This window comes from Bacillus sp. bc15 (assembly GCF_900142585.1).
Taxonomy (GTDB): domain Bacteria; phylum Bacillota; class Bacilli; order Bacillales; family Bacillaceae_G; genus Bacillus_A; species Bacillus_A cereus.
Genome location: NZ_FRBJ01000010.1, coordinates 1 through 115343, shown reverse-complemented (window position 1 = coordinate 115343; position 115343 = coordinate 1). Strand labels below are relative to the sequence as shown.

Sequence of the window (115343 nt, the reverse complement as noted above, 5' to 3'; positions counted from 1 at the left end):
GCACGATAAAGAATTGAGTAATAGTCGCAATCGCTAATGAAATAATGATAAAGAGTAAGCCCTGTATCATAAACTTCTCTTTTGTAATAGGAACAATGGAAGCATCTAAGTCAGCCGCAATAATTGCAACAATATTGTTTTCTCCATCTGTAATTGGTTCTAATATTGTTACCCACGAACCTATTTCATCTTCATATACTTCTGTCATTTGGGCCTTTTTCGTATCAATGACTTTATCGTATGCCTTCATCCAATGAGCGGGTTGTTCATAATAATCTCCCGGCTTTATAGGGAACGCATTTGTTAACTCTGTAGTCAAACCAACGAGTTGTAATTCTCGCTTTTCATTCGGCTTTGCTCCTGTAACATACGTTTGTCCAACACTTTTCAATTCTTTTGACACTTCATCTAATTTCTCTGTTAACTTTTCTTTTTTCACTTTTTCAGCTGTAGGATCTTTCGCCATGTCTCTAACTAATTCTACATCCAATTTTTTCAATACTATTTCTCCTGTTTCAATAGACTGCCTTTCAAATAAAGACATCATACTATTTTGAAACATGTTGAAACTTAACGCACCCATACTTCCAACAAGTGTCAAAATAACTAATACGGTTAATAAGACGTTCTTTTGAAGGAACGATAACTTATGCCAATATTTTTTCATTAATATCCACCTTCCTTAATTAACATAACAAAAAAACAAAATATACGAATATTTTGTTTGAAAATGATTCTCAATATATTCGAGAATAAAAAAAAGCCAATGTAAAAGCATTGGCCAAGACCAACCCTATCCGTCCGGTAACTGGCTAGCATAGCCTTTCGACCTTAGCTCCTGTAGTTTTGCGTCCTCATGTTTCCATCAGTTTGCCTTTCTCGCTGAACGAGTTGAACGATATGGGAGTTCTATGAGAATTAATTTATTCTCTTTCAAAGATTACAACATATAAATCAAAATGTCTACTTATTTAGAGATATAAATACAAATTTTTAATGCATTGCTTTTTCGAAATAATTTCAAAAAGTACGTGAATGTTACTTTTTTTGTGTTATATAATAAAAAATGTATAAATAACAAGGATTTCTTCGGGTATTTATTTAATTTTCATTCAAATTAAACTATTCGAATATATCTTAACTAATGAATTTCGGAGGTAGTTTATCATGTTTTGGCTACAATTTCTTACCTTGTTACTCTGTATTTTTATTGGTGCACGCCTAGGCGGAGTTGGTTTAGGAGTAATGGGTGGAGTTGGTATGGCAATACTCGTTTTTGTCTTCCACTTACAACCAACCGCGCCTCCTATCGATGTAATGCTTATGATTTTGGCAGTAATTACAGCCGCTGGTGCTTTGCAAGCTGCTGGAGGAATGGACTATCTTGTTCATCTAGCTGAAAAAGCATTGCGAAAAAATCCAAAGCGTATTACTTTTTTTGCTCCAATTGTTACTTATTTATTCACACTATGTGCAGGTACTGGTCACGTTGCCTATTCTGTACTTCCTGTTATTGCAGAAGTCTCTCGTGAATCAGGGATTAGACCGGAACGCCCAATGTCGATTGCCGTAATCGCTTCTCAGCAAGCAATTACAGCTAGTCCAATTTCAGCTGCCACAGTTGCTCTTTTAGCAATGTTAGCTGACTATAAAATCACTTTATTAGATATTTTAAAAGTGAGTATTCCTTCTACTTTCATTGCTTGTATGTTAGCAGCATTCGTTGCTAGTAAGATGGGAAAAGAATTAAATGAAGACCCTGAATACTTGAAACGATTAAAAGAAGGAATGATTCCTAAGCTTGAAGAGAAAAAAGAATTTGTAGGTATAAAGGGCGCTAAATTATCAGTTATCCTTTTCCTAGTAGGAACCTTCCTTGTTGTACTTCTTGGTTCATTTGAAACACTTCGCCCAGGATGGATAGTTGATGGAAAGTTAGCTCGTCTTTCCATGCCGAACACAATTGAGATGGTTATGTTAACTATCGCGGCTCTTATTATTATTTTCTGTAAACCAAATGTAGAAAGCATTGTGTCTGGTAACGTCTTTAAAGCAGGAGCAACAGCAGTTGTTGCTATTTTCGGTATCGCTTGGATGGGAGATACTTTCTTTAATGGAAACTTAAATATGATTCAAGGATCTATTCAGCATTTAGTAACAAGTGCACCTTGGCTATTTGCCATCGCACTATTCATTCTATCTATTTTACTGTACAGCCAAGCAGCAACAGTACGTGCCTTAATGCCACTTGGACTATCCCTTGGTATTCCACCAGCGCTACTGATTGCGATGTTCCCTGCAGTAAATGGATATTTCTTCATTCCGAACTATGGAACAATCGTTGCTGCCATTAACTTTGACCGTACTGGTACAACAGGTATCGGTAAATACGTATTAAATCATAGCTTTATGATTCCAGGCTTAATTGCAACATTTACTTCTATCGGCATTGGAATGCTTTTAATTTCTATTATGTTTTAAAGAAAAAGCACAAACCCTTATTTAAAAAGGTTTGTGCTTTTTAATCAAATGTTTGTTTAAATTTTTTGGGCAGTCTACTTCTCGATGTAGCACTTAAAATACTACATGTCCTTTTCTACAAACTTCTCTTTACTTCTTCAGCTAATTTTCTCGTACTTTCATACGCAGATTCAGCAAAACTAATTGCTGAAATAACTGAAACACCGTCCGCACCCGCTTCTATAACTGCCGCTGTATTTTCAATTGTAATCCCACCAATACCAACGATTGGCACTGTAATTCCTTGTTCTCTAAAATAAGCTAATCCTTTCGTTCCTTGAACCGCTTTCGTATCTTTTTTCGTACTCGTTGGAAAAATAGGTCCAACGCCTAAATAATCTGCTCCATTTTCGATTGCAAAGCGTGCTTCTTCAATTGTATGAGCAGATACGCCGATAATTTTACCTCCCATTTTTTCACGAACAGATGTAATCCCTTCATCATCTTGTCCTACATGAACACCATCTGCATCTAATTCAATGGCTAATTCTACATCATCATTTACAATGAAAGGAACACTATATTCCTTACAAAGCGTCTGCAATTCTTTTGCAAAACGCACTCTATCTCCTCCGATTAAAGAACCTTCCCCCTTCTCGCGAAACTGAAAAAGTGTCACTCCACCATCTAACGCTTCTTTCAATACAGCTAAAGGATCCCTCGTGCAGTTATTACTTCCCATAATAAAATACACTTGCAATAGGTTAGACATTTTCTTTGTTTCAATGCGCATCATGTGTTTCATCCCCCTTACTCTAACTCCTCAATCTTCCCATATTTCTCTATATCAGCTGAAGTTGTATTCGCTAATTGATTTAAAAATTCAATTTGGAAACTACCTGGCCCTTTTTCTACTGTTTTAGCAGCTGCCAGTTCCGAAGCTACACCATAAAACGTTAATGCTGCTACAGTTGCCTTTACATAATCTTTTTCAACTGCTACAAATGCTCCTATTACTGAAGTTAGTAAACACCCTGTTCCCGTAACTTTCGTTAAAATAGGGTGACCGTTTCGAATAAGAACAGTTCGCTCTCCATCTGTAACAACATCTTCTTTTCCAGTAATGACCGCAACTGTATTCAATTCGTCTGCTGCCTGCCTTGCAATGCTTACAACATTGCCCTTTCCAGTACCAGCGTCTACCCCTTTAATTTCCCATTTTTCATTAATAACATTTGCTATTTCAGCTGCATTTCCGCGGATAATCGCTAAATCGATTTCAGCCGGAATATGTCTCGCAACTTCTGTTCGATACGAAGTTGCTCCTGCACCAACTGGATCAAACAGTACTGGCACATTGTTCGCATTTGCTGATTTACTCGCGAGTAACATCGCTTCTACTTCTTCAGAACGAAGTGTCCCCATATTTAATACTAACGCTCCAGCAATGCTCGCCATTTCTGCTACTTCTTCTTTTGCATACGCCATTACAGGCGATGCCCCAAGTGCCAACAAACCGTTAGCAGTAAAATTTGTTACAACAACATTTGTAATATTATGAACGAGTGGATTAGATTCTCTCACCAAATCCACTACTTTACTAATTTCTTTCATATTCATCCTTTTCATCTCCTAACTATAATGATGGGAGATACACAAAAAGACACTTTGCGCGTACGCAAAGTGCCTGAACATGTGCTTTTACACTCTCCCTACGCTGGCATTATCCAACAGGTTCAAATGGTCAATGACGGACTAGTAGCCATACTCTCAGTTTGTATCCACAAACTCCCATGTGTTTCTTATTCATCTACTTCAAAGTCTACTCTTATTCTAGTAAAATAACAAGTTCTTTACTTTTCTATTTAATATAGAAGCAACTGATAAAGTGAAACTTTAATCAGTTGGGATTTTGTTCACTCCATTAAAAACAGCTCAAATATGGAGCGAAACTGAATCTCAAGAAGATGTATGCTATATTTAACTTATGGAAATTTGAAAGGATGTTTTTAATATGTCAAAAAGCGTTGTAATCGCTGAAAAACCTTCCGTTGCACGAGATATCGCTCGTGTACTGAAGTGTGATAAAAAAGGAAACGGCTATCTTGAGGGTAATAAATATATTGTAACTTGGGCTTTAGGTCATCTCGTTACATTAGCAGATCCAGAAAGTTATGATGTGAAATATAAAAAGTGGAATTTAGAAGATTTACCGATGCTACCTGAGCGTTTGAAATTAACGGTTATTAAACAAACTGGTAAACAATTTAATGCTGTAAAAAGTCAGCTACTTAGAAAAGATGTAAATGAAATTATTGTAGCAACAGACGCTGGACGTGAAGGGGAATTAGTCGCACGCTGGATTATCGATAAAGTTAAGCTAAATAAACCAATCAAACGTTTATGGATTTCTTCTGTAACCGATAAAGCAATTAAAGATGGTTTTGCAAATTTAAAACCAGGTAAGGCATATGACAATTTATATGCTTCAGCAGTTGCGCGTTCAGAAGCTGACTGGTATATCGGTCTTAATGCAACTCGCGCTTTAACAACTCGCTTTAATGCTCAGTTAAATTGTGGCCGTGTACAAACGCCTACTGTCGCTATGATTGCTAGTCGTGAGGATGAAATAAAGAACTTCAAAGCTCAAACTTACTACGGCATCGAAGCTCAAACAATGGAGAAGCTCAAACTTACTTGGCAAGATGCAAATGGCAATAGCCGTAGTTTTAATAAAGAAAAAATCGATGGTATTGTAAAAAGTTTAGATAAACATAATGCTACTGTTGTGGAAATTGATAAGAAACAGAAGAAGTCATTCTCTCCTGGTCTTTACGATTTAACTGAATTGCAACGTGATGCAAATAAAAAGTTCGGTTACTCTGCTAAAGAAACATTAAATATTATGCAAAAATTGTATGAACAGCATAAAGTACTAACGTACCCTCGTACAGATTCACGCTACATTTCATCTGATATCGTTGGAACACTTCCAGAACGTCTAAAAGCATGTGGTGTTGGAGAATACCGTCCCTTCGCACATAAAGTATTACAAAAGCCTATCAAACCTAACAAATCATTTGTTGATGATAGTAAAGTAAGCGATCATCATGCGATTATTCCAACAGAAGGATACGTTAACTTCTCAGCATTCACAGATAAAGAACGCAAAATTTATGATTTAGTTGTAAAACGTTTCTTAGCTGTTTTATTCCCAGCATTCGAATACGAGCAACTAACATTACGTACCAAAGTTGGTAGTGAAACGTTCATTGCACGTGGAAAAACGATTTTACATGCTGGTTGGAAGGAAGTATACGAAAATCGATTTGAAGACGATGATGTAACTGATGACGTAAAAGAGCAGCTTCTGCCTCACATTGAAAAGGGCGATACATTAACTGTAAAGTTACTTATGCAAACATCAGGCCAAACGAAAGCACCTGCACGCTTTAATGAAGCAACTTTACTTTCAGCAATGGAGAATCCTACAAAATATATGGATACGCAAAATAAACAACTTGCTGATACGTTAAAATCGACTGGTGGATTAGGTACTGTAGCGACACGTGCTGATATTATCGACAAGCTATTCAATTCGTTCTTAATTGAAAAACGTGGCAAAGATATTCATATTACTTCAAAAGGCCGTCAGTTACTTGATTTAGTACCAGAAGAGTTAAAATCCCCTACACTAACTGGTGAATGGGAACAAAAACTTGAGGCTATCGCAAAAGGTAAGCTGAAAAAAGAAGTATTCATTTCTGAAATGAAGAACTATACGAAAGAAATTGTTTCTGAAATTAAATCGAGTGATAAAAAATATAAACATGACAACATTTCAACGAAGTCTTGTCCAGATTGCGGTAAACCAATGCTAGAAGTAAACGGCAAAAAGGGAAAAATGCTCGTATGCCAAGATCGTGAATGTGGTCATCGTAAAAATGTATCTCGTACAACAAACGCTCGCTGTCCACAATGTAAGAAGAAACTAGAATTACGTGGTGAAGGTGCAGGCCAAATTTTCGCATGTAAATGTGGCTATCGTGAGAAATTATCAACATTCCAAGAGCGACGTAAAAAAGAATCTGGAAACAAAGCCGATAAACGCGACGTTCAAAAATATATGAAACAACAGAAAAAAGAAGAAGAACCATTAAATAACCCGTTCGCAGACGCATTAAAAAAATTAAAATTTGATTAAACAAAAAGGTTCCTACCTCTATCGGTAGGAACCTTTTATTTTAGTGAATAATTTTACTTCCTTTTGCATTCTCAACAAATTTTTCACTTGATTTGTTAATTGGTGTTTTCAGTAATAACGCAGCAACAATCATAACTACTACGAAAGCACTTAACACAAGTAAATCTCGCGTTACGATATCCCATAGCATTCCGCCTACTGTTTCACGAATTGCACTAATTGCATATGTGAACGGTAAGAACGGATAAATTGCTTGGAAGAACGCTGGTGTCATTTGGATTGGGAATGTTCCGCCCGATCCTGCTACTTGTAGTACAAGTAAAATGATCGCCATCGATTTCCCAACGTTTCCGAAAATAGAAACGAGTGAGTATACGATACAAACGAAGACTCCACCAATAAATAAACTAAATAACACAAACCAGAACTTATCGACTACGTACGTACCGAGTAAGAATATATCTCCCATCGATACGATAAACGCTTGTGAAAGACCTATCGTTAAGAACGTTAATAAACGTCCGAAGTAAATTTCATGGCTCTTATAATTCGCGCCCTCTTCGTGTACTTCTACTGTTAATAATGAAACCATTAATAATGCGCCTACCCATAATGCAAGCACTGTATAGAATGGTGACATTGCTGAACCGTAGTTCGGCATCGCAAATAATTTATTCTCTTTTAAATTTACTGGATTCGCAAAGTAATCACTTTGCTTCTCAACATCGTTTTTCAATAAGCGTATAATGTCTTTTAAATCCTCTTCAGATTCAAAATCACGAATTTTATCTGCTAATTCTTTAATCTTTTTCTCAGTAGCTGGCATTTCAGCTTTAATATCTGCTAATTTCTTTTTCCCGTCTACTAAGCCTTTTGATGAATCTTCTAGTAATTTTTTAACATCTGGAAGCTTTTTGTCTGCTTCTTTTAAAATTTGAGATGTGTTTTTAGACATCTCTTTTGTGCGAGCAATTGCTGCATTGAAATTTGGAGTGATTTCTGAGTCATATTTAGCTAAAATGTCACCAATTTGGCCCGAAACACTTTTAGACACTTGATTAATACTTTCAATAACATCTGCTGCTGGTTTTTGACCTTTATTAATAGCGTCAATTCCTTTATCAGTTAAATCCATTCCTTTTTGCAAACCATCTTTTGCTTTATTTAACTTAGAAATTGTACCATTAAGGTTTTTATCACTATTCACATCAGCTAACACTTTATTTGTACTTTCCAGAACTGGAATCATGTCATTAACTAAATTCCAACTTGCTTTGAACTGCCCATTCAAATCATTTAAGGCTACTTTTGTAGAATCTAATCCATTAACACCTTTGTTACTTAAGTCTTCTCTGGCTTTTTCAAGCTCTGTTTTTAATCTGCTGTAATCATTTACAGCCTTATCATATTTTTCTCTACCATTGTCTAACGCTTCATTTGTTTGATTTACTAACTCATTTGCTTTTTTTATATCTTGATTTAAATTACCTCTTAGTTGCTGAGCATCTTCTTTTACATTCTCAGCTTTGTTTTTCAATCGTTCAGCTGTGCTTACTGCTTTTTCGAAATCTGCTACAAAATTTGTATTATAATCTTTTTCTGCTTGATTTACTAAATTATTTACTGCATCTAACTTTTGATTTACAGCATCTCGCACATCTTGTTTAACTTCTTGGCCAGAACTAATTAAATCTCCTACATGCTTAACTCTATTGTTAGCATCCACCATAGAATTTTTAAGCACTGTTAAACTTTCCACTCTGTTTCCAAAGAACTGTTTACCGAAGTCCGTTGAAGCTGCTTCCTTAAACGTTGTAAAGAAATCAATCAAATATGAAACGCTATCGATACGCTCTTGGAGCAATTTCGAAGCATCTTGCACATTTTTCTGTGCTACAGCTGGATCCACACCTTTATTTTGAAGACCATCCATAACACTTTTTACATATGCGGTTCCAACACGAGTAGAATTGAAAACATTATTTACAGTTTGATCAATATTTTTAGCAACATTTTTATACCCCTCACCATTCACCTGCGGTAACGCTGGAATCTCTGGTATTTGCGGTATTTGTGGAAGAGTTATATTAGGTAACACTGGGAATTTAGCCGGATCTGGAAGTGCCAGATTGAAATCCAATGATGGATTCTTTAAGAAATCCGTAATTGCCGCGGCACCATCTAAACCTTTTTGCATTACCATTAAATTATTCTTAATAGTTCCTGGAGCACGTTGCAATGTTTCATCATTTCTCGCAAAGAATTTATCTAAATTCCCTAACGCTTCTTGCCCATCATTCATAACACTCTCTACAACCGGCAACTCTTTTTGCGCTACTTTTACAACATCTTCTGCTCGAGTTGCATCATCTAATGCCTTATCCATGAGTGTATTCATTTCTGGGAACTGCGCTTCTAACTTAAATACAAGATCTTTTACTTTTTCGATACTTGGTAAATTTGTTTCTAAATCGATTCCAAGATCATTGAAAATTTTAAAAATCTCACCGTTTGCTGTTTTAACAAAGTTTTTACTAATTTCTTCTGTAATACCTGATGCACCTTTTGCTGTAATCTTCGGTGCAATTGCGTTTACTTTTTCATTCACATAGTAATCCAGTTCTGGTTTTTTAGGATTTTCATCCAGAACAGTTGCAATTTTTTCAGAGAAGTCTTTTGGAATCGTAATACTTGCATAATAATCCCCACGCTCAACTCCGTAAATTGCTTGTTTCTCATCTACAAATTTCCAGCCAAGATTTTTGTTTTTCTTAAGGGAGTCTACAATCTCTTTCCCGATATTAATATCTTTCCCTCTTAAATTAGAACCTGCATCTTGGTTAGAAACTGCAATGGGAACCTCTTTTGTATTTCCATACGGATCCCAAGAAGCTTTAATGTTAAACCATGCATATAACGATGGTAAAATCATTAATCCTAAAACAATAACAATTGCAGCCCAATGTTTGGCTACATTCCGTAAATCTGTCTTATAAATACGCCAAATCTGTTTCATAGAAGTTATCACCTAATTATATATTTTTCCTTCTTTAGAAAATGATACATACATTTTGCAATTATATCACTTTCTACATCGTGTATTAACCAAAAACGTACTATTTTTTCCCATTAACTTTCACTTACTTCATTATATAACGAAGTGAGTGAAAGTATGAATACAAAATGACCAAATCGGTTTTACATTCAATAATAACAAATATATATGAAATGTCATAAAAAATACAAGTATTTTCTCTTGGAAATACTTGTATTCCTAAAAAAAATCCTCACAGCTTTTATTCTCTGTGAGGATTTCTTCTATTATATATCCAATTGAACCTCTACACCGAAATGATCTGAAATTACATTTCTGTTTGTACCATTAAAAATAACTTTTGAAGAATGAACTTTTTTACTTTGGTTACACAATATTAGATCGATTCGCAAATTATGTTTATTTTCATCCCAACCAGCAATCTCGCCTTGGACAGTCGTTCCTTCATCCTTCTCTATTGCTAATTCATATGTGTCATACAACCCTTTTTGCATCATATACTCATAACCTTCGCCTTCCAAGCGAGCATTGTTATTAAAATCTCCCATTAAGAAGGCGAGCTTATTACTATCTACACGCCCCATCAAACGATCAACTTGACCTTTGAATGACTCTTCTTCATCATTCCACCAACCGAGATGGCAAGAGTAAAACGTTATATCTTTACCATTATAAGCAATTGTTGTACTTACAATTTTACGCGTTTTCCAATACGTTGTATCCTCGTTTTCTGAAATAAAGAACGTATCTTCTTTTATAATATTATGCTTCGTTATAATCGCTAACCCTTCTTCATACACGTCATAACCAATATGAGAGAAATCCCAAGTAATATTGTAATCTTTTACATGTAGCGCTTTTAACTCTTCTAATAGTAAAAGTCCAAAATTATCTTCTTTCTTGTTACCGCATACATTTTCAGCTTGTATGGACTGACTTACTTCTTGCAATGCGATGACATCGTACTCTTCTTCTTGAATTACTTTAGCAAGGTATTGTATCTTTTCTATTTGATTCTCTTCTTGCCAAGAATGACAGTTTAAAGTTAGCAATTTCATATTATTACGCACCTAACATATCTTGAATGTCTGACTTTAATACGTCAGCTTTCGGACCATATACCGCTTGTACACCTTTATCTTTTACAATAAGCCCTAAAGCACCATTTTGTTTCCACTGTGCTTCTGGTGCAACAACATCTAAGTCTTTTACTGTTACACGTAAGCGTGTCATACAAGCATCTACGTCAGCAATATTTTCTTTTCCACCTAATAAATCGATAACTTTTGTTGCTAATGAACCATCTTGTACATTTTCTGTTCCTTCTGATGCCTCATCTTCATTATCAATATAGTTACCTGCACGCCCTGGTGTTGGTAAGTTGAATTTTTTAATTAAGAAATTAAATAGTGTAAAGTTAAGACCGAAGAACACTAATGAAACAATAACAAAGTTGATTAAGTCTCTTGTTAAACCTGCGTTAACCATCATTGGTGTACGAGTAATTAACTCAATAAATCCAAATGCATGAACACGTAAGTTAATTAAATCAGCTAACGCGAATGCAAGTCCTGTTGTAATAGCATATACAACATATAATACTGGAGCAATAAACATGAACATGAATTCAATTGGTTCTGTTACACCTGTTAAGAATACTGCTAATGCTGCTGATAAAAACATTGGTTTATATTTTGCACGCTTTTCTTTATCAACGTTACGGAACATTGCAAATGCAATCCCCATTAACGCTGCTGTTGAGCCGATAACTTGTCCAGCTTTGAAACGAGCTGGTACAACGTTATTTAATAAATCGTTATATGCCTTCGTATCTCCATTTGCCAATAAATTATTTAAATCTGTAATCCATGCAAGCCATAATGGATCTTGTCCTGCTACAACTTGTCCAACTTTTGAACCAGTTAGCATCGTATATGTTCCGCCTAGCTCTGTATAGTTCATCGGAATCGTTAACATATGGTGTAAACCAAATGGTAATAATAAACGCTCTAACGTTCCATATACAAACGGTGCAACAACTGGTGCACTATCTTTTGAAGCTGCAATCCAGCGACCAAATTCATTTAACCCACTTTGGATGAATGGCCATAGAAGTGATAATACAATCGCAGTAACTGTAGACCAAAGAATTACAACGAATGGTACAAATCGTTTTCCATTAAAGAATGCTAATGCCTGTGGCAGTTTATTATAGTTATAATATTTGTTATATAGATTAGCTCCTAAGAAACCTGTGATAATCCCCACGAAAACTCCCATGTTTAATGCTGGTGCACCAAGTACAGAAGTAAAGTAATCTTTTACAAGTAAATCTCCTGCTATTACTGAAGAAACTGTCGCTTTTGAATCCGCTAACATTTGAGCGTTTACGCCAAATATAGCTCCTGTAATTCGGTTTGTTAAGACGAATGCTAATAGCGCTGCAAATGCACCACCTGCACGATCCTTCGCCCAAGATCCCCCAATTGCTACTGCGAATAAGATGTGTAGATTTGTAATGATTGCCCAACCGATGTCTTCCATTACGCGAGCGATTGTATGAACTGCGTTAACATCCCCAGCAGACATACCAATTAACTTACCGATGGAAATCATTAAACCAGCTGCTGGCATTACGGCTACAACAACTAATAACGCTTTCCCGAACTTTTGCCAAAAATCAAAAGACGTAATTTTCATCTGTTCTTCCTCCCCTTTATTTATAACAACATAATGATTTAAATTATAATTTCTGTTCCCTTTATGAAAACGATTCCTTTTGTTACTTTATTTTTATCTTTACGCAACCGTTTTCATAAATCTATTTTAATAAAAGCGTTTTCACTTTGCAATAGAAATTTATTTTTTTTCATAAAAAAAGATGCTCAAAGAGCATCCTTTTTTATTATGAAATGCGATAAACCCTTGTTTCATAAGGTTTTAAAGCAATTGTTGTTACTTCTTCATGTTCCGCAACTTCATAGTTATTTAAAAGCAAACGTTTGCGTTCTAGTGCAAATAAATCCTCATTATACACTGCTTCCTCTTTTGAGATATTACTAATTACAATGACTTTTTCATCCTGTAACGTACGTGTATATGCATAAATTTGTGGATCGTCTTCTAAAAGTAAATCGTACGTACCATAGTTCAGTACATCGTGCTCTTTTTTCAGGGCAATCATTTTCTTATAGAAATTGAAAATAGACTTTTCTTCATTTTTTTGCTTTTCAACATTAATTTCTTTGTAATTTGGATTCATGCTAAACCAAGGTGTACTTGTTGTGAAACCAGCATTCATCTCATCATTCCACTGCATAGGTGTACGTGAATTATCGCGGCAAGAAGCCCATATAATCTCCATCATATCTTGATGTGGTACGCCCTCTGCGATTTTCTCGCGATATAAATTTTTAATTGCAACATCATCGTAATCTTCAATATTTGGTAACTGAACATTTGTCATACCAATTTCTTGTCCTTGATAAATAAACGGTGTACCGTGCATAAAGAAATACATCGCTCCTAGAGCTGTTGCACTTTCACGCCAATATTGTTTATCATCTCCCCATGTTGAAACGATACGTGGTTTATCGTGATTTTCAATATATAAAGCGTTCCATCCTTTATTCTCTAATCCTTTTTGCCATTTCGTTAATACTTTTTTCAATCCTACAACATCAAGGTCTTTCTTCTTCTCTGCATCCCATAAACTTAAATGTTCAAACTGGAATACCATATTGAACTTACCTTGCTCTTCTCCAACCCAAAGCTCAGCATCTTCAATCTTAACGCCATTTGCTTCACCAACAGTCATAATATCGTACTTAGAGAATGTATTTTCTTTTAGCTCTTCTAATAAAGGTTGAATACCTTTCACATTCATATGTTTATCAAAAGATGGCACATATTTTAACTCTTTTGGATTTGGCATATCCTTAAGGCCTTCTTCTTTTTTAATATGACTGATCGCATCAACGCGGAAACCATCAATACCTTTATCAAGCCACCAATTAACCGTATCATATAGTACTTCGCGAACTTCTTTATTCTCCCAGTTCAAATCTGGTTGTTTACGTGAGAATAGATGTAAATAATATTGTTCTGTTTCTTCATCATATTCCCATGCCGAACCATTAAAAATACTTTCCCAGTTGTTTGGCTCCGCACCATCTTTACCATCATGCCAAATATACCAATCACGCTTCGGATTATCTTTAGATGAACGTGATTCAATAAACCATGGATGTTCATCACTCGTATGATTAATAACTAAATCAATAATAAGCTTCATATCACGCTTATGAACTTCATCTAGTAAAGCATCAAAGTCTGCCATTGTACCAAACTCATCCATAATATCTTGATAATCACTAATATCATAACCATTATCATCATTAGGCGACTTATACATTGGACAAATCCAAATTACATCTATACCTAAGTCTTTTAAATAATCCAGTTTTGCAATAATACCTTGTAAATCTCCAATACCATCACCATTTGAATCCATAAAGCTTCGTGGATAAATTTGATAAGCAACTGCTTCTTTCCACCATGTCTTATTCATAGTCCTTCTCTCCTTTTGCATCCCATCAGAATTTTTATGCAAACGTTTTCGTAACACTATCATAACAAAATATGAACAGTTTGCAACTGTTTTCATTGAACTCTATGTAGATTCTTTATTCTTATGCTTTATTTATTTCTCACAAAGGTAAATCTCATTCTCCACCTCTCCTTGTCCACGCGTATTACAGACATTTTTCATATATTAATAAAAAGCTCTGATTATTTTGGAAAGGAGTAAGAAATTGAAGCAAACAAAATTAACAGGTCGTATCGTTGTTCCCACAGATCCTGACTACAATGTAGCCCGAATGAATTTAAATTTAAGTATTCCAAAACTCCCTTGTATTATTGTTTTTTGTCAAAATAACAAGGATATCTGTAACGCCTTAAAATGGGCACGTGAACGTCATATACCATTTCGGTTAAGAAGTGGACGTCATAGCTATGAAAATTTTTCTCTTTTAAATAGAGGACTTATTATTGATGTGAGTGAAATGCATCGCATTACTGTTAATACAGAGAAATTAACAGCAACAATTGAGGCTGGTGCAAATCTTGGCACTGTTTATAAAGAACTTTGGAATTACGGTGTTACAATTCCTGCTGGTACAAGTGCAAGCGTTGGAATTGTTGGATTAGCACTTGGCGGTGGTATTGGTATGCTTTCACGCTTATTTGGATTAACATGTGATCAATTAATGGAAGTGGAAATGGTACAAGCGTGTGGAAAATTTGGTGCAAAACTCATTCGTGCAAATGAACAAGAAAACTCTAACCTTTTTTGGGCATGCCGTGGTGGCGGTGGTGGAAACTTCGGAATTATCACTTCCTTAACTTTTCGAGTCCACCCCGTAAAAAATGTATCAATTTTCTCAATTACATGGGAATGGGAAGACTTTATTGCTGCATTTCAAGCGTGGCAAAACTGGGCACCTTATATAGATGAACGTCTCACTTCATCGATCGAATTATTCGCCAAGCAACGAAATAAAATCGAAGCACAAGGCGAGTTTGTCGGTTCTCCCTCTGAACTCCATTCCCTATTATCCCCTCTTCTTGAAACTGGCAGCCCCTCTCTCTTTATAGAAGAAGTTCCTTATATAAAGGCTGTCGAATTTTTTAATGGCGGTAACATCCCTGAAAATTTCAAGCGCTCTGGTTCCTATGTCTATAAACCTATTCCCCTTAAAGGCATTCAACTCATGCAATACTTTCTTTCTCATGCCCCAAATAAAGATGCTAGTATTTGGCATCAATCGCTCATAGGTGCTGTTGAAAATATTTCGCCGAATGAAACGGCTTATTTTCATCGTAAAGCAATTATTGCCCAAGAATACATTACCTCTTGGAAATGCGATGATGAAGAAAATCGAAATATACGCTGGGTTAAAGATTTACGAGAAAGCTTAGATCCTTATACACTAGGTGACTATGTGAACTGGCCCGATATCGACATTAAAAATTGGCAAACTAGTTATTATGGCTCTAACTTTCACAGATTGCGTAAAGTAAAAACTATGTATGATTCTTGTGATGTTTTTCATTTCCAACAAAGTATTCCTCCTTTTCATACGTGAAAAAGAGGATAACATAAAAAAATCATCCAATATACCGTTACCTCACAGTATGTTGGATGATTCAAGTTGATTTTCTATATCGTTTCAAATTCTTGCTCCTACTCATAAACTTTTACTTACAGATTAATTGTATTTCGTATCATTTTCATGCAATGAATGTAATTTAATATTTGGTACTTTATCTTTTTCCATACCTCTATTATAAGAAACAGGAACTTGAAATTCGAATTGCTTTGTCTCATGTTTTTGTAAATAGACTGGTTTCGGTACTGGATAGCTTTTTGAATTCTCGTTTGCATTATCATATAAAACAACTTTTAATGCTTGTGAATGATTACGATAATTTTTTAAAGTAACAATGCACTTCGGTTGGATATTATCTCCATTTTTCTCCATTCTACACTGGCTATCTTCTTTTTTATATTCTATTGCTTCTACCCCTGTTTTTCCTGCATAGTACCATGTTTTATTCAATGTCTGGAGGATTGTATTTAAAATAAACGGCATCATTACAATCAAAATACTAATGCCTACTACTTTTATCTTATTCATTTTTCTAAATGTACTAGACTCCTTTTTTCCTAGCCATTTTAAAAATAATATAAATGCAATTACATGTAGTATGAAAGAAACAATCAATATATTTGAGACTTTATAATCCATATAAACATACGTATGTATCGGAACCTTATAGACATTGAATAGTTTTTCCCCAATTAATTCATTATCATTTGGAATTTTTAATAATAACAAAACCCCTATACTGTAACAAATAGCTACTAATCGATCATACTCAATACGAATCATTCTTTCTCCCCTTCACTTTGTTTTTTATTATCGATTTTAGCTATTATTACCATACTATACAATCTTTTTATAGAGGATAACGTAAAAAAGTTCCTTATAAATATATAAAGAACCTTATTAATATACAATTTTCACATTGAGATTTCTTCAAAATATGTTGGATTGTGTATTATAATTTTTTTATCTAAAATTGTAACAATGCTATCATTTTTTAATTGTTTTAATACGCTGCTAACTGTCTCTCGAGATGTTCCAGATATTTTGGATATTTCAATTGTTGTAAGTGGACATGAAATTACAATCTTTTCCCCACTCTGTTCTCCTAAATCCTGCATTAAATAATTTAACGTTTGGATAACACGATCTTGTGCATTAGGAATTGTAATATTTTGCACTCGATTTTCATTCAATTTTAATATAGATGATAATTGCTGAACAACGTACATCAATTGCGTTCTGCTGGATTTTACCATATCTTCAAAGATTACCGTTGGAATATAATATACCTCCACATCCGTCATTGCTTCTGCTGTATAGTTATATCCTCTGTCTGTAAACATACCACCATAAGGAAAAATAGAATACCGCTTTACATAGTCATCGTATAATAAGTTCCCATTTTGATTAACCCGCTCTAACTTTACAAAACCATCTAACATGAAGTAAATTCTTTCCCTTGAATCCCCTTCTAAAAATAAAAATTGACCTTTTTTATAAGTTCGCCAATAAACAAACTCTGTTAAGCCTTTCAATTTTTTTTCTGTTAAATGAGCAAATAATTCGAACTGCTTTAAGTCTTTCACTACGTTCCGTCTATTCATAAAATTCCCTCTCTCTTGCTGTATGTTGGAGCGAAAAATCAAGAAAGCGTATTCAATTTGAATTTTATCATAATTAACTTATATATTCAGATTTCATCATGAAAACTTTATGAACAATGAGTACAAAAAATATTAATAAATAAAAAGAATGAAGTTATTAACCTCATTCTTTTTTTTACTACTAAGTAGCGTACATAATAATTTAAACATACATGCATACATTCTGTTTTGAAATAATAGTACCAGCTTTTTCTTCTAGTGCTTCATATACTTTTTCTAAAGACGTAATAATTGTTTTTCTTTTTGGATTTGTATTAACAAAATTAATAGCAGCTTCAATTTTTGGAAGCATGCTTCCCGCAGCAAATTGTTGTTCTTCAATATATTCTTCTAATTGATTCACTGTGACATGCTCTAATTTTTTTTGATTCGGTTGATTATAATTTACATACACATGATCAACTGCAGTTAAAATAACGAGCGTATCGGCATCTACTAATTCTGCTAATTTCTGCGCAGCGAAATCTTTATCGATAACCGCTTCAGTTCCTTTTAACCCTTCTTCGGAATCAATTACTGGAATTCCACCCCCGCCAACAGCTATCACTATGTTTCCATCTTCCACCAAAGAATTAATCACTTTATGTTCATGAATACTTACAGGCTTCGGTGATGGAACAACACGTCTCCATCCTCTACCAGCATCTTCTTTAAACACTGCTTTTGTTTCATCCATTAATCTTCTGGCCTCTTCTTCTGTATAAAAAGGACCAATTGGTTTAGTTGGATTTTTAAATGCCTCATCTTTTTTGTCCACAACAACGCGCGTTATAACCGTTGCTACATCTTTTTGTATATTCCGTTTTTTTAATGCCTTTTCAATCGCATTTTCCATCCAATATCCAATCATCCCTTGGCTCATTGCCCCACAAGTATCTAATGGCATTGCAGGTGTCTTTTCCGTTTCTGCAGCTTTTTGCTGTAATAAAATATTCCCCACTTGTGGGCCATTTCCATGCGCAATTACTATATCCACATCATTTTCCATTATTTTCACAAGTTGTTCCGCCGTTTTTTCCAACGCTTCTTGCTGCGCTCCCGCAGTAGCTTCTCCAGACTGTATCGCATTTCCCCCTAGTGCAACTACAATTTTTCTTCGTGCCATATTTCAGCCCTCCAGTTCATTTCGCTTTCACAGCGCTTTATAAAGTAATACTGCCTGTAATTAATCCATAAATCGCAAAGAATGCTAAAGCACCAATTGCTACGGATGATGCTAATTCCACTCGAGTAAATATTTGCTTCGAACTCTTTTGCTTTTGAACATTGTAAAAAATAAAAATACCTGGCGCATATAAAGTCATTGTTAATAATAAATACTCTAAACCAGCTGCATAAACTAACCACACACCATAAATACTTGCTATCAAACCAATTATTATATTTTTATTTCGATCTACTTCTTCAGATTTTAAGCTATGCTTCAGTTGATAAAATGCTGAAAAAGCATATGGAATTAAAATGGCTGAAGATGCTAAAGAGAATGCAAAGTTATACGCCTGATCAGAAACGACGAATGTTAACAAGAATATTTGAATTAAACCATTTGTTATCCATAATGAATTTACTGGAGCCTTATTTTTATTTTCTTTTGCGAACCATTTTGGAAATACTCCATCTTTAGCCGCTAAATATGGAATTTCAGAAGCGAGCAAAGTCCAACCTAACCAAGCACCTAATACAGAGATGACCAAACCTAAATTTATAAAGATAGCACCCCATTTTCCAACAACACTTTCAAATAAATAAGCCATAGCTGGATTTTTCAAACCAGCAATATCTGCTTGCTGCATAAGTCCAAGAGACAATAATGTGATTAAAATGTAAATGATGAGTGTACCAATTAAGCCAATAACCGTTGCTTTCCCTACATCACTTCTATTTTTTGCTCGACTGGATAAAACAACCGCCCCTTCTACCCCAATAAATACCCATAGAGTTACAAGCATTGTACTTTTAACTTGGCTGCCAACTGCTCCCCATGAAAAAGAACCAGTTTGCCCCCAAAATCCATCTAAGAATGTATCAATATGAAACGCGAAGATTCCTATGACAATAAATACAAATACAGGTACTAATTTTGCGATTGTAGTTACTAAATTCACAAGTGCTGCTGATTGAACTCCACGTAAAATTAACATGTGAACACACCACAATAATACGCTTGCACCAATAATGGATTCTACATTTTGACCGCCTTCAAAGATCGGGAAGAAATATCCTAATGAAGAAAATAATAATGTACCGTAAGCTACATTCCCAAGCCAAGCAGATAGCCAGTATCCCCACGCACTATTAAATCCCATAAAATTACCAAATCCTGCTTTTGCATAGCTAAAAATACCACCATCTAAATCTGGCCGTTTTACAGTTAGATTTTGAAAAGATAATCCAAGTGCAATCATCCCAATTCCTGTTATAACCCAGCCAATAATAATGGCTCCAGCACCAGCACCTTTTGCCATATCACTCGCTAAATTAAAGGCTCCACCGCCAATCATAGACCCAACTACAAGAGCCGTTAGTGTAAACAACCCTAATTTCTTATCTTCACCCATTCCACTCACCTCTCTTTAATTGCAATAACAATACAAAAGCAATAGTGAATGATAGTGTCTAAAGGAGGAGAAAGAAGAAAGGAAGACTCCCTTTCTTCTTTACTCCATGTTTCCTAAAGTAGCTGCCATAACCGCTTTAATTGTATGCATTCTATTTTCAGCTTGATCAAATACTTTTGAATGTTTACTGCGGAATACTTCGTCAGTTACCTCCATTTCTTTCAACCCATATTTCTCGTAAACTTCTTCGCCATACATCGTTTCAACATCATGAAATGCAGGTAAACAATGTAAGAAAATCACGTTTTCATTCCCTGTTTCTTTAATCATTTTCATATTTACTTGATAAGGTCTCAATAACTCGACACGTTCAGCAAATTTTTCTTCTTCCCCCATAGACACCCATACATCTGTATAAATTACATCTGCATTCGCAACAGCTTCTTCCACATTACTTGTTATCATTACCTGTTCATTATTTTTTTTTGCTAAATCAATTACTTCTTGTGCAGGCCATAAAGATTCTGGTGTGCAAATACGTACATCCATTCCAACGATTGCTCCACCAACTAGTAAGCTATTAGCAACATTATTTCGTCCATCTCCAACGTAAACGAGCTTCACATTTTTCAACTTCCCTACATGTTCTCTAATTGTTAATAAATCTGCTAGTGTTTGTGTTGGATGCCACATGTCTGTTAATCCATTCCAAACTGGCACACCAGAATTTTGTGCTAAAGATTCTACAGTCTCATGATTAAATCCACGAAACTCAATTCCGTCAAACATACGCCCTAACACTTTTGCTGTATCCTCTACGGATTCTTTTTTCCCAAGCTGAATATCACCTTTCCCTAAATATTCAGGATTCGCCCCTAAATCTGTACATGCTACTGTAAATGCACAGCGCGTACGAGTGGAGGTTTTTTCAAATAAGAGCGCTACATTCTTATCTTCTAAATAATGATGCGGGATACCATTTTTCTTTTTCTCTTTTAATTCTGCTGCCAAATCTAGAAAATATAACAATTCTTCTTGTGTAAAATCTTTTTCTGCTAGAAAGCTTCTTCCTTTTAAATTTGGTCTAGTCATTAACATACTTCATCCCTACTTTCTCCGTTATTTATACTAAATATCTTTACGAACAATTGGCATACTCATGCAACGTGGACCCCCACGACCACGAGATAATTCCGAACTTAGCACTTCAATTACTTCTATACCGTGCTCCCGTAATAACGTATTGGATACATAGTTGCGATCATATGTAACAACTACACCTGGTGCGATTGCTAATGTGTTCGAGCCATCATTCCATTGTTCACGAGCAGAAGCAATTACATCTCCTCCTCCACATGGAATAAGAACTAATTCACTTAAGCCTAATACCTCTTTTAATGCTTCCATTAAAGAAGTACGATGTGTAATTTTAAGAGTTTCCTCATCTGATCCTTTTTCTAAAATATAAATATTCATATTCCCTTTTGGCCCTTGAATGGCTGGATGAATTGTAAACTTGTCATAATCAACCATTGTAAATACTGTATCTAAATGCATAAATGCTCGGCATTTTGGAATTTCTATTGCTAACACTTTCTTAATTTTATTTTGTCGGCTAAAGAGATTTTTAGCTAAACGTTCAATTGCTTTAGCTGAAGTACGAGCAGACACTCCAATCGCAATTGTTTCTTCATTTAAAATTAGCTCGTCGCCACCTTCAATTGGAAATTTATAATCACGATCTAACCAGATTGGTACATTATGTTTTGCAAATCTTGGGTGATATTTAATGATGTACTCCATGAATAATGATTCACGTCTACGCGCTGGTTCTCTCATCTTATTTATCGTTAAGCCATCGCCCACGCTAGCTGCTGGATCACGAGTAAAATATAAATTAGGCATTGGATCTAAGTAAAACGGATAATGATCTTCCATTAATTCATATAAATGTGTCTTCTTACTTGTTTCAATTTCGTTTTTCCGTACACCGCCCATAATTTTTTGAATTAATTCTTCATTTGAAAAGGAAAGTAAATATTCTTTTAAAGTTTGATGTGCAACATTTACGTCAGCCTGTCCTTCTTTTAAAATACGATCAACAAATTCTTCTCGAAGTTTTTTATCTACTAACGCCTCAGCGGCTAGTTTTTCTAAATAAAGAACTTCAACACCCCGATTGCGTAACGTTTGTGCAAAATAATCATGCTCTTTTTGAATAATTGGTAAGTATGGAATATCATCAAATAATAATTGCTGCAAATAATCTGGCGTCAAGTTTTCCACTTCTTTACCCGGTCGTTTTAATAAAACCGTTTGTAATTCCCCAATTTCTGAAGTAACATGTATCGGATGTTTCATTTGTTGTACCTCCTTTTAAATATGTTTGATGTCTTACAAGTACATAATAAATGCTCTGCACTTTCATCTTTGTGAAAGCATCCACATTATCATTGTGAAATATTAAACAAGTTATTTTTTTAAAATCATACGAATTTGTATTTTTATAACAAACTCTCTCGCTTTTTCAATAAAAAACACATATATTACGCATATATGTTGAATATTCAACTTCCGTATTTAAACAAAAATCCTGTTTTTAATTTTATTAAAAACAGGATTTTTACATCTAAATAATTAAATTTAATCTTTCTTCTATAATCTCCCTATCTGATTTCGACTGTGAAATTATAAGGCATGTATCATTTCCACATATACATCCTATTTTTTCTTTCCAATCTAACTCATCAAATAAAACACCAATAACATGTGCATTACCAGGTAATGTTTTAATAACCAGTAATTGATCTACACAATCAATTTTCACAACAACTTCTCGTAATTTTTTCTTTAACTTTATATCAGTTTGTAAATGCTCTTCTGAGAAAACTTTATATATCATTAATCCTTCTTGAGAAGGTACCTTCGTTAAGTTTAACTCACGAATATCGCGAGAAACCGTAGCTTGTGTTACTAATACATCTTTTTTTGCTAACAATTCTACTAATCTTTCTTGCTTATCTATTTCATACTCCTTTACAAATTGTTTAATTAACCGTTGTCTTTTTTCTTTTTTCATAAAAGACACCCCTTTTAATATTATAGCTCGCTATAATTTTCATCCGAAAGGGAGAGAAAAGAATGTTGCGGAAACGTTCATAGTTTAACTGTAAATATTAAATCAAACTAAATAAAAAAGAGAAGAACAGCATTCTGTTCTTCCTTTTACATTGAAAATCGTTCAATTGTTTGTTTCAAATCAGTTGCTTGCTTCTCTAAATCTTTTAATAATTGATCGATTACTATCATATTTTTAGACTGTTGTAGCGTCACACGCGCCACTTCTTGCGAACCAGCTGACGTTTCTTCAGCAATTGCTGCTACAGCTTTTGTTTGTGCTCCTGTTTGATGAATGTGGCTCACTTGTTCATTCATATAACTACTAATTTGCTGAGTTGCATCGGCTACTTCCATAACACTTGATGACATTTCTTTTAAAATTAATTCCGTAGCTTCCCCACGTTTCGCCTCTTCTTTAGCTATTTTCACTTGTTCTGTCATTTTCATTGCAACTTGTTGTACTTCATCTTGCATATTCCGTAATAACTGAGATATGTTTCTTGCAGAATGATCACTTTCATCAGCAAGTTTACGTACTTCTTCCGCAACAACCGCAAAACCTCTTCCATGCTCTCCTGCGCGAGCTGCCTCAATAGAAGCATTTAGTGCTAATAAATTCGTTTGGCTAGCAATCGCACTCACAACAGACACAATATGTTCTACTTGTTTCATTCGTTCTTCTAACTTCTGTACATTTTGCATTGAATCTTCATTTTCTTTTGCCAATGTTTGAATACCTTGAATTAAAGACGTAAAGACACGAGTACTATGCCCTAAAGCTTGAACCATTTCTGAAGACAACGTATCAGACTGCTTCGCTTTTTCTTCTACTTCACTTGCAATAGACGTCGTTGTATCAACAGCAGAAACAATTGCTTGAATTGATGCTGCTGATTGCTCAGCGCCTGAAGAAATCTCTGCAAGAGTCTCAGATACACCTTGCGCTTGTCTCGTTGCTTCTCCTGTTTGTTTTCTAATCTGCTGTACTTGATTGTTTGTATAAGAAAATGTTGTATCAATATTTTTTACCATGCCCCTTAAGTTTCCTAACATCATATTAAATGCAACACTTAAAGATTTAATTTCATCATCTGTCTTCGGTAATGGAACATCTTCACGAATATCACCATCAGCTGCTTTTCTTGCCGCCTCCTCTAACTTTCGAAGCGGTTTAATTAAAAATACGGCTGCTCCATATGCTAAAATCCCAGACCATACTACCCCTAATAACATAACAAGAATATTATATACAGTTTGACTTACATAACTTTGAAAATAATCGTATATCACGTAAATAAAAAATATACTTGTTGAATATGTAATGAAAGCTAAAACTGTAGTGAATAGCATAAGTTGTGTACGTAATCCAAAAGAAAATGTTTTCCTTTCTTTTTCCATCTTCCCTTTCCCCCTTTTTATAAGCAATATAAATACTACCTATATATTATTATCCATATTTTCATTATAGAAGGATATAGGGATTTTAAAAATTATTATTTCTTTGAATATCAAATTGCACGAAAAAATAAAGGATTCTGACAATTTATGACTAATAACAGAAATAAGGGGCAACATTTGTAAAATATATTTTTAACTGGGGGTTTTGTATGATTCAAGTTCGAAATCTAGTAAAATCATTCGGTTCACTTGATGTGTTAAAAGGAATTGATTTAGAAGTAAAAGAAAAAGAAGTTGTTGTTTTAATTGGTGCCAGTGGTTCTGGTAAAAGTACATTACTTCGCTGTCTTAACTTTTTAGAAATGTACGATGAAGGCGAAATTCACTTACAAGGTGAGCGAATTGATCCAAAGCATTCAAATTTAAATAAAGTCCGTGAAAATGTCGGTATGGTTTTTCAGCACTTTAACCTCTTTCCTCATATGACCTCACTAGAAAACATCATAGAAGCACCTATTCACGTAAAAAAATTAGAGAAAGCAAATGCAAAGGATATTGGAAATCAACTTCTCCAAAAAGTCGGCCTTCAAGATAAAGCGGATGTAACTCCTCATCTTCTTTCAGGTGGTCAAAAACAGCGCATTGCCATTGCACGAGCTCTTGCAATGAGCCCTAAGATTATGCTATTTGATGAGCCTACCTCAGCTTTAGACCCTGAACTTGTTGGAGAAGTATTGCAAGTTATGAAAGAACTTGCTGAAGAAGGGATGACAATGGTTATTGTTACTCATGAAATGAATTTCGCAAGAGATGTAGCTGATCGCGTCATCTTTATGGATGATGGAAAGATTGTAGAAGATGCTCCGCCAGCACAATTCTTTTCAGCTCCATCACATGAACGGGCAAAACAATTTTTACGCAACGTTTTATAATGTAACTTCTGTTTCAAACGAAAAGGAATACATTCATACGGTGCACAACTAATCATCCAAATAAAATATTTCAATAACATACTAAAAAACCATCCGTATGATCAATATATAGGAGGGGTTTTATGAAAAGGAAACTATTAACCATTGTTGCTAGCATTACACTATGTACATCTTTCATACTAGGAGCTTGTAGCAAAGAAAGCTCTACTACTTCATCAAATGGTGAAAAAGAATTTCGCTATGCGATGAGTGGATTATACAAACCTTTTAACTATAAAGAAAATGACGGCAAACTTGTCGGCTTTGATGTAGAAATCGGTGAAGCTCTTGCTAAAAAGATGAACATGAAGGCTACGCCAGTTACAAACCCATGGGAAACGCTAATTCAAGGTCTTCAAGCGAAGAAATATGATGTAATACTGGGTAGTATGGCAATTACAGAGGAGCGCTTAAAAGCTGTTAGTTTCTCAAATCCGTACTATCGGTCTGGCGCCCAAATTTTTGTGGCTAAAAAGAATACCGCTATCTCTTCTCCAGAAGATTTAAAAGGTAAGAAAATTGGTGTTGTAAAAGCTAGTACCTTTAAAAATCTTGTTGCAAAATATACAGATCAAATCACAGAATATGACAGTGATATTACTGCTCTTATGGATTTAGAGCCTGGGCGTGTTGATGCAGTAATTACGGATCAAATGGTTGGTCTACGTATGATAAAAGAAGGAAAATCGAATATAAAAGAAGCCGGAAAACCATTAAATCTTGATGAAATGGGAATTGCTATTCGCAAAGATGATAAAGAAATGGTTGAGAAAGTAAATAAAGCGTTAGATGAAATCATTAAAGATGGTACGTATGAAAAGATCAGTAAAAAATGGTTCGGGCGTAATATTCTTGGTGAAGAGGAAAAAACGAAGTAAGTTAGTAAGTTAGCCATTCAAAAGATTCATAAACAGTGCCCCACTGATTAAGTATTCATTTTATGTGGGGCATTTCATTCTCTACTAAAATCTATACAATATGAGGTGAAACGCATGTTTGAAATTTTTATCTCTACCTATCCCACACTCTTAAAAGCTACTATTGTCACATTACAATTAACATTAACTTCCCTAGTACTCGGTTCATTAATTGGATTATTATTCGCTTTCTTTCGAATCTCTAACAATAAAGTTTTAAATAGTATCGCTCATATCTATATTGCTATTATTCGTGGTACACCTTTAATCGTTCAAATCGCAATTCTCTATTTTGGCATTACATCTGTCATTGTTTTCTCCCCTTTTTGGGCAGGAGCAATCGCTTTAGCAATTCATAACGGTGCATATATTACGGAAATTTTCCGAGGATCCATTCAATCCGTCGACCGGGGACAATTGGAAGCCGCTCGCTCCTTAGGTATGCCTTACCCTTTAGCTATGCGCCGGATTATATTACCACAAGCATTTCGTCTGTCTCTTCCTCCTCTAGGAAATCAATTTATTATCGGATTAAAAGACTCTTCACTTGTCGCTTACGTAGGACTGTCCGAATTATGGGGATCAGGTTTATCAATTGCAGCAGGTAACTTCCAACAATTAGATACTTACATAATCGTTGGTGCATACTATCTCGTACTTGTTCTTCTATTTACTTATTTCGTTAATCTTTTAGAAAAACGACTACAACGAAAAGAAACTAACTCCGTCCAATTCCATAAAAAGAACAAAAAGGAAGTTTCTTTATAAGAAAAAGCAAGCCTGAGATGGCTTGCTTTTTCACTGCAAAAATATATTAATTTTACTGATTTACTTTTTTAATACTCTCGTCTTCCTCTATATGTTCCTCACGATATGAAATATTATGAGGATCTAGTCCATTTCCTAAAGAACCATAGAAATGCTCTCTATGCGGATCCACTAATTCACTTCCGTGATAATACACACGTGGTGTATTCCATAGGGCTGCTAATGCTTTTGTCATCGGCATTTCGTGATAACGTTCCGGCCACATTTCTTTAATCTTCTCTTTTACTAACGGATAGTATTTAGAGCTCATAGCAGGAAACAGATGGTGTTCTGTATGATATGAGAAATTGAAATGTAAAACGTCTACCCAGCGCGGCACTGTTACTGATAAACAGTTTGCTAACGGATCATTTACTGGAACAATTGGATTTAAGCGGTGATTTGTTGCGATATATGCCATTACAATAAAGTTAGCAATTAACAACGGAATGACATATGCAAATAACCATTTTCCAGGTCCCATAATAAACAATAAACTAATCCAAACTGTCCAAGGCAAAAGAAGTTGAAGCCATACAGATTTTTGATTGGATGACTTGAACTCTTTTATAAAATGAAAGAACATTCGAGTCGAATGCAATGTAAATTGAATTGTTAGTGACAGAAAACTAAAGAATGAACGTACATGTAGAGGCATACGATATACCCAACTCAAAAACTTACTCTTCTTAAGTTTCTCAAGTGTCGGCCATGCATCCGGATCATTCTCTTCATGCTGTGTATGAACATGATGCGTTGCATTATGCCACTTTCTCCAAAGCTTTGGCCCTGTTGATAATGGCATAAATGCAATCGCGCCTAAGAAGTCACGAAGCCATGCCTTTCTTACAACAGTTCCATGTAAAATTTCATGCCCTAAAAATCCTAGTGAAGCAAAACATAATCCAAGAACAATCGCAATTCCTAGATTCGCCCACACATTCAATTCAAATACACCAATCGATATTAATCCCGCCAATGCCACAAGCAAATAAGCCAGTCCACCAAATAAACGAGTAGGCACTGGTTTAAATGCTTTTTTCGGCAAATGTGGTGATACACGTGCTGCATACCACCCAAACGTATGAAGCTCCTTCATCCTTTTGCCCCTTTCTTATGCCGCGCCTTGCGCAACTTACATATATCAATTCTTGCTTCCAGATTGATTTTACTAGATGATCCAAAAAGCATCTATTATAAGGAAAATATACTCACTCTATCGTCACTTATTTTTCGCTTTTATTATCAATGAAAAACATTTCTCTTTTTACCCTCTATCAACCTTTCCACATGATGAATCATAACAATAGAATTTCTATATTGTCAACAACTTTTATGACCTAGTAATAAAAGTTGGTTATATTTTTATAATCATACTTTATTTCACTAAAGAAAATGTATAGATTTCATAAGGATTTACCCACTATATTTAGACATTTTCTTAAACGGCATAGACTCTATCTCATTCAATAACTCTCTATGTAATCAACAAACAGAATCATTTGAATTTAGTTTTATATAAATCCTACTTCTTCATAATGCCCCACCTCATTAATTATATTAAAATAATTTATACCCTCTTTTAATAAAAATAGACTTCCTCTAAAACAACACACATGAATTTCATATAATATGGAAATATTAAAAGGAAAATTGTTCTAAAATCAGGAGGTTTCCGCAATGACAAGTGATACATTTCCACAACTGCCACTATCTTATTGGATTGAATCTACTCAGTTTCCTACTTTCCCTCGTTTATCCGAAAATATAAAGACGAAAGTTGCTATTATCGGTGCTGGTATTACAGGTATTACTACTGCCTATTTACTTGCAAAAGAAGGCATCGATGTTGTTTTAATTGATTCTGGTCGTATTTTAAACGGAACGACTGGGCATACAACAGCGAAAGTAACAGCACAACATGATCTTATTTATGATGAATTAATAAATCATTTCGGTGTAGAAAAGGCCCGGCTTTACTATGAATCAAATAATAAGGCTCTACAATTCATAAATAAAACTGTTCAAACATATAAAATCGACTGTAATTTCTCAAATGAAGATTCATATTTATATACAACTACTGATAACGGATTAAGAAATTTATCGAAAGAATATGAAGCTTATCAAAAATTAAATATACCTTGTGACTATGTTCAATCTCTATCGATTCCTATTCCAGTACAATCTGCGCTTGTAATGAAAAATCAAGCACAATTCCATCCCCTTCTTTATTTAAAAACACTTTTAGAAAAGTTTGTGGAGATGGGCGGAAAGGTCTACGAACAAACAACAGCTATGGATTTGGAAAAGGGCGATTATCCACAAATAATTACAAAAGAGGGCCATCATATCACTTGTGAATATGTCGTCTCTTGTTCACATTTCCCTTTTTATGATGCGAATAGCTTTTTCTTTACGCGAATGTACGCAGAACGCTCCTACGCTCTTGCAATAAAAGCAAAAACGGAGTATCCAGGTGGCATGTATTTAAGTATTGATGATCCAAAGCGCTCCTTACGCTATATAACAAACAATGGAGAAAAATTAATTTTGATTGGCGGAGAGAGTCATAAAACAGGTCAGGGAATAAATACGATGCTTCATTATGAAGCACTCTATTCTTTTGCTGAAGCCACTTTTGGAATAGATGAAGTTCCTTATAGATGGTCAGCACAAGATTTAATTACTCTAGATAAGCTTCCTTATATCGGACATATTAACGAAAGAAATCCAAATATATTTGTTGCAACTGGATATCGCAAATGGGGAATGACAACTGGAACTGCTGCCGCTCACCTACTGAAGGACTCCATCCTAAAAGTTCACAGTCCCTATAAAGAACTGTATGCACCATCACGCTTCCATGCAAATCCAGATATAAAAACGTTCCTCTCCCAAAACATTGATGTTGCGAAACATTTAATTGCAGGAAAGATTGAAACCGCATTACGTAAGCCAGAAGATCTCGAAGTTGGTGAAGGATCTGTCGTACATGTTAACGGTAAACGAGCAGGTGCTTATAAGGACAAAGAAGGAAAATTACATATCGTCGATACAACTTGTACACATCTAGGCTGTGAAGTTGAATGGAATAATGGTGATTGTACTTGGGATTGCCCTTGCCATGGTTCTCGTTTTTCAATTGAGGGAGACGTTCTTGAAGGCCCAGCAGATCAACCGTTAAAACGAGTTGATAATGAGTAAACAAATAAAGAAGTTCAACAGAATTACTGTTGAACTTCTTTATTTGCTATAAACCCTTTTCAGATAAAATTCGACACAAGGAGGAAAATATTAACATTAAATAAAATAATATATTCATCTACAAATTAAAAGGGGTGAATATTATGCAACCTTCAGCTCCACCTCATCTAGAATCTACAGAAACTATCTTTCCAAGCTCTATTACAAAACTTGTTGTTTTTATTTGTTGGCTAGCCATTTTAGCTGATGGATATGATTTAGGTATTTACGGTGCCGTTCTACCAAAGCTCCTAGAAGACAAAAGCTGGGCGCTATCACCAGCGCACGCTGGTACAATTGCAAGCTATGCTTTATTTGGAATGTTTATTGGGGCTATTCTAGTTGGAACGATTACAGATCTAATTGGGCGTAAATGGACGCTTATATGCTGTTTAGCACTTTTTTCTATCACAATGGGTTTAGCGGCTATCGCTCCTTCTCCTGAGTTATTTGGATTATCTCGATTTATAGGAGGAATCGGATTAGGCGGTGTTATCCCTACGGCTTCAGCACTCACTGTTGAATATTCACCCCCAAAAAGGCAATCTTTTATTTATGCTCTTATGTTTACTGGCTATCCTTTAGGTATCGTGTTAGGTGCTATTTTGTCCATGCTTATGTTAGAAGATTTCGGATGGAGAATTATGTTTGGTATCGGAATGATTCCACTACTCTTCATTCCTTTCATTATTCGCTATTTACCTGAGTCCATTCAATTTTTATTATCACGTAATCGCCAAGAAGAAGTGAACCAAATTCTTAATCGTTTTCAAATTGAATTTCATGTAAAAGATAAAACTCATCAAGACCCATCTACTATACGAAAGAAAAATGGATTTTTTACTTTATTCTCAAAAGAATACATAAAAGCAACGCTACTTTTTTGGATCACTTATATAATGGGAATGTTTTTAATATACGGTTTAAACACTTGGTTACCACAGATGATGCGCCAGGCAGGATATCCTCTTGGGTCTAGTCTGTCATTTCTACTTATGCTAAATATTACCGCAGCTATCGGCGCATTATTCGCTGGAGCAATTGCTGATCGTATAGGAGCAAAAATTGTTATTAGCATCTCTTATCTTATGGCAGCCATATGTATCGGACTATTAACAATCAAACCATCTGTTACAATCATTTATCTTTTAATTGGCCTTGCTGGTATTGGATCAGTCGGTATTACTCAAATATTAAATGCATATGTAACACAATACTTCCCATCACATATCCGAGCTACCTCCTTAGGCTGGGGACTGGGGCTTGGCCGAGTTGGTGCAATTGCTGGCCCAATTCTCGTCGGTATTATTATGACAATGCAATATGACTTAGCATGGAATTTTTACTTATTCTCCTTTGCAGGTCTTATCGCAGCTATATCTGTTTTCTTCATTCCTACAAAATAAAAAGGGCACAAACTTACTTGTGCTCTTTTTCATATGCTTCAAACAACATATCTCGAAACAATGTATTTAAACTCTCAATATCGATTCCTGATCCCTTTTCAATTCCTTTTACATATTCCTGATAGTAATGAATTTGTTCTTCTAAAAATTGATTTAGCACCTTAATTTTCAATCCAACATCTAATTCAGTACCTGCTTTTTTCTTTATTAACAACTTTTCAATTTCATCTAATACGCTACGTTCTAATGATAATTCTGTAATCAATCGGTCAAATTCTACAGGAGGTAAAGTCGTTTTCTCTTCTAGCCACTTACAAGCTAAAATGGGACGTAATACATAAAAGTACTTTTTCAGCTTTACATTCTCACCTTGCAAAAATTCACGATAATTTTTCGACGCCATATGTAAATAATGATATATCGTTGCTTTTGGATCAAAATTCTTCTCACTCATCTGTTGAAGTAGTTCTGGAAAATTAGAGTTTTTCGAATAAAAAATTGGTGATCGAATCCACTCAAGTAAAGCAGGATTCGACTTCGCGAATAGTTGCAACGCCTTTTTAATATCCCAACCACTTATATCTAAATCATCACTAATTGGATATTCAATTACATCTCGTTTGTCATGAATTGATAAATACCATTCTACCGGATGTATATAAACAAACCTAACATCATAATCGCTATCTTTCGATGGAAAACCCCAAGCACGACTCCCTGATTCTACCGCAAATAAAATTTTCACATCATTCTCTTTTTCAATTCTTTCTAACTCCAACTCGATTTTCTCTCTCATTGCATAACACCTCCATTTTTTGATTATTTCCTTGGAAATTCGACAAATACAATACTAATTTTACTACATACCAAAAAAACTGTCAGAAATTACTGACAGCCTAATGAAACGTCTATTGTTGCTTTTCGATTACAGTAGTAGCAATTCGTTCAAACTCTTTTTGAATCTCCTCTTTATATGCATCTACTATTGAAAAATCCATAGCAGCAATATAAATTCGTTCTAATTTATCACGAACCGATTTTGCTTTCGCTAAGAAAGACATCGCCTCATTCATTTTTGCTTTATATTGAATGGAGACATCACGAATTTCCTTCGCATATTTCTCATCCGTCCCTGGCGTAACAATAAGGGCATACATATCAATAATTTCATCACCCTCGCGACTTGGAAAATATTCATGTGGTGCGGTGCTATCAAAAATTGCAAATCCTAATTCTCTTACGATAACCATATCAAGACTATTCGGGTCAAATCCGCAATGATATACTTCAACTTCAAACCCTTTTTCTTCAGCTGCCTTAGCTAACTTTTTGAGCATCGTTGATTTTCCAGAGCCTGGGCGCCCTTTTATAAAATAACGATGTGGTAACCCTTCTGTTAAATTAGGAACAAAATCAACTGCTCCTTTCGGTGTAGCAGCTCCTAAAAAACGATGTTTTACAAGCGATTGTCTCCCGCTTTTATCTGCAAATAATTTCTGGATTAGCTGATTGGTTAGTTCATTTGCTTTATTAAAATCTATATTATCAATATATATCTTCTCCCACTCATCATGTATAACCAATGCCTCTTTAAAACGTACGTAAGCAGACTGAAAAGCTTTGCTTGCTTCTGAAACAAATCTTTCAATTTCTAACTTCTGCTTTCTTAGTTTATCTGAGTCCCAAGCAATTCCTAAATTTATATACTCTTCAACAACTCCTGGCATTTTTGGCTCAATAACATGCGGCGATGTCCCATCAACAATTCCTACTTTTAATTTTGGGATAATTACACCATCAACCGATTTATTATCAGAAGAACAATGTAAAAATTCAATATCATATCCTTTTTCAATCCATTCACGACCTATTGCCTTTATTAAAGAAGATTTTCCCGTTCCTGGGCCACCCTTTAAGATAAATAATCTGTCTAATCCTTTTAAATTCTCTTCGTATAAATTGTGAAATCCCCTAGCTGTATTACCACCAGCATAATAATTTAATACATTTCCTGTCACTGCACTCACTCCTTCGCAGCATTCTATTTACATAAGCTACAATATGCGAGCAGCTTTATTTGGGTGAATACCTATTTTGTATTGCACGAAAAAAGGAAATGAATTACAATTTAACTATCGGAAAATTCCGATTTTAAAAACTGAATACTTCTTTATCAAGAGAGGCAGAGGGACCGGCCCTTTGAAGCCCAGCAACCTCAGTTTATACAAACTGAATAGGTGCTAATTCCTGCAAAATGCATTGCATTTTGGAAGATAAAACTCAACTAGCATGTAAAGCTCATCTTTCTTGATACTGAAGGATGAGCTTTTTATTATTTGAAAAACATATATTGGAGGTATGTAAAATGAAAGTAATTGATTTATCGCAAACATTTGAAAATAATATGTCTCAATTTCCTGGAACACCTAAAATACAACTAGAAGCTGTTACAAGTGTTGAAGAATCAGGCTATCAAGTTACAGATTTTCATTCTGTCGTTCATGTTGGCACGCATTGTGATGCTCCTGCGCATTTTATTTCAGGCGCAACGACCATCGATCAATTACCGCTGGATCAATTTGTAGGTGAAGCTGTTCTTATAGATGTAACACATATTCAAGAGCGAAAATTACCTAAGGCAGTATTGCATAATACTGACATAAAAGAAGGTGATATTGTTATTTTTCATTCTAATCTATCCACAAAATGGAATACAGAGGCTTATGAGAAGGAAGCATTTTATCTTTCTGAAGAATTAGCTAAAGAACTAGTGCGATTAAAAGTAAAATCTATCGGTTTAGATTTCATTTCTCCTGATGAAGTCACAACAGAAACATCACCGATTCATCACATATTACTAGGGAATAATATTTACTTAATTGAAAACTTAACAAATCTAGATGCTATCGAAACAAAACGTTTCTTTTTCTCAGCAGCACCTTTAAAAATTAAAAATAGTGACGGTGCTTTCGCAAGAGCATTTGCTGTTATTTTTTAAACACAGCCTATAAAAAAAGCAAAGGCCACTATTGGTCTTTGCTTCTATATTTTCTATTTAAATTAAGAAAGAATTGTTCCACACGAGGACGCACCCAAGCTAAACAATCTATCTCTTTCTTCTTTGTGCAAGCTATCTCTTCTCCATCTACCATTTCAACAAGTTCTAGTTCTAACAGTTGCCTCGTGAATGCTAACATATTCACTTCTTCGGATGGATACTCTTCTTTTAATTTCTCCTCAATTTCTCCCAATAAAAAACCGTCACGCATCATTGCCAATGCATCAATCCAAAGTGGCGGCATTTCATATTTTTCTCCTGTAATTGTATCTTTTACAATATAATTCTTTTGCTCTTTTCGAAATTGAATCGTGTGTAAACATACAGTCGAATTTAATGTTAATTCCATCATACCACCTCTTTCATAATATCTGCATAGAAAAAAGGATGCGCGTGCACCCCTTCTTATCTTTTCATAACACTACTGAACCGTTACATGAGCAATCAATCTCATGTCGATATTTTCCTCCATTATAAACGAAGTATTTTATAAAAAAAACCCTTCTTGAAACATTTTATAAAATGTTTATATTTACACAACAAGAACACTTTTCTGAAAAATCTTTTCTCCCAATACATTAAACGGTCGGCAGAAAAATTTCTACTTTCGTTCCTACTCCTAGACTACTTTGGATCGTGATACTCCCTTGATGTTCCTTAATAATTTTATATGTAATCATTAACCCAAGTCCTGTGCCAGTCTCCTTTGTTGTGTAAAACGCCTTGCCGATTTTTTCTAACTTCTCATTCTCTATACCAAATCCTTGGTCTTCAACAGAAATACACAAATGTCCTTGCGTTTTTTGATATGCACGAATATGAATTTCTCCACCCTCTGGCATTGATTCTATTCCATTTTTAATGATATTTAATAACACTTGTTTTAATTGCTTGTCATCACCGTTTATAGCCGGTAAATTCCCATCTACTTGTAAATGACATTTAACTCTATATTGCGTTGCATAACTTTCCATTAGATGCACAACATATAGAAGGATGTCTCGTATATTACACCTTTCATAATTTGTTGGCTTTGGTTTTCCTAACAACATCAATTCACTAACAAATCCATTAACCCTTTCAATTTCTTGTAGCATAATGTCGTAGCTCATCGTATCAGTTGGATTTCTTTCTTTTTGCATTTGCGTAAACCCTTTTAACGCTGTTAGCGGATTTCGAATTTCATGGGCAATTGTTGTAGACATAGTCCCAATCACAGCTAAATTTTCCGTCTCTTTCATATTGTTCATCATTTCAACCACTGTTCTTACATAAGATTGAAATCGTTTTAATAAAGAATGTGAAATAATGAAATAGAATATACATAAAACAAGTGGAATTACCACTTTTAAATCTTGTAATAGCAATGTGAAAAATACGTACTTTCCAATTACACTAAAGGACACTAAATAAAAGTATTTTCTATTCACGAAAACTGGGGCAAATAAAATTAATAACATTTCTACCATACTACCATGTTCAAAAGGTCTATCCGTTCGCAAATAAATCATTAAATTATTCACAAGATTGATAAACATGTACCCAAATAAAAATAAATATTTTACAGAATATACATACCCTCTTTTTTGAAGATATATAGAAATAGGAAATAATGCTATTACAAATATAGGCACACCTATCCCAAGACTACCTTCTGGCCAACCTACCGCTGTTCCACTAATATTCATAGCAGGATATACAAAATAATATATAGCGTCATATAAAAAGAATATAATATAAAATAATAATATAAATACCTTTAAGGCTCTTCTTTCTTCATAAATCAAGCTCTTGTATTTATTCATATAAAAACTCCCCTTGATCGATACAAAAAACTTTCATTGTTATCTCCTTAAAGTATAAGTATGAAATTGCTTTCAGGGCAATATTTAACCTTATAATAATGAAAGGAAGGAGATCTCTCCTTCCTTTTGGTAACAACTTACATCCATCTTACCCTGTCATGTAACAATCCATCCGTAAAATTATTATGCCCTATTACAAAATCCTTCATATATAAATTTAAATACTCACCGTACTTACTTTCTGTATTTAATAACAACTCCTCAACATAATAAGCACCTTGTTCAAATTGATCTAAAAGTAAACTGGACAAGCCCGCATAAATCCCGCACCCTACTTGAAAATACGTTGCATTCGTTTTATATTTACGAAAAACTTGGCTACTATTCATCACATTATACATATATGTCTCACTATTTTCATAAACGAGTAACACACCGACCAAGTCCTCTCCAGCAACCTCTTCTTCCGCTGGATTAAACACTTTACGATTCCAGTTCCATAAATCTTCTACTTGATCTAAGTTCTGTCTAATTATATTTGTTGTATACTCATTAATTCGGTAAAGAAAACCAACTTCCATATTAAAGTTTTTCCCTAAAATTAATACTTCCTCATGTGGCATTAAACAACCATAGAATTCTTTTTCTCCTAACTTCACTTTATACTCTGAAGCATATACATCTTCATAAAAGTAAAGAGGACGATGATGACTCATATACATCGGATAACTCCAGATTGCTTCATCTAAAAATCGCTCTACTGCCCATGAAGCATAAAGTGTATGTGGCTTTATAAGTGCTGTATCATTCAAAAACGATGTGTCATGTTCTACAATATAACATGCTCTTGGCCTTTCACTTGGTCGTTCCTTCATAAGCTCAACAACCATCCATTGAACAACACCTGGATTCATACCTGAACCTATAATCGCTTTTGTATTTGTAAATTTCTCTTTCTCCTTCTCAAACCTTGTATATCTTTCCGTAAGCTGAAAGCCGATTAAGCTATCGTCCTGATCTACTGCCTCATTTTCCAAGGCTGAGTTAATATAACAAATTCCTAGTTCATTACAGCAGCTTAATACTCTAATTGTATCTGCCCCTGAAACATCAATCACAACACTCGTTCTTTTTTCTTTTAAATGTTGTTTAAATTCCACTACATTTTGAAGGTTTATTTCATATAAATATAATTGACTTTTCAAATTCGAAAACAACTCATCATAATAAGTCCTATCTTTTTGTTTTATATCCACCAAATGAAATTTGGCATTCTTTAATACTTCATAAATTGGATCTTTTTCATTTGCTATCGCTTGATTTAAAATTGCTAAAACTGCTTTTGCTGCTCCACCAGCACTACCAAGCAATGTAATTGATAACGAATTCGGAAACTGCTCCACAAACAAAACCCCTTTAATAAATTAGTTGAGCAGCTCCTCCTCAAAAAATAAATTGAATACATAAAAAGATAGCTCGTACACAATTTTTATAAGTTAGTGTAAAGTTACCTTTTAAAAAATCACACTATACTATGTTTATATTCAATTCATTTTTCCCCTCATCTTCAAATTAAACTAAAACAAATAGGCTCGACCTTTTCTTCTGCATATAAAAGAAAAAGTCAGCCCTTCCAACTAATCTACGGACAATGGACGGATTTTACATGTTGAATATTCACATACATTTTTGCATCACGTGCTTTTGATATTTCAATATGACCTTCATCAATTTTCGCCATTTTTCCAATTTTATTGGACTCCTCACCTAAATCAAACACCATAATTTTCCCAGTCATTTTAATAAGCTGTTCTTCAAATGTTCTAGCTAATGTAATATTTAACGGATTTACGGGGAGTTCATTTTTATTGAGGGCATACGGTACTTGGTTTTCTTTATACGGAATTAACCATTTTAAATGCTTTAAAGATATATATACCGTTTTATAAACCGGACTATAAAAAACAATATAGTCGTTCATCACACTTGTAACATAACCATGTATTGGAGCATTTCCTGCTACATAAACTTCTGTAAAAATCCCTTTAGAAGTACTTAATACTTTTCTCAAAGAAATTGAAGGGGATTCCCTCTTAATTACAGAATCAACATCTGGTTTTAGTATGTCTTCGTCATGTGGTCTTAAAAATTTATAGTATTGTACATGATATAAAGATATATATACATAGTCTTGTCCATTGTAAAGAACAATAATGTCATTTCCTACGTCTATTAATATACCTTTAAACCTTTTTTCACCGATTAATTTAACATATATATTTTCCCCAATACTTTTGTTTAACTCATTCATCTATATCCTCCTTCCTATGAATTTCAGCTTCCCTATCTTCCTTTTCAAAAAAATAATCAGGGCAATGTTCTGTCTTAATAGTAAGTAATTCCTTTTCATACTATCGAAATAAGAAATTGTTCTTCTCTTTCCCTCATAATGCCCCTCTTATTTATTAAACATTATTCATCTTCATTCTTTTTACATTTCACTACTTGACTCACACTCTTAATATGATAATTAATGATATAAATAACTTCATCACCGTTTACTAGCGTAATACATTCTTCATGCACTTCACTTAATAGGCCTTCTACACACTCTGGGCCGCCACGGTTAATCTTTACCCACTTATACTTCAAGTCACGTAATACATCGACGAAAGTATCATCATCAGAGCAGAAACATGAAACATAGCCATCGCCACATTTACTTTCTTTCACTTTCTTAACTAGACTCTTCACATGTTTCAATTGGTAATATACTAATTCACCAAGAGGAAGTTGTAATGTAAGGTAATCTCTTCCTAACGATACAAGTACCCCCACTCGACTCTCTGGTCCACGAAGATTTACTTTTACAGTCTCACCGACTAAGCCTTTAATTTGTTCACAGCATAATATACTTTCCAAATTTGTATCCTCCTTTCTTATTATCTTCCTCTTCTTGACTGTCTTTGTGCGCGAGCTCGACCTGAATCATTACTTTCACTTTCGCTTTCACTTTCGCTTTCTTCGCTCTCTCTACAAGGTACTGTTACACTCTTAATATGAGATACTGCAACTAATATAACTTCTTCTTTTACAATTAGTGTCACAAATTCACAAGAAACATCTTGTAAAATACCTTCAACTTTCTCTGGGCCACCACGATTAATTTTCACCCAGCAATATTTGAAGCTTTGAAGTAACTTTTCAAAGTCATCTTCACATTCACATTCCAACCATCTGCAATCATCTGCTTTACAATCTTTCGCATTTTTTGTAATACTTTTCAGATGACGAATCTGATAGTAATAGAGCTCTCCTTTTTCATTCTTTAATACAAAGTAATCCGAACATACAGCGACTATTGTCCCTTTTTGAGATTCTGGACCACCCCTGTTTACTCTCACAAAAGATCCAATTAAGTCTTTCAGAAAATCACAATGAAATAAACTCACGAGAAAACCCCTTCCATTAATTTATAAGCTTTTGCACTGATAGTATATGTATCTGTACAGGTTACGTTCTCTATGTTTGTCCTAGCTAGAAAAAAATATGCTTTTAACATGGTAGACTACTACCTATCAAAATTTGAAGAAAGGCTAAGAACTCCTTATGTTTTTGATATCTTCAAACAAAAAATCCCTTATGAATATACATTTCTGCATATCTTCATAAGGGATTTTCCATAGTTTAATCTTCGTCTTTAACATCCATATCTTCTGGAATTGGTTCGTTCAATATTTCTTCCACTAATTGCTTATATTTCTCCATTTGTTCTAAATGTGTATTAAATTGTTCTTTATTTACTAAATATTGCTCTCCATCGAATAGCGCACGAATTTTCTTTTGCTGAATTAACTCTTCAATATACGATTTTGGTAAATTCAAATACTCCGCAGTCTCTTCTATTGTTATATACAATGCCTTCATTCCTTTATTATTTTTTCATCTATACTGTATCTTACTTTACTTTATTTTTGTAAACAAATAAAAAAGATTTTGTAAATGCAGTTCAAAAAGCAGGTAGATGCATTCCATATATTGTATAGTATTATATAGTAAGAATTTTTTAAATATAGAATGGTATTACCCATTTACACAAAGGAGAGTTAACATATGGCTACTCGTCACATCATTACAATGTTAGAAAAAACACTACAAGTTGAAACAGAAAACACAATTTCTCATTTGAATGTATCTTTATCTGATCGTTTTCTTTCTCAAAGCACAGCAATACATGAAAACAATTGTTATCATACAATTGGTGAATGGTACAAAAATCATTTCTTATTCCAACAAGATGATTTCCTTTGGGCTAAATATGCCTTCTATGACGCATATTGTGAAGCCATCCAAAAACAAGGTCATCTTACAAAACGCGTCCGTCAAATATTAGAATCATTGGCTCGAAAACACGGAAAACAGTATATTGCTTCTATACTAAATATGCCATTTCCTAATAAACGCGCTAAAGGGACAGCGTAATTTAGCCATGTTCTGTGTAAGCAAAACATAGCTAAATTGTTTTCTAGGATGCTTTACCAATAAAATGTTCATATCATATGAACTGATGAAACCGGTGTCATTATAATGATAGAAAATATAGTAAACAGGAAAACCCCCACGTACATCTCTCATTCACTTGAATAGAGAAATACGTGGGGGGATACTTGTTCCTTATTATTTCATCATCTGCTTAATCAGTTCGCGATTTCTCTTCTTAAATACTTCATTATGAGAAGAAACCATTCCGTACTCACTTGCATCTGGTTGGATAAATTGTTTTGCTTTATTCACAGCATTTCCAGCATCTTGAAATGCACCTGCAATTAAGTGTAGTTTCCCTTCGTGCTTTAAAATATCTCCAGCAGCATATAATCCATCTACTGAAGACTCACTATTTGCATTACCTGCAATATAATAATTATCTATAATTGCAACGTCTAACTCACTATTTTCTAATAATGTAATGTCGCGTTCATATCCATGATTAATAATAACTTCATCAATAGGTAAATGAGAAACCTCACCTGTTTCATGATTTGTTAATTCTACATATTCGATCGCTTCATGATTATCACCAGCAATTAATTTTGTAATCGATGTATTAAAGAAACACTCCGCTGAGCTGTTCATAAGTTGTTTTACTTGTGCTTCATGACCAGATAATTCTTCTTTTCTATAGGTTACATACACTTTTTTCGCAATTGGTTCCAATTCATTTGCCCAATCAACAGCAGAATTGCCTCCACCGGAAATAATAACTGTTTTACCTTTGAAACGCTTTAAAGATTTAACTGTATAATTTAAATTCGATACTTCAAATCGCTCAGCACCTTCAATAGATAACTTTTGCGGTTTCAATATACCACTTCCTGTTGCGACGATAACTGTTTTTGAAAAGTGTTCTTCGCCAGTACTTGTTTTTAATGTAAAAGTACCATCTTGATTACGAATAATCGATTCTACTTTTGTATCTAATACAACTTCCGGCTTAAATGTTAACCCTTGCTGTACAAGTTGTTCAATTAACTTATCACCTGTAACTGGCAATAGTCCTCCTACATCCCAAATCATTTTTTCCGGATACACATGTATTTTTCCACCTAAATGTGGTTGAAATTCTATTATTTTTGTTTTCATTTCTCTGAGTCCACTATAAAAAGCTGAATAAAGCCCTGCAGGTCCTCCGCCTATCACGGTTACATCAAACAATTCTTCTCGATTCATTCGTGCTCACTCCTCAGCTATTAATCATTGATTATCATTCTCAATAAAATATAACCTGTTTCCGCAAAATTTACAATCAAAATTACTATTGACAATACACCTATATAAAATTATATTATTTAAAGAATCAATAGTGATAATCATTATCATTTTGTTAATAATTAGCAAATTTGAGATTACATCTTATTTTATTAATATGGTTAATACTATATTATAAAATCTCATATTCAAGATTTTTAATAAATCATTTTGCTTTACCACTACTCTTTCAAAAAGATTGCAGTTAAACAAATTATTGTATACACATATCATCTATGTTAAAGGAGAAAGACGATGAAAAAGTTATTTATTTCACTAACAGTTCTTTTCGTTCTTGTTATGAGTGCTTGTAGCAATGGCTCTACAGACAAAAAGAACGATGCAAAAGGTAGTAAATCAGAAACAATTACATACCAATCTGAAAATGGTAAAGTAGAAGTTCCTGCAAATCCAAAACGCGTTGTTGTACTATCATCATTCGCTGGTAACGTAATGTCATTAGGTGTAAATCTTGTTGGGGTAGATTCATGGTCTAAACAAAACCCACGTTTTGATAGTAAACTTAAAGATGTTGCTGAAGTATCAGATGAAAATGTTGAAAAAATCGCTGAACTAAATCCAGATTTAATCATTGGTTTATCAAATGTTAAAAATGTCGATAAGTTAAAGAAAATCGCTCCTACTGTAACATACACTTACGGAAAAGTTGATTACTTAACACAGCATTTAGAAATTGGTAAGTTATTAAACAAAGAAAAAGAAGCAAAAACTTGGGTTGATGACTTCAAGAAACGTGCACAAGAAGCTGGTAAAGAAATTAAAGCAAAAATCGGTGAAGATGCAACAGTTTCTGTTGTAGAAAACTTCAACAAACAGCTTTATGTATACGGCGAGAACTGGGGCCGCGGAACAGAAATTCTGTACCAAGAAATGAAATTAAAAATGCCTGAAAAAGTAAAAGAAAAAGCATTAAAAGAAGGTTATTACGCATTATCTACTGAGGTATTACCTGAATTTGCTGGTGATTACTTAATCGTAAGTAAAAACAAAGATACTGATAACTCATTCCAAGAGACAGAATCATATAAAAACATCCCAGCAGTAAAAAATAATCGTGTATATGAAGCAAACATGATGGAATTCTATTTCAATGATCCACTTACATTAGATTTCCAACTAGACTTCTTCAAGAAGAGCTTTCTTGGTAAATAATACAAACAAGAGGAATTCTTAATTTAAGAATTCCTCTTCCTTTATTCTATGAACAGAAAAGATGTGAAACGAATGACAAAAGATCATGATAATCCACGTTCTATAGCTTTTACATACAAACTAATTTTAAGCTTAATTGCATTCTTTCTTATTTTTATGGTTGCAATGGTATTAGGTGCTGCAGATACTTCGATAAAAGATGTATGGTTAGCACTCACTTCCTCCGCTAAAGGAGACAAAATATCTATTATTCGAGAAATACGTTTACCACGTGAAGTTGCTGCTATTTTTGTAGGAGCTGGATTAGCCGTTTCTGGAGCAATTATGCAAGGATTAACACGAAATCCACTTGCGGACCCTGGATTATTAGGGCTATCTGGTGGAGCAAATGCTGCGCTTGCACTAACACTTGCTTTCAATCCTTCCATCAGCTATCTTTACTTAACGTTAGCTTGCTTTATCGGTGCTGCAATTGGCGCAATTATGGTATTTGGAATTGGTATGGTGAAAAAAGGCGGCCTTTCTCCTCTTCGAATTGTATTAGCGGGCGCTGCAGTTTCAGCATTTCTACTCGCAATTTCAGAAGGAATTGGCATTTACTTTAAAATTTCACAAGATGTATCACTTTGGACTGCTGGGGGCGTAATTGGAACAACTTGGAGCCAATTAAAAATTATTATTCCAGTCATTTCAATTAGTATCTTTATCGCTATCTTACTAGCAAAAAAATTGACAGTTCTTAGTTTCAGTGAGGAAGTGGCTATTGGACTAGGTCAAAAAATTATTGTTATTAAAACTATTTTATTTATCATTATTATCTTACTTGCAGGTGCATCTGTAGCGCTTGTTGGAAATATGGCATTTATCGGTTTAATGGTACCTCACATGGTACGCCCAATTGTCGGTCCAGATTACCGATTTGTTATACCGATGTCAGCAATTGCTGGAGCTTCCTTTATGCTACTTGCAGATACAATCGGACGTACTATTAACGCTCCGTACGAAACACCAGTTGCGGCAATTGTCGCGATTGTAGGATTACCATTCTTCCTATTCATTGTACGTAAAGGAGGAAAAACATTCTCATGATGCAATCTATTTTAAGAAAACAGCGTCTCATTATACTCGCTTTACTTATAGTAATCATCACAACCATTGTAATTGGAATGGGACTTGGTTCAGCATCTTTATCTTATGATCGACTACTCCCAACATTAATGGGGCAAGGGACTTTTAAAGAGGAGTTCGTTTTATACTCTTTAAGACTACCTAGAATTGTCATTACATTATTAGCTGGTATGGCTCTCGCTTTATCAGGGGCTATTCTGCAAGGAATTACCCGAAATGATTTAGCTGAACCTGGTATTCTTGGTATTAACTCTGGGGCTGGTGTTGCTGTTGCTATTTTCTTTTTATACTTTCCAATAGACGTAGGTTCATTTCTTTACTTACTACCTGTCGTTGGATTTATTGGGGCATTTCTGACAGCTGTTCTAATTTACGTATTTTCATATAGTAAATCAACTGGACTTCAGCCGGTGCGATTAACATTAACCGGTATCGGTTTTGCATTTGCACTATCTGGAACGATGATTGTCCTTATTTCATCCGCGGATCGTATGAAAGTAGACTTTATTTCAAAATGGATTGCCGGAAATATTTGGGGAGATGACTGGATCTTCGTTTTAGCAATGCTCCCATGGTTAATCGTATTCATTCCGTTTATTTTCTATAAAGCAAATCGATTAAACATCTTAGCATTAAACGAACCAGTCGCAATCGGCGTTGGAATTGAAATTGAAAAAGAACGCAGGTACTTATTAGTTGCAGCCGTTGCACTTGCAGCTGCAGCTGTTTCCGTAACAGGAGGAATTAGCTTTATCGGATTAATGGCTCCTCATATCGCGAAATCTTTAGTAGGTCCAAGACATCAAATCTTCATGCCTATTGCCCTTTTAATCGGCGGATGGCTATTATTATTAGCAGATACAATTGGACGAAATATCGTTGATCCTAATGGCATTCCAGCAGGTATTGTCGTTGCTTTAATTGGGGCTCCTTACTTTATGTATTTGTTGCTTAAGAAAGCGTAAAAACATCCTCAATTTTGAGGATGTTTTTTCCTTTCGTTTCCTTCTCCTAACCCTTTATTCACCATTCATATTTCCTACCTCAATACAATTCCTGAACAAAATATTTTTGATTATAAACTCTATTAATGTTATATTATCACATATAACTTTTACGTTTTAAGGAGTATCGTATAATGAAAGCTATTTCTATTATTCTTATCTTAATTGGAATTTTTGGTATCTTAATGGGCGGAATGATGTTCGGAGATATCGGTATTGCTGCAATTATTGGTTCATTAGCAGCACTATTCTCAGGAATCGGTTTTTGGAAATTAGATTCGCAACTCAAAAATATATCTAAATAATTAAAATCCTAAAATGGCCATGGAAGAATATATATTCTTTCACGGCCATTTTAATACACATTGAATAACATTTCCGTTAGATTTCTACTGTTGCCCATACCCTTCAAACTTCTTCGCCAAATTCTCCATCTCGTCTTCTGGCAGTAACTTCGGTTCTCCGACGCTTTTTGTTTGATAATAAATTTGAGCACAAAACTCAATCTCTTCTGCAATAGTAAACGCCATTTTTATATTATTTGCCCCAGCAATTAAACCGTGATTCGCAAGTAACACTGCACGGCGATCAATCATGCCTTCAAAAGCAGCATCTGCTAATTGCTTCGTACCAAATGTCTCATACGGCGCACAGCGTACATTCGGGCCTGCAAAAGCAATTAAATACGATACTGCAGGAAGTTCCCATCCTAATGATGCAATCGTCTTTGCATAAGGAGAATGTGTGTGTACAAGCGCATTTATATCTTCACGCTTTCTATAATAAATAAGGTGCATATCTAGTTCACTTGATGGCTTTCTTTCTCCTTCTACTACTTCACCATCTAAGTTTAATATAACTACATCTTCAGGCTTTGTTTCATAATAATCTAAACCACTTGGACTAATCGCAACAAGACCTTGTTCACGATTAAAGATACTAATATTACCGCCCGTCCCCTTTGTTAAACCACTAGAAATCATTTTCTTTCCATACGCTACAATTTCTTCTCTTTCTTTTTGTAATAACATATACATCCCCCTAAGTATGAAGCTTATGATGACTGACTTTTATATTTATCTACTTATTGAAATAGCTTTTTTAAATTCTCCGTAAACGGTGCCTTTACAATCCCTTTTTCTGTAATAATCGCTGTTACATTTTCATGTGGAGTAACATCAAATGCTGGATTATATACTTTACTTTCTTTCGGAGCTGAATATTGTCCAAAGCGATTAATCACTTCAGAAGCATCTCTTTCTTCAATCGGAATTTCTTTTCCTGTCGATGTCTTTAAATCAATTGTCGGTGTTGGCGCTGCTACATAAAATGGAATGTTGTAGTACTTAGCTAAAATAGATACGCCTAATGTGCCAATTTTATTTGCTACATCACCATTTGCTGCCACACGGTCGCATCCAACGATTACTGCATCAATCTTCCCTTGTGACATGACCATAGCTGCCATATTATCCGTAATAACAGTAACGTCAATACCCGCTCGCTGCAGTTCTAATGCTGTTAACGTTGAACCTTGTAATCTAGGACGCGTTTCATCCGAATAAATTTTTAAATTCCATCCTTTTTCTTTCGCTAAATACATTGGAGCCGTCGCAGTACCATACTTAGTCGTCGCTAAAGCACCTGCATTACAGTGCGTTAATACTCCCATTTCATCATGGAATAATGTTAATGCATGCTCTCCAATTTGACGGTTAATTTCTTCATCTTCTCTATGAATTTCTTTTGCCTCTTCTAGTAATCTATTTTTCAGCTGTGAGATTGATAAGTGAGCATTATCTGTCGCTACACTTTCCATTCTTTCAAGCGCCCAAAATAAATTTACTGCAGTCGGTCTTGATGTCGCCAAGTATGTACATACCTTTCTTACTTCATCCATAAATCCTTCTTCCGTACTTTCAGCAAATCCCTTTATCCCTAAATACACTCCATAAGCAGCTGAAACACCAATCGCGGGTGCACCTCGTACTTTCATTACTTGTATTGCATCCCACACACTTTCAGCTGTTTTAAAAGATTCATAGACAATTTCATTTGGTAATAACGTTTGATCTAACAAAACTAAAGCATCATCTTTCCACTGAATTGGTATTAATTGCTCTTCCATCATATTCTCCCCTTACTTCGCGTAGTGCGTTGACTGTTCTTTTAACGTTTCTACAAAACTTGTGCCCGTTATATATTGATTCGCTCGTAAAATAAAACTCTTCGCTACTTGAAGACAAATTCGCTCCGCTCTAGCACGTGCTTCCTCATTCCCAATACAAGTAATATCTTTTACTTTCGCTAATCCAACAATACGGCGAATTAATTCCAGACCTGTCACTGCAGCTGTATCCTCTAATACAGATTGCAAATAGACTTCGCTAAAGCCTTCTTCCTTCGCCATAATCTCGGTCACATGAATATCCCAAGCATCTAAAAACTTCTGCTTAAATAAATCAATTACCTCTACCATCGTAGTTTGTAACCAATCCATATACGTATCTTTCTCAGCTCCAGGTGACATCGTTGCATCTGCATTCACCCAAGCAAACATTAAATTCGCCATTACATTCCCAACGTCATATCCCATAGGTCCATAAAAAGCAAACTCAGGATCAATAACCTTTGTAGAATCATCTCTTACAAAAACAGAGCCAGTATGTAAATCACCATGAAGTAATGCCTGTGCATTCGTCATAAAAGAAAATTTACGTTTCGCTACTTCCATACGCAGCTCTTTATCACTATAAATATGTTCCCTAATCCATCCCTCATTTAACGGAAATAACTCATTACGCTTATTATGATTGGTAAATGGTTCTGAATATACGAGGTCCTCTGTAATCTCACATAATTCAGGATTTATATAATTCTTCACAAGTTCCTTCTTCTCTTTATGATTCATTACAACATCCGATGTTAACAAAAGTGTATTTACCATAAAAGTAGTTAAATCATCCGCAAATCTCGGAAATATTTGATGATTTATAAGTGCTGTACGTAATATTGTGTGATCCGATAAATCTTCCATTACGCAACAATTCATCACACTATCAAATAAATACACCTTAGGAACAAGTCCAGGTGCTAACTCATCCTCTAACTGCAAAACATCTGATTCTATACGAATACGATTCGTCGACAACTTAAACTCATCTGAAATGCGAGCTGTATCCCCAGCTTGCTTTACGATGACAGACATGTTCTCTTTTTCATCCCAAACGCGGAACACATAATTTAAATTGCCATCACCTATTTCTTTACACTGTAACCCCTTTGCATTTTCAAACTTAGATAATTTCTCTTTCACATATGCAATCACATCTTTAGCTTCCATTAAAAAATACTTCGTGAACTTAGACATGGTTTCCCCTCCATACTAATTGTAAGCGTTTTCTAAAAGCTATAAAAAATAATAGGTTGAATTTTTTCATCCTATAAATATGTATTCTTCTTTTTGAAAGGTATATCTAGGTTTTATTATATCTTGTTAGCACTTTGAGTCAATGTTTCTAACTATCATCGTAATATACTTCCTAATTATATATTTGAGATGACAAAAATTGTTCAAAAATTTTCCGATTCATTTTATTTTATTTATCACAAAATTCTTTGTAAAATAGAAGTAAGCAGTTCCTTTTCAAAACCACAACTTCTAAGAAATATTTCCTTCCTAAGACATTAAACTTACACACTATCTCTAACATACACATTAAACTTTTCAAACACTCATCTAAAATTTATAGACTTAAAATTACCTTTCTATTCCGTGATAGCCTTAATTGAGAATAAATATTAATTAAATTGGAATAAAGTTGGTTTATTCGCTTGACAAAATAACCACTTCTATATGATAATTAATATCGAATTAGAATTATTATAGTTAATTAAAAAATATATTTTATGAGCACACTATTTTTTGATGCTCAAAACCAACATTTAGGAGGAATTTTAACATGTTATTAATCGGCACAGAAGTAAAACCGTTTAAAGCTAATGCTTACCATAATGGAGAATTTATCCAAGTTACTGACGAAAGTTTAAAAGGAAAATGGAGTGTAGTTTGTTTCTACCCAGCTGACTTCACATTCGTTTGCCCAACTGAACTTGAAGACTTACAAAACCAATACGCAACTCTAAAAGACTTAGGCGTTGAAGTATACTCTGTATCTACAGACACTCACTTCACTCACAAAGCATGGCATGATAGCTCAGAAACTATCGGCAAAATCGAGTACATCATGATTGGTGACCCAACTCGCACAATCACTACAAACTTCAACGTTTTAATGGAAGAAGAAGGTCTTGCTGCTCGTGGTACATTCATCATCGATCCAGACGGCGTTATCCAATCTATGGAAATCAATGCTGACGGTATCGGCCGTGACGCAAGCATTCTTGTTAACAAAATTAAAGCTGCTCAATACGTACGTAACAACCCAGGTGAAGTTTGCCCAGCTAAATGGCAAGAGGGTTCTGCAACACTTAAACCAAGCCTTGACCTTGTAGGCAAAATCTAAGGAGTTCGATCAAAATGATACTAGATGCAGATATAAAAACACAACTATCCCAATACCTTCAGTTAATGGAGAACGATATTTTACTTAAAGTAAGCGCAGGAGACGATAACGTATCTAAAGATATGTTAGCTCTAGTAGACGAATTAGCTACTATGTCATCTAAGATTACAGTAGAAAAAGTTGAATTAGAGAGAACACCAAGCTTTAGCGTAAACCGCCCTGGTGAAGACACTGGTGTCGTATTCGCTGGTATTCCATTAGGACACGAATTTACATCATTAGTGTTAGCTTTACTACAAGTAAGTGGACGCGCTCCAAAAATTGAACAAAAATTAATCGATCAAATTAAAAACATTCAAGGCGAATATCATTTTGAATCTTATATCAGCCTAAGTTGTCATAACTGTCCTGATGTTGTACAAGCTCTTAACGTAATGAGCGTTCTTAACTCTAGTATTACACATACTATGATTGACGGCGCTGCATTCAAAGAGGAAGTAGAAAGCAAAGACATCATGGCAGTACCAACTGTTTACCTAAACGGCGAATCTTTCGGAAGCGGTCGTATGACACTTGAAGAAATTTTAGCTAAAATGGGTAACGGTCCAGATGCATCAGAGCTTTCTGATAAAGATCCATACGATGTTCTTGTTGTTGGTGGCGGCCCTGCTGGTGCAAGTGCAGCAATTTACGCAGCACGTAAAGGCATCCGCACTGGTATCGTTGCTGAGCGCTTCGGTGGTCAAGTAATGGATACTATGGGCATTGAGAACTTCATCAGCGTGAAAAAGACTGAAGGTCCTAAGCTAGTAGCAAGCCTTGAAGAGCACGTAAAAGAATACGACATCGATGTAATGAATCTACAACGTGCGAAACGTTTAGAGAAAAAAGAACTTATTGAAGTGGAACTTGAAAACGGCGCCATTCTGAAAAGTAAGAGCGTAATCGTTTCTACAGGTGCTCGCTGGCGTAATGTTGGCGTACCAGGTGAAGCTGAGTTCAAAAATAAAGGTGTAGCATACTGCCCACACTGTGACGGTCCATTATTCACTGGAAAAGACGTAGCAGTTATCGGCGGAGGTAACTCTGGTATTGAAGCGGCTATCGACTTAGCAGGTATCGTTAAGCACGTAACTGTTCTTGAATTCATGCCAGAATTAAAAGCTGATGCTGTATTACAAGAGCGTCTTAACAGCTTACCAAACGTAACTGTTCTGAAAAACGTTCAAACGAAAGAAATCACTGGTACTGACAAAGTAAACGGTATTTCTTACATCGATCGTGAAACTGAAGAAGTTCATCACGTTGAATTACAAGGTGTATTCGTACAAATCGGTCTTGTTCCAAACACAGACTGGTTAGGCGAAACAGTTGAACGCGCTCGCGGTGAAATCGTAACAGACAAGCACGGCGCTACAAACGTACCAGGAGTGTTTGCTGCAGGTGACTGTACAAATAATCCGTACAAACAAATCATCATCTCTATGGGTTCAGGTGCAAACGCAGCTTTAGGTGCATTTGATTACTTAATCCGTAACTAATAAAAAAACAGGTGCCTTGGCACCTGTTTTTTTATTACCCTAATGTATAAACTAAAAACCTCTCATTCCCATTCTTCTCATAAGCACCTGGCAATCTAACTTCTTTCTTCAGCTCAAACGCAGTCTGATTTTCTAAGAAGAAAATATAGTCCTCAGAAGGATAATATAAAATAATATCTACTTCTCTCCCCGTTTCTTCTACTGAAAGCAAAATGTTATTTACTACATTCATAAACACTTGTACAGAAAATGGATTAAAGAAATAAAACCTATTATCATGTGGATCAATCTCATATTCCTGCGCTAAACAACATTGGAATTGAATTTTCCCCTTACTGTTTCGTGCCTTTCGTGCATAACGATCTCGATTATCCATTGCTTCTTTATAAAACTCTTCATTCATTTCAATTCCAACTGCTGAAGCACCACATTTATGATGCATATAAAAGTTTAATCGCCCTTTTCCGCACCCAAAGTCTACAATTCGGTCGCTACTTCGTATCTCATATTGATTCAATAACTCATCTAACCCGCTATACGGCGTCGGTTCATAGCGGTGATAATGCATAGACTTGTTAAACCCTTTTTGCTCACCGACTGTTTTTATATGTAAAACTGCATCGTAATATTGTTCGTTCATTCGTTTTCTCCTATTAAAAAATGGTACTTATTATTATACACCATGTACTGGAGGCTCATTTTTCATCAAATTAATAGGTATGTGAAATTATATTAACGATTTTCTTAATATATCTATCGTAACTTCAAATATATCAACGATTTTCTCAATATATCTATCATAACTCAAAATATATCGATTTGCTGACAATTCACGACAAAAAAACAGGAGCTCTCTAGCCCCTGTCTTCTAACACTTTCAATACAGTTTGTTTCAATATTTCTACCCCATCCATAATACAACTATGATCGAACCTCATATACGGATGGTGTAATCCAGGTTGTAGATCTGCTCCTAATCCAAGCATGACAGCTTTTAAATGTGGTCTTTTCACTGTATAGTAATGGAAATCATCACTTCCCGTCGTATAGAGAGGTCCCGTACATCTCTCTTCCCCATACGCTTCGAGAATACCTTTACGCATAAAGCGCTCTGCTTCTTCAGAAACCTCCGCTCCCGGTGCAAGATCCATCCATTCGTATGAAGTTTTTGATCCCATCGATGCAGCTGATTCTATTACATGCTCAATCTTTTTCTTTAATTCTTCTAATAGTATATTACTCTCTGCTCTTACATCTAAACTGAAATGACCATTTCCCGGAATAATATTTAAATTATCACCACCAGCTTGGCATCTCGTCATTTTTACTGAATAAGAACTTTGCGGTGACAGCCAAATATTTTTCAAACCGATATTAATCATGGAAATGACATCAATTGCATTCACACCTTGGTGTGGTCTTGCCCCGTGTGCATCCTCCCCATGAATCATACCCTCTAAAAATCCTGCTGCTCCATGGCGAATAGATGAGGCTGCTTGTTTCAAAGTTAGTTCTTCAATCGGTCTTAGATGGACACCAAATAAGAAATCAGCATCATCTACAGCACCTTTCTCCACCATCTTCAAAGCACCATTCCCCTTCTCTTCTGCCGGCTGAAAAATAAATCTAACCGTACCACTTTTCCATCTCATATTTTTCAACTGTAAAATAAGTCCCATTACAATAGTCATATGAGCATCATGACCACATGAATGGTTCGCTTTAAATTCTCCATCTACTTCTTGCCAAAGTGCATCCATATCAGCACGAATCGCAATAACTGGATTCCCGCCTCCAATCTCAGCAATTACACCTGGACAATCATCAAATGTTCTATATGAAATTCCTTCTTCTTTTAAAAAGTCAGTAATATACGCTGTCGTTTCATATTCTTTCCAACTTACTTCAGGGTTTTCGTGTAAATGCTGAAAAATCTCCGTTAAGCGCTCTTGTAGTTCTAATGTTTTCAACGTTCCAGTCTCCTTCCCACATTACAAACGATTCGGGTTAATTATACTTATGAAAAACAGATGTTTTTATGAACATATTGAATTTTAAGAAAAAAGTCAATTGTTTATTTTTAAATACTTAAAAAGCTTACTACTCACCTATATTACAAACTAAACAAACAACTAGAACATTCCTTATTTTCTGTTTTTTATGTTGACGCTTACATAAACTTTTAGTTATCATAACCTAATAAACGTCTATTTTACGACAATTCTAAAAATACAAACAAACATACGTAACAAGGAGGAACTTTATGAAAAAAGAAATACCTTTTGGAATAGCGATTATCCCTATTATCATTACCGTTGCAGTTATGATGATTACAATTGTTGTATTAAAACAAACCCCTCACGTTCCACTTATTATCGGTACAACCGTTGCTTCTATTGTCGCTTGGCGTTACGGTTACAAATGGAATGATCTTGAAGAAGCAATGTATAAAGGGATTCGTCTTGCATTACCTGCTATCGTCATTATTATTCTTGTTGGCTTAACAATTGGTGCTTGGATTGGCGGTGGAATCGTCGCAACGATGATTTATTACGGTTTAAAACTTTTAACTCCATCACTATTTTTAGTTTCCATTACCGTCATTTGTTCTATCGTTGCATTAGCAATTGGTAGCTCTTGGTCTACAATGGGAACAATTGGCGTTGCTGGAATGGGAATTGGCCTAAGTATGGGAATCCCAGCTCCAATGGTTGCTGGTGCCATTATTTCAGGCTCTTATTTTGGCGATAAAATGTCACCGCTTTCAGATACAACTAACTTAGCCGCAGGATTAACAAATACAGATTTATTCGCACACATTCGTCATATGTTATTTACTACAGTTCCAGGTTTAATTATTACTCTTATCGTCTACGCAGTCTTAGGAAGAAGCTTCGGCGCTAACAATATTGATGCGAAAAGCATCGATCAAACGTTACAAGTATTGCAACAAAACTTTGTTATCTCGCCTTTCCTACTCATTATACCCGTAGTCGTTATGGTATTGGTCGCTAAAAAAGTCCCTGCTATACCAGCGATTCTCGTCGGTATTATTTTAGGATTCTTATCACAAGTCTTTATTCAAGGTGGTTCTGTCTCAGCATCTGTCGGTGCACTCCAAGCTGGATTTGTTATAGACACTGGAAACAAGCTAGTAGACGAACTATTTAACCGCGGTGGCTTAGATTCGATGATGAATACAGTCTCTATGACAATTGTCGCTATGACTTTCGGAGGAGTATTAGAACATACAGGTATTCTTCGCTCAATTGTAAATCAAATTTTAAAGTTAGCGAAATCAGCAAAAGGGCTTATCGCTTCTACTATCGCATCTTGTTTTGCAACAAACCTTACTTGCTCTGAACAATATATTTCAATTGTTGTCCCTTCAAGAATGTACGCAAATGCATACACGGAAAAAGGACTACATTCAAAAAACTTATCCAGAGCATTAGAAGATGGTGGAACATTAACTTCTGTCTTCGTTCCTTGGAATACGTGCGGTGTATTTATTCTCGCAACACTTGGCGTAGGTGCATTTGAATATGCTCCTTATGCTATTTTGAATTTCATCGTACCTATTATCTCAATCATTTATGGTATAACAGGCTTCACAATTGTAAAACTATCAGACATTGAAAAAGCAGAACTACTAAAGAAACAAAAAGCTCAACTAGAAGCTTAAAAATAGCGGTAAATTCAGTTCATATAGTGCGCGAGGTCGCCCTTGTTGATAGGGCATTTCCTCCCCACAAATATGAGCATACCCGTAATCAACTAATTTCTTTAACAACCTTTCTGTCGATCTTCGAGTCACTTGTAAGTACTCAGAAAGGTCAGCTGCTGTAAACTTCAATGACGGGTGCGATTGACTAAATTGAATGATTTTTGACAAGTTGGCCGGACTAAGTTTTGTTTCCTTCGCTATTTTCATTAGTTCCGGATTATCATTTTTCAAACTTTGTACTCTCTGTTCTTTCGGGAACGGACCAAACAAATCTTTATCACTTGTTAGTATATAAAAACAACGATCTATTGGATTGTTCTTTGCAAAACTTTGAGCAATTTTTGCATTTTGCTCCGCTTCTTTCACGGTTTTCCCATAACCAAATCCAATAGCTATCGTTCCTTCTACGCTCGCAAACAAGTTATCTATCGCATTTGTTTTAATAATTGATTCGATATCACCACGAGTTGTATACAAAATGCATGTCAGTTCATCCACTTGTTTAAATGAACCACGTAGTTCTTTTGAAATCACATCTAGTTTTTCAAGCAAACTCGCTCGTAATTCTAAGGAAGAAATAATACAAGCACCAACAGTAGCTGAATAGCTTTTTGCTAACTCAGCTTTTATTTTTGCATCTTTTAGCCCATGTATAATGGATTGTGTTGGATCAATCATGCGCTCTGAAGGAACACCTATTTTTTGAAGCTCGTCGTAAACAGCGTGAATACTAGTTAAAGCTAAATGAGCTTCTCCACATTGATATTTAGCTACATGAAAATCGATAACTCTATTTATCTCATCTTTACTCCACAGCATATTTTCATAATCCAACACTTGCGGACTTTCTTTTATACCGATATCATGGAACACATTTGTAATAAACGAGCGGTCTACTAAATCGATGGAAATGTTATGTGGTTGAATACTTTGATGATACATGATAGAAAGAATTGAAGATGCGACAGTTGTCTCGTCTTGCTGTAAGTATGTACTTGGAATTCGTAATTGTTCTCTTATTTCTTTTGCCATATAATAAGGTAAAGCACCTGAGAAAAAGATGACATCACAAGGCTTTAGACACTTTAATAGTTCAGAAGATTCCGCCGGATGAAGGTAAATATATGGATCAATTTCTATTCCTTCTAATTTTTGAGCAATAGGAAAAAGGTTGTCCATAAATTCCTTTGAACCGACAACTGCAATTTTTATCATAATTTTCTCTAACTCCTTATCATTAATTAACGACTATTTAACGTCAACTATATCAAATGTATAAAACTATTGTAAACAGGAAGGGGTTTCTATTCAATGAAAATTACAGCTATTCATCTTTACGCAATTCGTTTACCGCTTCGCAATCCGTTTGTTATTAGTTATGGCTCTTATTCTGATATGCCCTCTATTATCGTCAAAATGGAAACAGATGAAGGTATTATCGGTTACGGTGAAGGCGTTGCTGATGATCACGTCACAGGTGAATCGTGGGAAAGTACTTTCCATACTTTAAAACATACGCTAGCCCCTGCTCTAATTGGGAAAAATCCAATGAATATCGAAAAAATACACGACATGATGGACAATACAATTTACGGTGTTCCAACAGCGAAAGCCGCAATTGATATTGCTTGTTTTGATATAATGGGCAAAAAACTAAATCAACCTGTATATCAATTAATTGGCGGGCGCTACCATGAAGAATTCCCTGTCACTCACGTTTTAAGTATTGCCGATCCAGAAAACATGGCTGAAGAAGCTGATTCTATGATTCAAAAAGGTTACCAATCTTTCAAAATGAAAGTTGGTACAAATGTAAAAGAAGATGTAAAACGTATTGAAGCTGTACGAGAACGTGTAGGAAATGACATCGCTATTCGCGTTGATGTAAACCAAGGCTGGAAAAATAGCGCAAACACATTAGCAGCACTACGTTCATTAGGACATTTAAACATTGACTGGATTGAACAACCTGTTATCGCGGACGATATTGATGCCATGGCTCATATCCGTTCTAAAATAGACCTCCCGCTTATGATTGATGAAGGACTAAAAAGTTCTCGTGAAATGCGCCAAATTATTAAATTAGAAGCTGCTGATAAAGTGAATATAAAATTAATGAAATGCGGCGGCATATATCCAGCTGTAAAGCTCGCTCATCAAGCTGAAATGGCCGGTATTGAATGCCAAGTGGGATCAATGGTCGAATCATCTGTTGCCTCTTCAGCAGGATTCCATGTCGCTTTCTCAAAAAAAATCATTACGAGCGTAGAGCTAACAGGACCATTAAAATTCACGAAAGACATTGGAAACTTACATTACGATGTACCATTCATTCGCTTAAACGAAAAGCCCGGACTCGGCATTGAAATAAACGAAGATACACTACAAGAACTAACCGTCTTTCAAGACGTTGTACGCTAAAGGAGAACTATCATATGACGGCTCTATACGAAGGAACATTAAAACAAAATAACGAATCATTTCACGTTACATTACTATCACTAGAGCACATCGAACAAATTTTATCACTACAAAACATTGTAGTTGAAGCACTAGAAGATAAAAGTCGTTTACAACCACTCTCACAAGAAGAATTTCAATACATTCTAGAAGGAAACGGCATGATGATCGGTGCTTTTATCGAAAACGAACTCATCGCATTTCGCGCTCTACTCGTCCCGCCTATCGATGATGAACATTTAGGGCTTGATATTGGTTTGCCAGAAAGTGAACTACACCGCGTCATCTATCAAGAAATCTCAAACGTTCATCCGAACTGTCGAGGAAATGGGATGCAAAAAATATTAGCAAACGTCATCATGGACGAATTACAAAAAGAAGATAGCAAATATGATTATGTATGCTGCACCGTTGCTCCTTTTAACATCCCGAGTTTGAAGGATAAATTTGCGCAAGGGATGGAGATTGCTGCGCTGAAGGAGAAGTATGGTGGTAGTCTGCGATATGTTTTTGTGAAGAAATTGCGCGGAGATAAAGAAAGCGATTGGACGGATGTTCAAATTATTCTAATGAGTGATGCTAGTGGACAGCAGGCTTTGCTTTCGGAGGGGTATCGTGGGTATGAGATGGAGAAAACAGCAGATACTTTCATTGTGAAGTTTGGGCGATAATCTATATACTCGAAAAGAGGAGATGTCTGCTGTGACCTCTTCTCTTTTCAATTTGTTGAACAATCCTGTGGTAAATGAAATTATATCAACGATTTTTCGAATATATCTATCATAACTTACAATATATCAACGATTTTTAAAATATATCTATCAAAACTCACAATATATCAACGATTCGACAAGAAATATCGATTTACAGACAAAAATCGATATCCCCTTCCTAAACCGTCATCTTCCAACTAGATAACGCTAACCAATTCTCCATTTCTTTATAATCAGGCATTATCTTCCCGACAAGACGCCAAAAAGATCGATCATGATTTAAATGAACCATATGACACATTTCATGAACAACTACATAGTCAATTACTCGCTGTGGTGCCATTGCTAGCTTCCAATTGAATGTTAGTTGTAAATTCGAATCGCAAGTACCCCAAGTACGACTACTATCTGTAATACGAATAGAACGTGGTTTTGTCTTAAAGTTACTTTGATGCGCTTTAATACTCTTCTCTACTAAAGTTTTACACTGCTTATAATAAAATCGTTTTAAAGCTTGTTGTATTTTCTCATCCTTAAGCTCTTTCACATAAATATGTAACTTATCCCCTTCAAAAATTGCATTGTCTTGCTCAATGCTTGCATCTTGGGAAATCTGTATCGGATACGTATTCCCTAAATACAAAAAGCCTTCTCCTTGATCGTAATCCTTTTCCTGTGGTCCACGCGCTCGCTCCGCCATTTCCTTACGGGTTGTCTGAATCCAATCCCACTTTTCCTCTAGCAACTGGACTAAGTATTCAACAGGTGTCCCTTTCGGAGCCTGTACTTCCACATTTCCATACGAATCCACAAAAAGACGCACGGACTTTTTCTTCTTATAAGTTATATGAAAATTAATTGTCTCACCTAAATATGTATGTACCATTTCATCACCTAGCATATTATTTTACAAATAAAAAAGAGTAGGATACGAACGTCCTACTCTATCTATTATATCATTTACTGCTTTAGCAAGCTTATTATCCTCTATACTTTACACCTAATCCCTTAATGAAATTCCTTGCGTATCTATCGCCGCACTCTTTGTAATTTTTATGGCCTTTTTTTCTTAATAGAGCGCCTAACTCTCCTTTTGTTACCGTAACGCCTACGCTATCTAATATATCAAGTACATCCTCACTCGTTAAAGATAGTGCGATTTTCATTTTCTTTAGAAGAAGGTTATTGGCACTCTCCTTGCTCTGTACAGGTGCAGGCTGCCCTGGTTTCGGATCTTGCTTTCCTCTTTTTAAAGTAATAAATCCATTTAAAAATGCCTCTAACATCATCATATCGCATGTTAATACGTACTCATCTTCAGCTACCTCATCATTTTCAGCTTCATGTTGAGGAGCCCTCTTTATTTTTGTAAGCATATCAACTACGTCTTCTTTCGTTACTTCCATCCCGCCAAGTTTAAAGATTTCTACCATATCTATGTCTTTTATATCTAAAGCGTATCTTACTCTTTTTAATATATCGTTGTTGCTCATTGCCATTGGGTTTCCTCCTGAAATGTTGATTATAGTAATGCTTTTAGCATGTGTAAATTAATGTCGTTAAGTTACTACTTTAACATTTTAGGGGGAGGTTTTGTAGTCTTAATCAAATTTATGATTATAGAGGCTATACTACAATCCAAGCAATAATTTGATTCTATAGAAGGGTTACAGTAACTTTTCGGTTCATTTTTTCTTAGTTCATTAGATCTACATTCTATTTTATATTTGTTAACTATAAAAGCAGTGCATTGATTCCTCAAATACACTGCTCGTCTCTTACATTGTTATATTTCTTCTATACAAACTAGAGTTTATGGGTTTCGATGAATTTTATCCATATAGGAGACTATTGCATATCATAAATTAGCCACTTTCCGTCAACTTTCTTCAAATCAATAGTAATATTGTCAGGATTAGGGCCGTATAAAGGTTTTGGAGAGATATCTATCGTAACTTTTAATTTTGCTCTATCTCCAACTTTTCTTTCTTCTATATTCAATATATCTATTGACGCATTTTTTGGAATTCCAATACGTTTTCCAGCTTCTACATCCCAAGGGAGACTCGGATGTATATACTCACCTGCTTTGTTTAAATCTCTTGATTCAAGAGCTTTAAAAAAGCCTTTTACTGTTTCTTGTGGACTATTATTTTGAATTAGAACGTTAACTAATATAACTATAAACACAATCCCAATTATCCACACGTACCAAGGAGATTTTTTTGCAATTCTTATTAATTTTATGTTTTTATCATTTCTATTTTGGGGCGTAATATCGTTATGGAATTCTCCATTATCAAATAGTTCTTCTGATTCATCCAAATTTATTCTCTCTGTACCACAACTAGTACAGTACTTATTTGTTTTCAATAATTTCTTATTACATGCTGTACAATTCATTATTTTATTTCTCCCTGCCCTATTATTAAAATCAAATCCCCAAAGTTTCACATATTAATTTTCTATTATTTTCAATTTTTTTGATGTAGTAGCATTAAAATTACCTGATGAATCCAATTCTGTATGATAAATGTACGTTTTGACTCTAAAATTTTTATGTGGAAACTTTTTATTTACAGCACTTACCACTAAATTGTTAATTTCATTTCCGATTTTCACAGCTTCTTCTACCGTAGACTTATTATCAACTCGAACTTTTATCGGAAAATCAGCTGTATAATACATATTTGGATTATCATACAGCGTTGCTTGAAATAAAAATGGGGCTAATCCGGTTTGTTCAATAAGTAAATCCTTCGTATCATAAACTTTTATATTTGCAATATTCTTTCCTACTTCCGATCCTGCCTCTGCATCAAAGGGTTCTAATTTCTCGTTAGCAACACTTGTTTCATTTCCTACCGCCTTACCCTTATAATTCATTTCAATAAATTTCACATTACCATCCCGGTCACAATCCAACCAAACAGTACCTTCTTTATTTTTGAAAGCCCCATCCACACTTACAGATATGCTACCGCCCCCAGTTCCTGAAAACTTCTCAATCTGCACACTTTTCGCATCATTTCCTCGAACATCATATTTTGCATACCCTTCCGCCTCAGTGCCTTCTGATTCAATTTTAGTACCTAACATAATATCAAGACCTAATAATTTGAAGGCATCCTTATACTTCAAATCTTTTGACTCTAATAATTCAATCTTAATATGATTAATAATTTTCCCATCACTTTCAAATGTATATTTAGCATAATTATCTACATATAACCATCTAGTTTCCTCTTTTGTTCTCGGGGATGAAAGCTTTCTCTCTAAATCTTCAAGTCGATAGTTTTTTTTTAGGTACATTGCTATTCCACTTAAATTTGAAGTCGAAATATCATTGCTCTCATTCGTCATAATTTTCTTCTCATCTTGCTTAACATTTTGGCTTACTTCTTTTGTTGGTACTGATTCTGTTGATTTTTGACAACCCGATGTAATTAATCCTGCTGTAAGTAAAGCTATTAATACTTTCTTCATAATTTCCCTCCAATTAAAATAAAAAAATTCTGGTAGCTCCTATAAGAAAAAATCTTCAAATCAGAAGAAAATTCCACAGTACTCTAAAATTATTATCGAATATTTAAAAATAACTATTATTCAAAAGATCTTCATACCAATACTAAATAATTAACTTTATAAATTATGTCGAAAGAAGTCGAAAAACAATATTTTCATAATCGGAAATTCAGATTTAATTTTTCCGCTGTTAAATTAATTAATTTGAACATAAAATAGGACCTCCTTACATGCACTCTGCATGTAAGGAGGTCCTATTTAGATAAAAATCATACATTTTCTTAACTTGATGGCCATGCTCAAATAAAGAGATTTTTTATTTCTGTCTATTATTCAGATTACATTTCATACCTCGATAGAGCCTAATGTACTCTACTCCAGCTCTTGTCATTTTTCTCCTTACGAGTATTCGTTAGTTCATTATATTCTCAAAGACTTCTTTTTTCAGCAAGCAGACTGTATCAACAAAAAAAGTTACATTCACAAAAAAAATCAAAACTAAATAAAATAACTACCCACAAATTAATACAATCCATTTCCCACTATCTTCAGAACATTAAACCGTCTCACTATCCTGAGCCATACCAACACTATCCTCAAACTTATCCAACAAAGCACGCACCTCATCAGTAGATTTCGTACTCATCAATTGATTTCTCAATTCAGCAGCTCCAGGGAAGCCTTTTACATAAATTTTGAAGAAGCGATGAAGCCCTGTGATTGAGCGTGGCAGTACTTCTGCATATTGATCTTGAAGATCAAGTTGTAGTCTTAAAAGATCTAGGTGCTCTTTACTGCTATGCTCTCTTGGCTCTTTTTCAAACGCAAATGGATTTTTGAAGATGCCTCGTCCGATCATTACGCCATCAATGCCGTATTTTTCAGCAAGTTCCAGTCCCATTTTACGATCAAGGATGTCTCCATTGATTGTTATTAACGTATTTGGTGCGATACGGTCACGTAATTTTTTAATTTCCGGAATTAGTTCCCAATGCGCATCTACTTGGCTCATTTCTTCTCTTGTGCGTAAATGAATAGAAAGGTTTGCAATATCTTGTTTGAAAATATGCGTTAACCAATCTTCCCACTCGCTTAACTCTTTAAAGCCAAGTCTTGTTTTTACGCTGACAGGTAGTCCGCCCGCTTTTGCTGCTTGGATAAGTTCTGCTGCAACGTCTGGACGTAGAATAAGGCCACTACCTTTTCCTCTTGATGCAACGTTCGGAACTGGGCAACCCATGTTAATATCGATACCTTTAAATCCTAGCTCTGCCATACCGATACTCATTTGACGGAAGTATTCAGGATTATCTCCCCAAATATGTGCTACCATCGGTTGTTCATCTTCTGTAAAAATCAAACGGCCACGTACACTTTTCATACCTTCCGGATGGCAATAGCTATCCGAGTTTGTAAACTCTGTGAAGAATACGTCCGGACGACCTGCTTCACTTACTACGTGACGGAAAACAACGTCTGTCACATCTTCCATTGGTGCAAGTACAAAAAATGGTCGTGGTAATTCACGCCAAAAATTATCTATCATTTCAAATTCAAATCCTCTCACTATGAATACAATTTCAAAATCTCAATTTATAATTTGTGAAAATCAGCAATATTTATTTTAACTAAAATCGCTTATGAATGGTATTTTTGTAAACCAAAAAGCAGGTGGTATAGATTTTTTCTATATCAACTGCTTTCCTATTATACTAACTTAAGCCAAGCCACACACTCCACATGAGTCGTATGCGGGAACATATCAACAGGTTGTACTTCCTGTGTTTTATATCCACCTTCTTCTAGTACTTTTAAGTCACGTGCTAATGTTGCTGGGTTACACGATACGTATACGACGCGGTTTGGCTTCATGTCGATGATTGTGTTTAGTAATGCTTCGTCACAGCCTTTACGCGGTGGGTCTACGACCATTGTGTCGGCGATTACGCCTTCTTTGTACCATTTTGGAATGACTACTTCTGCTTCTCCTACGCCAAATTCAGCGTTTGTCATGTTGTTTAGTGCTGCGTTTCGGTTTGCGTCTTCGATTGCTTCTGGGACGATTTCAACGCCGTACACTTTTTTCGCTTTTTGCGCTAGGAATAACGAGATTGATCCGATTCCGCAATAGGCATCGATTACTGTTTCGTTACCATTTAATTTTGCGTATTCTAACGTTTTATCGTATAGCACTTTCGTTTGTTCTGGGTTTACTTGATAGAATGAACGTGCTGAAATCGCAAATTTAATGTCACCGATAAAGTCATAAATATATTCTGATCCGTATAGTACTGTAGTTTTGTCTCCGAAAATTACATTCGTACGCTTCGTATTTACGTTTTGAACAATCGATTTTACTTCTGGGAATTTCGCTGCAATTTCTTCAATGATTGCTTTTTTGTTCGGCAATTCTGCTGTACGCGTAATGAAGACAAGCATAATTTCCCCTGTTACTTGTCCGTAACGAGCCATTACGTGACGAAGTGTTCCTTTGTTACGCTCTTCGTTGTACGCAGTGATACCGTGCTTTTCACAAATACGTTTTACTTCTTGGATTAATGTATCGTTTTCTTCTGCCTGAATTAAGCATGATTCCATATTAATGATGTCATGCGTTCCTTGGCGATAAAAACCAGCTACAAGTCCGCCTTCACGTTCTCCGATTGGTACTTGTGCTTTATTACGGTATACCCACGGATTCTTCATGCCAAGTACAGGATGAACAGGAACATCACCTAGTCCTCCGATACGCTGCATAACGTCACGTACTTGTTTTTCTTTCGCTTGTAATTGTCCTTCATAAGTTAAGTGCTGAAGCTGACAACCGCCGCACTGATTATATACTGGGCATTCGGCATCTTTACGATATGGACTTTCTGTATGAAGCTTCATTAAACGACCAAATGCAAAGTTTTTCTTCACTTTAATAATTTTAATTTGCGCTTCTTCACCTGGTAATCCGTTTTTAACGAAAATAGGATAGCCCTTTACTTTCGCAACACCGGCACCATCATGTGTTAAATCTTCAAATACTACATCTATAAACTCGTTTTTCTCAACTGGTGGCGTCATTTTAGTACTCATTTTCCGACCTCTCTTTTTCATAACACTGCGTTACATTTTATCATACTTATATGGTCTTTTTCTATTGGAAGAAAAAAAGCTATTGACGATACTTCTCTGTTAATGTTACGCTACTACTAATTTAATACGGACGATGTTACCTCATATATACTTGATAATATGGATCGAGAGTTTCTACCCGGCAACCTTAAATTGCTGGACTATGGGGAAAACTAATGAATATTAGCCTATGCGCAAAAAAGGACTCATATTGATTAGCTTTCTCTCATAGATGAAAGTGAATCCATATGGGTCTTTTTTTATTTTTCTAAAAGGTCAGACATCTTACGTATGACATAAAACCTCGTTCTTTTATTTTTAGTAATATAACGAGCGTTTTATGTACAAACTTTATACGAACTTCTGAAAGGGGCAACTACATGCAATATGTAATGAGCATTATCGGTATTCTTGCCGTGTTAGGTTTATGTTTTGCTTTGTCAAACAACAAAAGTAAAATCAACTTCCGTGCAATTGCAATTATGATTGGTTTCCAAATTTTAATCGGTTGGTTTATGTTTGCTACAAAGGTTGGTCAACAAATCATTATTTTCATTAGTAAAGTTTTCAACAAACTAATTAAACTTGGTACGACAGGTGTCGATTTTCTCTTTAATGGAATTCACAGAGATTTTGTCTTTTTCTTAAACGTATTATTAATTATCGTATTTTTCTCAGCACTACTTTCAATCTTTAGTTATTTAGGTGTTTTACCATTCATCGTTCGTGTTGTCGGCGGTGCAATTTCAAAAATTACTGGTTTGCCACGCGTTGAGTCATTCCACGCAGTAAACTCTGTATTCTTCGGTTCAAGTGAAGCGTTAATCGTTATTAAAAACGATTTACAGCATTTCAATAAAAACCGTATGTTTATCATTTGTTGTTCTGCGATGAGCTCCGTTTCTGCTTCTGTTACAGCATCATACGTAATGATGTTAGATGCAAAATACGTGCTAGCAGCTCTTCCGCTAAATTTATTCTCAAGCTTAATCGTTTGTTCGTTATTAACACCAGTTGATACGAAAAAAGAAGATGAAGTGATTCAGAAATTTGATAGAACTCTATTCGGAGACAGCTTTATCGGCGCAATGATTAACGGTGCGCTTGATGGTTTAAAAGTCGCTGGTATCGTTGCCGCATTAATGATCGCCTTTATCGGTGTGATGGAAGTTGTAAACTACGTAATTAGTGCAGCTTCAGGCGCAATGGGACATGCTGTTACTTTACAACAAATCTTCGGTTACGTACTTTCTCCATTCGCATTCTTAATGGGTATTCCAACTCAAGATATTATCCCAGCTGGTGGTATTATGGGTACGAAGATTGTTTTAAATGAGTTTGTAGCAATCCTTGATTTAAAAGACACAGCTACAACATTAGCTCCACGTACAGTTGGAATCGTTACAGTATTCTTAATTAGCTTCGCAAGTATTAGCCAAATTGGTGCAATTGTTGGTACAATCCGTGCCCTTTCTGAAAAACAAGGAAGCGTTGTTTCTAAATTTGGTTGGAAAATGCTATTTGCATCAACACTTGCTTCTATTTTATCTGCGACAATCGCTGGATTGTTTATTTAATAAAAAATCACCTTACTTTAACGAGTAAGGTGATTTTTTTAATTCTTTATGAAATCGAGTGAAATTCAACTGCTTCTTCTGTATTGATAATCCTATCTTTATATATACCTTTTATTGAAATGTAAATGATAGATTTGTTTATGTTTTTTAACTTTCCTAATGAAAAATGATAAAGTAATCCATCGCTTTTTAAAGTCCACATCTTCCCACTCCATGGACCAGTAGCTTTTTGTTCATCCGACGCCTTTATTTCACCTTCATATTCGCATTCTCCTAAAGGAGTTTTAATTGTATTCTTCTCTGTATCAATTCGAATATTTTTAATTAGCTTCAAATTTTCATCAGAGAGAATTTGAATTTCATGATCTTTCTGTTTAAAAAAGAGTTTTCCGTCTTTTGTATTTACATATTCTGCATTATTCATTTTATCTATCATAAAATCATATTCTTCTTTTGTAATACCTAAGTTTTGATGATAAGGAAACGTTTTTTTCGGTATAATTTCTTCTTCGGCATACTTCAAATACCAATCTAAATTATTTGTAATACTATCGCTCATTTTATTTCCTATTTTCTCTAATTTCTCTTTTATCTCATAAGGAAATTCTAGTGTCATAATATCCGCCGTCACTTCCGCATTCATAAGATGCGATGGAATATACTCTTCCACGCTATTCGCTTTACTCACTTCACTTTGGCAACCAACTATAAATAGCGATATGAAAAAGATATATATTATTTTTTTATATTTCATTTCTATTCTCCACTCCATACATTATTCTTACTTAGTTTTATAGTGGTTTTCATTATAGTATAAAATCTTTATATTTTAATAAAATACATATTCTTATGCAAAATTGCATATTAATAAGTCTTCTTCTTACTTTAAAATTAGCTTAAATCACTTTCCAAATTATACAAATAACAAGTTAAAAATGTTATAATTTTCAAAAAACCATTGGAGGATATTATGAAAGCCCACGCAATTTTCGATTTCTTACATTTACTAGTCTTAACGCTGAAAAGCTATTATGTATGGGGAATGCCTATCTATGTCTTCATTATTCCTCTTATCTTTGTAGTCGGTTATATTATTATTAATTCTAATAAGAAACAAAAAAATACATCTATTCAAAGTCACTAATCTATTACCTTAATAGCCTCCTAAAAATCATATTCCCCTCATTTTCTTCAAATGATATGATGAACAAGGGTATATCCCCACCACTCTTATAGCGGTGGGGATTTTAATGTCAATATGCAACATACTACACAATAGAAGGTGATTTTTATGAGAAAATACGCAGCAATTGCTTTATGTACGTCTGCCATTCTAGCAGGCTGCAATACTAGCAATGTAAGCCAAGAACCTAAAAAAGAGAAAAAGGTTCAAGAAGTAGCTATACAAAAAGAGACTCTACAAGAACAAGGTAAAATTTCTTATACTCCCATCACACACGAATTTACAAACACAAGTATTCATATTACAGACATAAAAGATTCTTTAAATGAAGTACAATATAAAATTTGGCGCACAGCTGATGGCAAGGAAAGTGCTAAATCTTTTTCTTCTAAAGAAAAAGAGAAGCAATTCACACTTCCTTTTGATATAAAGGAATTTGAAGGAAAACGCGGTGAGTTCCAAATTGAAGCAACAGGAATGAAAGAAGATGGGAAAACAATCCCGCTTACGAAATCTACTATTACTTTCGAACAAAAGGTTCCTGTTCTTATGTATCACGCAATTGATGATTATCATGGTCAAGGTATTAAAGACTTATTCGTATCACCAGCTAACTTTGAAGCACAAATGAAACATTTAAAGGACAATGGTTATACGCTGTTAACGTTTGAACGCTGGGGCGATATAAATAAAGTAAATAAACCGATTTTCGTTACATTTGATGACGGTATGAAAAATAATATGAATGCATTTCGCGTTTTACAAAAGCTAAAAGATGATACTTTTAAACCGGCAGCAACAGAATATATGATTGTTGATAACGTTGATGTAGAAGGAGCATTGTCTACTTCTGAAATAAAAGAAATGGTTGATTCCGGCATTTTCTCGGTGCAATCTCATACTGCAACACATGCAGACTTGCCGAAAATTAAAAACTATGAGGAAGAGTTAAAAGGTTCAAAAGAAAAGCTAGAAAAAATAACAGGTAAGCCTGTTATCGCGATTGCTTATCCATTCGGTCATGTAGATGATAAGGTTGTTGCAGAAACGAAGAAGTATTATCAATTTGCGACGACGACAAAGCCTGGGCAATTCATTACGAAGGGTGAACCTGATGAATTGTTAAAGATGAAGCGCGTTCGTATACACCATACAACGACTGTAGAGCAGTTTGCTTCTTCAATTAAGTAAATGTAAGAGCTCAATACATTTTGAGCTCTCTTTTTACTTTATATTTATATATATTTTTAGAATTTTCTTGTATTATATATAGTAAGAAATCTTTCAAATTAAAGGAGATTATACATATGTCATTTGAACAAACGTTAGAGAAATATGCTGCTCTTGCAGTTAATGTTGGTGTTAATATTCAACCTGGACAAACTTTATCAATTAGTGCACCTCTTGAAGCTGTACAATTTGTACGCCTCGTTACAGAGAAAGCATATAAATCTGGTGCAAAACACGTATATGTGGATTGGAATGATGAGACGTTAACACGCTTAAAGTTCGATCTAGCTCCTGAAGAAGCTTTCTCTGAATTCCCTTCTTGGAAAGCACATGCTCGTGAAGAATTAGCAAAAGAAGGCGCTGCATTTATGTCTATCTATGCAGAAAACCCTGATTTATTAAAAGGTGTAGAAGCAACACGTATCGCAACAGCTCATAAAGTAGCTGGAGAAGCGATGAAAGTATACCGTGATTACGTACAAGCCGATAAAGTAAGCTGGTGTGTAATTTCTGTTCCTACGAAAGAATGGGCTGCGAAAGTATTCCCTGACGTAGCGCCAGAAGAACAAGAAGCAAAGTTATGGGATGCTATTTTCAAAGCTACTCGTGCTGATTTAGAAAATCCTGTAGAAGCATGGAAAGAACATGATGGAACATTACATACAAAAGTGGATTACTTAAACGAAAAGCATTATAAAGCTCTTCACTATACAGGTCCTGGAACAGATTTAACAATCGAACTTCCAGAAAAACATGTATGGGCTGGTGCTGGTAGCTTAAATGAAAAGAACGTACCATTTATGGCTAATATTCCAACTGAAGAAGTATTTACAATGCCACTTAAAACAGGTGTAAACGGCCAAGTTTCTAGTACAAAACCGTTAGTATTTGCAGGTAATATTATCGATAATTTCACGTTAACATTTGAAAACGGACGTATCGTAGACTATAAAGCTGAAGCTGGTGAAGAAGCTTTAAAACATTTAGTAGAAACAGATGAAGGTTCTCACTTCTTAGGAGAAGTAGCTTTAGTACCTCATGACTCACCAATTTCAAACACAAATGTTTTATTCTACAATACACTATTTGACGAAAATGCATCTTGCCACCTTGCAATCGGAAATGCTTATGCATTTAACTTAGTTGGCGGAAAAACAATGTCTAAAGAAGAACTTGCTGAAAACGGCGCAAACGCTAGTATTACACACAACGACTTCATGATTGGATCCGCTGAGCTTGATATCGATGGTATTACAGCTGATGGCAGACATGAGCCTATCTTCCGTAAAGGTAACTGGGCGTTTTAATAAAGTGAAACTTTAATCAGCCCTCACCAATTGGGCTTTTACGGGCAGCCCGATCCCCCACCTAACTTCTTTGCTTTCGCTGAATTTTGAGGTAGAGGTCTTACTGCCCGGAAAATAGCGGGATAAAAGTAAAGGCTATCTTCCACACAGGAAGATAGCCTTTTATGATGCCGATGAAACCTTAAGCCCAATGACACCCAAAACAATAAAGAGAATACAAAATGCTTGGAATAAGCTAATATGCTCTTTAAAAAAGTAAACACTAATGATTGTAATAAGTAACGTTCCAACGCCAGACCAAATGGCATAAGCAATACTTAAATGAATCTTTTTAACGACGATAGCAAACACGCTGAAACAAATTCCATAAAATACGAAAATAAGTACACTTGGAACGAGCTTTGTTAAACCATTTGATAGTTTCATTGCGATTGTTCCAGCTACTTCAAAAATAATTGTAACAAGTAATAATAGCCAATATACCATACTAGAATCTCCTTCTCTGTTACCTTATAGAGATTCTAGTATACTACTTATAGTCCTAATGAAATATATTTAATTTCTAAATATTCCTCGATGCCAAAATGGCCTCCTTCACGGCCGATACCACTTTCTTTAAATCCACCGAATGGTGCTTGTGCAACTGATGGAAGACCATCGTTTAGACCAATAATACCGTACTCTAGCGCTTCACTAATTTGGAATGCTTGGCTAATGTCTTTCGTGAAAATATACGCAGCTAAACCGTATGGTGTATTATTTGCACGTTCAATTACTTCATCAACTGTTTTAAATTTCGCAACTGGTGCCACTGGCCCAAATGTTTCTTCATTCATACAAAGCATCGTATCATTTGCCAACCCAATTACAGTCGGTTGAATGAAATGTCCCTCTAACTCTGCGACCTTTTGACCACCATATAAAACTGTTCCACCTTTTTGAATAGCATCTTCAATATGTTCTTGTACTTTTGAAACTGCATTCTCATCAATAAGTGGCCCGACAGTCGTTCCGTCACCGAAACCGTCTCCTACTTTCAACTGCCCTACTGCCTTTTGGAACTTCTCTACAAATACTTCGTATACTTCTTCTTGAACGAATACTCGGTTTGTACATATACACGTTTGTCCTGCATTACGGAATTTCGAACCAATCACCGCTTCTACTGCTTTATCTAAATCTGCATCATTCATTACGATAAACGGAGCGTGTCCCCCTAACTCAAGCGAAACTTTTTTCATCGTTTGTGCCGCACTAGCCATTAACTCTTTCCCGATTTCCGTTGACCCTGTAAAGGACACTTTTCGAACGCGACCATCTTCCATCCATGTATCAGCAATTGCTTTTGCACTACCTGTTACGATATTGATTACACCCTTTGGAATATCTGCTTCATGGGCTAATTCAGCTAATTTCAATGCAGTTAGTGGCGTTTGACTTGCCGGTTTCACAACGGCTGTACAGCCTGCTGCAAGCGCTGGGGCTACCTTTCTCGTAATCATAGCAGCTGGGAAGTTCCAAGGTGTAATAGCTGCCATAACGCCAACTGGTTGCTTCATAACTAAAATGCGCTTATTCGGATGAGAAGCAGGAATCATTTCACCGTATACGCGTTTCCCCTCTTCTGCATACCATTCAACAAAACTGTTTGCATAATTTACTTCACCAAGCGCTTCTGCAAACGGCTTTCCTTGTTCCTTCGTCATAATCGCTGCGATCTCTTCTTTATTTTCATCAATAAGCGTAAACCACTTTTTTAACTTCGTGGCACGATCTGCTGCCGTTAACTTAGACCACGTTTTAAAAGCTTCATGCGCAGCATCAACAGCTTGCTTTGCCTCTGTTACTCCGCCTTTTGGTACAGTTGCAAATATTTCCTTCGTCGCAGGATTATTTACTTCAATTTGTTCTTGTAGTGTAATCCACTCACCATTTATATACATCGCCTTTTTATCTATACTTACGAAAGTCGCCTTTTTATCCAATGTTTTCTTCCTCCTCTATGAACTTCTTAATTTTCCTAGTAGCAGCAGATTGACTAATTTGCAAAAACTCAGCCACTTTATAACTTGATCCATACGTTTTATACGCTTTAAGAATAATATTTCTCTCTACCTCTTCCAGCATTTTATAAAGGCTTTGCCCCGATTGTTCAACTGCAGCCTCTTGCATAGAGAGTGGCAAATCCTCTACCGTTACAACATCATCGACAGTAATAACAATTCTCTCAATTACATTCTCTATCTCTCTATTGTTTCCTTCCCACGGATATCCGACAAACATTTGTAATGTACCCGGTGCTAGTTTCACATCACGTCCGTACTTTTTATTAAAGTGCTGCAAGTAATGATAAATAAGCGGTAAAATATCTTCTGTTCTCTCCCTAAGCGGGGGAATTACAATTGGAATGACATTCAGACGATAGTATAAATCTTTCCGAAATGTTCCTTGTTTCACCATCTCGCTTAAATCTCTATTTGTTGCCGCCACAATTCGAACATCTACTTTTTTTAATTCTCTTCCGCCTATAGGACGAAATGTTTTTTCTTGCAATACTTGCAAAAGCTTCGCTTGAATTTCAATCGGCATTTCACCGATTTCATCTAAAAAAAGAGTTCCTTTATGCGCGGATTCTAATAGTCCCTTTTTCCCTTCACGATTCGCACCTGTAAAAGATCCACCTGAATATCCAAAGAGCTCCGATTCAATTAAATTAGTTGGTAATGCCGCACAATTAATTTCATAGAAACTTTCATTCTTCCGATGACTCACTTCATGTAAATGGCGTACTAATCGACTTTTTCCTACTCCAGTCTCGCCTAAAACGAGAACAGTACTATCCACTACAGATACTTTTTTGATTGTATCGACTATTTTTTGCATAGCTAGACTTTTAAAAATAAGTCCTTCATGCTCATATGTTTCTCTTAATTCTTTTTTATATGTTTTTAGCTGATTATCCATTTCCTCTACCTTTTGACGTAATTGATAGAGTTCAGTAAGGTCGCGAGAATAACTAATCACTCTTCTTAAATTTCCCTCATCATCAAAAACAGGCCTTGTACGAACGTGTAAATACTCTCCTGATTTTGTAGTTTGAACGAGTTCAATTGGCCTCTTTTTTTCAATCACTTCTAATGTCGCTGATGGATAAAAGATTCCATTCTTTTGTAGTTCTTTTACATGCTTACCAACTAACTCTTCTGCAGCTAGTTGGTAGTGCCTTTCACATGTACTATTTACACGCACAACGATCCCTTGCTCATCTGTAACAAAAATTTCGTCAAACGCATATTCAAATACATCTTTTAAATCCATTAACACTCGTTCCTTTTCTGCAACCATCCTAGCCACCCCTAACTTCAAATCCATCGATCCACTTCACTATCTTTATTATAAAGTGAATTTTCTGCATTTAATATAGAGTCAGCTAGAATGTTTGCTATTTATACTTCAGTTTTTACACGCGAGCGATGTTTGTTTGCTCATAGCAAGCTTGCAACGATTCTTCAATTATTGTTAATCCTTCTTCAAGTTGCTCATCTGTAATAACTAAAGGCATTAACACACGGATAACATTTCCATATGTTCCTGCTGATAATAAAAGTAACCCACGCTTATTTGCTTCTGCACATAGATTAGCCGTTAACGTTTTGTCAGGTGCTTTCGTCTTACGATCTTGAACGACCTCAAATGCACACATTGCTCCTAACCCACGCACATCACCGATGCAATGATATTTATTTTTCATCTCTTCGAATCGGTTCATTACGACTTTTCCTAATTCTATCGCTCTATCATTTAATTTCTCATTTTCTATTACATCGAGAACAGCTAATGCAGCCGCACATCCTAATGGACTTCCTGCGTACGTTCCACCCAGTTCACCTGGTGCAGACTCATTCATAATTTCTTTACGTCCAATGACACCACTTATCGGTACACCAGCCCCTAATGATTTAGACACTGTAATTAAATCTGGAACGACATCATAATGATCAATTGCAAAATATTTTCCTGTACGACTAAAGCCTGTTTGTATTTCATCCGCTACAAATAAGATGCCATTCTCTGAACAAATGCGGCGTACTTCTTGAACAAATTTCTTACTTGGGACGATAAATCCACCTTCCCCTTGAACAGGTTCCATTACAACAGCTGCAATTGTTTCTGGCGCTACTTCCGATATGAAGAAGTTCTTAAACTCTTCAATAATAAAATCATCATACTGCTCTTCCGTTAATCCCTCTGGGCGACGGTATTCGTATGGAAATGGCGCTTTATATACTTCTGGAGCAAAGGGACCAAACCCAAATTTATATGGTTTCACTTTACTTGTCATCGTCATTGTCATTAATGTACGCCCGTGGAAACCTTTAGAAAATGCGATAATACCAGGTCTCTTCGTATATTTACGAGCGATTTTCACCGCGTTCTCAACTGCTTCTGCACCACTATTTAAAAAGAGGACTTGCTTATCGAAACTTCCTGGTGCCAATGCCGCAAGCTTTTCCGCTAATTCAATATATGGCTCATACATCATGACGTTAAATCCAGTATGAATGTATTGATCGACTTGTTTATGGAGCGCTTCTTTAACCGTTGGATGACAATGCCCTACGTTAATTGTCCCGATTGCTCCTGCAAAATCAATGTACTGATTGCCATCAACATCTGTTACAAGAGCACCATTTGCAGATTGTACAAACGTTGGGATGCCGTTACTTACTCCTTTTGGTACTATATTTTGACGGCGTTCTAATAAAGATGCCGCTTTCGGTCCTGGAATTTGTTCATTTACTTTAGCAAATTTTTTCGTGTTCATTGCGTACCCCATCCTTTTCTTTACATTGTTTTCTCTTTTTATTGCAAAATGTATGCCAACTTTCTTTTCTAGCATTTATCCTATATTCTTTGTATCCAGGCACAAAAATAAGTCTATAAAGACTCATTAAGAGTCTTTATAGACTTATTTTCCTTACACATTAGACTTTTCTTTCTCCCAGAAAAACTCACCCGATTGAGAAATAAACTCCCCAACAGAATCTAACACTAAATCAGCAAGTGGTTCTAATGTTGGACGGTCTCCCGTACCAGATAGCACCCCAATTGCATAGCAATCGCCATTTTTGGCTAAATGTAAATCAGTTGGCGTATCTCCAACAACCGCAACCTCACATGATTCTAAATTAAATTTCTCACAAAACACTTCTATAATCTTTTTATCTGGTTTTTGCGCCGGGAATGTATCCGAGGCTATAATATAATCAAAAAAGTTGTCCAACTTATATTGTTTTAAAAATAATTCTGTCGGTGCAAAATCGTCCGCCGTGACAACCCCTAATATAAATCCTTTATCTTTTAATGCCTGTAACACTTTCGGTAAATCCGCTGTCATTTTCATATGCGAACGATACTCATACATAAGGGAAAATAACTTCTCACTTACCCACTGATGCATCTCTTCTTCTCTAGCAGACTCAATATAATTACAAAGCCCCTTCGCTACATCAAGGCTTGTTCCAGCAGCTATTGCACTCCTCGGATTAACAAATGCTCCCTCTACACCAATCTCTTCTAATAAGGTCTGCCCTATTGTACTTGGTAAATGATATAAACTTATACATTCAGCTACAAGTTCTTCAGCTACTTTTATCCAGATTGAATGAAAATCCATTAATGTCCCATCTTTATCAAATAGTATTGCTTTTACCTTCTCCATAGCACCCTACCTCTCGTTTCTTATCTCCTCCAGTGTATCAATAAAATATGGATGTAAAATAAAAGAATTGTAAAAATACCATAAAAATCAAACTAACTCCCAATTTACAATTCGTTTTAACAAAGTAAAAAAGGATGCCTTTACAGGGCATCCTCTTGATGTTCAGGAACAAATAGTTCTAAACAATGATATATATTTTCGAATTCCATCGGTGCATCTCCACCGTACTCACCATCTAAATTAATCATTAGTTTATCTGGTGAATGTACTTTAATTCGGTTCGCTTGTGTATATAACACTTTTGGGTTGTTAATATGTTCACCACGTTGTGCTTGTGTTGCTGCTTTAATCAAATCAGCGATAGAACCTTTTTTCAGTACTAACAGGTCGAATAACCCATCGTTAATAGATGCATACGGTGCTACCTTTTCAAATCCACCTACTGAACGAGTATTCGTAATTAAAAACATCGTAATTTCTTCTTGTAGTAATTTTCCATCATACTCAATTTCAACATATGTTGGATGTAATGATGGTAACATCTCAATACCTTTTAGGTAATAAGCAAGTTGTCCTAATACTGTCTTTAACTTACTCGGTACTTCGTATGTTAATTCTGTAATACGACCGCCACCAGCGATGTTAATAAAGTATGTATCGTTCGCTCTACCAAGGTCTAATGGCACTGTTTTTCCTTCGCAAATAATATCTGCTGCCTCTTCAATAGAACGAGGTACACCAATCGCACGTGCAAAGTCATTTGTCGTTCCAACTGGAATAATTCCAAATTTCGGACGGAATTCATGTCCAACTAAACCGTTTACTACTTCATTTAATGTACCGTCGCCACCAGCGGCAATAACAACATCAAACTTACGATCCGCAGCTTGCCTCGCCGCCACAGTAGCGTCTCCAGGGCCCGTTGTCGCATGACAAGATGTCTCATAGCCAGCTTGTTCTAATTTTTGTAATACTTCTGGTAAGCTCTTCTTAAATAGCTCACGCCCAGAAGTAGGATTATAAATAATTCTTGCTCGCTTCATCATTTATTAGCACAGGAAATTTCTTTATGTATCGAAAAAGAACATACCGAACTTCTATTCAGTATTCCCATGCCTACCTCCTCTCATCTTGCTATCCTTCTTTTATCCCGCTCAAACAGGCAGTAAGAACCCGATTCGTGTAGTCCATCAAAAGTAAATATTCATTTCAATGGTTTTTTTATTTGACCCAAAAATTTATCCCGCTATTTGCGGGCAGTAAATGCCCGATTGGTGAGGGCTAATAATCAGTGTTGGATGAACCTCCTACTGATTAAAGTTTCACTTTATTTCTATCCATTCTTCCATAAAAATTTACATATAACGAATAATAACTATCTATTATTTCATGAGATGAAAAAAACCTCTATGTTTAGATTTATCATTATTCCCACCTTTTTGCAACTATCATACCATAGTTGCTATACAAACATTTTTCCACTTTTGACAGTTAATCAAACGTTTGTTTAAACGATTTTGTCTCATTTAAACAAACGTTTGATTAACCTAGAAAAACACCCATGTACGGGTGTTTTTCTGCTTAATCTTTAAAAGTCACTACTATTATCGCTTATTAATCTCTTCAAGTAAGATTTTGTTAACAAGCGGTGGATTTGCTTGTCCTTTTGTAGCTTTCATAATTTGACCAACTAAGAAGCCAATTGCACGGTCTTTACCGTTTTTAAAGTCTTCGATAGATTGCTCATTATTATCAAGAATTTCTGTTACAACTTTACGAAGTGTACCCTCGTCAGAAATTTGAACAAGACCTTTCGCTTTAACGATTTCTTCTGGGTCTCCACCTTTTTCAATTAATTCATTAAATACTTTCTTCGCGATTTTAGAAGAAATTGTACCTTTTTCAATTAATTGAACCATTTTAGATAAACCAGCAGGCGTTAATGCAACGTCTTTTAATTCTTTTTGTTGTTTGTTTAAGTATGCAAGTACTTCACCCATTAACCAGTTCGATGTTAATTTCGCATCAGCACCGTCTGCAACAGTTGCTTCAAAGAAATCAGACATCTCTTTCGTTAATGTTAACACGTGTGCATCATAAGCTGGCAAGCCTAGTTCTGCAACGTAGCGAGCTTTACGTGCATCTGGAAGTTCTGGAATAGAAGCTCGAACTGCTTCTTTCCACTCATCATCGATGTAAAGTTCAACTAAGTCTGGCTCCGGGAAGTAACGGTAATCGTCAGATCCTTCTTTCACACGCATTAAGATTGTTTTCTTCGTTGCTTCATCATAACGACGTGTTTCTTGTTGGATGATGCCACCAGATAACAATTCTTTTTCTTGGCGCACTTGCTCATGCTCAAGACCTTTTTGTACGTAAGTGAATGAGTTTAAGTTTTTCAGTTCCGCTTTTGTACCGAACTTTTCTTGTCCAACTGGACGAAGAGAAATGTTCGCATCACAACGCAAGGAACCTTCTTCCATCTTACAATCAGATACACCAGTGTATTGAATGATTGATTTTAACTTCTCTAAGTATGCATATGCTTCTTCTGGCGTACGCATATCTGGCTCAGATACGATCTCGATTAAAGGCATACCTTGACGGTTGTAGTCTACTAATGAACCATCAGCTGTATGCGTTGATTTACCAGCATCTTCTTCTAAATGAAGACGTGTAATACCGATACGTTTCTTTTTACCGTCTACTTCGATTTCAATCCAACCATTTTCACCAATTGGCTTATCAAATTGAGAGATTTGGTAAGCTTTCGGGTTATCTGGATAGAAATAGTTTTTACGGTCAAACTTCGTTTCCGTTGCGATTTCACAGTTTAATGCCATTGCAGCTTTCATTGCAAAGTTAACTGCTTCTTTATTCAAAGTAGGAAGTACCCCTGGGTATCCTAAGTCAATTACACTTGTTTGTGTATTTGGCTCCGCTCCGAATTCTGTTGGACTCGCAGAGAAAATTTTCGAATTTGTTTTTAACTCAACGTGAACCTCTAAACCAATAATTGTTTCTAAATTCATCTATGCTCGCCTCCTTACAGACTTGCTTTTTTTGTATGATAGTCTGTTGCTTGCTCAAACGCATGTGCAACGCGGTAAATTGTCGCTTCATCGAAGTGTTTACCAATAATTTGTAGACCAAGTGGCATGTTGTTAGCACCGAATCCACATGGAACTGAAATCGCTGGAACACCCGCTAAGTTTACTGGGATTGTTAAAATGTCATTTGCATACATTGTCATTGGATCGTCAACTTTTTCTCCCACTTTAAATGCCGGAGTTGGTGTTGTTGGTCCAATAATAACATCATAGTTAGCAAATACATTTTCAAAGTCGTTCTTAATTAATGTACGTACTTGTTGTGCTTTTTTGTAATATGCATCATAGTAACCAGAGCTAAGAGCAAATGTACCAAGCATAATACGACGTTTAACTTCATCACCGAAACCTTCACTACGTGTGTTTTTGTAAAGGTCTAATAAGTTATTTACATTATCAGAACGAACACCGTAACGCACGCCATCAAAGCGTGAAAGGTTAGCAGATGCTTCAGAAGAAGATAGTAAGTAATACGTTGCTAGAGCGTATTTAGAGTGTGGAAGAGATACTTCCTCCCAAGTTGCGCCCATACCTTCTAATACTTTTAAAGCAGCTAGTACTGACTCACGAGCTTCTTCGCCAACACCTTCGCCTAAGTATTCTTTCGGTACAGCAATGCGTAAACCTTTAACATTGCCTGTTAAACCAGCTAAATAGTTTCCAACTTCAACGTTTGCAGAAGTTGCATCCATGCGGTCAATACCTGAAATAGCTTGTAATAAGTATGCATTGTCTTCTACTGTACGTGTAATCGGTCCGATTTGGTCTAGTGAAGATGCGAATGCTACTAATCCGTAACGAGATACGCGTCCGTAAGTTGGTTTTAAACCTACAACACCGCAATATGCAGCTGGCTGACGGATAGAACCACCCGTATCAGAACCTAGAGAGAATAGTACTTCTCCTGCTGCTACAGCTGCTGCAGAACCACCACTAGATCCGCCTGGAACGTAATCTAAGTTCCATGGGTTTTTCGTAGCGTAGAATCCTGAGTTTTCATTTGAAGAACCCATTGCGAACTCGTCCATGTTTAATTTACCGATTGTAATTGTGTCAGCAGCTTTTAGCTTTTGCACAACTGTCGCATCATAAATTGGATCGAAGTTTGCTAACATTTTGCTCGCACAAGTTGTACGAAGACCGTTAGTTACAATGTTATCTTTTACACCAATTGGCATACCGAATAATAAACCATTATCTTCAGCGCCGATTTTTGCATCTAATTCTTTCGCTTTTGCGCGTGCATTTTCTTCATCTAATGTAAGAAAAGCTTTTACGTTATCTTCAACATCCGCAATACGTTTGTAAGATTCTTCTACTAAATCCGTAACGGAAATTTCTTTGTTGTTTAACTTCTTATGTAACTCTGATACTGAATGATCAAATAATGACATCGAAATTCCCCTCCTCTATTCTAATACTGCTGGAACACGGATTTGATTATCTTTGTGATCCGGTGCATTTTTTAATACTTCTTCGACTGGTAAACCTTTTTCTGGTACATCTTCACGCATAACATTTTTCATAGTTAATACATGAGTTGTTGGTTTTACATCTGTTGTATCTAATTCATTTAACTGTTCTGCAAATGTAACAATTGCATCTAGTTGTTTTTGAAATTTTTCTGCTTCTTGATCAGTAATTGCAAGACGTGCTAAATGTGCTACGTGCTTTACATTCTCAACGGAAATTCTTGACACGGCTAGGCCACCTCCATAATATATCGTTCAATCTACAATACTATTGATGATACCAAATTTTCAGTACTTCAAGCAAGTCAACACAGAGTACTTACGCCATTTTTACATAAAAAAAGAAAGGCAAATGCCTTTCTTTACAATTTACTCTTTATCTAACGGTTTATTTTTCGGAAATCTCTCGTTATCTTCTTCATTATCACGAATTGTTTTTTGTAATACAAAACAAGACATCGTTAAAAATAATGTTCCAATTAAATAGTATCCTTTTACACTAAGCGTTTCATCTAACGTATAAATCCCAATTAGCATACCTGAAAGCGCACAAACAAATGAAGTCCATGCTAAAAACGTGAACGCTTGCGTATTACGTCTTCTCATCGTTCTCCCCCTCGTTAGCTGTATACCCATTATAGATAAGTATATTTACCATGATGGATTTTTATGTAAATTCTAGTTTTATATTTATAAATCTATCATAAAAGAATACTATTTTAAAGAAAGTTTTCTGTCTAATCTGAAAAAACAATTAAAATGATTGACATTTATTTCTATTCTGCATAAAATAAAAATAAATATTACGAACCTCGAAATATACGGGAGTGGAATTAATTGTTGCAATATGAACATTTTTTAGACTTACTGCTAGATAACGCCAAGAAACTTTTCTATCCTGAAGAATGGGTAAGCCTTGATTTAACACTTTCCAAAACAGAAGTATTTTGTTTACTTTGGATGGAACGAAATACAGAGATTACAATGACAAAAATTGCTGATCTTCTTGATATACCGATGAGTACAACGACGGGCGTTGTAAATCGCCTTGTAAAAAAGGGATATATTGAACGCTACCGTGATGAAAACGACCGACGTATTGTATTAATTCGGTTAACAGAAACCGGCGTAATGCTCGTTCAAGAAGTAAAACAAAATGCAGCCCATTACTTTAGCTTAGTGACAGAAGCATTGTCAGAAGAAGAAAAAGCATTCTTACTACAAATCTTCCAAAAGATTATGAATCACATTGCTACCTCACAGCAAAAAACAGAAGAAAAGGTTTCTACACCTAAAATGAAAAACATTCCGATTGAATAAAACCCTATCTGGGTTTTTATTCAACCATTTACTTCGATACTCGTAATATTCGACATTCGAAACAAAGGGGATATGAATGATGAGAATTATCTTGTATACAGGTAAAGGCGGCGTAGGAAAAACTAGCATTTCAGCAGCAACAGCACTTCAAAGTGCGAAGCAAGGATTAAAAACTTTAGTAATGAGTACAGATCCTGCTCATAGTTTAGGAGATTCATTTGGTATAAAGTTATCTTCTGAGCCATTAGAAATCCGTGAAAATTTATGGGCACAAGAAATTAATACGATTTATGAAATGGAAAAAGGTTGGGGAAAGTTACAGAAATACATTACCTTACTATTCACTTCCAAAGCAGCTGATGATATTACAACAGAAGAATTAACGATGTTTCCTGGTATGGAAGATTTAATTAGCTTACTTCGCGTACTCGATTATTATAAACAAAACACATATGATGTTATCATCATTGATTGCGCTCCAACAGGAGAAACATTAGCAATGCTAAGTTTTCCAGACATGCTCGGCTGGTGGATGGAAAAATTGTTTCCTATTAAAAGAAAAGTTTTAAAAGTCGTTCGTCCTGTAGCTCAACCACTCCTTGGTGTCCCTCTTCCAACCGACGATATTATGGACGAATTAACAAATACACTTGAACAGCTCGGAGAAATGAGAGATATTTTATCAAACCGAGAAGTAACAAGTATCCGCATCGTTGTAAATCCTGAAAAAATGGTCATTAAAGAAGCTCAGCGTAGCTTTACTTATTTAAATTTATACGATTATAACGTAGATGCCATTATGATTAATCGCGTCATCCCTAACACCGTCACCGATCCTTATTTTCAAGCATGGAAAGATACACAAAAGAAATATAAAACATTAATTCAAAATAGTTTTGATCCACTTCCTATTTACGAAGCTCCAATGTTTGAACAAGAAGTTGTTGGTTTACCTATGTTAGAGCGTGTAGGCGATGCTTTATTTAAAACTGATCATTGTCCTACTGAAGTGAAATTTAACGGGCGCACACAATATGTAAAAAAGGATGGCGATGATTATATTTTCATTCTTTCTATTCCCTTCTCAAACAAAAGTGAACTTTCCTTAAATCAAAAAGGTGATGAACTTATTATTCGAGCGGGTTCTGTTAAACGGAACATCACGTTACCAAAAACATTAACACACCTTTCTATTCAAGGAGCAAAATTTGAAGAAGATGTACTAAATATTCGGTTTGGAGGTGTAGTACATGCATGAGGAATTACTACGAAGGGTAATTCGTACAAAAGTAAAAGTCGGGATGCATATATTAGAAGAGCTACCTAATCCAATCCAGCAATCAGCTAAGCAAATATTAAATATTTTACAAGAGGAACTAGCTGCTTATCCGAAAGAACGAGATCATCATGAAGTTAATTTAAAAAATATCATAATTGAATAACTATCTCTGTATAGAGGGCCTTTTTTAGGCTTTCTATACTTTATTGGAGTGATGTAAGTTGATGAAAAAGCATTCCACTACTATACTCTGGATCATTCCCTTATTATTTTTCATTCATAACCTTGAAGAAGCTTTCCAAATGCCACAATATCTTGCTAATCAATTTTCAATCCGTCTTATAACTAGCCAACAATTTTTCATTGCCATTTCCGTATTAACAATCTTTGTATTACTTATCGTCTTTCTATATCAACTTAACTTCTTGTCTTCTATATGCTGGATTATTTTTATACAAGGGGCCATCTTCTTTAACTCTGTTCAACATATTATTTTGTTTTTCATTTATCGCTCCTATAACCCCGGCGTAATATCAGCATTTTTCATTACTCTCTTTGCTATTTTCTTTTTTTTATCAAAAAAACACTTAATTCATCAAAAGCAATTCGTAATTACAATCCTTTTCAGCTTATTTTCTTATCCCATTATAATTTGGATTACCTTACTGTTCGCTAGCTACTTTCATTCATAAAAAAAGACCAGGAAAACTCCTGGTCCATTACTCTACTTAACAAACATTGGATTCTACGTTATACAAAATTGGAAGGTACAGAATTAGGATTCGTTTGCTAAGTAGATTATATGTTGAACGAACTAACAGCGGAGGGGTTCCTTCTGTTAGTCCATTAAACTCAATCATTATTTTACGATTTTTTCAAGCTCCTCAAGTGAAAGATCAACTGAAATTGAACCATCATTTGTTTCTTTCTTAATTGCATCTGTTACTTCTTTTGAATGGTATAGTTCAATTACTTTTTTCAGTGTTGGATCATCTTTATCTTTCGTACGAGCTGCAAAAATATTAATATATGGCTTCGCATTTTCATTCTTTGGATCTTCTAAGAAAATAGGATCCTTCGCTGGATCTAATCCAGCTTGACCAGCAACACCGTTATTAATAACTGATGCCGCTACATCTTTTAACACACGAGGTGTTTGCTGTGCGATAACCGGTGTAATTTTTAATTTCTTCGGATTTTCAGCAATGCCGCTTGGATCTCCAAATAAGCCAAAATCTTTTTTAAGCTTTAATACTCCAGCTGCATCAAGAAGTTTTAATGCACGTGCTTGGTTCGTTGGATCGTTTGGAATTGCAATTTCTGAACCATCTGGAATTTCATTTGCCTTCTTATATTTTTCAGAGTATAAACCCATTGGCGCAATTTGTGTTGTACCAACAGCTGTAATATCTAACTTATGCTCTTTTTTAAATTGCTCTAAGAAAGCAATATGCTGAAATGAGTTTAATTCAATATCTCCATCAGCTAAAGCTTTATTTGGAGTTGTATAATCAGAGAACTCCACCAGTTTAATCTTAATCCCTTCTTTTTCAGCTTTTTTCTTCAAAATTTCCCAAGCATCTCCATCCGTTCCAGTTACACCGACGCGAACTACTTTTTCTTTCGCTCCTGCACCCGTGTCTCCACTTGAGCAGCCACTTAATGCTGAGACTCCTACAATTGCTGATAATGCAAATGCTAAAATTTTCTTCATTTTCTTTTCCTCTTTTCCTTTTTATGATCTGCGTAACAAGACTTTCGCAAAGTAGTTTCCTAAATTTTGAGCTATCTGCACGAGAATAATAAGTAAAACAACCGTTACGAACATAACTGATGTATCAAAACGTTGATAACCATATGTCATTGCCAAGTCACCAAGACCGCCACCACCGACAAGCCCAGCAACTGCAGAAAATTCAATTAAACCAACTGTCATAAATGTGACACCTAAGATTAATGGTGCTAACGCTTCTGGTACAAGGATTTCAAAAACGATTCTAATTGGTGAGGCGCCCATTGCTTGCGCTGCTTCAATTACTCCTTTCGGAACGGAAACAAGATTTGTTTCAACCATTCTAGCAATACCAATTGATGCGACTAACGTCATCGGGAAAATTGCTGCTGCTGTTCCAATCGTCGTTCCAATAACGCTTCTTGTTAGTGGGCTTAAAGCTACTAAAAAGATAATGAATGGTACCGGACGAATTGTATTAATTATGATGTTAAGAATAGAAAAGACCCATTTATTTTCTAAAAAGTTTCCTTTTCTCGTTACATATAAAAGTAAACCTAGAGGTATACCCAGGATTATAGCGAATATAAGGGTTACAATTACCATTAAGAGGGTATCCCCCGTCGCATCTAGTATGCGCGGCCAAAATATACTCCAATCAACTCGCATGAGCTTCTACCTCCTTCAGCTGCACTTGCAGTCTTAGATGTTGTAATGCTTTTTGAATTTCCCTCTGCTCACCTTGCAATTCTACAAGCAGATTTCCAAATAGCACATTTTGAAGTTCAATAATATTTCCGTACAGTACATTTACATCAACGTTATAGTTTTTTGCGATATATGATAGTACCGGCTGTCCTGTCTCCTCACCAGTAAATGTTAGACGATAAATTTGACCACCATTTTGAATTTTCGCTAGAACACTTTCTGGTAAATGATCATTAATAACAGAACGTACAAAGTTTTGAGTCGTCTTTGTTTTTGGTTGTGTGAAAACGTCAAACAGTTTTCCTTCTTCAATAACTTTTCCCTTCTCCATTACAGCTACACGGTGGCAAATTTCTTTCACAACATGCATTTCGTGTGTAATAAGAAGAATCGTTAAATTGTATTCTCGATTTACTTTCTTTAATAAGTTTAGAATTTCTGTCGTTGTTTCTGGATCTAAAGCTGATGTTGCCTCATCACATATAAGAATATCTGGCGATGTCGCAAGTGCTCTAGCAATGCCAACTCGCTGCTTTTGTCCCCCTGATAACTGCTCTGGATAATAGTTTGCTTTATCTTCTAACCCTACAAACTTCAGCAGTTCATTCACTCGTTCTTTTATCTCGTTCTTTGGCAATTTCGCTAACTTTAATGGATAAGCAATATTCCCAAACACTGTTCTTGAATTAAATAAATTAAAGCTTTGAAAAATCATTCCGATTCTTTGTCTTAGTTTGCGTAATTCTTTCGTCGATAATGATGTAATATCTTTATCATCTATTGAAATCGTTCCTGCCGTTGGTCTCTCTAACATATTTACTAAGCGTAATAATGTACTCTTTCCAGCGCCACTAAAACCGATAATGCCAAAAATTTCGCCTTTCTCAACTGATAATGTTACATCCTCCACCGCATGAACAGATTGCCCAGCTGATTCATACACTTTACTTACATTGTTAAAAGAAATCATTTTTCCCCCTCCTATATGCTGTAAAAACTTAAAGTAGAGCTTTCGAGGTAAAATAAAAAGTGCTCTCCTTCTTATCAACCATAAAGATAAGAAGGAGAGCACTTATATGTACTCGTTCACATCTTCTCATCTTCCAAGCCTTTATATGGCTTGCTGGAGTTAGCACGGTATTAAAAAACCCGTTGCTGAGGTATCGTAGGGCCAGTCCCTCCACCTCTCTGGATAAGAATGTATCGATTTAATTGTCGTTTAATTAATTCTCATTATAGAACTCAGAATAATAAGAGTCAATACATTTTTTAGAAAAATATTAATTATTCCTTTATTAAAATTTTCAGATGAAAATTCATAAGAAAATAGTAACTTTCAAAGTTATGTAAAATTCTTCTTCCTCATATTTTTAAACAGGAGAATCCTCTCTACGAATTGAATAAATTTATTTGAATATGAAACTCGGAGGAAGATAAATATATGAAAACAGCTCTTTTACTCGTCGATATTCAAAACGATTATTTTCCAAATGGAAAGATGGAATTGCGTAATCCAGTAGAAGCAAGCGAATATGCTAATCAGTTATTACAACACTTTAGAACAAACAGCGAACCTATTTTTCATATCCAACACGTAGCTATAAAAGATAACGCTACTTTTTTCCTACCTAATACAGAAGGTGTACATATTCACGAAAGCGTACGTCCACTTAGAGAAGAAACAGTTATACTCAAACATTATCCAAATAGCTTCCGAGAAACTAATCTTCTAGAGCAATTACAGCATTTAGACATTGAACATGTCGTCGTATGCGGGATGATGACTCATATGTGTATTGATGCTACAGTAAGGGCTGCATTTGATTTTGGATTTCAATGTACCGTTATACACGATGCTTGTGCTACAAAAGACCTTTCTTTTAAGAACGCTACTATACCAGCTGTTTATATTCACAATACAATTTTAGCTAGTTTAAATGGCGTATATGCAAATGTAATAAGCACGAAAGAATTTTTAGCTACATAAAAAAACACTCCTTTCAGTGAGCAAAACCGAAAGGAGTGTTCCTTGTCGAACCATAGATTTTCTTTCAAATTGTATTATACAGGAAATTCTCAAAATGAATACTAAAAAATATGACTAATACGTCAATTTTTCTCATTATTTTATTTCTGTTTACATGTTTATCCCGCTATTAATAGGTTTTAGCTCATTCTCTTCGAACGACGGTAATATATGGGGGTTCAACTTTAAAAGGAGCCCTCCACACTTTGTGAAGAGCTCCTCTACTATTTCTTATAAAGTTTCAGAAGTAGTTTTTGCTTGCATGTGAAGTGCTAAGTAATCAGGTCCACCAGCTTTAGAGTCTGTACCAGACATGTTAAAGCCACCGAATGGTTGGTAACCTACGATTGCACCAGTACATCCACGGTTGAAGTATAAGTTACCAACGTGGAAGTCTTCACGTGCTTTTTCAATATGGTCACGGTTGTTAGTAATAACAGCACCTGTTAAACCGTATTCCGTATTGTTTGCAATTGCAAGTGCATGATCGAAGTCTTTTGCTTTACAGAATGCTACTACTGGTCCGAAGATTTCTTCTTTCATTAAGCGAGCATCTTCTGCAACATCAGCAACGATTGTTGGTTGGATGAACCAGCCTTTAGAATCGTCTCCTTCGCCACCTGCTAAGATTCTACCTTCTTCTTTACCAATTGCAACATAGCTCATTACTTTATCGAATGCAGCTTGGTCATTAACAGGACCCATGTTTGTACCTAATACTGCTGGGTTAGCAACTGTTAATTCTTTTGTTAATTCAACAGCACGATTTAATACGTGATCGTATACATCTTCGTGGATTACTGCACGAGAACATGCAGAACATTTTTGTCCTGAGAATCCGAATGCTGATGCAACGATAGACTTAGCTGCTAATTCAAGATCTGCTTCTTTATCAACAACGATTGTATCTTTACCGCCCATTTCAGCGATAACGCGTTTTAACCAAATTTGGCCTGGGTTTACTTTCGCTGCACGCTCATAAATACGGATACCTACATCACGAGATCCCGTGAAGCTTACGAAACGTGTACGAGGATGATCTACTAAGTAGTCACCAACTTCAGAACCATTACCTGGAACGAAGTTTACTACGCCAGCTGGTAAGCCAGCTTCTTCTAATACTTCCATAAATTTCGCTGCTACTACAGGAGTTGTACTAGCTGGTTTTAGTAATACTGTGTTACCAGAAACTAAAGCAGCTGTTGTCATACCTGCCATAATTGCGAATGGGAAGTTCCAAGGAGAAATGATAACACCTACTCCTAATGGAATGTAAGAGAAACGATTATATTCAATTGGACGGCTTTCTACTGGAATACCGTCTTTTAATTTTAACATTTGACGACCATAATATTCCATAAAGTCGATTGCTTCTGCTGTATCAGCATCTGCCTCATTCCATGGCTTACCTGCTTCTTTTACAAGAATAGCAGAGAATTCATGTTTTCTGCGACGAACGATTGCTGCAGCACGGAATAAAATGTCTGCACGCATTTCTGGCTTTGATTTTCTCCAAGTTTGGAATGTTTCATCCGCTACTTGCATTGCTTTTTCAGCTAACTCACGGCTTGCTTTTGAAACACGACCAACAAGTTCCTCTTTATTTGCAGGGTTTACAGAAACAATTTTGTCTTCTGTAGTGATTTTTTCTCCCCCAATAATTAATGGATAGTCTTGTCCAAGATAAGATTCTACTTTCTTTAAACCTTCTTCAAACGCTAATTTGTTAGCCTCCACTGAAAAATCTGTAAATGGCTCATGTTTGTATGCTACTACCATTTTTTTAGCCTCCCCTTAGAAAAACGTTTACATTTTACAACATTATTCTACACGATAATTTAGATTTATTCAAATATTCCTAGACTTATATTTTAAAAATTAATAAATTTTTAAAATATAATAAAAAAAAGAGATTCATACATGCGTATGAATCTACAAAATATGAGTATATTCCAAAACATTTTTCCCGATCAATAATATAGTAACTAATAAAAATAAAGTCCTTACATATCCAACGCCTTTTTGAACCGCAAACTTCGATCCCAAATAAGCACCTAAGATCATTGATAATCCCATGATAATACCGTATTCAAAATGAATTATGTCTAAAAATAAAAAAGTAATTAAAGATACAATATTACTAACAAAGTTCAAAAGTTTTCCAGATGCTGCCGCTTGAATAAAATCCAAACCAATTAATAAAAATGCAAAAATTAAAAATGACCCTGTCCCGGGTCCAAAAAATCCATCATAAAATCCTATCATTAAAATAACAAAGAAAAATATTAATGTTTTTCTTTGCGTCATCTTCTTATAGGTAGACACACTTCCCCAATTCTTTTTTGCAATAATATAAATAGCAATAAATACCAACATTACAAGTACTAATGGGCGTAAAATATCCGATGGAATAAATTTTACTACTAAAGCACCTGCAACAGCTCCAACAATAGTTAACGGGATTAACTTTCCTACAATTTTAAAATCAACTTTTCCTGATCGAATGAAATACATCGCACTCGTAAACGTCCCCATTGTTGCCGCTAATTTATTCGTTGCAATTGCTGAAGCCGGCGATAAGCCAACAAACATAAGCGCAGGAAGCGAAATTAACCCTCCTCCTCCAACAACGGAATCAATGAAAGCTGCTAAAAAACCGAATGCAATTAATAAAATAATGACTTGAAAACTTAATTCTTCCATGAACTTTACCCCTTACCCCTATTATTTACAACATTTTAAATTATAACAAAATTACATAAGAAAAAAAGCTGTTCCATAGAGGAACAGCCTTCATATTTAATCTAAAATTTTCACAAGTGGTTCATCTTGTTTTGCTTCACGTATAATAATAGCTTCTGGGCGTTCTACAGATTTAATCGTTACTTGTACTTTCATATAATTCGGGAAGTATTCCATAACAAGCCCTGCCACATATTGTGTAAAACCAATTATTTCAGCTTTTCCATTAAACTGGACAGGAATATCAAGCTTCATTTCTCTTAATTCATCATCTCTATACATACCAGTACCAATAACAGCTGTATAGTCGCCTTGGAAATAATCGCTTAGTTTTGCCTTAAAGTTGGATACTCTTGCAAGATCTTCACGTTTATTATCTGTTTTCGCTTGCTCTGATGGGAACAAATAGTATTTCTCATTAATTTGTTTCCAATCTTCAACCGTTTCACTACCTTTTTCTACATTTGCATAAGAAACAAAGTTACCTGGTACGAGCGAAGACTTTGGAGCTTGGCGATAAATCGCAAATGTTATCGGAATATTTTTTGTATCAGGTTGTTTTTGATGTATGACTTTCAAAATTTCTTGCGCCATTTTTTTCCCTTCAGCTAACATCTTTTCATCCGAGATGGCAGCTTCACGTGGATAACCATGCTCTTCGTTAAAATATTGAACAGAATTCATTGCTAATCCAACTACCATACCAACACGTTCCTCGCTGTTATCGCCTTTTTTCACATAATAATCATGCTCTAAAATATTTGAAATATATATTGGATTTTTTTTATTTTTCACTTCTAGTGATTCGGATCCCGTTCCTAATGCAGGGTTTAATCCTATATTAGGAAATTTAACTGCATCTTTTTTTAATTTGTCCTCTAGTTCCTTTTGTTCAGCATCTGTACGTTTTCTTTTAACAAGCATCTGTATCACTTGAGTATCTAGAGCACTTCCGCCTTTTAAAAAATTATCTTTCGTATTAAATGATTCTTTTGCAATTCGCATTAATCCTGTTTCAAATTCATCTATATCAAGACGACTATTTAGCCCTTGCACCACTAAACCACGTGCATTTCCACCATCAAATGGAATAGTCGTCTTATAATATTCATCCGAAATAGCGTATTTTGGAACAACTGATTGTTCTTTTGCTTTCCCCGATTTCTCAGCCACTTTTTCATCTTTGTCGGCACCTGCACTACACCCACTTACAAGTAGGCCCAGGCTTAATATCGCTAATGCTATTTTTTTCATGGTAAGTTTGCACCTCTTACTTATTTAGCTCTTGTAAGAACCTCTCTTCATTCCAAACCTCAACATTATGTTTCTCCGCTTGTGCTAATTTCGAACCAGCTGCTTCACCTGCAACAACCAAATCCGTACTCTTACTAACACTTCCTGTTACTTTTCCACCTAATGCCTCAATCTTCTTCTTCGCTTCACTTCGTCCCATAACTTCTAGCTTACCTGTTAAAACAACCGTTTTTCCTGCGAAGTAAGATTCAACATTTTGTAAATCTGCAATTTTTATACCTTTGTATGTCATATTCACGCCATACTCTTTAAACTGCTGTAATAATTCTAATACATCTTCATTATCAAAATATGTCACAACAGATTGAGCCATTTTTTCGCCAATTTCATTAATTGCTTTTAGTTCTTCTTCTGTTGCTTTTACAAGCTCATCCATCGTTTCAAAGTGCTCTGCAAATGTACGTGCTGCTTTCGCTCCAACGTGGCGAATTCCAAGACCAAATAATAATCGCTCTAACGAGTTTTCTTTAGAATTTTCAATTGCTTGTATTAAGTTTGTTGCTGATTTTTCACCAAAACGTTCTAACTGTAATAATTGCTCTTTCGTCAATGCATATAAATCAGCAAATGTACGAATATAATCTGCATCAAAGAGTTGTGTAATGACACGTTCTCCAAGTCCATCAATATTCATCGCATTTCTTGAAACGAAATGGATTAATCCCTCTCGAATTTGAGCCGGACAAGTCGGATTTATACATCGAAGTGCTACTTCTTCTTCTAAACGAACAAGTTCACTCTCACATGCTGGACAATGCGTTGGCATACGGTATTCTTCTTCTTCACCAGTACGCTTATCAAAAATAACGTTCACAACTTCAGGAATAATATCTCCAGCCTTCTTCACAACAACGTAGTCACCAATTCGAATGTCTTTTTCACGAATCAAATCTTCGTTATGTAAAGAAGCACGGCGAACAATCGTACCAGCAACTCTCACTGGCTCTAGCTCTGCAGTCGGCGTTACAACCCCTGTTCGGCCAACACTTAATTCAATGCCTGTTAGTCTCGTTACAACTTCTTCAGCTGGGAATTTATAAGCAATCGCCCATCTTGGACTCTTCGCTGTAGTTCCTAGACTTTCTTGAAGAGCAACATCATCTACTTTTATAACGATTCCATCAATCTCATAATCAAGATGCGGACGTTTTTCTTGCCATTCTTCTACATAAGCTATAACCTCTTCGATTGTTTCACATGTACGGCGATTTGGATTTGTCTTAAATCCGAGTTCACCTAAGAAATCAAGCGATTCACTGTGCGATGGAATTGTTTTTTCTTCTACATTCGCAAGACCGTACACAAACATAGATAAGTTACGCTTCGCTGCAATTTTCGGATCAAGTTGACGTATTGAACCTGCTGCTGCATTACGCGGATTCGCAAATACATCTTCTCCATTTTGCTCTTTTTCTTCATTTAGTTTAACGAATGAACGCTTCGGCATATAAGCTTCGCCTCGTGCTTCTAACGTTACTTCTTCATTTAAACGAAGTGGGATAGCTTTAATCGTTTTTAAATTTTGAGTAATATCTTCACCCGTTACACCATCACCACGTGTCGCCCCTTGAATGAAGCGTCCTTTTTCATAATGAAGCGAAACGGCAAGCCCGTCAATTTTTAATTCACATATATATCTTACATTCGCACCATCAATTCCTTGACATACTCTTCTGTCGAAATCACGCAAATCCCCTTCGTTAAATGCATTCCCTAAACTTAACATTGGTGACTTATGTGTTACTTTTTCAAATATATCAAGAATAGTTCCCCCAACGCGAACGGAGGGAGAATCTTCACTCATAAACTCTGGGTTCTCTGCTTCTAATTTTATAAGCTCCTGCATATCACGGTCATATTCCGCATCAGAAACAGAAGGATTGTCTAATACGTGATATTGATAATTAAATGTATTTAACAAATCACGCAGTTCTTCTATACGTTTTTTTGCTATCTCTTTTGACATATCCTCATTCCTTTCTATTGTTTCGTCACAGGTGCAAATTTTGCTAACAAACGTTTAACACCAATTGGGCTTGGGAACGCAATATCTAATTCTTTTGCATCACCTTCACCTTTTACACTTACAACTGTACCGATTCCCCATTTTTGATGGGAAGCTTTATCGCCTACTGCCCAGCCAATTTGCTCACCGCCTGTCGTCTTAGCTGCTGGACGCGCGAAAGCTGAACGAGAGCGTGTTGTGGTTGTCGTTGTCATTTTACTGCTACTTGCTGTTCTGCCTTTTGCACCAAACGAATTTTCACGCTTCGGCGCTGTTTCATTTAATGATTCCACTAGTTCTGCCGGGATTTCTGTAATGAAGCGAGACGCAGCATTCATACTTGTTCTACCAAATAAAGTACGCATTTGCGCATTAGATAAATATAACTCTTCTTCTGCACGAGTAATACCTACATAAGCAAGACGACGTTCTTCTTGCATTTCATCCTCTTCCATAAGAGAACGAGTATGAGGGAATATCCCTTCCTCTAAACCAACAATAAAGACAACCGGGAACTCTAATCCTTTTGCTGAGTGCATCGTCATTAAAATAACTTCTTCACCAGCAGTTGGGTCTTCATCTACACGATCAATATCAGCAACAAGTGCTAAATCTGTTAAGAATGCAACAAGGCTCTTATCTTCACTTTGAGATTCAAATGTTTGCGTAACAGATAAGAATTCGTCTAAGTTTTCTAAACGACCTTCCGCTTCTAAAGAACGCTCATTTTTCAACATATCGCGATAGCCTGTTTTTTCAATAACTTCTTCTACTAATTCTGTAACAGATAAATACTCTTGCATATTTACCCAGTTGTGTAATAAACTTGCGAATTCTTTTACTGCCTTTGTAATTTTTGCACTTACTCCAACATGCTCAATCTCATCAAATACAGCAGTTAATGAAATTCCGTTTTGCACACCATAATTAATAATTTTATCGATAGAAGTCGCACCAATACCACGCTTTGGCATGTTAATAATACGTGCAAAACTAATTTCATCATCTGGATTACCGATTAAACGTAAGTACGCCAAAATATCTTTAATCTCTTTACGGTCGTAGAACTTAGTTCCCCCGACAATTTTGTACGGAATGTTAGATTTAAGGAAAATCTCCTCGACCATACGAGACTGAGCATTCGTACGATATAGCACTGCAAAATCAGTGTATTTTCGTTTCCCCATCTGAAGATCGTCACGAATTTTTTTCGCAACAAAATATGCTTCGTCCTTTTCAGTTGCGGCACGATAATACGAGATTTTACTTCCAACTTGATTGTCTGTCCATAATTTCTTCGGTTTACGATTCGTATTTTTTTCAATAACAGCATTCGCTGCATTTAAAATATTTTGTGACGAACGATAGTTTTGTTCTAACAAAATTACCTGTGCATTCTCATAGTCTTTTTCAAATGACAAAATGTTAGAAATATCTGCACCACGCCAGCGATAAATAGACTGGTCAGAGTCACCTACAACGCAAAGATTTTTAAAACGTGCTGCCAAATGTTTAACAAGAAGATATTGCGCTTTGTTCGTATCTTGATACTCATCAACATGAATATATTGGAACTTACGCTGATAAAACTCTAATACTTCTGGAACACGTTCAAATAGCTGAATCGTCGTCATAATTAAATCATCAAAGTCTAATGAATTATTTTTCAAAAGACGTTTTTGATACTCTGTGTATACATCGCTCGTTAATTTTTCATATGGATCAGCCATTGTAATTTTTTTTGCATATTTATCCGCAGATAACAGTTCATTTTTTGCATTGCTAATACCCGCTAAAATAGAGCGCGGCTCAAATTTCTTCGGATCAATATTGCGCTCTTTCATAATTTTTTTGACTACAGTTAGCTGATCACCTGAATCTAAGATTGTAAAGTTACGATTAATACCAATACGATCGATATCGCGTCGTAAAATACGTACACACATAGAGTGGAACGTCGAAATCCAAATATCTTCTGCTTCTGGTCCCACAAGTTTATCAATACGCTCGCGCATTTCACGAGCTGCTTTATTTGTGAAGGTAATAGCTAGTACATTCCATGGTGCTACACCTTTTTCACCAAGCAAATACGCAATACGGTGTGTTAACACGCGTGTCTTACCACTACCTGCACCTGCCATTAGTAGCAGTGGTCCATTCGTTGTTTGTACTGCTTTTTGTTGCTGTGGATTTAAACCGTTTAATAACTTATCTGTCATACTCATATACGCCTGCACCTACTCTCCTTTTACTGCTTTAACTGTTTTTAACGCCGATTTTATATCATCATAAATAATATTTCCAACAACTACTGTATCAGCATATTGCGCCATTTCTTTCGCCTGTTCTGCATTAGAAATACCACCGCCATAATATAACTTGGCTTGTTTCAATTCTGCTTTTACATTTTTAACAAGTTCAACATCTCCATACGTACCGCTATATTCTAAATAAAATATCGGTAAATGTAATAACTTGTCTGCTAAACGCGCATATGCAATAACGTCATCTTCTGTTAAATCACATTTCGCATCTGTAAGCTGGGCTACTTTCGCTTCGGGATTTAAAACACAATACCCTTCCATAAAAATTTCGTCCCAGTCCATAATATCCCCAAATTCTTTCAATGCCTCATGATGAACACCTGTTACCCATTCTACTTTTCGGCTATTTAAAACACTTGGGATGTAATAAAAATCAAATCCTGGTGTAATTGCTTCTACATCAGAAACCTCTAATACACAAGGAACTGCATATCTACGAATGCTAACTAGCATGTGTAATACGTTATCAATTGTAACTCCATCACTTCCGCCTACAATAACAGCATCCGTTCCAGACTCACAAATCATTTCTAAATATTCATCGCTTAACTCCTTATTTGGATCAAGCTTAAATACATGTTTCCATCCGGAAATATCGTACATGAAAACACCCTTCCTTTTCTCTAGTTATATCTATAGTTCTGTTTAAAATAACAGTTAGTTTTTATCTTGATTTTTTAAAATAGCTATTAAATATTTTTCAAAAAGAAGAATTTAATTTCACCTTCTTTTTATGCATTCTTTCATTATAACAAAAAAAGCTACTGACACACACGCCGATTCCAACATCTTTTTCAACGTCAAATGTTGGATTACATATCCCAAAAATCACACGGGATACTAATAAGAGAAGTAGTATTTACTATTTCAATTTTCATAAAAAGGAGTGTTTTTCTAATGAAGCAAAACATCGGGACAATAAACGCTCTAATTCGAATTACACTTGGGCTTGTCCTCTTCGGATGTAGTGCAACTAAACTTGTACGCAAGCCGTGGTGCACTTGGTCTAACATTTTTCTATGGATTGGTGCAATGAAAGTTGCAGAGGGAATTGTTCGCTTCTGCCCTATTGTTGAAGCGTGGAAATTTGGAAAATACATGAATATGGGCGCATTTAAAATGCCTGGCATGAATTTTACTGAAAAAGGACATGCTAAAGAAGAAGTGAATCAAACTTCCGCTCATGACAAGCCAAAGTCAAAGGGAAGTTATGACGCTTCTGACAAAGAGATTGAGTCAGCGATTGAAGAAATAATCCTGGCAAAACCGCTTTGAATCATTTGTCACGATGCAAGATGCTCTCAAAGGGACTTAGCTGCTGCAGTGGGCGGTTAAGTCTTCTTTATTTTACCACGAAACAGAACGTATATTCTTATTTCTAACTTTAAAATGTACATAAAAGATATCAATCAATAAATTTCAGAAAATTAGGTGCATACCCCTTGCCTAAAATGATATAAAAGTGATATCATTTTTATATCAGGAGGCGATCATATGAAAGAAAAACAAGTATTTTATGTAAATGGTTTTCTCGGTATTATTGGAATTTTGATTTTAGCTGCTATCGGTGTATTTTTCTTTGCACAAGAAATTTTCGTAGGAGCAGCACTAACTATTATATTAGCGGCAATTCTCGCTACAGGTATCGGTATTGTTCAACCGAATCAAGCGAAAGTTATTACGTTCTTTGGTAATTATTTAGGAACAATTCGTCAAAATGGTTTATTTTTAACAATTCCATTCGCATTCCGTCAAACTGTCTCGTTACGTGTTGAAAACTTTAATAGTAAGAAATTAAAAGTAAACGATGTTGAGGGAAATCCGATTGAAATTGCAGCTGTTATTGTATATAAAGTAGTTGATTCTGCAAAAGCGATGTTCGGTGTTGAACATTACGATCGATTTGTAGAAATTCAAAGTGAAACAGCAATCCGCCACGTCGCAACAAAATATCCTTATGACAATTTCCAAGATGAAACTTGCATTACGTTACGCGGGAATACTGAAGAAATCTCTGAAGAATTAAAGCGTGAGTTAGAAGCGCGCCTTGAAATCGCAGGCGTAGAAGTATTAGAAACTCGTTTAACACATTTAGCTTATGCAACAGAAATTGCCCATGCGATGCTACAACGTCAACAAGCAAAAGCGGTATTAGCTGCTAGAAAAGAGATTGTTGAAGGTGCTGTGAAGATGGCGAAGGATTCAATCCATATGTTAGATGAGGAAGGCGTACTTGAATTAGATGACGAGCGTAAAGCGAATATGGTAAACAACCTATTAGTTGCCATCGTTTCAGATAAAGGTGCGCAACCAGTTATTAATACAGGAAGCCTATACTAAGGGCTATAAGTAATTATGGCTAAAAAGAAAAGCTTTCCATTACGTATTGATCCTGAATTACACGCAGTCATCGAAAAATGGGCAAATGATGAGTTTCGTAGCGTCAATGCACACATCGAGTATTTACTTCGAGAAATGGCAAAGCAAAAAGGAAAATTGAAGAAAGATAAAGATGCATGAACAAACAGCCCACTGAATTTTCAGCGGGCTGTTTTTATACAAAGCAAGTCATCAATAAACTTGCTTAACGCTGCTGTTCTCACACTATCTTTCCGATAAATAAAATAAGTCGGAATAAACCTGTTTTCATGTACTAACGGTGTATGAATAAGTTCTTTATGGCTATCAAATTGCTCTGCTACTTCACGTGGTAACATAGACACCCCAAGTCCAGCTTTTACGCATCCAATAATACCGTCTAAAGAATTTAATTCCATTATTTTTTTTGGAACAATCCCTTCAGATAGTAACCATTCTTCTAAAACTTTTCTATAAAAACAACCTGATTGAAAAACGATAAAAGACTGCGATTCCGAATATCCGTTATCCCACAAAACATTCCGCTTTGAAAGTAACATCATTTCCTCTTGGAATACTTCTATCTTTTCTAAAGCTGGATCAGCTATACAATCAGCTACAAATGCCCCCTCTATTTCATATAAGAGTACCTTCTTCGTTAATTCTTCCGTATTGTGCGTTTGCAACATAATTTCCACTTCTGGATAGCGCATATGATAATTAGCTAAAATCGTGGGCAATCTAACAGCTGCTGCTGTTTCCATCGCTCCAATTTTCAATACTCCTCCAGGCTCCGCTGTATGTTTCACTTGCCTTTTTGATTCATTTAATAATTGAATCATTTTTTCAGCGTATGTTAACAACTTTTCTCCGGCTGGTGTTAATGTAACTCCATCTCGATGCCTATAAAATAATTGTGTTTCATATTCAGCTTCTAGCCGTTTTATTTTTGCTGTTATGTTTGATTGAACAAAATTCAACCGAATAGCTGCTCTTGAAATACTTTTCTCCTGCGCGACCATATAAAAAGCTACAAAATCTTGTAAGTTCATTCGTTCATATCATTAATTTTGATATTACATATAAAAAATCAGTATTTTACGCCCCATATATATTCCTCTATCATATATATTAGAAGATATTTCAAGAAGGGAGATTATATGAAAGAAACAAAAACATGGAAAATGATTATAGCTGGGATATGTTCTTTAATAGCTGTCATGGGTATTAGTCGGTTCGCCTACACACCGATTATTTCTTTTATGGAAAAGCAAGCCCATATAGAAGATGACCTCGCTGGATATTTAGCGTCCAGTAATTATCTTGGTTATTTACTTGGGGCATTCTTTATTGGATTCATTACGATAAAAAATCGTGAAAAAATATTACACCACTGTTTATTCTTCAATGTTCTTTCAACTCTTTGTATGGGCTTAACCTCTTATATCTTTTTATGGTTTCCCCTTCGCTTTATCGGTGGTTTCACAAGTGCAATTGTATTTGTTCTTGCCTCTAGTATTGTTTTAGATTATTTATTTCAAAGTAATAAAGTCATGCTAGGTGGCATGATTTATAGCGGTGTTGGAATTGGCATTATTTTCTCTGGAAGTTTCGCACCTTTATTCAACTCAATTTGGAATTGGCAAGGTGCATGGATTGGGTTAGGAATTATTAGTTTTAGTTTAGCTATCCTTGTATGGAAATGGTTAAGAGAGGACAGTAGACATACTATACAGCAACCCAAAAGTACTATACAAGCTACATCTCATAGAAAAAGCTATTTATTTTGGCTTATTTTAGCTTACGGATTCGAAGGATTTGGCTATATCATTACAGGGACCTTCCTTGTCACCATTGTAGAAAGAATTACACTATCACCCTTCTATGCATCTTGTAGCTGGATTATTGTCGGTATTGCTGTCATCCCATCTAGTTACCTTTGGTCCACTGTTGCTCGGAAGTACGGACCAACACGAGCTCTTACATCCGCCTATATGTTACAAATTATAAGTGTACTTTCTCCACTCCTTATTCCAAACCTTTTTGGGGCATTTCTAAGTGCATTCCTTCTAGGTGCTACATTCGTCGGAATTACAATTTTAACAACTACAGAAGCAAAACGAATAAGACCGAATGAAAGTAATAAAATCATTGGTTATACGACAGGTGTTTATGGGATTGGCCAAATTATCGGTCCAATCTTTACAGGTATTATTGCGGAGCAAATGCAAAGTTTTTCCCTCCCACTCCTTGTCGCTGCTCTTACGTTAATCATCTCAATACTACTATTATTAATTGGAGAAATAAGATGTAAGCAGGTAGAGAAAAAGTGTATATAGATACAAATAGTTTATAATCTCTTGAAAAGATTCAACGTACTATACTCTATTTCCTATAAAAAAAGAAGCTAACATATGTTAGCTTCGCGTAATCTCATGCCCAATCGCACGATATCCTATATCACTACGATAAAATAAGCCATCGCTCTCAACCTTTGCGATTTCTTTATACACTCTATCTTTCGCCTCTTGTAAGTCTTTCGCTTTATAAGCAATAAATAGTACACGGCCACCATTTGTTACAACATCCCCATGTTTCATCGCTGTACCTGAATGAAAGACAATAGCATCTTCTAAACGATCTAATCCTGTAATAATTTCACCTTTTTTATACGCTTCTGGATATCCTTTTGAAGCAAGTACAACACCAATTACTGCTTCCTCTGACCACTCTAACACTAACTCACTTTCATCTAATACAGCGTTACATACATCAACTAAATCATTTTCTAAGCGAGGTAATACAACTTCTGTTTCAGGATCACCAAAGCGTGCATTAAATTCAATTACCTTTGGACCATCATTTGTTAAAATAAGCCCTGCATATAAAATCCCTGTAAACGATCGATTTTCTTGGATCATTGCTTGAGCAGTTGGATGTAATACGGTTTGAATCGCTTCTTGGACTGCTGATTCTGGAATTTGTGGTACTGGAGAATATGCACCCATTCCGCCTGTATTTGGTCCTTTATCAGCATCAAAAGCTCGTTTATGGTCCTGAGCGATTACCATCGGATGTACAGTTGTTCCATTTACAAATGCCATTAATGAAAATTCTTGTCCATCTAAAAACTCTTCAATAACAACCTTCTTACTTGCCGCGCCGAACTTCACATCTTGTAGCATTTCTTTCACAGCCTGTAATGCCTCTTCAAGCGTCATTGCTACCGTTACCCCTTTACCAGCAGCTAATCCGTCAGCTTTAATAACGATTGGTGCACCAACTTTTTGAATGTACTGTACTGCTTCTTCATAATCGGTAAAAGTTTCGTACGCCGCAGTTGGAATATCATACTTTTTCATAAGCTCTTTTGTAAAAGCTTTACTACCTTCAATAACAGCAGCCGCTTTATTCGGACCAAATACACGAAGTCCCTCTTCTTTAAAGCGATCCACAATTCCATTCATAAGTGGAATTTCTGGTCCAACGAAAGTTAACTCAATATTATTCTCTTTGGCAAATAAAACTAATGCATCAAAATCATTTTCATCAATATCAACTGGTATTGCAACATCTCGCATACCTTCATTACCTGGTGCTACATATACCTTTTTCACTTTTGCAGATTGTGCAAACTTCCAAGCTAAAGCATGCTCACGCCCACCGCGGCCAATTACTAAAACATTCATATTTCATCCCCCAATAATTAAATAAGTACAAACTAGAAGCTATGCTCCTAGTTTGCTTTTTCATATCAATAAAAGGTTATCTTAACCGGACTTTTTAAACATCCATCTCAATAAAGGTTTAAAAAGGAGGATCAAGAGCACCGAGCAGGTCTAGGCGCATTTGCCAGGAGGACACGGAGTGTAGCTTTCCTACATGAGTACCGCACTGGCGATGCAACGACGACATGCGAAGGTTATCTTGACCGGACTTTTTAAACATCCTCTATTAGTGTTTGAAATGACGTACGCCAGTGAACACCATAGCAATCCCATACGTATCTGCCACTTTAATAGAATCTTCATCACGGATCGATCCGCCTGGTTGAATGATTGCTGTAATTCCCGCTTTTGCTGCTTCTTCTAATGTATCTGGCATTGGGAAGAAAGCATCAGATGCAAGCGCGCTACCTTGTGCTTTTTCACCAGCTTGTGTAATCGCGATTTTTGCAGAACCTACACGGTTCATCTGTCCCGCACCGACACCAATTGTCATGTCATCTTTCGCTAAAACAATTGCATTTGATTTCACATGTTTTACAACTTTCCAAGCTAGTTTTAAATCTTTCCATTCTTGCTCTGAAGGTTCACGTTTCGTTGGAATTGAAATTGTACTTTCATCTAATGATAACGTATCTTCCTCTTGAACGAGAAGTCCACCTTGTACAGAAGTTAGTTTTTTGCTTGCACTTGTCGCTTTTTCAATATTTATAGTTAATAAACGTAAGTTCTTCTTACTTTGCAACACTTCTAAAGCTTCTTGCGAGAACGAAGGTGCGATAACAATTTCTAAGAAAATTTCATGTAACTTTTCTGCTGTAGCTTTATCAATTTCACGATTTGCTGCAATAATACCGCCGAAGATTGATACTGGATCTGCTTCATAAGCACGAGTATATGCTTCGTGAATATTAGTTCCTACTCCAACACCACATGGATTCATATGTTTTACTGCTACTACTGCTGGTTCTGTAAATTCTTTTACGATGCTAAGCGCTGCGTCTGCATCATTAATATTGTTATACGATAATTCTTTACCGTGTAATTGTTCTGCGTATGCAACAGAAGAAGTTGCTGCGAATGGCGCTTTATAGAAAGTTGCTTTTTGATGTGGGTTCTCGCCATAACGTAAGTCTTGCTTTTTCTCAAATGTCACAGTTAATGTTTCTGGACTTTCTTCACCCATTTGCTCTGTTAAGTAGTTAGAAATTAACGCATCATACGCTGCTGTATGACGGAATACTTTCGCTGCTAGTTTACGTTTCGTTTCCTCTGCTACTTCACCGTTCTCTTTCAGTTCTGCTAACACAATATCATAATCTACTGGATCTACAATTACAGATACGAATTTATGATTTTTCGCAGCAGAGCGAATCATTGTCGGGCCACCGATATCAATATTTTCAATTGCATCAGCAAATGTTACATCAGGCTTAGCGATTGTTTCTTTAAATGGGTATAAGTTAACAACAACAAAATCAATTGCTTGAATACCTAATTCATTCATTTGCGCTACATGTGTTTCATTATCACGAACTGCTAATAGACCACCATGAATATTTGGATGTAAAGTTTTCACACGACCATCCATAATTTCAGGGAAACCAGTTACTTCAGAAATACCAATTACTTGTAAGCCGTTTTCTTCTAGTAACTTTTTCGTACCACCTGTTGAAATAACTTCAATCCCTTGCTCTAGTAACCCTTTAACAAATTCTACTACTCCTGTTTTATCTGAAACACTTACTAATGCACGCTTTTTCATTTATCCTTCACCCCTGGTTGTATGTTAGTTAACAGTTGCTTCTTTCACAGACTGAACAATTTGATTCACTGTATTTACGTATAATTTATGTTCAACTTGCTGAATTTTCTTTTGTAAGCTTTCTCTCGTATCCCCTTCAGAAACAACCACTGCTTCTTGCGCAATAATTGGCCCTGTATCCATACCTGCATCTACATAATGAATTGTTACTCCAGTTACTTTCACACCTGCTTCTAACGCTTGACCGACAGCATCTTTACCCGGAAAGCTCGGTAGTAATGATGGATGAATATTAATAATCTTTCCGCCGTATGCTTCTAGTAACGTCGGCCCGATTAAACGCATATATCCAGCTAAAATAATATAATCAATTTCATATTCTTCTAGCTTCTTTAATATCTCTTTTTCAAACGCTTCTTTGGACTCATATGCTTTCGCTGAAAAAGCGAAACACGGAATATGATGATAATGCGCTCGCCCAACAGCACGTGCTTCTGGTTTATCACATACTAATAAACTAATTTCTGCATCCAATCTTTTTTCTTCTACCGCATTAACGAGAGATTGAAAGTTAGATCCACTTCCAGAAGCAAAAACTGCTAATCTACTCATAGTGCTTTGCCCCCATTAAAAGTAACGCCAGCTCCTTGTACAGTACGTCCAATAATACGAGCCGTTTCTCCTTGCTCTTCAAGAAGACGGACAACATCTTTTGCATCTTCTTCCTTCACTGCTACTACCATACCAATACCCATGTTAAAAATATTGAACATTTCTTTCTCTTCCAGTTTCCCAACTTCTTGAAGTAAATGGAAGATCGGCTGAATTTTCCAAGATCCTAGTTCAATCTCAGCACCAATTCCTTCTGGCAACATACGTGGGATATTTTCAATAAATCCGCCCCCTGTAATATGCGCCATACCGTATACTTCATGCTTCTTCAATAGTTCTAAAATAGGTTTGACATAAATTTTCGTTGGTTTTAATAATTCTTCACCAAGAGGTAGTTCTAAGCGTCCATAAATACGCTCTAAAGATAGTTCTCCATCTTCTAGTAACACTTTTCGTACTAAAGAGTAACCATTGCTATGAATACCGCTAGATGCTAAGCCAATTAGCACGTGACCAGCTTCAATCTTTTCACCTGTTACAATTTTCTTTTTATCAACAATCCCAACTGTAAAACCAGCTAAATCATATTCTTCCGTAGAATACATTCCTGGCATTTCAGCTGTTTCTCCACCGATTAATGCACAACCAGCTTGGCGACAGCCCTCTGATATACCTTTGACGATGTTTTCAATTTTACTAGGTTCAGCTTTACCACAAGCAATATAATCAAGGAAGAAAAGCGGCTCTGCTCCTTGGACAACAATATCATTTACACACATTGCTACTGCATCAATACCAATTGTGTCATGTTTATCTGCCATAAAAGCGAGCATCAATTTTGTTCCCACGCCATCTGTTCCAGATACTAATACAGGTTCTTCTAATGCAAATTTTGATAGATCAAACATACCTCCAAAACCGCCTAAACCGCCTAGTACTTCTTTTCTCATAGTTGTTTGTACGTGTTTTTTCATGCGAGATACCGCTTCATATCCAGCTTCAATATCTACTCCTGCTTGCTTATATGCATTCGCCATCGTTATTTACACCTCGTCTTTTAATTTCTCCCCATCCAGGGCGGGCCGTTTTAAGAAAAAAGCTAGCTTCTACAGCAAAAGAAGTAGAAGCTTTTTTCACTTTTCTTATTTCATACTTTCTAAAAGCTCTTGCTCATAATCATAAAGAGCTGTTGGATAGTCCCCATTAAAGTAAGCCATGCATAGGCCGCCATATTTCCCTTCATATGGACGTCCAATTGCATCTACTAATCCATCTTCGCTTAAAAATGTTAAAGAATCTGCTCCGATCATTTCGCGGATTTCTTCTACTGTATTATTTGCTGCAATTAATTCTTTTCTCGTTTGAATATCAATGCCATAGAAACATGGATATTTCAGAGGTGGTGAAGCAATTCTTACATGAACTTCTGTCGCTCCAGCCTCACGAAGCATACGAACAATTCGTTTACTTGTCGTTCCTCTTACGATAGAGTCATCAATCATAACAACTCGTTTCCCCTCAACCACACCTCTTACTGCGGAAAGCTTCATCTTAACCCCTTGCTCACGCAGTTCTTGAGAAGGCTGGATAAAAGTACGTCCAACGTAACGATTTTTAATTAATCCTAATTCATACGGAATGCCTGTTGCCTCCGCATAGCCAATCGCAGCTGAAATACTAGAGTCTGGTACACCAGTAACAACATCCGCTTCAATAGGAGCTTCCGCTGCTAAACGTTTTCCCATATTTTTACGCGCTGCATGAACGTTAACACCAGCAATATTAGAATCTGGTCGTGCAAAGTAAATATATTCCATACTACAAATCGCATGTTCTACATCGTTTGTGAAACGATCTACGTGAATTCCTTCATCATTAATGATAAGTAATTCACCAGGTTCTACATCGCGAATGTATGTTGCACCTACTACATCAAAAGCACATGTTTCAGATGCTACAACGTAAGCATCCCCCATCTTTCCAATTGAAAGCGGACGGAATCCATTTGGATCTAACGCAACGATCATTTCATTTCCAGTTAGTAAAAGATACGCAAACGCACCTTTCACTTTATTTAGAGCCTCTTTTACACTTTCAATTAAAGAGTCTTTCGTACTACGTTTAATAAGATGTAAAAGTACTTCTGTATCTGAACTAGTTTGAAAAATACTTCCCTCTGCTTCTAATTCACGACGAAGCATTTTTGCGTTAATTAAATTTCCGTTATGAGCTAACGCCATACTATGATCGGAAAAACGGAACAACAATGGTTGAACGTTAGCAACTTCACTTCCACCAGCTGTTGCATATCGTACATGTCCGATTGCTGATTTTCCATTTAATCCTTCTAACTCACCTCTTGAAAACACTTCTGATATTAAACCTAACCCCTTGTGACCGACGATTTTTTCCCCATTATTTACGACAATGCCTGCGCCTTCTTGCCCACGGTGCTGTAAACTGTGCAATCCGTAGTATGAAACTTGTGCTGCATTTTCATGCCCCCAAATTCCGAAAACGCCACATTCTTCGTTTAACCCCTTTATTTCAGCAAGCATGGGATTGCCCCTTTCCAAGCCTTTCTCATTTCATCTACATTTGCTGTAAGTAATACTTCATTTTCTTCATTATGAATTGTTACTTCATTTGTACTTGTTACTTCTCCAACTTGGATTGCTTCTACCGCTTTCTCAAACGCCTCTTTATTTTCACGTTTTACAGTTATCACGAAGCGAGACTGTGATTCAGCGAATAATGCTACTGTTGCTTCTCCATCTAATTTCACAGTAGCACCTAAGCCGTTAGCACCAATTGCACTTTCTGAAATTGCAACTGCTAAACCACCCTCAGCAACATCATGTGCAGATTGAACAAGACCAGCTTGAATTGCTTCTAATACTTGTTTTTGGCGTTTTAATTCTACATCTAGATCGATACTTGGTGATTGACCGAAAATTTTTCCGTGAATCATTTTCTGTAATTCACTTCCGCCAAACTCAGCTTTCGTCTCACCGATTATATAAACTAAATCACCAGCTTGCTTAAACTCTTGTGTTGTTACATGTTTTAAGTCATGTACAAGTCCGACCATCCCAACAGTTGGTGTTGGATATACAGCTTCGCCACTACGTTCGTTATACATCGATACGTTTCCGCCGATAACTGGTGTTTGTAATGTGCGACAAGCTTCACTCATACCGTCTACTGATTTCTCAATTTGCCAGAAGATTTCTGGTTTTTCTGGGTTACCGAAGTTTAAGCAATCTGTAATTGCAAGTGGCTCACCGCCAGAGCATACGATATTCCGCGCTGCCTCTGCTACTGCAATTTTACCGCCCATTTCTGGATCTAGATAAATGTAGCGAGAATTACAATCTGTCGTCATTGCTAATCCTTTTTCTGTACCGCGTACACGTACAACTGCTGCATCTGAACCTGGTGTAACCACTGTGCTTGTACGAACTTGGTAATCGTATTGATCGTATACCCACTCTTTACTTGCAATTGTTGGTTGCTGTAATAGAGCGAATAACGCTTCTTTATAATTTTCTACTTTTGGCGTTTCCATTTTCATTGCTTGGAATTCAGCAAAGTATGCTGCTTCTTTTGATGGTTTATGATAAATTGGTGCTTCTTCTGCTAAAGCATCTGCTGGAACTTCAGCTACCTTTTCACCTTTATGGAATAAACGAAGCATTTTATCTTCCGTTACTTTCCCCATCGTAACCGCTGCGAGACCATACTTCTCAAATAAATCTACTATTTCTTGTTCTCTACCTTTTTTCACAACAATTAACATACGCTCTTGTGATTCAGACAGCATCATTTCATATGGTGTCATTCCTGTTTCACGCTGTGGTACATCATCTAAGTACATTTCAATACCCATTCCTGCTTTACTTGCCATTTCTGCAGATGATGATGTTAAACCAGCCGCACCCATATCTTGAATTCCAACAAGTGCATCAGATTGAATTAATTCTAAACACGCTTCAATAAGAAGTTTTTCCATAAATGGATCCCCTACTTGAACCGCTGGACGTTTCGCTTCTGAGCTTTCAGATAGTTCTTCCGACGCGAATGTTGCACCGTGAATACCGTCACGACCAGTTGATGCTCCTACGTACATTACTGTGTTACCAGCACCGTGCGCTTGCCCTTTTTTAATGTCTTCGTGGTTAATCAAACCTACGCACATTGCATTTACAAGTGGATTTCCTTCGTAACATGGATCAAATTGTACTTCGCCGCCAACAGTCGGAATACCGATGCAGTTACCGTATCCTGCAATTCCTGCCACTACTTCTTCGAATAAATATTTCACACGTGGTGACTGTAATTCACCGAAACGAAGTGAGTTTAATAGAGCTACCGGACGTGCTCCCATAGAGAATACGTCACGAATAATACCACCAACACCTGTTGCTGCTCCTTGATATGGTTCAATAGCTGAAGGATGGTTATGACTTTCCATTTTAAATACAACTGCTTGATTATCACCGATATCTACAATTCCAGCGCCTTCTCCAGGTCCTTGCAGAACGCGCTCACCTGTCGTTGGAAACTTACGAAGAACTGGTTTTGAATTTTTATAACTACAATGTTCAGACCACATTACAGAGAACAATCCTGTTTCTGTATAATTTGGCAGACGACCTAAAATCTTTTCAACCATGGCAAACTCTTCGTCTGTTAGCCCCATTTCCGCATATATACGCTCTTCTTTAATTTGTGTTGGATTTGGTTCAAGCATTAACGACATATGTTTCCCTCCACTGTTTTAAGATAGATTGAAAGACTTTTAACCCTTCAGCACCGCCAAGTAATTCATCTACAGCACGCTCTGGATGTGGCATCATACCAAGTACATTTCCTTTTTCGTTTACAATACCAGCAATATCTGAAACGCTACCGTTAGGATTTTCTACGTAACGGAATGCGATTTGATTATTCTCTTCTAATTGTTTAAGAGTCTCTTCGTCACAATAGTAATTCCCCTCACCATGAGCGATTGGAATATTGATTACTTCATTTTTTTCATATTGTGATGTAAACATCGTTTCATTATTTTCAACACGCAACTGAACAGTACGACACATAAATTTTAAGTTTTCGTTTCTCATTAATGCTCCTGGTAGTAATCCTGATTCAACAAGAATCTGGAATCCATTACATACACCTAAAATCGGCTTTCCTTGCTCAGCAGCTTTTTGTACTGCTTTCATTGCATTAGCAAAGCGAGAAATAGCACCGCAGCGTAAGTAGTCACCGTAAGAGAATCCACCTGGTAGTAAAATTGCATCATATTCATCTAAATTCTCTGTATCGTGCCAAACGTAATCTACTTCTTCGCCAAGCTCATCTTTAATTGCATGGAACATATCGACATCACAGTTCGAACCTGGAAATACTATTACGGCAAATTTCACTGTGCGACAACCTCCTCAACTTCATAACGGAAGTCTTCCATTACAACGTTCGCTAATAGTTTTTCACACATTTCTTTTACCTTGCTATCTAAGTCAGATACAGATTTATCAATTGTTAGTTCCATGTACTTTCCGATTCGAACGTCTTGTACTTCTGTGAATGAAAGACTATGAAGAGCTCCTTTTACCGCTGTTCCTTGTGGATCTAATACGCTTTCTCTTAATGTTACATATACCTTAACTTTATACATGTGAAATTCCCCCTAAACGTTTTAAAATCTCTTCATAAGCATCTGTTAAATTTCCAAGATCGCGACGGAATACGTCTTTATCAAACTTCTCATTGCTCGTTTCATCCCATAAACGGCAAGTATCTGGTGAAATTTCATCCGCTAATATGATTTCTCCCTCTTCCGTTACACCAAACTCTAATTTGAAATCTACTAATCTTACACGACAGCTTGCGAAATGATCAATCAACACTTGATTGATTTGTAGAGCCATATCTCGTAATACGCTTACTTGCTCTGGCGATGCAACGTTTAATACACGAATATGATCTTCCGTTACAAGCGGATCTCCTAAATTATCATCTTTGAAGTAAAATTCTACGATTGGTTCTGCAAGTACAGTTCCCTCTTCCATTCCTAATCGTTTTGAAAGACTTCCTGCAATTACATTTCTTGTGACAACTTCTAAAGGAATAATACTCACTTTTTTAACAAGTTGTTCTGTTTCAGATAACTTCTCAACAAAATGTGTTTTAATTCCTACTTCTTGTAACTTTCTGAACAATAAAGTTGTAATTTCATTGTTCAAACGACCTTTTCCTGTAATCGTCTCTTTTTTCTCCCCATTGAAAGCAGTCGCACTATCTTTGTACTCTACCCAAACCATATCTGCTGATTCTGTACGATAAATTCTTTTTGCCTTACCTTCATACAGCAATTCTAGCTTTTGCATTTCGCAAGCCCCCTGTAGTTTGAAAAATGTGAATAATATTTTTATAAAGAATGGCACAGAATGACTCTATTCTGTGCCATATGAAATTTTACGCTTCGTTTAATCCAAGGCGTTCAAAGATTGTATCAACGTGTTGCATATGATGCTCATAGTTGAAGCATTCATTAATTTCTTCTTGTGTTAACTTGCTTGTAATGCGCTCATCAGCTTCTACAAGCTCTTTAAATTGTACTTGTGTTTCCCAAGCTTCCATCGCTTTAGGCTGTACGATATCATAAGCTTCTTCACGTACCATACCTTTGTCGATTAGTGTAAGCATTACGCGCTGAGAATAAATTAAGCCGTATGTTCTTGTCATATTGCGTTTCATATTCTCTGGGTATACAGTTAAGTTTTTAACGATATTACCAAAGCGATTTAACATGTAATTTAATGCGATTGTAGCATCTGGTAAAATTACGCGTTCTGCTGAAGAGTGAGAAATGTCACGCTCATGCCACAATGGAACATTCTCATAAGCTGTCATCATATAACCGCGGATAACACGAGCTAAACCAGTCATATTTTCAGATCCAATTGGATTACGCTTATGTGGCATTGCAGAAGAACCTTTTTGGCCTTTTGCGAAAGCTTCTTCAACTTCACGTGTTTCACTCTTTTGTAAGCCACGAATCTCAACTGCCATCTTTTCGATAGATGTTGCGATTAATGCAAGTGTTGACATGTAGTGTGCGTGACGATCACGTTGCAATGTTTGTGTTGAAATTGGTGCTGCTTCTAATCCTAGATTTTCACAAACATATTTTTCTACGAATGGATCGATATTTGCATATGTACCAACCGCACCAGATAGTTTACCAACACGAACTGTATCAGCAGCTTGTTTGAAACGCTCTACGTTACGTTTCATCTCTTCATACCAAAGACCAAGTTTTAAACCGAATGTTGTTGGTTCTGCATGAACACCGTGTGTTCTTCCCATCATGATTGTGTATTTATGCTCTTTCGCTTTGTTAGCTAAAATGCTTACAAAGTTCTCTAAGTCTTTTAATATAATTTCATTCGCTTGTTTTAAGATGTAAGATAATGCTGTATCTACTACATCTGTAGATGTTAAACCGTAATGAACCCATTTACGTTCTTCGCCTAGTGCTGGCGTTTCTGATACAGCACGAGTGAATGCAACTACATCATGACGTGTTTCTTTTTCAATTTCATAAATACGATCAATATCAAATGATGCATGTTCACGAATTTTTTTAACATCTTCTTTTGGAATATCGCCAAGCTCAGCCCATGCTTCACAAGCTAAAATCTCAACTTCTAACCACGCTTTAAATTTGTTCTCTTCCGTCCAAATCGCACCCATTTCAGGGCGTGTATAACGACTAATCATCTTTTTCCCTCCAACAGTTGTTCTTGATGGTCCCAAATATGCAAACTCTTCGCTTTTTCTAGAGCGACTTCAATATTATCATTTAAAATATTAACATGCCCCATTTTTCGCTGTGCTTTTGCTTCTTCTTTTCCATACAAGTGTAAATAGCACCCGGTTAATCTATTCACTTGTCTTAGGACCCCTTCTATATGTTCGCCTAAAATGTTTACCATGACAACTGGTTTTAACAAATTTGTTTCTCCTAGAGGTAAATTACAGATTGCTCGAATATGTTGACCAAATTGGCTCGTTTCACATGCATCCTGTGTATAGTGTCCTGAATTGTGAGGTCTTGGTGCTAATTCATTAATGTAAATCTCACCATTAGCTGTAGCAAACATCTCTACAGCTAGTGTTCCCACAAGTTTTAATTCATCCGCAAGTACCTTAGCATAAGCAATTGCTTTTTGAGAAAGCTCTTCTGTAATACGAGCTGGAACGATAGATTCATGCAAAATGTTATTTACATGAATATTTTCCGCTACCGGAAATACTTTCGTTTCACCACTTACACTACGAATCACAATAACGGATACTTCTTTTTCAAAAGGCACCCATTTCTCTAAAATACACTCTGCTTTATCCACAAGATCTCTTGCTGTCTCAACATCAGCCTCACTTCTTAAAACAACTTGCCCTTTCCCATCATATCCACCTGTCGTCGTTTTTAAGACGGAAGGGAATGATAACTCAGCAATTGCTTCTGTAAGCTGATCTTGATTTTGAACTAATCTATACGTTGCTACTGGTAACCCAGCCTTCTCAATTGCATTCTTTTCTGTAAAACGATTTTGCGTTTTATTTAACAACTGACTACCTTGTGGCAAGTAAGCATGTTTTTCAAGCCATTGTAAACATCTATAATCAATATTCTCAAATTCATATGTGACAACATCACTTATCTCTGCTAAATGCTGAATTGCCTTTAAATCGTCATACGGTGCAACAATTTCAATATCAGCAACTTGTGCACATGGTGAATGCTTTGTAGGATCTAAAACAGCAATTTTATATCCCATCTCCTTGGCTGCCAATGCCATCATTCTTCCTAGCTGGCCGCCTCCAATAATGCCGATTGTTTTTCCAGGTAAAATGATTCTCGTCATACTAGCTCACTACCTTCACGCACATCTTTTTCAATCGCTTCTCGTCTCAATTCTAATGCATCACGTATATCATCATGGAATGATCCAAGTATTTGTGCAGCAAGTAATCCAGCATTCGTTGAACCGGCTTTACCAATTGCAACAGTTGCAACTGGAACACCTCCTGGCATTTGGACGATGGATAATAATGAATCTAAGCCGTTTAATGCTTTTGATTGAACTGGAACTCCAATTACAGGAAGATTTGTCTTCGCTGCAACCATTCCTGGTAAATGTGCTGCTCCACCAGCTCCAGCAATAATAACTTTCAATCCACGTTCACGAGCCGTCTCTGCATATTCAAACATATAATCCGGAGTCCGATGAGCGGATACAACTTTTTTCTCATACGGTATATTTAATTCATCTAAAATGTCACAAGCATATTTCATTGTTTCCCAGTCTGATGTACTTCCCATTATGACTCCAACTAGTGATTTCATATTAGAATCCCCCCGATTCAAATAAAAAAAGCCTGAAATAGAACAGTTTCTCTTTTACTATGAGAGAAAGCGCTCTACTCAGGCATACGTATCCCTTGTGAATAGAAAAATACCGAGTGACTTTCCCTCATAGTCTAACGAATAACGGTCGTTAGGTAGAGACTTGCAGGCCATATCCCCGCGATTATATGAGGTCTTATATTATTGTTTCTATGGCTATATTAACAATATTTCATAAACGATGTCAATAAATAATCGAATGTTTTTTTATTAGTAGTCAATAACGTTCGTGTTTTAGTTATATTCAAAAGAAGAATTGCAACTATATGCAAGAAGAAAAGGGAATTAGAATATATATTTCTAGAGATCTATTTACTTATAATCGTTTATATAGTACTTCAGTATGTTTTAAATCACAATATGTACAATCTTGTATTCTACACATCAATAGAACTTTTATTATAACGATTTAATTTCTAAGGAGGATAAACGTGAAAGAAAGAACTACGCTATTATCCTATTTATTTTTTCTATCGCAGTAATTGTTGTAATTATTGAATACTTATTTATAGCATCTCATTATTTAAAACATATACTTATGATAGAAATAATGTGTCCTATTTTAAGTATTACTTTAGCGGCATTAGGAAAATCCGGAACACAAAAAATCATTGCTATTATTTTAAACAGTCTCTATTTCATTCTTTTTTCGTCTTTAGCGTTATTAAATTTATGGATTATAACATTCGATAAATAAAAATAAACACAAAAAAACCTAAGTCGAAACGACTTAGGTTTTTGCTTGGCGACGTCCTACTCTCACAGGGACAAGGTCCCAACTACCATC

103 protein-coding genes, 1 pseudogene and 6 riboswitches (1 of these 110 running past the window's edge) are annotated in these 115343 nt (G+C 35.8%); of the genes and pseudogenes, 33 read left to right on the top strand and 71 right to left on the bottom strand.

The window, feature by feature from the left end:
• Positions 1-667 carry the beginning of a methyl-accepting chemotaxis protein gene (locus BUA87_RS24750; RefSeq protein WP_072941091.1) on the bottom strand. It extends 1076 nt beyond the left edge of the window, so the window shows 667 of its 1743 coding nt (coding positions 1-667); the start codon lies at positions 665-667; its stop codon lies off the left edge, out of view.
• A 133-nt stretch (positions 668-800) separates the two neighbouring features.
• Positions 801-885: riboswitch (cyclic di-GMP riboswitch) on the bottom strand.
• A gap of 282 nt (positions 886-1167) precedes the next feature.
• Here BUA87_RS24750 and BUA87_RS24745 point away from each other — a divergent pair.
• Entirely contained in the window at positions 1168-2481 is a 1314-nt protein-coding gene (locus BUA87_RS24745; RefSeq protein ID WP_000498703.1) for an anaerobic C4-dicarboxylate transporter family protein, read from the top strand.
• Positions 2482-2596: 115 nt separating this feature from the next.
• Here the strand turns inward: BUA87_RS24745 and thiE are convergent, their stop codons facing one another.
• Both thiE and thiM read right to left on the bottom strand, forming a co-directional pair.
• Complete coding sequence (gene thiE, locus BUA87_RS24740; RefSeq protein WP_071714725.1) at positions 2597-3256, bottom strand: thiamine phosphate synthase; 660 nt, start codon at positions 3254-3256, stop codon at positions 2597-2599.
• 14 nt (positions 3257-3270) lie between these two features.
• Positions 3271-4080, bottom strand: a complete 810-nt coding sequence (thiM, locus tag BUA87_RS24735) for a hydroxyethylthiazole kinase (RefSeq protein ID WP_001056117.1) — start codon at positions 4078-4080, stop codon at positions 3271-3273.
• Positions 4081-4152: 72 nt separating this feature from the next.
• Positions 4153-4265: riboswitch (TPP riboswitch) on the bottom strand.
• Between the two features lie 209 nt (positions 4266-4474).
• Between thiM and topB the strand changes: the two genes are divergently transcribed.
• On the top strand, positions 4475-6664 hold the full coding sequence (topB, locus tag BUA87_RS24730) for a DNA topoisomerase III (protein WP_000047278.1): 2190 nt from the start codon (positions 4475-4477) through the stop codon (positions 6662-6664).
• A gap of 40 nt (positions 6665-6704) precedes the next feature.
• On the opposite strand, the gene BUA87_RS24725 is transcribed toward topB, so the two are convergent.
• The 4 genes from BUA87_RS24725 to BUA87_RS24710 all read right to left on the bottom strand — a co-directional run bounded on the left by BUA87_RS24725 (position 6705) and on the right by BUA87_RS24710 (position 14289).
• Entirely contained in the window at positions 6705-9680 is a 2976-nt protein-coding gene (locus BUA87_RS24725; RefSeq protein ID WP_072941087.1) for a YhgE/Pip domain-containing protein, read from the bottom strand.
• Positions 9681-9985: 305 nt separating this feature from the next.
• Positions 9986-10777 (bottom strand): endonuclease/exonuclease/phosphatase family protein, encoded by a 792-nt coding sequence (locus BUA87_RS24720; RefSeq protein WP_000771989.1) that lies wholly within the window; start codon positions 10775-10777, stop codon positions 9986-9988.
• Between the two features lie 4 nt (positions 10778-10781).
• The gene (locus BUA87_RS24715; RefSeq protein ID WP_000705568.1) at positions 10782-12419 is read right to left on the bottom strand and encodes a PTS transporter subunit IIBC; all 1638 of its coding nucleotides are present in this window, start codon (positions 12417-12419) and stop codon (positions 10782-10784) included.
• A gap of 205 nt (positions 12420-12624) precedes the next feature.
• Positions 12625-14289, bottom strand: coding sequence for a glycoside hydrolase family 13 protein (locus BUA87_RS24710; protein WP_001044701.1), 1665 nt, complete (start codon positions 14287-14289; stop codon positions 12625-12627).
• A 244-nt stretch (positions 14290-14533) separates the two neighbouring features.
• Here BUA87_RS24710 and BUA87_RS24705 point away from each other — a divergent pair, with 244 nt between their 5' ends.
• Complete coding sequence (locus BUA87_RS24705) at positions 14534-15868, top strand: FAD-binding oxidoreductase (RefSeq protein ID WP_072941083.1); 1335 nt, start codon at positions 14534-14536, stop codon at positions 15866-15868.
• A gap of 123 nt (positions 15869-15991) precedes the next feature.
• Here BUA87_RS24705 and BUA87_RS24700 read toward each other — a convergent pair whose 3' ends face one another.
• The 8 genes from BUA87_RS24700 to BUA87_RS24665 all read right to left on the bottom strand — a co-directional run bounded on the left by BUA87_RS24700 (position 15992) and on the right by BUA87_RS24665 (position 24632).
• A complete protein-coding gene (locus tag BUA87_RS24700) occupies positions 15992-16675 on the bottom strand; it encodes a hypothetical protein (RefSeq protein WP_000619192.1) in 684 nt (227 codons plus the stop codon).
• A gap of 131 nt (positions 16676-16806) precedes the next feature.
• Positions 16807-17496: a Crp/Fnr family transcriptional regulator gene (locus BUA87_RS24695; RefSeq protein ID WP_072941080.1), complete on the bottom strand. Its 690-nt coding sequence runs from the start codon at positions 17494-17496 to the stop codon at positions 16807-16809.
• Positions 17497-17698: 202 nt separating this feature from the next.
• The gene (arcC, locus tag BUA87_RS24690) at positions 17699-18661 is read right to left on the bottom strand and encodes a carbamate kinase (RefSeq protein ID WP_000113953.1); all 963 of its coding nucleotides are present in this window, start codon (positions 18659-18661) and stop codon (positions 17699-17701) included.
• A 37-nt stretch (positions 18662-18698) separates the two neighbouring features.
• Positions 18699-20114, bottom strand: a complete 1416-nt coding sequence (gene arcD, locus BUA87_RS24685; protein ID WP_000503413.1) for an arginine-ornithine antiporter — start codon at positions 20112-20114, stop codon at positions 18699-18701.
• Between the two features lie 99 nt (positions 20115-20213).
• Positions 20214-21212, bottom strand: a complete 999-nt coding sequence (argF, locus tag BUA87_RS24680; protein ID WP_072941078.1) for an ornithine carbamoyltransferase — start codon at positions 21210-21212, stop codon at positions 20214-20216.
• Positions 21213-21242: 30 nt separating this feature from the next.
• Positions 21243-22475, bottom strand: a complete 1233-nt coding sequence (gene arcA / locus BUA87_RS24675; RefSeq protein ID WP_000682331.1) for an arginine deiminase — start codon at positions 22473-22475, stop codon at positions 21243-21245.
• 268 nt (positions 22476-22743) lie between these two features.
• On the bottom strand, positions 22744-23193 hold the full coding sequence (gene argR, locus BUA87_RS24670; RefSeq protein WP_072941076.1) for an arginine repressor: 450 nt from the start codon (positions 23191-23193) through the stop codon (positions 22744-22746).
• Between the two features lie 146 nt (positions 23194-23339).
• Positions 23340-24632, bottom strand: coding sequence for a methyl-accepting chemotaxis protein (locus BUA87_RS24665; protein WP_000410238.1), 1293 nt, complete (start codon positions 24630-24632; stop codon positions 23340-23342).
• A gap of 209 nt (positions 24633-24841) precedes the next feature.
• Between BUA87_RS24665 and BUA87_RS24655 the strand changes: the two genes are divergently transcribed.
• The 3 genes from BUA87_RS24655 to BUA87_RS24645 all read left to right on the top strand — a co-directional run bounded on the left by BUA87_RS24655 (position 24842) and on the right by BUA87_RS24645 (position 27288).
• Complete coding sequence (locus BUA87_RS24655; RefSeq protein ID WP_000616921.1) at positions 24842-25564, top strand: amino acid ABC transporter ATP-binding protein; 723 nt, start codon at positions 24842-24844, stop codon at positions 25562-25564.
• A gap of 122 nt (positions 25565-25686) precedes the next feature.
• Entirely contained in the window at positions 25687-26481 is a 795-nt protein-coding gene (locus BUA87_RS24650; RefSeq protein WP_000823754.1) for an ABC transporter substrate-binding protein, read from the top strand.
• Positions 26482-26595: 114 nt separating this feature from the next.
• Positions 26596-27288 (top strand): amino acid ABC transporter permease, encoded by a 693-nt coding sequence (locus BUA87_RS24645; RefSeq protein WP_000461546.1) that lies wholly within the window; start codon positions 26596-26598, stop codon positions 27286-27288.
• A gap of 52 nt (positions 27289-27340) precedes the next feature.
• Here the strand turns inward: BUA87_RS24645 and BUA87_RS24640 are convergent, their stop codons facing one another.
• The gene (locus tag BUA87_RS24640; RefSeq protein WP_000661219.1) at positions 27341-28426 is read right to left on the bottom strand and encodes a Delta(10) desaturase DesB; all 1086 of its coding nucleotides are present in this window, start codon (positions 28424-28426) and stop codon (positions 27341-27343) included.
• 581 nt (positions 28427-29007) lie between these two features.
• On the opposite strand from BUA87_RS24640, the gene BUA87_RS24635 reads away from it, so the two are divergent.
• Both BUA87_RS24635 and BUA87_RS24630 read left to right on the top strand, forming a co-directional pair.
• The gene (locus tag BUA87_RS24635; RefSeq protein WP_072941070.1) at positions 29008-30534 is read left to right on the top strand and encodes an FAD-dependent oxidoreductase; all 1527 of its coding nucleotides are present in this window, start codon (positions 29008-29010) and stop codon (positions 30532-30534) included.
• 143 nt (positions 30535-30677) lie between these two features.
• Entirely contained in the window at positions 30678-31979 is a 1302-nt protein-coding gene (locus tag BUA87_RS24630) for an MFS transporter (RefSeq protein WP_065229683.1), read from the top strand.
• A gap of 13 nt (positions 31980-31992) precedes the next feature.
• Here BUA87_RS24630 and BUA87_RS24625 read toward each other — a convergent pair whose 3' ends face one another.
• Positions 31993-32775, bottom strand: coding sequence for a nucleotidyltransferase domain-containing protein (locus BUA87_RS24625; RefSeq protein ID WP_001208235.1), 783 nt, complete (start codon positions 32773-32775; stop codon positions 31993-31995).
• 112 nt (positions 32776-32887) lie between these two features.
• Positions 32888-33997, bottom strand: coding sequence for a PRK06851 family protein (locus BUA87_RS24620; RefSeq protein ID WP_000147464.1), 1110 nt, complete (start codon positions 33995-33997; stop codon positions 32888-32890).
• Between the two features lie 149 nt (positions 33998-34146).
• A riboswitch (SAM riboswitch) is annotated at positions 34147-34259 on the top strand.
• Positions 34260-34344: 85 nt separating this feature from the next.
• Between BUA87_RS24620 and BUA87_RS24615 the strand changes: the two genes are divergently transcribed.
• Complete coding sequence (locus BUA87_RS24615; RefSeq protein WP_000862979.1) at positions 34345-34977, top strand: cyclase family protein; 633 nt, start codon at positions 34345-34347, stop codon at positions 34975-34977.
• 28 nt (positions 34978-35005) lie between these two features.
• Here BUA87_RS24615 and BUA87_RS24610 read toward each other — a convergent pair whose 3' ends face one another.
• The 7 genes from BUA87_RS24610 to BUA87_RS24580 all read right to left on the bottom strand — a co-directional run bounded on the left by BUA87_RS24610 (position 35006) and on the right by BUA87_RS24580 (position 40769).
• Complete coding sequence (locus tag BUA87_RS24610; RefSeq protein WP_000424116.1) at positions 35006-35386, bottom strand: hypothetical protein; 381 nt, start codon at positions 35384-35386, stop codon at positions 35006-35008.
• A gap of 229 nt (positions 35387-35615) precedes the next feature.
• Positions 35616-36842, bottom strand: a complete 1227-nt coding sequence (locus BUA87_RS24605) for an ATP-binding protein (protein WP_001046109.1) — start codon at positions 36840-36842, stop codon at positions 35616-35618.
• 137 nt (positions 36843-36979) lie between these two features.
• Positions 36980-38245 (bottom strand): hypothetical protein, encoded by a 1266-nt coding sequence (locus BUA87_RS24600; RefSeq protein ID WP_000434729.1) that lies wholly within the window; start codon positions 38243-38245, stop codon positions 36980-36982.
• Positions 38246-38484: 239 nt separating this feature from the next.
• Positions 38485-39153, bottom strand: coding sequence for an LSm family protein (locus BUA87_RS24595; protein WP_001004268.1), 669 nt, complete (start codon positions 39151-39153; stop codon positions 38485-38487).
• 161 nt (positions 39154-39314) lie between these two features.
• Positions 39315-39764 (bottom strand): hypothetical protein, encoded by a 450-nt coding sequence (locus BUA87_RS24590; RefSeq protein ID WP_000443836.1) that lies wholly within the window; start codon positions 39762-39764, stop codon positions 39315-39317.
• A gap of 20 nt (positions 39765-39784) precedes the next feature.
• Positions 39785-40294, bottom strand: a complete 510-nt coding sequence (locus BUA87_RS24585) for a hypothetical protein (RefSeq protein ID WP_000051533.1) — start codon at positions 40292-40294, stop codon at positions 39785-39787.
• Positions 40295-40529: 235 nt separating this feature from the next.
• Positions 40530-40769, bottom strand: coding sequence for a helix-turn-helix domain-containing protein (locus BUA87_RS24580; protein WP_078385229.1), 240 nt, complete (start codon positions 40767-40769; stop codon positions 40530-40532).
• Between the two features lie 186 nt (positions 40770-40955).
• Between BUA87_RS24580 and BUA87_RS24575 the strand changes: the two genes are divergently transcribed.
• A complete protein-coding gene (locus BUA87_RS24575; RefSeq protein ID WP_000235476.1) occupies positions 40956-41324 on the top strand; it encodes a hypothetical protein in 369 nt (122 codons plus the stop codon).
• A gap of 195 nt (positions 41325-41519) precedes the next feature.
• Here the strand turns inward: BUA87_RS24575 and BUA87_RS24565 are convergent, their stop codons facing one another.
• Entirely contained in the window at positions 41520-42569 is a 1050-nt protein-coding gene (locus tag BUA87_RS24565; RefSeq protein WP_001078268.1) for an NAD(P)/FAD-dependent oxidoreductase, read from the bottom strand.
• A gap of 333 nt (positions 42570-42902) precedes the next feature.
• Here BUA87_RS24565 and BUA87_RS24555 point away from each other — a divergent pair, with 333 nt between their 5' ends.
• The 4 genes from BUA87_RS24555 to BUA87_RS31445 all read left to right on the top strand — a co-directional run bounded on the left by BUA87_RS24555 (position 42903) and on the right by BUA87_RS31445 (position 46257).
• Positions 42903-43820: an iron-hydroxamate ABC transporter substrate-binding protein gene (locus BUA87_RS24555; protein ID WP_000732579.1), complete on the top strand. Its 918-nt coding sequence runs from the start codon at positions 42903-42905 to the stop codon at positions 43818-43820.
• A 48-nt stretch (positions 43821-43868) separates the two neighbouring features.
• A complete protein-coding gene (locus tag BUA87_RS24550; protein ID WP_002025239.1) occupies positions 43869-44909 on the top strand; it encodes a FecCD family ABC transporter permease in 1041 nt (346 codons plus the stop codon).
• Positions 44906-45913, top strand: coding sequence for a FecCD family ABC transporter permease (locus BUA87_RS24545; RefSeq protein ID WP_000983749.1), 1008 nt, complete (start codon positions 44906-44908; stop codon positions 45911-45913). Before BUA87_RS24550 ends, BUA87_RS24545 begins: the two co-directional genes overlap by 4 nt.
• Positions 45914-46086: 173 nt before the next feature.
• Positions 46087-46257 (top strand): hypothetical protein, encoded by a 171-nt coding sequence (locus tag BUA87_RS31445; RefSeq protein ID WP_000644466.1) that lies wholly within the window; start codon positions 46087-46089, stop codon positions 46255-46257.
• A gap of 84 nt (positions 46258-46341) precedes the next feature.
• Here the strand turns inward: BUA87_RS31445 and BUA87_RS24540 are convergent, their stop codons facing one another.
• From BUA87_RS24540 to mtnK, 3 genes are read right to left on the bottom strand one after another with little or no spacing between them, the layout of a single operon-like run.
• Positions 46342-46983, bottom strand: a complete 642-nt coding sequence (locus BUA87_RS24540) for an L-fuculose-phosphate aldolase (RefSeq protein ID WP_000926548.1) — start codon at positions 46981-46983, stop codon at positions 46342-46344.
• Between the two features lie 53 nt (positions 46984-47036).
• On the bottom strand, positions 47037-48083 hold the full coding sequence (gene mtnA, locus BUA87_RS24535) for an S-methyl-5-thioribose-1-phosphate isomerase (RefSeq protein WP_025118702.1): 1047 nt from the start codon (positions 48081-48083) through the stop codon (positions 47037-47039).
• Between the two features lie 9 nt (positions 48084-48092).
• Complete coding sequence (mtnK, locus tag BUA87_RS24530) at positions 48093-49322, bottom strand: S-methyl-5-thioribose kinase (protein ID WP_000033228.1); 1230 nt, start codon at positions 49320-49322, stop codon at positions 48093-48095.
• 592 nt (positions 49323-49914) lie between these two features.
• Here mtnK and ahpC point away from each other — a divergent pair.
• A complete protein-coding gene (ahpC, locus tag BUA87_RS24525) occupies positions 49915-50478 on the top strand; it encodes an alkyl hydroperoxide reductase subunit C (RefSeq protein WP_000924420.1) in 564 nt (187 codons plus the stop codon).
• A gap of 14 nt (positions 50479-50492) precedes the next feature.
• Positions 50493-52019, top strand: a complete 1527-nt coding sequence (gene ahpF, locus BUA87_RS24520) for an alkyl hydroperoxide reductase subunit F (RefSeq protein WP_000599499.1) — start codon at positions 50493-50495, stop codon at positions 52017-52019.
• Between the two features lie 34 nt (positions 52020-52053).
• Here the strand turns inward: ahpF and BUA87_RS24515 are convergent, their stop codons facing one another.
• A complete protein-coding gene (locus tag BUA87_RS24515) occupies positions 52054-52659 on the bottom strand; it encodes an SAM-dependent methyltransferase (protein WP_001005626.1) in 606 nt (201 codons plus the stop codon).
• A gap of 214 nt (positions 52660-52873) precedes the next feature.
• Positions 52874-53989 (bottom strand): M20 peptidase aminoacylase family protein, encoded by a 1116-nt coding sequence (locus BUA87_RS24510; RefSeq protein ID WP_000853506.1) that lies wholly within the window; start codon positions 53987-53989, stop codon positions 52874-52876.
• Between the two features lie 293 nt (positions 53990-54282).
• On the opposite strand from BUA87_RS24510, the gene nhaC reads away from it, so the two are divergent.
• Positions 54283-55704, top strand: a complete 1422-nt coding sequence (nhaC, locus tag BUA87_RS24505) for a Na+/H+ antiporter NhaC (RefSeq protein WP_000711502.1) — start codon at positions 54283-54285, stop codon at positions 55702-55704.
• Here the strand turns inward: nhaC and BUA87_RS24500 are convergent.
• Complete coding sequence (locus BUA87_RS24500; protein ID WP_043353419.1) at positions 55693-56964, bottom strand: hypothetical protein; 1272 nt, start codon at positions 56962-56964, stop codon at positions 55693-55695. The genes nhaC and BUA87_RS24500 overlap by 12 nt on opposite strands.
• A gap of 93 nt (positions 56965-57057) precedes the next feature.
• Between BUA87_RS24500 and BUA87_RS24495 the strand changes: the two genes are divergently transcribed.
• Positions 57058-58167 (top strand): mandelate racemase/muconate lactonizing enzyme family protein, encoded by a 1110-nt coding sequence (locus tag BUA87_RS24495; protein ID WP_072941064.1) that lies wholly within the window; start codon positions 57058-57060, stop codon positions 58165-58167.
• A 14-nt stretch (positions 58168-58181) separates the two neighbouring features.
• Positions 58182-58877 (top strand): hypothetical protein, encoded by a 696-nt coding sequence (locus BUA87_RS24490; RefSeq protein WP_000126174.1) that lies wholly within the window; start codon positions 58182-58184, stop codon positions 58875-58877.
• Between the two features lie 220 nt (positions 58878-59097).
• On the opposite strand, the gene BUA87_RS24480 is transcribed toward BUA87_RS24490, so the two are convergent.
• The 6 genes from BUA87_RS24480 to rlmD all read right to left on the bottom strand — a co-directional run bounded on the left by BUA87_RS24480 (position 59098) and on the right by rlmD (position 65528).
• Positions 59098-59805, bottom strand: coding sequence for a M48 family metallopeptidase (locus BUA87_RS24480; protein WP_000233761.1), 708 nt, complete (start codon positions 59803-59805; stop codon positions 59098-59100).
• A gap of 94 nt (positions 59806-59899) precedes the next feature.
• A complete protein-coding gene (locus tag BUA87_RS24475) occupies positions 59900-60418 on the bottom strand; it encodes a YehS family protein (RefSeq protein WP_001251704.1) in 519 nt (172 codons plus the stop codon).
• Positions 60419-60767: 349 nt separating this feature from the next.
• Positions 60768-61322 (bottom strand): zinc ribbon domain-containing protein, encoded by a 555-nt coding sequence (locus BUA87_RS24470; RefSeq protein WP_000995851.1) that lies wholly within the window; start codon positions 61320-61322, stop codon positions 60768-60770.
• Positions 61323-61376: 54 nt separating this feature from the next.
• Complete coding sequence (locus tag BUA87_RS24465) at positions 61377-62405, bottom strand: hypothetical protein (RefSeq protein ID WP_072941061.1); 1029 nt, start codon at positions 62403-62405, stop codon at positions 61377-61379.
• Positions 62406-63000: 595 nt separating this feature from the next.
• On the bottom strand, positions 63001-63990 hold the full coding sequence (locus tag BUA87_RS24460) for a tRNA dihydrouridine synthase (RefSeq protein ID WP_071714721.1): 990 nt from the start codon (positions 63988-63990) through the stop codon (positions 63001-63003).
• A gap of 161 nt (positions 63991-64151) precedes the next feature.
• Positions 64152-65528, bottom strand: coding sequence for a 23S rRNA (uracil(1939)-C(5))-methyltransferase RlmD (gene rlmD / locus BUA87_RS24455; protein ID WP_000105032.1), 1377 nt, complete (start codon positions 65526-65528; stop codon positions 64152-64154).
• Between the two features lie 121 nt (positions 65529-65649).
• A riboswitch (purine riboswitch) is annotated at positions 65650-65751 on the top strand.
• A gap of 196 nt (positions 65752-65947) precedes the next feature.
• On the opposite strand from rlmD, the gene BUA87_RS24450 reads away from it, so the two are divergent.
• The gene (locus tag BUA87_RS24450) at positions 65948-67144 is read left to right on the top strand and encodes a NupC/NupG family nucleoside CNT transporter (protein WP_001200494.1); all 1197 of its coding nucleotides are present in this window, start codon (positions 65948-65950) and stop codon (positions 67142-67144) included.
• Positions 67145-67190: 46 nt separating this feature from the next.
• On the opposite strand, the gene BUA87_RS24445 is transcribed toward BUA87_RS24450, so the two are convergent.
• Positions 67191-67898 carry a hypothetical protein gene (locus tag BUA87_RS24445; RefSeq protein WP_072941057.1) on the bottom strand — a complete coding sequence of 236 codons (708 nt, stop codon included), beginning with the start codon at positions 67896-67898 and terminating at the stop codon, positions 67191-67193.
• A gap of 216 nt (positions 67899-68114) precedes the next feature.
• On the opposite strand from BUA87_RS24445, the gene BUA87_RS31440 reads away from it, so the two are divergent.
• The 3 genes from BUA87_RS31440 (at position 68115) to BUA87_RS24435 (ending at position 70864) form a co-directional block, all read left to right on the top strand.
• The gene (locus tag BUA87_RS31440) at positions 68115-68288 is read left to right on the top strand and encodes a hypothetical protein (protein WP_000643592.1); all 174 of its coding nucleotides are present in this window, start codon (positions 68115-68117) and stop codon (positions 68286-68288) included.
• 147 nt (positions 68289-68435) lie between these two features.
• On the top strand, positions 68436-69518 hold the full coding sequence (locus tag BUA87_RS24440) for a polysaccharide deacetylase family protein (protein WP_071714719.1): 1083 nt from the start codon (positions 68436-68438) through the stop codon (positions 69516-69518).
• Positions 69519-69634: 116 nt separating this feature from the next.
• Positions 69635-70864 (top strand): aminopeptidase, encoded by a 1230-nt coding sequence (locus tag BUA87_RS24435; protein WP_071714718.1) that lies wholly within the window; start codon positions 69635-69637, stop codon positions 70862-70864.
• Positions 70865-71026: 162 nt separating this feature from the next.
• On the opposite strand, the gene BUA87_RS24430 is transcribed toward BUA87_RS24435, so the two are convergent.
• The 10 genes from BUA87_RS24430 to BUA87_RS24385 all read right to left on the bottom strand — a co-directional run bounded on the left by BUA87_RS24430 (position 71027) and on the right by BUA87_RS24385 (position 81774).
• On the bottom strand, positions 71027-71350 hold the full coding sequence (locus tag BUA87_RS24430; RefSeq protein WP_000263262.1) for a DMT family transporter: 324 nt from the start codon (positions 71348-71350) through the stop codon (positions 71027-71029).
• A gap of 47 nt (positions 71351-71397) precedes the next feature.
• Positions 71398-72849: an NADP-dependent succinate-semialdehyde dehydrogenase gene (gene gabD, locus BUA87_RS24425; RefSeq protein ID WP_000358137.1), complete on the bottom strand. Its 1452-nt coding sequence runs from the start codon at positions 72847-72849 to the stop codon at positions 71398-71400.
• Entirely contained in the window at positions 72842-74209 is a 1368-nt protein-coding gene (locus BUA87_RS24420) for a sigma-54 interaction domain-containing protein (RefSeq protein WP_072941052.1), read from the bottom strand. Before BUA87_RS24420 ends, gabD begins: the two co-directional genes overlap by 8 nt.
• Before the next feature lie 115 nt (positions 74210-74324).
• Positions 74325-75689 (bottom strand): 4-aminobutyrate--2-oxoglutarate transaminase, encoded by a 1365-nt coding sequence (gene gabT / locus BUA87_RS24415; RefSeq protein ID WP_001093019.1) that lies wholly within the window; start codon positions 75687-75689, stop codon positions 74325-74327.
• 153 nt (positions 75690-75842) lie between these two features.
• Positions 75843-76586 carry an HAD family hydrolase gene (locus BUA87_RS24410; protein WP_072941050.1) on the bottom strand — a complete coding sequence of 248 codons (744 nt, stop codon included), beginning with the start codon at positions 76584-76586 and terminating at the stop codon, positions 75843-75845.
• A gap of 140 nt (positions 76587-76726) precedes the next feature.
• Complete coding sequence (locus BUA87_RS24405) at positions 76727-77632, bottom strand: diacylglycerol kinase (RefSeq protein ID WP_000977679.1); 906 nt, start codon at positions 77630-77632, stop codon at positions 76727-76729.
• A gap of 558 nt (positions 77633-78190) precedes the next feature.
• Positions 78191-79618, bottom strand: a complete 1428-nt coding sequence (gene gatB, locus BUA87_RS24400) for an Asp-tRNA(Asn)/Glu-tRNA(Gln) amidotransferase subunit GatB (RefSeq protein ID WP_001047685.1) — start codon at positions 79616-79618, stop codon at positions 78191-78193.
• 14 nt (positions 79619-79632) lie between these two features.
• Entirely contained in the window at positions 79633-81090 is a 1458-nt protein-coding gene (gene gatA, locus BUA87_RS24395; protein WP_072941047.1) for an Asp-tRNA(Asn)/Glu-tRNA(Gln) amidotransferase subunit GatA, read from the bottom strand.
• 15 nt (positions 81091-81105) lie between these two features.
• Positions 81106-81396 (bottom strand): Asp-tRNA(Asn)/Glu-tRNA(Gln) amidotransferase subunit GatC, encoded by a 291-nt coding sequence (gene gatC / locus BUA87_RS24390; RefSeq protein WP_000086999.1) that lies wholly within the window; start codon positions 81394-81396, stop codon positions 81106-81108.
• 141 nt (positions 81397-81537) lie between these two features.
• The gene (locus BUA87_RS24385) at positions 81538-81774 is read right to left on the bottom strand and encodes a YiaA/YiaB family inner membrane protein (RefSeq protein ID WP_001254393.1); all 237 of its coding nucleotides are present in this window, start codon (positions 81772-81774) and stop codon (positions 81538-81540) included.
• 231 nt (positions 81775-82005) lie between these two features.
• Between BUA87_RS24385 and BUA87_RS24380 the strand changes: the two genes are divergently transcribed.
• From BUA87_RS24380 to BUA87_RS24365, 4 genes are all read left to right on the top strand, one after another.
• A complete protein-coding gene (locus tag BUA87_RS24380; RefSeq protein ID WP_000942494.1) occupies positions 82006-82488 on the top strand; it encodes a MarR family winged helix-turn-helix transcriptional regulator in 483 nt (160 codons plus the stop codon).
• A gap of 76 nt (positions 82489-82564) precedes the next feature.
• Entirely contained in the window at positions 82565-83746 is a 1182-nt protein-coding gene (locus BUA87_RS24375) for an ArsA family ATPase (RefSeq protein ID WP_083530686.1), read from the top strand.
• On the top strand, positions 83739-83930 hold the full coding sequence (locus tag BUA87_RS24370; RefSeq protein WP_000544106.1) for a DUF3926 domain-containing protein: 192 nt from the start codon (positions 83739-83741) through the stop codon (positions 83928-83930). Before BUA87_RS24375 ends, BUA87_RS24370 begins: the two co-directional genes overlap by 8 nt.
• Positions 83931-83991: 61 nt before the next feature.
• The gene (locus tag BUA87_RS24365; protein ID WP_072941042.1) at positions 83992-84459 is read left to right on the top strand and encodes an HXXEE domain-containing protein; all 468 of its coding nucleotides are present in this window, start codon (positions 83992-83994) and stop codon (positions 84457-84459) included.
• A gap of 167 nt (positions 84460-84626) precedes the next feature.
• Here the strand turns inward: BUA87_RS24365 and BUA87_RS24360 are convergent, their stop codons facing one another.
• The 3 genes from BUA87_RS24360 to BUA87_RS24350 are packed head-to-tail and all read right to left on the bottom strand — an operon-like array spanning position 84627 to position 87177.
• The gene (locus tag BUA87_RS24360) at positions 84627-85481 is read right to left on the bottom strand and encodes a MetQ/NlpA family ABC transporter substrate-binding protein (protein ID WP_016083725.1); all 855 of its coding nucleotides are present in this window, start codon (positions 85479-85481) and stop codon (positions 84627-84629) included.
• Positions 85482-85502: 21 nt separating this feature from the next.
• Positions 85503-86168, bottom strand: a complete 666-nt coding sequence (locus BUA87_RS24355) for a methionine ABC transporter permease (RefSeq protein WP_072941039.1) — start codon at positions 86166-86168, stop codon at positions 85503-85505.
• Positions 86158-87177 (bottom strand): methionine ABC transporter ATP-binding protein, encoded by a 1020-nt coding sequence (locus BUA87_RS24350; RefSeq protein WP_029441471.1) that lies wholly within the window; start codon positions 87175-87177, stop codon positions 86158-86160. The genes BUA87_RS24355 and BUA87_RS24350 overlap by 11 nt, the downstream gene beginning before the upstream one ends.
• A gap of 123 nt (positions 87178-87300) precedes the next feature.
• Positions 87301-87406: riboswitch (SAM riboswitch) on the bottom strand.
• A gap of 242 nt (positions 87407-87648) precedes the next feature.
• Here BUA87_RS24350 and BUA87_RS24345 point away from each other — a divergent pair.
• Entirely contained in the window at positions 87649-88194 is a 546-nt protein-coding gene (locus tag BUA87_RS24345) for a cysteine hydrolase family protein (RefSeq protein ID WP_071714711.1), read from the top strand.
• A gap of 270 nt (positions 88195-88464) precedes the next feature.
• On the opposite strand, the gene pruA is transcribed toward BUA87_RS24345, so the two are convergent.
• The 6 genes from pruA to BUA87_RS24315 form a co-directional block, all read right to left on the bottom strand.
• Positions 88465-90012 (bottom strand): L-glutamate gamma-semialdehyde dehydrogenase, encoded by a 1548-nt coding sequence (pruA, locus tag BUA87_RS24340; RefSeq protein ID WP_000259555.1) that lies wholly within the window; start codon positions 90010-90012, stop codon positions 88465-88467.
• Between the two features lie 153 nt (positions 90013-90165).
• Positions 90166-90936, bottom strand: coding sequence for a TSUP family transporter (locus BUA87_RS24335; protein ID WP_000391979.1), 771 nt, complete (start codon positions 90934-90936; stop codon positions 90166-90168).
• 96 nt (positions 90937-91032) lie between these two features.
• On the bottom strand, positions 91033-92229 hold the full coding sequence (locus BUA87_RS24330; protein ID WP_071714709.1) for a CamS family sex pheromone protein: 1197 nt from the start codon (positions 92227-92229) through the stop codon (positions 91033-91035).
• 16 nt (positions 92230-92245) lie between these two features.
• Complete coding sequence (ligA, locus tag BUA87_RS24325) at positions 92246-94255, bottom strand: NAD-dependent DNA ligase LigA (protein WP_023520911.1); 2010 nt, start codon at positions 94253-94255, stop codon at positions 92246-92248.
• 14 nt (positions 94256-94269) lie between these two features.
• Positions 94270-96519, bottom strand: coding sequence for a DNA helicase PcrA (pcrA, locus tag BUA87_RS24320; RefSeq protein ID WP_002094226.1), 2250 nt, complete (start codon positions 96517-96519; stop codon positions 94270-94272).
• A gap of 12 nt (positions 96520-96531) precedes the next feature.
• Positions 96532-97221 (bottom strand): heptaprenylglyceryl phosphate synthase, encoded by a 690-nt coding sequence (locus BUA87_RS24315; RefSeq protein WP_000272109.1) that lies wholly within the window; start codon positions 97219-97221, stop codon positions 96532-96534.
• 294 nt (positions 97222-97515) lie between these two features.
• Here BUA87_RS24315 and BUA87_RS24310 point away from each other — a divergent pair, with 294 nt between their 5' ends.
• The 3 genes from BUA87_RS24310 (at position 97516) to BUA87_RS24300 (ending at position 99138) form a co-directional block, all read left to right on the top strand.
• Entirely contained in the window at positions 97516-97893 is a 378-nt protein-coding gene (locus BUA87_RS24310) for a YgaP family membrane protein (protein ID WP_000812341.1), read from the top strand.
• Between the two features lie 219 nt (positions 97894-98112).
• A complete protein-coding gene (locus tag BUA87_RS24305) occupies positions 98113-98958 on the top strand; it encodes an SPFH domain-containing protein (protein ID WP_071714708.1) in 846 nt (281 codons plus the stop codon).
• A 15-nt stretch (positions 98959-98973) separates the two neighbouring features.
• On the top strand, positions 98974-99138 hold the full coding sequence (locus BUA87_RS24300) for a type II toxin-antitoxin system antitoxin (protein ID WP_001085171.1): 165 nt from the start codon (positions 98974-98976) through the stop codon (positions 99136-99138).
• A 20-nt stretch (positions 99139-99158) separates the two neighbouring features.
• Here the strand turns inward: BUA87_RS24300 and BUA87_RS24295 are convergent, their stop codons facing one another.
• Positions 99159-100028 carry a LysR family transcriptional regulator gene (locus tag BUA87_RS24295; RefSeq protein ID WP_053565396.1) on the bottom strand — a complete coding sequence of 290 codons (870 nt, stop codon included), beginning with the start codon at positions 100026-100028 and terminating at the stop codon, positions 99159-99161.
• A 108-nt stretch (positions 100029-100136) separates the two neighbouring features.
• Between BUA87_RS24295 and BUA87_RS24290 the strand changes: the two genes are divergently transcribed.
• Entirely contained in the window at positions 100137-101315 is a 1179-nt protein-coding gene (locus BUA87_RS24290) for a YbfB/YjiJ family MFS transporter (RefSeq protein ID WP_000665321.1), read from the top strand.
• Positions 101316-101393: 78 nt separating this feature from the next.
• On the opposite strand, the gene purD is transcribed toward BUA87_RS24290, so the two are convergent.
• The 12 genes from purD to purE form a co-directional block, all read right to left on the bottom strand.
• Complete coding sequence (gene purD / locus BUA87_RS24285) at positions 101394-102665, bottom strand: phosphoribosylamine--glycine ligase (protein ID WP_071714707.1); 1272 nt, start codon at positions 102663-102665, stop codon at positions 101394-101396.
• A gap of 265 nt (positions 102666-102930) precedes the next feature.
• Positions 102931-104466, bottom strand: a complete 1536-nt coding sequence (gene purH, locus BUA87_RS24280) for a bifunctional phosphoribosylaminoimidazolecarboxamide formyltransferase/IMP cyclohydrolase (RefSeq protein ID WP_000745406.1) — start codon at positions 104464-104466, stop codon at positions 102931-102933.
• Between the two features lie 24 nt (positions 104467-104490).
• A complete protein-coding gene (purN, locus tag BUA87_RS24275; protein WP_000088577.1) occupies positions 104491-105078 on the bottom strand; it encodes a phosphoribosylglycinamide formyltransferase in 588 nt (195 codons plus the stop codon).
• Entirely contained in the window at positions 105075-106115 is a 1041-nt protein-coding gene (gene purM / locus BUA87_RS24270) for a phosphoribosylformylglycinamidine cyclo-ligase (protein ID WP_001262442.1), read from the bottom strand. The genes purN and purM overlap by 4 nt, the downstream gene beginning before the upstream one ends.
• Before the next feature lie 105 nt (positions 106116-106220).
• The gene (gene purF / locus BUA87_RS24265) at positions 106221-107636 is read right to left on the bottom strand and encodes an amidophosphoribosyltransferase (protein WP_000879026.1); all 1416 of its coding nucleotides are present in this window, start codon (positions 107634-107636) and stop codon (positions 106221-106223) included.
• Positions 107621-109840, bottom strand: a complete 2220-nt coding sequence (purL, locus tag BUA87_RS24260) for a phosphoribosylformylglycinamidine synthase II (RefSeq protein ID WP_071714706.1) — start codon at positions 109838-109840, stop codon at positions 107621-107623. The genes purF and purL overlap by 16 nt, the downstream gene beginning before the upstream one ends.
• Positions 109824-110507 (bottom strand): phosphoribosylformylglycinamidine synthase subunit PurQ, encoded by a 684-nt coding sequence (gene purQ, locus BUA87_RS24255; RefSeq protein WP_000666784.1) that lies wholly within the window; start codon positions 110505-110507, stop codon positions 109824-109826. The genes purL and purQ overlap by 17 nt, the downstream gene beginning before the upstream one ends.
• Positions 110504-110758: a phosphoribosylformylglycinamidine synthase subunit PurS gene (gene purS / locus BUA87_RS24250; protein ID WP_000278823.1), complete on the bottom strand. Its 255-nt coding sequence runs from the start codon at positions 110756-110758 to the stop codon at positions 110504-110506. The genes purQ and purS overlap by 4 nt, the downstream gene beginning before the upstream one ends.
• On the bottom strand, positions 110751-111470 hold the full coding sequence (gene purC / locus BUA87_RS24245) for a phosphoribosylaminoimidazolesuccinocarboxamide synthase (RefSeq protein WP_001170549.1): 720 nt from the start codon (positions 111468-111470) through the stop codon (positions 110751-110753). Before purC ends, purS begins: the two co-directional genes overlap by 8 nt.
• A gap of 88 nt (positions 111471-111558) precedes the next feature.
• A complete protein-coding gene (gene purB / locus BUA87_RS24240) occupies positions 111559-112866 on the bottom strand; it encodes an adenylosuccinate lyase (RefSeq protein WP_000625682.1) in 1308 nt (435 codons plus the stop codon).
• Entirely contained in the window at positions 112863-114014 is a 1152-nt protein-coding gene (purK, locus tag BUA87_RS24235; protein ID WP_000196767.1) for a 5-(carboxyamino)imidazole ribonucleotide synthase, read from the bottom strand. The genes purB and purK overlap by 4 nt, the downstream gene beginning before the upstream one ends.
• Complete coding sequence (purE, locus tag BUA87_RS24230; RefSeq protein ID WP_000839370.1) at positions 114011-114496, bottom strand: 5-(carboxyamino)imidazole ribonucleotide mutase; 486 nt, start codon at positions 114494-114496, stop codon at positions 114011-114013. The genes purK and purE overlap by 4 nt, the downstream gene beginning before the upstream one ends.
• 110 nt (positions 114497-114606) lie before the next feature.
• A riboswitch (purine riboswitch) is annotated at positions 114607-114708 on the bottom strand.
• Positions 114709-114987: 279 nt separating this feature from the next.
• Between purE and BUA87_RS32180 the strand changes: the two are divergent.
• A pseudogene (locus BUA87_RS32180) lies at positions 114988-115253 on the top strand (hypothetical protein).
• The last annotated feature ends 90 nt before the right edge of the window (positions 115254-115343 follow it).

Excerpts from the sequence above, each read along its gene's own strand:
- BUA87_RS24465 (WP_072941061.1), bottom strand. The coding sequence starts at position 62,405 with ATGAAGAAAGTATTAATAGCTTTACTTACAGCAGGATTAATTACATCG.
- thiE (WP_071714725.1), bottom strand. The coding sequence starts at position 3,256 with ATGATGCGCATTGAAACAAAGAAAATGTCTAACCTATTGCAAGTGTAT.
- purN (WP_000088577.1), bottom strand. The coding sequence starts at position 105,078 with ATGAGTAGATTAGCAGTTTTTGCTTCTGGAAGTGGATCTAACTTTCAA.
- BUA87_RS24625 (WP_001208235.1), bottom strand. The coding sequence starts at position 32,775 with ATGAGAGAGAAAATCGAGTTGGAGTTAGAAAGAATTGAAAAAGAGAAT.
- BUA87_RS24335 (WP_000391979.1), bottom strand. The coding sequence starts at position 90,936 with ATGGAAGAATTAAGTTTTCAAGTCATTATTTTATTAATTGCATTCGGT.
- BUA87_RS24300 (WP_001085171.1), top strand. The coding sequence starts at position 98,974 with ATGGCTAAAAAGAAAAGCTTTCCATTACGTATTGATCCTGAATTACAC.
- BUA87_RS24545 (WP_000983749.1), top strand. The coding sequence starts at position 44,906 with ATGATGCAATCTATTTTAAGAAAACAGCGTCTCATTATACTCGCTTTA.
- BUA87_RS24745 (WP_000498703.1), top strand. The coding sequence starts at position 1,168 with ATGTTTTGGCTACAATTTCTTACCTTGTTACTCTGTATTTTTATTGGT.
- BUA87_RS24345 (WP_071714711.1), top strand. The coding sequence starts at position 87,649 with ATGAAAACAGCTCTTTTACTCGTCGATATTCAAAACGATTATTTTCCA.
- mtnA (WP_025118702.1), bottom strand. The coding sequence starts at position 48,083 with ATGATGGAAGAGCAATTAATACCAATTCAGTGGAAAGATGATGCTTTA.
- BUA87_RS24710 (WP_001044701.1), bottom strand. The coding sequence starts at position 14,289 with ATGAATAAGACATGGTGGAAAGAAGCAGTTGCTTATCAAATTTATCCA.
- BUA87_RS24450 (WP_001200494.1), top strand. The coding sequence starts at position 65,948 with ATGCAATATGTAATGAGCATTATCGGTATTCTTGCCGTGTTAGGTTTA.
- BUA87_RS31440 (WP_000643592.1), top strand. The coding sequence starts at position 68,115 with ATGAAAGCCCACGCAATTTTCGATTTCTTACATTTACTAGTCTTAACG.
- BUA87_RS24430 (WP_000263262.1), bottom strand. The coding sequence starts at position 71,350 with ATGGTATATTGGCTATTATTACTTGTTACAATTATTTTTGAAGTAGCT.
- BUA87_RS24330 (WP_071714709.1), bottom strand. The coding sequence starts at position 92,229 with ATGAAAAAAATAGCATTAGCGATATTAAGCCTGGGCCTACTTGTAAGT.
- BUA87_RS24610 (WP_000424116.1), bottom strand. The coding sequence starts at position 35,386 with ATGGAATTAACATTAAATTCGACTGTATGTTTACACACGATTCAATTT.
- ahpF (WP_000599499.1), top strand. The coding sequence starts at position 50,493 with ATGATACTAGATGCAGATATAAAAACACAACTATCCCAATACCTTCAG.
- thiM (WP_001056117.1), bottom strand. The coding sequence starts at position 4,080 with ATGAATATGAAAGAAATTAGTAAAGTAGTGGATTTGGTGAGAGAATCT.
- BUA87_RS24290 (WP_000665321.1), top strand. The coding sequence starts at position 100,137 with ATGAAAGAAACAAAAACATGGAAAATGATTATAGCTGGGATATGTTCT.
- BUA87_RS24480 (WP_000233761.1), bottom strand. The coding sequence starts at position 59,805 with ATGGTACATACATATTTAGGTGAGACAATTAATTTTCATATAACTTAT.
- ahpC (WP_000924420.1), top strand. The coding sequence starts at position 49,915 with ATGTTATTAATCGGCACAGAAGTAAAACCGTTTAAAGCTAATGCTTAC.
- BUA87_RS24555 (WP_000732579.1), top strand. The coding sequence starts at position 42,903 with ATGAAAAAGTTATTTATTTCACTAACAGTTCTTTTCGTTCTTGTTATG.
- BUA87_RS24595 (WP_001004268.1), bottom strand. The coding sequence starts at position 39,153 with ATGAATGAGTTAAACAAAAGTATTGGGGAAAATATATATGTTAAATTA.
- BUA87_RS24385 (WP_001254393.1), bottom strand. The coding sequence starts at position 81,774 with ATGAGAAGACGTAATACGCAAGCGTTCACGTTTTTAGCATGGACTTCA.
- mtnK (WP_000033228.1), bottom strand. The coding sequence starts at position 49,322 with ATGTCTAAGTTCACGAAGTATTTTTTAATGGAAGCTAAAGATGTGATT.
- BUA87_RS24720 (WP_000771989.1), bottom strand. The coding sequence starts at position 10,777 with ATGAAATTGCTAACTTTAAACTGTCATTCTTGGCAAGAAGAGAATCAA.
- BUA87_RS24315 (WP_000272109.1), bottom strand. The coding sequence starts at position 97,221 with ATGTACGATATTTCCGGATGGAAACATGTATTTAAGCTTGATCCAAAT.
- BUA87_RS24470 (WP_000995851.1), bottom strand. The coding sequence starts at position 61,322 with ATGAATTGTACAGCATGTAATAAGAAATTATTGAAAACAAATAAGTAC.
- BUA87_RS24495 (WP_072941064.1), top strand. The coding sequence starts at position 57,058 with ATGAAAATTACAGCTATTCATCTTTACGCAATTCGTTTACCGCTTCGC.
- purK (WP_000196767.1), bottom strand. The coding sequence starts at position 114,014 with ATGACGAGAATCATTTTACCTGGAAAAACAATCGGCATTATTGGAGGC.
- BUA87_RS24305 (WP_071714708.1), top strand. The coding sequence starts at position 98,113 with ATGAAAGAAAAACAAGTATTTTATGTAAATGGTTTTCTCGGTATTATT.
- rlmD (WP_000105032.1), bottom strand. The coding sequence starts at position 65,528 with ATGAGTACTAAAATGACGCCACCAGTTGAGAAAAACGAGTTTATAGAT.
- BUA87_RS24435 (WP_071714718.1), top strand. The coding sequence starts at position 69,635 with ATGTCATTTGAACAAACGTTAGAGAAATATGCTGCTCTTGCAGTTAAT.
- BUA87_RS24475 (WP_001251704.1), bottom strand. The coding sequence starts at position 60,418 with ATGGCAATGAGCAACAACGATATATTAAAAAGAGTAAGATACGCTTTA.
- BUA87_RS31445 (WP_000644466.1), top strand. The coding sequence starts at position 46,087 with ATGAAAGCTATTTCTATTATTCTTATCTTAATTGGAATTTTTGGTATC.
- BUA87_RS24295 (WP_053565396.1), bottom strand. The coding sequence starts at position 100,028 with ATGAACTTACAAGATTTTGTAGCTTTTTATATGGTCGCGCAGGAGAAA.
- BUA87_RS24630 (WP_065229683.1), top strand. The coding sequence starts at position 30,678 with ATGCAACCTTCAGCTCCACCTCATCTAGAATCTACAGAAACTATCTTT.
- purD (WP_071714707.1), bottom strand. The coding sequence starts at position 102,665 with ATGAATGTTTTAGTAATTGGCCGCGGTGGGCGTGAGCATGCTTTAGCT.
- BUA87_RS24460 (WP_071714721.1), bottom strand. The coding sequence starts at position 63,990 with ATGATAGATAATTTTTGGCGTGAATTACCACGACCATTTTTTGTACTT.
- BUA87_RS24355 (WP_072941039.1), bottom strand. The coding sequence starts at position 86,168 with ATGCGAGTTGATTGGAGTATATTTTGGCCGCGCATACTAGATGCGACG.
- BUA87_RS24405 (WP_000977679.1), bottom strand. The coding sequence starts at position 77,632 with ATGATGAAGCGAGCAAGAATTATTTATAATCCTACTTCTGGGCGTGAG.
- purM (WP_001262442.1), bottom strand. The coding sequence starts at position 106,115 with ATGGCGAATGCATATAAGCAAGCAGGAGTAGATATTGAAGCTGGATAT.
- BUA87_RS24375 (WP_083530686.1), top strand. The coding sequence starts at position 82,565 with ATGATGAGAATTATCTTGTATACAGGTAAAGGCGGCGTAGGAAAAACT.
- arcA (WP_000682331.1), bottom strand. The coding sequence starts at position 22,475 with ATGAAACATCCGATACATGTTACTTCAGAAATTGGGGAATTACAAACG.
- purC (WP_001170549.1), bottom strand. The coding sequence starts at position 111,470 with ATGCAAAAGCTAGAATTGCTGTATGAAGGTAAGGCAAAAAGAATTTAT.
- BUA87_RS24365 (WP_072941042.1), top strand. The coding sequence starts at position 83,992 with ATGAAAAAGCATTCCACTACTATACTCTGGATCATTCCCTTATTATTT.
- argR (WP_072941076.1), bottom strand. The coding sequence starts at position 23,193 with ATGAAAAAAGAAAAAAGACAACGGTTAATTAAACAATTTGTAAAGGAG.
- BUA87_RS24565 (WP_001078268.1), bottom strand. The coding sequence starts at position 42,569 with ATGAATCGAGAAGAATTGTTTGATGTAACCGTGATAGGCGGAGGACCT.
- BUA87_RS24650 (WP_000823754.1), top strand. The coding sequence starts at position 25,687 with ATGAAAAGGAAACTATTAACCATTGTTGCTAGCATTACACTATGTACA.
- arcC (WP_000113953.1), bottom strand. The coding sequence starts at position 18,661 with ATGGCACGAAGAAAAATTGTAGTTGCACTAGGGGGAAATGCGATACAG.
- topB (WP_000047278.1), top strand. The coding sequence starts at position 4,475 with ATGTCAAAAAGCGTTGTAATCGCTGAAAAACCTTCCGTTGCACGAGAT.
- BUA87_RS24725 (WP_072941087.1), bottom strand. The coding sequence starts at position 9,680 with ATGAAACAGATTTGGCGTATTTATAAGACAGATTTACGGAATGTAGCC.
- gatB (WP_001047685.1), bottom strand. The coding sequence starts at position 79,618 with ATGAATTTAGAAACAATTATTGGTTTAGAGGTTCACGTTGAGTTAAAA.
- ligA (WP_023520911.1), bottom strand. The coding sequence starts at position 94,255 with ATGTCAAAAGAGATAGCAAAAAAACGTATAGAAGAACTGCGTGATTTG.
- pruA (WP_000259555.1), bottom strand. The coding sequence starts at position 90,012 with ATGGTAGTAGCATACAAACATGAGCCATTTACAGATTTTTCAGTGGAG.
- purL (WP_071714706.1), bottom strand. The coding sequence starts at position 109,840 with ATGTCGTTAATGCTTGAACCAAATCCAACACAAATTAAAGAAGAGCGT.
- BUA87_RS24645 (WP_000461546.1), top strand. The coding sequence starts at position 26,596 with ATGTTTGAAATTTTTATCTCTACCTATCCCACACTCTTAAAAGCTACT.
- BUA87_RS24700 (WP_000619192.1), bottom strand. The coding sequence starts at position 16,675 with ATGATTCGTATTGAGTATGATCGATTAGTAGCTATTTGTTACAGTATA.
- purB (WP_000625682.1), bottom strand. The coding sequence starts at position 112,866 with ATGATTAGTCGTTATACACGCCCTGAAATGGGTGCGATTTGGACGGAA.
- BUA87_RS24370 (WP_000544106.1), top strand. The coding sequence starts at position 83,739 with ATGCATGAGGAATTACTACGAAGGGTAATTCGTACAAAAGTAAAAGTC.
- BUA87_RS24715 (WP_000705568.1), bottom strand. The coding sequence starts at position 12,419 with ATGAAAATTACGTCTTTTGATTTTTGGCAAAAGTTCGGGAAAGCGTTA.
- gabT (WP_001093019.1), bottom strand. The coding sequence starts at position 75,689 with ATGAACACGAAAAAATTTGCTAAAGTAAATGAACAAATTCCAGGACCG.
- BUA87_RS24410 (WP_072941050.1), bottom strand. The coding sequence starts at position 76,586 with ATGGAGAAGGTAAAAGCAATACTATTTGATAAAGATGGGACATTAATG.
- BUA87_RS24640 (WP_000661219.1), bottom strand. The coding sequence starts at position 28,426 with ATGAAGGAGCTTCATACGTTTGGGTGGTATGCAGCACGTGTATCACCA.
- BUA87_RS24695 (WP_072941080.1), bottom strand. The coding sequence starts at position 17,496 with ATGAATAGACGGAACGTAGTGAAAGACTTAAAGCAGTTCGAATTATTT.
- BUA87_RS24350 (WP_029441471.1), bottom strand. The coding sequence starts at position 87,177 with ATGATTTCTTTTAACAATGTAAGTAAAGTGTATGAATCAGCTGGGCAA.
- BUA87_RS24580 (WP_078385229.1), bottom strand. The coding sequence starts at position 40,769 with ATGAAGGCATTGTATATAACAATAGAAGAGACTGCGGAGTATTTGAAT.
- argF (WP_072941078.1), bottom strand. The coding sequence starts at position 21,212 with ATGTTAATGACTAGACCAAATTTAAAAGGAAGAAGCTTTCTAGCAGAA.
- gatA (WP_072941047.1), bottom strand. The coding sequence starts at position 81,090 with ATGTCATTATTTGATCATTCAGTATCAGAGTTACATAAGAAGTTAAAC.
- BUA87_RS24445 (WP_072941057.1), bottom strand. The coding sequence starts at position 67,898 with ATGAAATATAAAAAAATAATATATATCTTTTTCATATCGCTATTTATA.
- BUA87_RS24360 (WP_016083725.1), bottom strand. The coding sequence starts at position 85,481 with ATGAAGAAAATTTTAGCATTTGCATTATCAGCAATTGTAGGAGTCTCA.
- BUA87_RS24490 (WP_000126174.1), top strand. The coding sequence starts at position 58,182 with ATGACGGCTCTATACGAAGGAACATTAAAACAAAATAACGAATCATTT.
- purH (WP_000745406.1), bottom strand. The coding sequence starts at position 104,466 with ATGAAAAAGCGTGCATTAGTAAGTGTTTCAGATAAAACAGGAGTAGTA.
- purF (WP_000879026.1), bottom strand. The coding sequence starts at position 107,636 with ATGCTTGCTGAAATAAAGGGGTTAAACGAAGAATGTGGCGTTTTCGGA.
- BUA87_RS24655 (WP_000616921.1), top strand. The coding sequence starts at position 24,842 with ATGATTCAAGTTCGAAATCTAGTAAAATCATTCGGTTCACTTGATGTG.
- purE (WP_000839370.1), bottom strand. The coding sequence starts at position 114,496 with ATGAAATCACTAGTTGGAGTCATAATGGGAAGTACATCAGACTGGGAA.
- BUA87_RS24665 (WP_000410238.1), bottom strand. The coding sequence starts at position 24,632 with ATGGAAAAAGAAAGGAAAACATTTTCTTTTGGATTACGTACACAACTT.
- pcrA (WP_002094226.1), bottom strand. The coding sequence starts at position 96,519 with ATGAGTATGACAGATAAGTTATTAAACGGTTTAAATCCACAGCAACAA.
- BUA87_RS24615 (WP_000862979.1), top strand. The coding sequence starts at position 34,345 with ATGAAAGTAATTGATTTATCGCAAACATTTGAAAATAATATGTCTCAA.
- BUA87_RS24420 (WP_072941052.1), bottom strand. The coding sequence starts at position 74,209 with ATGGTTGCAGAAAAGGAACGAGTGTTAATGGATTTAAAAGATGTATTT.
- arcD (WP_000503413.1), bottom strand. The coding sequence starts at position 20,114 with ATGGGTGAAGATAAGAAATTAGGGTTGTTTACACTAACGGCTCTTGTA.
- BUA87_RS24550 (WP_002025239.1), top strand. The coding sequence starts at position 43,869 with ATGAACAGAAAAGATGTGAAACGAATGACAAAAGATCATGATAATCCA.
- nhaC (WP_000711502.1), top strand. The coding sequence starts at position 54,283 with ATGAAAAAAGAAATACCTTTTGGAATAGCGATTATCCCTATTATCATT.
- purS (WP_000278823.1), bottom strand. The coding sequence starts at position 110,758 with ATGTATAAAGTTAAGGTATATGTAACATTAAGAGAAAGCGTATTAGAT.
- BUA87_RS24605 (WP_001046109.1), bottom strand. The coding sequence starts at position 36,842 with ATGAATAAATACAAGAGCTTGATTTATGAAGAAAGAAGAGCCTTAAAG.
- BUA87_RS24540 (WP_000926548.1), bottom strand. The coding sequence starts at position 46,983 with ATGTTATTACAAAAAGAAAGAGAAGAAATTGTAGCGTATGGAAAGAAA.
- BUA87_RS24440 (WP_071714719.1), top strand. The coding sequence starts at position 68,436 with ATGAGAAAATACGCAGCAATTGCTTTATGTACGTCTGCCATTCTAGCA.
- BUA87_RS24575 (WP_000235476.1), top strand. The coding sequence starts at position 40,956 with ATGGCTACTCGTCACATCATTACAATGTTAGAAAAAACACTACAAGTT.
- BUA87_RS24515 (WP_001005626.1), bottom strand. The coding sequence starts at position 52,659 with ATGAACGAACAATATTACGATGCAGTTTTACATATAAAAACAGTCGGT.
- BUA87_RS24635 (WP_072941070.1), top strand. The coding sequence starts at position 29,008 with ATGACAAGTGATACATTTCCACAACTGCCACTATCTTATTGGATTGAA.
- BUA87_RS24310 (WP_000812341.1), top strand. The coding sequence starts at position 97,516 with ATGAAGCAAAACATCGGGACAATAAACGCTCTAATTCGAATTACACTT.